The 115,343-nt window shown below is 36.3% G+C and carries 107 protein-coding genes, 1 pseudogene and 1 other annotated feature (2 of these 109 running past the window's edge); of the genes and pseudogenes, 44 read left to right on the top strand and 64 right to left on the bottom strand.

What is annotated here, in order from left to right:
* The 23 genes from dapB to IGJ34_RS08010 form a co-directional block, all read left to right on the top strand.
* Positions 1 to 40: the final stretch of a 4-hydroxy-tetrahydrodipicolinate reductase gene (dapB, locus tag IGJ34_RS08120; protein ID WP_206836457.1), read on the top strand. Its footprint begins 749 nt before the window's first position; 40 of the gene's 789 nt are visible here — the last part of the coding sequence; its start codon lies beyond the left edge, outside the window; its stop codon occupies positions 38 to 40.
* Positions 37 to 1,248 carry a CCA tRNA nucleotidyltransferase gene (locus IGJ34_RS08115; RefSeq protein WP_069654889.1) on the top strand — a complete coding sequence of 404 codons (1,212 nt, stop codon included), beginning with the start codon at positions 37 to 39 and terminating at the stop codon, positions 1,246 to 1,248. The genes dapB and IGJ34_RS08115 overlap by 4 nt, the downstream gene beginning before the upstream one ends.
* A 5-nt stretch (positions 1,249 to 1,253) precedes the next feature.
* On the top strand, positions 1,254 to 1,625 hold the full coding sequence (locus IGJ34_RS08110; RefSeq protein WP_206836460.1) for a thioesterase family protein: 372 nt from the start codon (positions 1,254 to 1,256) through the stop codon (positions 1,623 to 1,625).
* An 82-nt stretch (positions 1,626 to 1,707) separates the two neighbouring features.
* Positions 1,708 to 2,160, top strand: coding sequence for a hypothetical protein (locus IGJ34_RS08105; protein ID WP_069654891.1), 453 nt, complete (start codon positions 1,708 to 1,710; stop codon positions 2,158 to 2,160).
* Between the two features lie 77 nt (positions 2,161 to 2,237).
* On the top strand, positions 2,238 to 3,218 hold the full coding sequence (locus tag IGJ34_RS08100) for an NAD(P)H-quinone oxidoreductase (protein ID WP_206836463.1): 981 nt from the start codon (positions 2,238 to 2,240) through the stop codon (positions 3,216 to 3,218).
* A gap of 15 nt (positions 3,219 to 3,233) precedes the next feature.
* Positions 3,234 to 3,563 (top strand): nitrous oxide-stimulated promoter family protein, encoded by a 330-nt coding sequence (locus IGJ34_RS08095; protein WP_430597197.1) that lies wholly within the window; start codon positions 3,234 to 3,236, stop codon positions 3,561 to 3,563.
* Between the two features lie 411 nt (positions 3,564 to 3,974).
* Complete coding sequence (gene aroE / locus IGJ34_RS08090; RefSeq protein WP_206850067.1) at positions 3,975 to 4,844, top strand: shikimate dehydrogenase; 870 nt, start codon at positions 3,975 to 3,977, stop codon at positions 4,842 to 4,844.
* Between the two features lie 29 nt (positions 4,845 to 4,873).
* Complete coding sequence (gene aroF, locus IGJ34_RS08085; protein WP_111247878.1) at positions 4,874 to 5,896, top strand: 3-deoxy-7-phosphoheptulonate synthase; 1,023 nt, start codon at positions 4,874 to 4,876, stop codon at positions 5,894 to 5,896.
* A 52-nt stretch (positions 5,897 to 5,948) separates the two neighbouring features.
* A complete protein-coding gene (gene aroB / locus IGJ34_RS08080; RefSeq protein WP_430597196.1) occupies positions 5,949 to 7,010 on the top strand; it encodes a 3-dehydroquinate synthase in 1,062 nt (353 codons plus the stop codon).
* A gap of 11 nt (positions 7,011 to 7,021) precedes the next feature.
* Positions 7,022 to 8,188: a chorismate synthase gene (aroC, locus tag IGJ34_RS08075; protein ID WP_206836477.1), complete on the top strand. Its 1,167-nt coding sequence runs from the start codon at positions 7,022 to 7,024 to the stop codon at positions 8,186 to 8,188.
* A gap of 29 nt (positions 8,189 to 8,217) precedes the next feature.
* Entirely contained in the window at positions 8,218 to 9,309 is a 1,092-nt protein-coding gene (locus IGJ34_RS08070; RefSeq protein WP_430597195.1) for a prephenate dehydrogenase, read from the top strand.
* Positions 9,310 to 9,368: 59 nt separating this feature from the next.
* Positions 9,369 to 10,649, top strand: coding sequence for a 3-phosphoshikimate 1-carboxyvinyltransferase (gene aroA / locus IGJ34_RS08065; protein WP_430597194.1), 1,281 nt, complete (start codon positions 9,369 to 9,371; stop codon positions 10,647 to 10,649).
* 17 nt (positions 10,650 to 10,666) lie between these two features.
* Positions 10,667 to 11,167: a shikimate kinase gene (locus tag IGJ34_RS08060; RefSeq protein ID WP_430597193.1), complete on the top strand. Its 501-nt coding sequence runs from the start codon at positions 10,667 to 10,669 to the stop codon at positions 11,165 to 11,167.
* A 12-nt stretch (positions 11,168 to 11,179) separates the two neighbouring features.
* Positions 11,180 to 12,028: a prephenate dehydratase gene (gene pheA / locus IGJ34_RS08055; protein ID WP_430597192.1), complete on the top strand. Its 849-nt coding sequence runs from the start codon at positions 11,180 to 11,182 to the stop codon at positions 12,026 to 12,028.
* Between the two features lie 110 nt (positions 12,029 to 12,138).
* A complete protein-coding gene (locus IGJ34_RS08050) occupies positions 12,139 to 13,266 on the top strand; it encodes an LCP family protein (protein WP_430597191.1) in 1,128 nt (375 codons plus the stop codon).
* Between the two features lie 75 nt (positions 13,267 to 13,341).
* Positions 13,342 to 14,190 (top strand): DegV family protein, encoded by an 849-nt coding sequence (locus tag IGJ34_RS08045; protein ID WP_430597190.1) that lies wholly within the window; start codon positions 13,342 to 13,344, stop codon positions 14,188 to 14,190.
* Between the two features lie 260 nt (positions 14,191 to 14,450).
* Entirely contained in the window at positions 14,451 to 14,642 is a 192-nt protein-coding gene (locus tag IGJ34_RS08040) for a hypothetical protein (protein WP_069654904.1), read from the top strand.
* Positions 14,643 to 14,674: 32 nt separating this feature from the next.
* Positions 14,675 to 15,154, top strand: coding sequence for a hypothetical protein (locus IGJ34_RS08035; protein WP_430597189.1), 480 nt, complete (start codon positions 14,675 to 14,677; stop codon positions 15,152 to 15,154).
* 148 nt (positions 15,155 to 15,302) lie between these two features.
* Positions 15,303 to 15,581 carry a hypothetical protein gene (locus IGJ34_RS08030; RefSeq protein ID WP_083241820.1) on the top strand — a complete coding sequence of 93 codons (279 nt, stop codon included), beginning with the start codon at positions 15,303 to 15,305 and terminating at the stop codon, positions 15,579 to 15,581.
* A gap of 19 nt (positions 15,582 to 15,600) precedes the next feature.
* On the top strand, positions 15,601 to 17,664 hold the full coding sequence (locus IGJ34_RS08025) for a cation:proton antiporter (protein ID WP_111247869.1): 2,064 nt from the start codon (positions 15,601 to 15,603) through the stop codon (positions 17,662 to 17,664).
* Between the two features lie 56 nt (positions 17,665 to 17,720).
* Positions 17,721 to 19,607: an ABC-F family ATP-binding cassette domain-containing protein gene (locus IGJ34_RS08020; protein WP_430597188.1), complete on the top strand. Its 1,887-nt coding sequence runs from the start codon at positions 17,721 to 17,723 to the stop codon at positions 19,605 to 19,607.
* Positions 19,608 to 19,619: 12 nt separating this feature from the next.
* The gene (locus tag IGJ34_RS08015) at positions 19,620 to 20,567 is read left to right on the top strand and encodes a thymidylate synthase (RefSeq protein WP_430597187.1); all 948 of its coding nucleotides are present in this window, start codon (positions 19,620 to 19,622) and stop codon (positions 20,565 to 20,567) included.
* 18 nt (positions 20,568 to 20,585) lie between these two features.
* On the top strand, positions 20,586 to 21,086 hold the full coding sequence (locus tag IGJ34_RS08010) for a dihydrofolate reductase (RefSeq protein ID WP_069654910.1): 501 nt from the start codon (positions 20,586 to 20,588) through the stop codon (positions 21,084 to 21,086).
* A gap of 68 nt (positions 21,087 to 21,154) precedes the next feature.
* Here IGJ34_RS08010 and lexA read toward each other — a convergent pair whose 3' ends face one another.
* Positions 21,155 to 21,784 carry a transcriptional repressor LexA gene (lexA, locus tag IGJ34_RS08005; protein WP_141706568.1) on the bottom strand — a complete coding sequence of 210 codons (630 nt, stop codon included), beginning with the start codon at positions 21,782 to 21,784 and terminating at the stop codon, positions 21,155 to 21,157.
* A gap of 296 nt (positions 21,785 to 22,080) precedes the next feature.
* On the opposite strand from lexA, the gene IGJ34_RS08000 reads away from it, so the two are divergent.
* The 3 genes from IGJ34_RS08000 to IGJ34_RS07990 all read left to right on the top strand — a co-directional run bounded on the left by IGJ34_RS08000 (position 22,081) and on the right by IGJ34_RS07990 (position 25,625).
* The gene (locus IGJ34_RS08000; RefSeq protein ID WP_069654912.1) at positions 22,081 to 22,323 is read left to right on the top strand and encodes a DUF896 family protein; all 243 of its coding nucleotides are present in this window, start codon (positions 22,081 to 22,083) and stop codon (positions 22,321 to 22,323) included.
* Between the two features lie 100 nt (positions 22,324 to 22,423).
* Positions 22,424 to 24,418, top strand: coding sequence for a transketolase (gene tkt, locus IGJ34_RS07995; protein WP_206837532.1), 1,995 nt, complete (start codon positions 22,424 to 22,426; stop codon positions 24,416 to 24,418).
* A 349-nt stretch (positions 24,419 to 24,767) separates the two neighbouring features.
* Positions 24,768 to 25,625 (top strand): glucosaminidase domain-containing protein, encoded by an 858-nt coding sequence (locus IGJ34_RS07990; RefSeq protein ID WP_430597186.1) that lies wholly within the window; start codon positions 24,768 to 24,770, stop codon positions 25,623 to 25,625.
* A 51-nt stretch (positions 25,626 to 25,676) separates the two neighbouring features.
* On the opposite strand, the pseudogene IGJ34_RS07985 reads toward IGJ34_RS07990, so the two are convergent.
* Positions 25,677 to 26,672 (bottom strand): annotated as a pseudogene (locus IGJ34_RS07985) (4-hydroxy-3-methylbut-2-enyl diphosphate reductase).
* Between the two features lie 188 nt (positions 26,673 to 26,860).
* Between IGJ34_RS07985 and cysK the strand changes: the two are divergent.
* The 10 genes from cysK (at position 26,861) to IGJ34_RS07935 (ending at position 37,559) form a co-directional block, all read left to right on the top strand.
* Positions 26,861 to 27,790, top strand: coding sequence for a cysteine synthase A (gene cysK, locus IGJ34_RS07980; protein ID WP_069653196.1), 930 nt, complete (start codon positions 26,861 to 26,863; stop codon positions 27,788 to 27,790).
* A gap of 194 nt (positions 27,791 to 27,984) precedes the next feature.
* A complete protein-coding gene (perR, locus tag IGJ34_RS07975; RefSeq protein WP_069653195.1) occupies positions 27,985 to 28,416 on the top strand; it encodes a peroxide-responsive transcriptional repressor PerR in 432 nt (143 codons plus the stop codon).
* A gap of 19 nt (positions 28,417 to 28,435) precedes the next feature.
* Positions 28,436 to 28,816 (top strand): RidA family protein, encoded by a 381-nt coding sequence (locus tag IGJ34_RS07970; protein ID WP_430597185.1) that lies wholly within the window; start codon positions 28,436 to 28,438, stop codon positions 28,814 to 28,816.
* A gap of 254 nt (positions 28,817 to 29,070) precedes the next feature.
* Positions 29,071 to 30,420 carry an NADH oxidase gene (locus IGJ34_RS07965; protein ID WP_111247862.1) on the top strand — a complete coding sequence of 450 codons (1,350 nt, stop codon included), beginning with the start codon at positions 29,071 to 29,073 and terminating at the stop codon, positions 30,418 to 30,420.
* A 139-nt stretch (positions 30,421 to 30,559) separates the two neighbouring features.
* Entirely contained in the window at positions 30,560 to 31,192 is a 633-nt protein-coding gene (locus IGJ34_RS07960) for a YczE/YyaS/YitT family protein (RefSeq protein WP_430597184.1), read from the top strand.
* Positions 31,193 to 31,485: 293 nt separating this feature from the next.
* Positions 31,486 to 32,418 (top strand): homoserine O-acetyltransferase MetA, encoded by a 933-nt coding sequence (metA, locus tag IGJ34_RS07955; RefSeq protein ID WP_069653191.1) that lies wholly within the window; start codon positions 31,486 to 31,488, stop codon positions 32,416 to 32,418.
* A gap of 348 nt (positions 32,419 to 32,766) precedes the next feature.
* Positions 32,767 to 34,122, top strand: coding sequence for a citrate transporter (locus IGJ34_RS07950; protein WP_430597183.1), 1,356 nt, complete (start codon positions 32,767 to 32,769; stop codon positions 34,120 to 34,122).
* Between the two features lie 24 nt (positions 34,123 to 34,146).
* Positions 34,147 to 35,370, top strand: coding sequence for an amidohydrolase family protein (locus tag IGJ34_RS07945; protein WP_430597182.1), 1,224 nt, complete (start codon positions 34,147 to 34,149; stop codon positions 35,368 to 35,370).
* A 261-nt stretch (positions 35,371 to 35,631) separates the two neighbouring features.
* Positions 35,632 to 36,975 carry an FAD-dependent oxidoreductase gene (locus IGJ34_RS07940; RefSeq protein ID WP_430597181.1) on the top strand — a complete coding sequence of 448 codons (1,344 nt, stop codon included), beginning with the start codon at positions 35,632 to 35,634 and terminating at the stop codon, positions 36,973 to 36,975.
* A gap of 107 nt (positions 36,976 to 37,082) precedes the next feature.
* Positions 37,083 to 37,559 carry a GNAT family N-acetyltransferase gene (locus IGJ34_RS07935; RefSeq protein ID WP_083241715.1) on the top strand — a complete coding sequence of 159 codons (477 nt, stop codon included), beginning with the start codon at positions 37,083 to 37,085 and terminating at the stop codon, positions 37,557 to 37,559.
* A 336-nt stretch (positions 37,560 to 37,895) separates the two neighbouring features.
* On the opposite strand, the gene IGJ34_RS07930 is transcribed toward IGJ34_RS07935, so the two are convergent.
* Together IGJ34_RS07930 and cls are read right to left on the bottom strand one after the other, a co-directional pair.
* Positions 37,896 to 38,144: a hypothetical protein gene (locus tag IGJ34_RS07930; RefSeq protein WP_069653187.1), complete on the bottom strand. Its 249-nt coding sequence runs from the start codon at positions 38,142 to 38,144 to the stop codon at positions 37,896 to 37,898.
* A 303-nt stretch (positions 38,145 to 38,447) separates the two neighbouring features.
* Complete coding sequence (gene cls / locus IGJ34_RS07925; RefSeq protein ID WP_069653184.1) at positions 38,448 to 39,908, bottom strand: cardiolipin synthase; 1,461 nt, start codon at positions 39,906 to 39,908, stop codon at positions 38,448 to 38,450.
* A gap of 212 nt (positions 39,909 to 40,120) precedes the next feature.
* Here cls and IGJ34_RS07920 point away from each other — a divergent pair, with 212 nt between their 5' ends.
* A complete protein-coding gene (locus IGJ34_RS07920; RefSeq protein WP_069653183.1) occupies positions 40,121 to 40,654 on the top strand; it encodes a DUF2179 domain-containing protein in 534 nt (177 codons plus the stop codon).
* An 89-nt stretch (positions 40,655 to 40,743) separates the two neighbouring features.
* On the opposite strand, the gene IGJ34_RS07915 is transcribed toward IGJ34_RS07920, so the two are convergent.
* From IGJ34_RS07915 to IGJ34_RS07885, 7 genes are all read right to left on the bottom strand, one after another.
* Positions 40,744 to 41,679: a DUF1803 domain-containing protein gene (locus IGJ34_RS07915; protein WP_430597180.1), complete on the bottom strand. Its 936-nt coding sequence runs from the start codon at positions 41,677 to 41,679 to the stop codon at positions 40,744 to 40,746.
* Positions 41,680 to 41,790: 111 nt separating this feature from the next.
* Positions 41,791 to 42,717 carry a manganese-dependent inorganic pyrophosphatase gene (locus tag IGJ34_RS07910; RefSeq protein ID WP_430597179.1) on the bottom strand — a complete coding sequence of 309 codons (927 nt, stop codon included), beginning with the start codon at positions 42,715 to 42,717 and terminating at the stop codon, positions 41,791 to 41,793.
* A 95-nt stretch (positions 42,718 to 42,812) separates the two neighbouring features.
* A complete protein-coding gene (gene pflA, locus IGJ34_RS07905) occupies positions 42,813 to 43,577 on the bottom strand; it encodes a pyruvate formate-lyase-activating protein (protein ID WP_069653180.1) in 765 nt (254 codons plus the stop codon).
* 64 nt (positions 43,578 to 43,641) lie between these two features.
* Positions 43,642 to 45,888: a formate C-acetyltransferase gene (pflB, locus tag IGJ34_RS07900; RefSeq protein WP_069653179.1), complete on the bottom strand. Its 2,247-nt coding sequence runs from the start codon at positions 45,886 to 45,888 to the stop codon at positions 43,642 to 43,644.
* A gap of 287 nt (positions 45,889 to 46,175) precedes the next feature.
* A complete protein-coding gene (parC, locus tag IGJ34_RS07895; RefSeq protein WP_069653178.1) occupies positions 46,176 to 48,647 on the bottom strand; it encodes a DNA topoisomerase IV subunit A in 2,472 nt (823 codons plus the stop codon).
* A 12-nt stretch (positions 48,648 to 48,659) separates the two neighbouring features.
* Positions 48,660 to 50,738 carry a DNA topoisomerase IV subunit B gene (gene parE / locus IGJ34_RS07890; protein ID WP_069653177.1) on the bottom strand — a complete coding sequence of 693 codons (2,079 nt, stop codon included), beginning with the start codon at positions 50,736 to 50,738 and terminating at the stop codon, positions 48,660 to 48,662.
* 122 nt (positions 50,739 to 50,860) lie between these two features.
* The gene (locus IGJ34_RS07885) at positions 50,861 to 51,286 is read right to left on the bottom strand and encodes a CoA-binding protein (protein WP_111247854.1); all 426 of its coding nucleotides are present in this window, start codon (positions 51,284 to 51,286) and stop codon (positions 50,861 to 50,863) included.
* 117 nt (positions 51,287 to 51,403) lie between these two features.
* On the opposite strand from IGJ34_RS07885, the gene plsY reads away from it, so the two are divergent.
* Complete coding sequence (gene plsY, locus IGJ34_RS07880; RefSeq protein WP_430597178.1) at positions 51,404 to 52,036, top strand: glycerol-3-phosphate 1-O-acyltransferase PlsY; 633 nt, start codon at positions 51,404 to 51,406, stop codon at positions 52,034 to 52,036.
* Between the two features lie 63 nt (positions 52,037 to 52,099).
* Here plsY and IGJ34_RS07875 read toward each other — a convergent pair whose 3' ends face one another.
* From IGJ34_RS07875 to IGJ34_RS07795, 17 genes are all read right to left on the bottom strand, one after another.
* Complete coding sequence (locus IGJ34_RS07875; RefSeq protein ID WP_430597177.1) at positions 52,100 to 52,975, bottom strand: aldose 1-epimerase family protein; 876 nt, start codon at positions 52,973 to 52,975, stop codon at positions 52,100 to 52,102.
* A 13-nt stretch (positions 52,976 to 52,988) separates the two neighbouring features.
* Entirely contained in the window at positions 52,989 to 53,780 is a 792-nt protein-coding gene (codY, locus tag IGJ34_RS07870) for a GTP-sensing pleiotropic transcriptional regulator CodY (RefSeq protein WP_069653173.1), read from the bottom strand.
* A 152-nt stretch (positions 53,781 to 53,932) separates the two neighbouring features.
* Positions 53,933 to 55,336, bottom strand: coding sequence for an ATP-dependent protease ATPase subunit HslU (gene hslU, locus IGJ34_RS07865; protein ID WP_069653172.1), 1,404 nt, complete (start codon positions 55,334 to 55,336; stop codon positions 53,933 to 53,935).
* Between the two features lie 16 nt (positions 55,337 to 55,352).
* Entirely contained in the window at positions 55,353 to 55,901 is a 549-nt protein-coding gene (gene hslV / locus IGJ34_RS07860) for an HslVU peptidase proteolytic subunit (protein ID WP_069653171.1), read from the bottom strand.
* 86 nt (positions 55,902 to 55,987) lie between these two features.
* A complete protein-coding gene (gene xerC / locus IGJ34_RS07855) occupies positions 55,988 to 56,887 on the bottom strand; it encodes a tyrosine recombinase XerC (protein ID WP_069653170.1) in 900 nt (299 codons plus the stop codon).
* Positions 56,888 to 57,116: 229 nt separating this feature from the next.
* The gene (gene trmFO / locus IGJ34_RS07850; RefSeq protein WP_430597176.1) at positions 57,117 to 58,433 is read right to left on the bottom strand and encodes an FADH(2)-oxidizing methylenetetrahydrofolate--tRNA-(uracil(54)-C(5))-methyltransferase TrmFO; all 1,317 of its coding nucleotides are present in this window, start codon (positions 58,431 to 58,433) and stop codon (positions 57,117 to 57,119) included.
* A gap of 76 nt (positions 58,434 to 58,509) precedes the next feature.
* Positions 58,510 to 60,588, bottom strand: a complete 2,079-nt coding sequence (gene topA / locus IGJ34_RS07845) for a type I DNA topoisomerase (RefSeq protein WP_111247177.1) — start codon at positions 60,586 to 60,588, stop codon at positions 58,510 to 58,512.
* Between the two features lie 120 nt (positions 60,589 to 60,708).
* The gene (dprA, locus tag IGJ34_RS07840; RefSeq protein ID WP_069653167.1) at positions 60,709 to 61,590 is read right to left on the bottom strand and encodes a DNA-processing protein DprA; all 882 of its coding nucleotides are present in this window, start codon (positions 61,588 to 61,590) and stop codon (positions 60,709 to 60,711) included.
* 68 nt (positions 61,591 to 61,658) lie between these two features.
* A complete protein-coding gene (locus tag IGJ34_RS07835; protein WP_206834166.1) occupies positions 61,659 to 62,426 on the bottom strand; it encodes a ribonuclease HII in 768 nt (255 codons plus the stop codon).
* A complete protein-coding gene (ylqF, locus tag IGJ34_RS07830) occupies positions 62,416 to 63,279 on the bottom strand; it encodes a ribosome biogenesis GTPase YlqF (protein WP_069653165.1) in 864 nt (287 codons plus the stop codon). Before ylqF ends, IGJ34_RS07835 begins: the two co-directional genes overlap by 11 nt.
* 8 nt (positions 63,280 to 63,287) lie before the next feature.
* The gene (lepB, locus tag IGJ34_RS07825; RefSeq protein WP_069653164.1) at positions 63,288 to 63,842 is read right to left on the bottom strand and encodes a signal peptidase I; all 555 of its coding nucleotides are present in this window, start codon (positions 63,840 to 63,842) and stop codon (positions 63,288 to 63,290) included.
* A gap of 164 nt (positions 63,843 to 64,006) precedes the next feature.
* On the bottom strand, positions 64,007 to 65,452 hold the full coding sequence (locus IGJ34_RS07820) for a S41 family peptidase (RefSeq protein ID WP_430597175.1): 1,446 nt from the start codon (positions 65,450 to 65,452) through the stop codon (positions 64,007 to 64,009).
* A gap of 95 nt (positions 65,453 to 65,547) precedes the next feature.
* The gene (locus IGJ34_RS07815; RefSeq protein WP_069653163.1) at positions 65,548 to 65,766 is read right to left on the bottom strand and encodes a YozE family protein; all 219 of its coding nucleotides are present in this window, start codon (positions 65,764 to 65,766) and stop codon (positions 65,548 to 65,550) included.
* 4 nt (positions 65,767 to 65,770) lie between these two features.
* Positions 65,771 to 66,280: a peptide-methionine (S)-S-oxide reductase MsrA gene (gene msrA, locus IGJ34_RS07810; protein WP_111247182.1), complete on the bottom strand. Its 510-nt coding sequence runs from the start codon at positions 66,278 to 66,280 to the stop codon at positions 65,771 to 65,773.
* Positions 66,277 to 66,975 (bottom strand): YpmS family protein, encoded by a 699-nt coding sequence (locus IGJ34_RS07805; protein ID WP_430597174.1) that lies wholly within the window; start codon positions 66,973 to 66,975, stop codon positions 66,277 to 66,279. Before IGJ34_RS07805 ends, msrA begins: the two co-directional genes overlap by 4 nt.
* A gap of 5 nt (positions 66,976 to 66,980) precedes the next feature.
* Positions 66,981 to 67,877, bottom strand: coding sequence for an SGNH/GDSL hydrolase family protein (locus IGJ34_RS07800; protein ID WP_430597173.1), 897 nt, complete (start codon positions 67,875 to 67,877; stop codon positions 66,981 to 66,983).
* Positions 67,878 to 68,051: 174 nt separating this feature from the next.
* Positions 68,052 to 68,894 carry a DegV family protein gene (locus IGJ34_RS07795; protein ID WP_069653160.1) on the bottom strand — a complete coding sequence of 281 codons (843 nt, stop codon included), beginning with the start codon at positions 68,892 to 68,894 and terminating at the stop codon, positions 68,052 to 68,054.
* Between the two features lie 130 nt (positions 68,895 to 69,024).
* Between IGJ34_RS07795 and trhA the strand changes: the two genes are divergently transcribed.
* Both trhA and IGJ34_RS07785 read left to right on the top strand, forming a co-directional pair.
* Positions 69,025 to 69,678 (top strand): PAQR family membrane homeostasis protein TrhA, encoded by a 654-nt coding sequence (trhA, locus tag IGJ34_RS07790; protein WP_430597172.1) that lies wholly within the window; start codon positions 69,025 to 69,027, stop codon positions 69,676 to 69,678.
* 162 nt (positions 69,679 to 69,840) lie between these two features.
* Entirely contained in the window at positions 69,841 to 70,041 is a 201-nt protein-coding gene (locus tag IGJ34_RS07785; protein WP_069653158.1) for a hypothetical protein, read from the top strand.
* 74 nt (positions 70,042 to 70,115) lie between these two features.
* On the opposite strand, the gene IGJ34_RS07780 is transcribed toward IGJ34_RS07785, so the two are convergent.
* The 14 genes from IGJ34_RS07780 to IGJ34_RS07715 all read right to left on the bottom strand — a co-directional run bounded on the left by IGJ34_RS07780 (position 70,116) and on the right by IGJ34_RS07715 (position 85,164).
* Positions 70,116 to 70,628 (bottom strand): adenine phosphoribosyltransferase, encoded by a 513-nt coding sequence (locus tag IGJ34_RS07780; RefSeq protein WP_069653157.1) that lies wholly within the window; start codon positions 70,626 to 70,628, stop codon positions 70,116 to 70,118.
* A 2-nt stretch (positions 70,629 to 70,630) separates the two neighbouring features.
* Complete coding sequence (gene recJ / locus IGJ34_RS07775) at positions 70,631 to 72,943, bottom strand: single-stranded-DNA-specific exonuclease RecJ (protein WP_430597171.1); 2,313 nt, start codon at positions 72,941 to 72,943, stop codon at positions 70,631 to 70,633.
* A 123-nt stretch (positions 72,944 to 73,066) separates the two neighbouring features.
* Complete coding sequence (locus IGJ34_RS07770; RefSeq protein ID WP_206834162.1) at positions 73,067 to 73,507, bottom strand: LapA family protein; 441 nt, start codon at positions 73,505 to 73,507, stop codon at positions 73,067 to 73,069.
* Between the two features lie 60 nt (positions 73,508 to 73,567).
* A complete protein-coding gene (locus tag IGJ34_RS07765) occupies positions 73,568 to 74,368 on the bottom strand; it encodes an SDR family NAD(P)-dependent oxidoreductase (protein ID WP_206834161.1) in 801 nt (266 codons plus the stop codon).
* Between the two features lie 12 nt (positions 74,369 to 74,380).
* The gene (gene rnz / locus IGJ34_RS07760; RefSeq protein ID WP_206850234.1) at positions 74,381 to 75,310 is read right to left on the bottom strand and encodes a ribonuclease Z; all 930 of its coding nucleotides are present in this window, start codon (positions 75,308 to 75,310) and stop codon (positions 74,381 to 74,383) included.
* Between the two features lie 71 nt (positions 75,311 to 75,381).
* Entirely contained in the window at positions 75,382 to 76,674 is a 1,293-nt protein-coding gene (locus IGJ34_RS07755; protein WP_206834160.1) for a sensor histidine kinase, read from the bottom strand.
* Complete coding sequence (locus IGJ34_RS07750) at positions 76,667 to 77,359, bottom strand: response regulator transcription factor (protein WP_069653151.1); 693 nt, start codon at positions 77,357 to 77,359, stop codon at positions 76,667 to 76,669. Before IGJ34_RS07750 ends, IGJ34_RS07755 begins: the two co-directional genes overlap by 8 nt.
* A 97-nt stretch (positions 77,360 to 77,456) precedes the next feature.
* Positions 77,457 to 78,029, bottom strand: coding sequence for a DUF1269 domain-containing protein (locus IGJ34_RS07745; RefSeq protein WP_069653150.1), 573 nt, complete (start codon positions 78,027 to 78,029; stop codon positions 77,457 to 77,459).
* Positions 78,030 to 78,100: 71 nt separating this feature from the next.
* Positions 78,101 to 79,957, bottom strand: a complete 1,857-nt coding sequence (locus tag IGJ34_RS07740; protein ID WP_430598507.1) for a carbohydrate-binding domain-containing protein — start codon at positions 79,955 to 79,957, stop codon at positions 78,101 to 78,103.
* Positions 79,958 to 79,966: 9 nt separating this feature from the next.
* Positions 79,967 to 80,644 carry a DUF4956 domain-containing protein gene (locus IGJ34_RS07735; protein WP_069653149.1) on the bottom strand — a complete coding sequence of 226 codons (678 nt, stop codon included), beginning with the start codon at positions 80,642 to 80,644 and terminating at the stop codon, positions 79,967 to 79,969.
* The gene (locus IGJ34_RS07730) at positions 80,634 to 81,362 is read right to left on the bottom strand and encodes a polyphosphate polymerase domain-containing protein (protein ID WP_069653148.1); all 729 of its coding nucleotides are present in this window, start codon (positions 81,360 to 81,362) and stop codon (positions 80,634 to 80,636) included. Before IGJ34_RS07730 ends, IGJ34_RS07735 begins: the two co-directional genes overlap by 11 nt.
* Before the next feature lie 131 nt (positions 81,363 to 81,493).
* A complete protein-coding gene (gene ald / locus IGJ34_RS07725; RefSeq protein ID WP_069653147.1) occupies positions 81,494 to 82,606 on the bottom strand; it encodes an alanine dehydrogenase in 1,113 nt (370 codons plus the stop codon).
* 21 nt (positions 82,607 to 82,627) lie between these two features.
* Positions 82,628 to 83,899, bottom strand: a complete 1,272-nt coding sequence (gene kynU, locus IGJ34_RS07720) for a kynureninase (RefSeq protein WP_206850224.1) — start codon at positions 83,897 to 83,899, stop codon at positions 82,628 to 82,630.
* 77 nt (positions 83,900 to 83,976) lie between these two features.
* On the bottom strand, positions 83,977 to 85,164 hold the full coding sequence (locus IGJ34_RS07715; RefSeq protein ID WP_430598506.1) for an MFS transporter: 1,188 nt from the start codon (positions 85,162 to 85,164) through the stop codon (positions 83,977 to 83,979).
* Positions 85,165 to 85,484: 320 nt separating this feature from the next.
* Here IGJ34_RS07715 and IGJ34_RS07710 point away from each other — a divergent pair, with 320 nt between their 5' ends.
* Positions 85,485 to 85,925 carry an Lrp/AsnC family transcriptional regulator gene (locus tag IGJ34_RS07710; protein WP_069653144.1) on the top strand — a complete coding sequence of 147 codons (441 nt, stop codon included), beginning with the start codon at positions 85,485 to 85,487 and terminating at the stop codon, positions 85,923 to 85,925.
* A 129-nt stretch (positions 85,926 to 86,054) separates the two neighbouring features.
* Here IGJ34_RS07710 and obgE read toward each other — a convergent pair whose 3' ends face one another.
* Positions 86,055 to 87,368, bottom strand: coding sequence for a GTPase ObgE (gene obgE, locus IGJ34_RS07705; RefSeq protein WP_069653143.1), 1,314 nt, complete (start codon positions 87,366 to 87,368; stop codon positions 86,055 to 86,057).
* Between the two features lie 510 nt (positions 87,369 to 87,878).
* On the opposite strand from obgE, the gene gap reads away from it, so the two are divergent.
* The gene (gene gap / locus IGJ34_RS07700; RefSeq protein WP_430598505.1) at positions 87,879 to 88,889 is read left to right on the top strand and encodes a type I glyceraldehyde-3-phosphate dehydrogenase; all 1,011 of its coding nucleotides are present in this window, start codon (positions 87,879 to 87,881) and stop codon (positions 88,887 to 88,889) included.
* Positions 88,890 to 89,054: 165 nt separating this feature from the next.
* Here gap and IGJ34_RS07695 read toward each other — a convergent pair whose 3' ends face one another.
* The 12 genes from IGJ34_RS07695 to IGJ34_RS07640 all read right to left on the bottom strand — a co-directional run bounded on the left by IGJ34_RS07695 (position 89,055) and on the right by IGJ34_RS07640 (position 102,978).
* On the bottom strand, positions 89,055 to 90,083 hold the full coding sequence (locus IGJ34_RS07695) for a 3-deoxy-7-phosphoheptulonate synthase (protein WP_430598504.1): 1,029 nt from the start codon (positions 90,081 to 90,083) through the stop codon (positions 89,055 to 89,057).
* An 83-nt stretch (positions 90,084 to 90,166) separates the two neighbouring features.
* Positions 90,167 to 90,409, bottom strand: a binding site (T-box leader).
* A 63-nt stretch (positions 90,410 to 90,472) separates the two neighbouring features.
* A complete protein-coding gene (locus tag IGJ34_RS07690) occupies positions 90,473 to 90,970 on the bottom strand; it encodes a Fur family transcriptional regulator (RefSeq protein ID WP_069653140.1) in 498 nt (165 codons plus the stop codon).
* A gap of 122 nt (positions 90,971 to 91,092) precedes the next feature.
* A complete protein-coding gene (locus tag IGJ34_RS07685; protein WP_430598503.1) occupies positions 91,093 to 91,962 on the bottom strand; it encodes a CvfB family protein in 870 nt (289 codons plus the stop codon).
* A 19-nt stretch (positions 91,963 to 91,981) separates the two neighbouring features.
* Positions 91,982 to 92,308 carry an AzlD domain-containing protein gene (locus IGJ34_RS07680; RefSeq protein WP_069653138.1) on the bottom strand — a complete coding sequence of 109 codons (327 nt, stop codon included), beginning with the start codon at positions 92,306 to 92,308 and terminating at the stop codon, positions 91,982 to 91,984.
* The gene (locus IGJ34_RS07675) at positions 92,301 to 93,005 is read right to left on the bottom strand and encodes an AzlC family ABC transporter permease (protein ID WP_111247199.1); all 705 of its coding nucleotides are present in this window, start codon (positions 93,003 to 93,005) and stop codon (positions 92,301 to 92,303) included. The genes IGJ34_RS07680 and IGJ34_RS07675 overlap by 8 nt, the downstream gene beginning before the upstream one ends.
* 161 nt (positions 93,006 to 93,166) lie before the next feature.
* A complete protein-coding gene (locus IGJ34_RS07670; protein ID WP_430598502.1) occupies positions 93,167 to 95,131 on the bottom strand; it encodes a cell division site-positioning protein MapZ family protein in 1,965 nt (654 codons plus the stop codon).
* 157 nt (positions 95,132 to 95,288) lie between these two features.
* Positions 95,289 to 96,395, bottom strand: a complete 1,107-nt coding sequence (rpoD, locus tag IGJ34_RS07665; RefSeq protein ID WP_069653135.1) for an RNA polymerase sigma factor RpoD — start codon at positions 96,393 to 96,395, stop codon at positions 95,289 to 95,291.
* Positions 96,396 to 96,465: 70 nt separating this feature from the next.
* Complete coding sequence (dnaG, locus tag IGJ34_RS07660) at positions 96,466 to 98,376, bottom strand: DNA primase (protein WP_206850210.1); 1,911 nt, start codon at positions 98,374 to 98,376, stop codon at positions 96,466 to 96,468.
* A gap of 292 nt (positions 98,377 to 98,668) precedes the next feature.
* The gene (locus tag IGJ34_RS07655; protein ID WP_373681194.1) at positions 98,669 to 99,556 is read right to left on the bottom strand and encodes an SPFH domain-containing protein; all 888 of its coding nucleotides are present in this window, start codon (positions 99,554 to 99,556) and stop codon (positions 98,669 to 98,671) included.
* 52 nt (positions 99,557 to 99,608) lie between these two features.
* Positions 99,609 to 99,842: a hypothetical protein gene (locus IGJ34_RS07650; RefSeq protein WP_084013189.1), complete on the bottom strand. Its 234-nt coding sequence runs from the start codon at positions 99,840 to 99,842 to the stop codon at positions 99,609 to 99,611.
* 38 nt (positions 99,843 to 99,880) lie between these two features.
* Positions 99,881 to 102,217, bottom strand: coding sequence for a cation-translocating P-type ATPase (locus tag IGJ34_RS07645; protein WP_430598501.1), 2,337 nt, complete (start codon positions 102,215 to 102,217; stop codon positions 99,881 to 99,883).
* A gap of 143 nt (positions 102,218 to 102,360) precedes the next feature.
* Positions 102,361 to 102,978: a lysozyme family protein gene (locus tag IGJ34_RS07640; protein ID WP_069653131.1), complete on the bottom strand. Its 618-nt coding sequence runs from the start codon at positions 102,976 to 102,978 to the stop codon at positions 102,361 to 102,363.
* Between the two features lie 175 nt (positions 102,979 to 103,153).
* Between IGJ34_RS07640 and IGJ34_RS07635 the strand changes: the two genes are divergently transcribed.
* Together IGJ34_RS07635 and mprF are read left to right on the top strand one after the other, a co-directional pair.
* A complete protein-coding gene (locus tag IGJ34_RS07635) occupies positions 103,154 to 103,873 on the top strand; it encodes an alpha/beta fold hydrolase (protein WP_069653130.1) in 720 nt (239 codons plus the stop codon).
* A 10-nt stretch (positions 103,874 to 103,883) separates the two neighbouring features.
* Positions 103,884 to 106,472, top strand: a complete 2,589-nt coding sequence (mprF, locus tag IGJ34_RS07630) for a bifunctional lysylphosphatidylglycerol flippase/synthetase MprF (RefSeq protein ID WP_430598500.1) — start codon at positions 103,884 to 103,886, stop codon at positions 106,470 to 106,472.
* A 194-nt stretch (positions 106,473 to 106,666) separates the two neighbouring features.
* On the opposite strand, the gene tuf is transcribed toward mprF, so the two are convergent.
* From tuf to IGJ34_RS07585, 9 genes are all read right to left on the bottom strand, one after another.
* Positions 106,667 to 107,854, bottom strand: coding sequence for an elongation factor Tu (gene tuf, locus IGJ34_RS07625; RefSeq protein ID WP_430598499.1), 1,188 nt, complete (start codon positions 107,852 to 107,854; stop codon positions 106,667 to 106,669).
* Positions 107,855 to 108,193: 339 nt separating this feature from the next.
* Entirely contained in the window at positions 108,194 to 108,382 is a 189-nt protein-coding gene (locus tag IGJ34_RS07620) for a hypothetical protein (protein WP_111247205.1), read from the bottom strand.
* A 207-nt stretch (positions 108,383 to 108,589) separates the two neighbouring features.
* Positions 108,590 to 110,572, bottom strand: a complete 1,983-nt coding sequence (gene nagE, locus IGJ34_RS07615) for an N-acetylglucosamine-specific PTS transporter subunit IIBC (protein ID WP_430598498.1) — start codon at positions 110,570 to 110,572, stop codon at positions 108,590 to 108,592.
* 23 nt (positions 110,573 to 110,595) lie between these two features.
* Entirely contained in the window at positions 110,596 to 111,429 is an 834-nt protein-coding gene (locus IGJ34_RS07610) for a PRD domain-containing protein (protein WP_069653125.1), read from the bottom strand.
* A gap of 274 nt (positions 111,430 to 111,703) precedes the next feature.
* Positions 111,704 to 112,336 carry a DNA-directed RNA polymerase subunit delta gene (gene rpoE / locus IGJ34_RS07605; protein WP_069653124.1) on the bottom strand — a complete coding sequence of 211 codons (633 nt, stop codon included), beginning with the start codon at positions 112,334 to 112,336 and terminating at the stop codon, positions 111,704 to 111,706.
* Between the two features lie 75 nt (positions 112,337 to 112,411).
* On the bottom strand, positions 112,412 to 112,846 hold the full coding sequence (locus tag IGJ34_RS07600; protein WP_430598497.1) for a DUF1934 domain-containing protein: 435 nt from the start codon (positions 112,844 to 112,846) through the stop codon (positions 112,412 to 112,414).
* Between the two features lie 174 nt (positions 112,847 to 113,020).
* Complete coding sequence (locus IGJ34_RS07595) at positions 113,021 to 113,968, bottom strand: sugar-binding transcriptional regulator (protein ID WP_206838581.1); 948 nt, start codon at positions 113,966 to 113,968, stop codon at positions 113,021 to 113,023.
* A 2-nt stretch (positions 113,969 to 113,970) separates the two neighbouring features.
* Positions 113,971 to 114,960: an alpha-ketoacid dehydrogenase subunit beta gene (locus tag IGJ34_RS07590; protein ID WP_430598496.1), complete on the bottom strand. Its 990-nt coding sequence runs from the start codon at positions 114,958 to 114,960 to the stop codon at positions 113,971 to 113,973.
* Positions 114,957 to 115,343: the 3' portion of a thiamine pyrophosphate-dependent dehydrogenase E1 component subunit alpha gene (locus IGJ34_RS07585; protein ID WP_069653120.1), read on the bottom strand. 612 nt of this gene lie beyond the right edge of the window; only the last 387 of its 999 coding nucleotides appear in the window; its start codon lies off the right edge, out of view; its stop codon occupies positions 114,957 to 114,959. Before IGJ34_RS07585 ends, IGJ34_RS07590 begins: the two co-directional genes overlap by 4 nt.

The raw sequence follows: 115,343 nt of genomic DNA, 5'->3' as shown, positions 1-115,343 counted from the left end.
CTTAGAAAAGTTAGTCTACGGGCTGGAAAACCTATTATGAAATTAGAAATCATACCAGATGAATTTACTCGAGCAGCTAGTGTATTGAAAGAAATTCAAGCGCATGGTTTTGAAGCCTATTTTGTTGGTGGAAGCGTTCGTGATGCATTATTAAAACAATCAATACACGATGTTGATATTGCTACTAGCGCATATCCAGAGGAAATCAAACAAATTTTCCATCGGACGATCGATGTAGGAATCGATCATGGGACCGTTCTTGTATTAGACGGTGAGGAGCAGTACGAGATCACTACGTTTAGAACGGAATCAACGTATCAAGATTTTAGACGTCCTGATACAGTTACGTTTGTTCGTTCTTTAAAAGAAGATTTGAAACGTCGAGATTTTACAATTAACGCATTGGCAATGAACGTTGACGGAGAGATCATCGATTTATTTGACGGGATAGCTGATTTGGAGAGACAAGTCATAAGAGCTGTTGGGAATCCCAAAGAGCGATTTCATGAAGATGCTTTACGAATGATGAGGGGACTGCGTTTTGCCAGTCAACTAAATTTTACGATTGAAGAAAACACACTATTAGCTATTGAAGAATTTCATCCACTTTTAGGAAAAATATCTGTAGAACGTATAGCTGTGGAATTCATCAAACTTTTATTAGGAAAAAATCGGCAAGCTGCACTATTGCCGTTTATCGAAACAAATTGTTATCAATACTGTCCAGGTCTAAAATACTTTGGTGAAGCACTATTTAATTTTATAGAACTTCCCAATAAACAAATTGAATTGGAAAATCAAGCATGGGCTTTATTGATCAAGACAATGAGATTAAAAGAAAACGAGATTCGTAGCTTCTTGAAGTCGTGGAAACAGTCAAATCAAATGATTCAGGAAGTCCAGCAACTAATTTATGGGTTGAATAGACGTCTTTTAGAGGATTGGCAAGTCATGGATTTGTTCGATTTAGGGATAGACGCAGCATTGTCTGTTGAAAAACTGTTGTTTTATTACGGGCAAAAGAGTAAACTTGAAGAAGTAAAAGAACGTTATTTAAGTTTGCCTATTCACGACAGAAAGCAACTTGCTGTTACAGGGAATGATTTATTGAATTATTTCGATAAGAAGCCTGGAAAATGGCTAGGTGATATGATTGAGAAACTTGAGACCGCTGTCGTAAATAGCCAAATAAAAAATGACAAAGAATTACTGCTTGCATATGCAAAAGAGAAGATTGACGAGGAGTGATAGCCATGGAAGAGTTCTCAAAAAAGTTTGTTGTTGGTTCCAAGGATACCGCAAAAGAAATCGGGTCTGGTGATTTAGAGGTATTAGGTACACCTGCAGTACTTGCAATGGTAGAAAATACTGCAAAAGAATACTTGCATAAAGAATTAGCTTCAGAAGAAACAAGTGTTGGTACTCTAATCGAAGCTAGACATTTAAGACCATCTAAAGTTGGCGCGGAAATAATGGTTAAAGTGAAAGTCGAGTCTCAAGAAAAAACGAAAATCAATTTTTCTTTCGAGGCTATTGACAATGAGCAAATCATCGCAACAGGTATCCATCAGAGGGCTGTTATCTTAACAGATGTTTTTTTGGATAAATTAGCTCTTCCTAAGTGATAGTGCGAATGGTGTGACCTAACCTTAAAGTTATGCTAAACTTAACTTTGTAGAAATTATTTTAGATAAGGAGACTTATATTATGAGTAGAGAAATGACAGGATTAAAATTTTATTTTAGAAATGGTGAAACTTGGACGATTGGTCGTCGTTTTATCGGAGATCTATGGATCAAACACATCACAACTAGCTTTGGCCGTATCCACGGAAGCGAATTTATGGAAATTCATCCGTGCGAAGGCTTTAAAATCGAAATCTTCCAAGAAGGAGATCATGTTCAAACCCATGATATCAACCTTGGTGGGCTAGAATTAGGAATGTTTGCACGTGCTCTAAAATATGAAGATATCGAACGTATGGAAATCTTATATAAAACGGGAACACCAGATTTAGTTTACTTCCCATACAAAGACAAAACTGACGAAGGTTTAGATAACATTTACCAATCTACAAAAGTCAGCGAAAAAACAAAAAGCTTGTACATCGTGATCGATCCAACACAAACGGTTGATGATGTATATGGTGAAGAACTTTAATAACTAAATAAATGGGACCGTAGATTTCTTTTTGGGAGATTCTACGGTTTTTTCGTCAAAATTTGTGAGGTGAAAAAATGAAGGCCATTGAGTTAACGTATAAGGATAGTCAACCCGTTTTGGAATTAAAGAAAGATGCGTTGATACCTAAAAGAAAAAGCCACCAGCTATTAATAAAAGTCGAAGCAGCCGCAATCAACCGTACGGATTTAGTAGCGATAGAAACAGGAACACTTCCAAAAGGCAATCCGATTCTAGGGGTTGAAGTTTCAGGAAAAGTAATCGAAAGCGACTCAGATTTATTTCCTTGTGGCAGTCGCGTGATGGGACTTGTAAACGGGGGTGGATATGCGGAGTACGCTGTAATGAATAGTGGGAATGCAATGCTTTTATCCGATCAGTTAACATATGAAGAGGGGGCGGCGATCCCAGAAGTCTTTTTAACGGCTTATCAAACGTTATTTTGGCTTGGTGAATTAGGTCCTAATGAGTCTATTTTGATTCATGCTGGTGCTAGTGGCGTAGGAACCGCGGCTATTCAGTTAGTAAAACAATTAACGACTGCTAAAATCTTTGTCACAGCAAGCACGTCTGATAAACTAGAATTATGCCACTCCTTGGGGGCAGATGTTCTAATAAATTATCATGAAGAATCGTTCAGTAAGAGAATTCTGGAAGAAACTAAAGGTCAGGGTGTGAACGTGATCTTAGATTTTATTGGTGCATCTTACTGGGAAAAAAATCTTTCTAGCATAGCTTACGATGGTCGGGTGATTCTCATTGGTATTTTAGGTGGCGCAATTGTAGAAGAAATTAATTTAATGGAGTTATTAGAAAAACGAATAACCATCAAAGGGACATTACTAACGCCAAGAAGTGATGCCTATAAAGCAGAGTTGACCAAAGAATTTTCAATAAAAACAAAAAAGCTTTTTGATAAACATTATTTAAAACCAGTTGTAGATAAAATTTTTTCATTGGAAGAAGTAGAAAAAGCACACCAGTATATGAGGCATAATCAAAATAAAGGAAAAATCATTTTAAAAATAGATGAGTGAATAGTGAGCTGAAAAATGGTAAAAAAGAATAATGGACCAAAAATACAAGAAGAAAAAAAGACCATTCGTGCAATGATTGACATCTATTACAGCAAACATAAAACACCGAAGATAGACAAAGAAAAGTTGCTGTCTTATTCACAACTTCGCTTGGATGTTTGCCGTTTCGGTGAAGAAAAACCAACGTGTAAGCAGTGTCCCGTTCATTGTTATCGTCCAGAATACAAAGAGCAGATGAAAGAAGTAATGAGATATTCTGGACCAAGAATGACACTGTATCATCCAATTTTAGCGATTAAACATCTTATAAAAGAAAATAAAAGCAAAAAAATAAAGTGTGATTAAAAGATCTAATGAAAGGTTTTTATTTAAAAAGACAGAAAAAAATTAGACATTAAGGAATAAAAGAGGTTGACACACAGTATACGTAGGTATATACTGATAACAATTCTTAAATAAATCAGTTACGGAGTGATTCATATGGTAGACATGAAGCATAATCAATCACAACTGAATAATTATTACTTTAGCTATTTTAGATGAGTTTGTATTCATAACATTGTGGATGCAGACTAGCAAGTTTGTATCTATGATGGCTAGGGGATTTTGAGATGACTTTCAGCCGCGTAGATGAGAAAATCTATAGTGGCTTTTATATTACCTATTTTTTGTGAGGTGTTCACTGTAGATTTTTTTCTGAAAATTTACGTGAATACCTTTTTTGTTTAAAAAAATGATTTTCAAGGAGGAAATAAGATGGAAAATACGATTACTGGCCATACGCGCTTGACCGCATTATTCGCGACACCAATTCGTCACAGTGTTTCACCAATGATTCATAATACAGCGTTTCAAGCGTTAGGAATCGATGCCGTATACCTTGCATTCGAAATAGGAACAGATGGATTAGAACGAGCGATCGATTCAATCAAAAATTTGGAAATGATGGGTGCCAACTTATCAATGCCGAATAAAATTTTAGCCGTTGACTATATGGATGAACTAAGTGAAGCGGCGCGCTTGATTGGTGCCGTTAACACCATCACCAACGACCAAGGTAAATTAACAGGTCATAACACTGATGGAACAGGATTTATGAGAAGCTTGAAAGATATCGAGGTTGACATTATCGATAAAAAAATGACAATCATTGGAGCAGGTGGGGCAGCTACAGCAATTATTGTGCAAGCAGCTTTAGATGGAGTAAAAGAAATTACTGTGTACAACCGAAAAGATGAGTTCTACGAAAAAATCAAAGAAAAACTAGCGTACATTTCAGAAAATACAAATTGCATCATAACATTACATGAATTATCTGATGAAAATAGTTTGGCAAAAGATGTAGCAGAGAGTGCCCTATTACTAAATGCAACAGGCGTCGGCATGAAACCATTAGAAAAACAAACACCGATTCAAGATTTTTCAATCATTCGTCCCGATCTTGCGGTTTGTGATGTTATCTATACACCTAGAGAAACAGAATTTCTAAAACAAGCACGGTTACGTGGAGCTAAAACAAATAATGGGTTAGGCATGTTACTCTATCAAGGTGCTGCAGCGTTTGAAAAATGGACTGGTCAAGAAATGCCTATAGAAGTTGTAAAACCAATTATTGAAAACAACTAAATCAGAATCTACTGAAGGAGAGAACACCAATGATCGTAATTATGAAGTCAGAAGCAACGAAAGCACAAATCAATTCAGTGATAGAACGAGTAAAAAAAGAAGGTTTAGAAGTTCATCTAAGTGAAGGAAAAGAACAAACAATCATTGGCTTGATTGGAGATACTCGAAAAATGCAGGATGTGGCATTCAACAGTTACGATGGTGTTGAAAATGCAGTTAGAATATCTTTAACTTACAAATTAACAAGTCGTGAGTTTCATCCAGAAAATACAATTGTTAATGTTGATGGTGTCAAAATCGGTGATGGTAGCATGACAATGATGGCTGGGCCATGTTCAATCGAAAGTTTAGACCAAATTCGAGAGTGTGCAAGAATTGCTAAAGCAGGCGGAGCAACGATTTTACGCGGTGGTGCTTTTAAACCAAGAACATCCCCTTACGCTTTCCAAGGATTAGAAGAAGAAGGCTTAAAATACATTCGCCAAGCAGCGGACGAATTTGACATGAAAGTCATCACTGAAGTAATGGATGAAGCGCATATTGCTATGATTGCGGAATACAGTGACATTTTGCAAATTGGTGCCAGAAATATGCAAAACTTTAAATTATTACAAGCTGTTGGAAAAACAGGGAAACCAATTGGCTTGAAACGTGGAATATCTGGTACAATTGATGAGTGGCTAAATGCGGCTGAATACATCGCTGCCCAAGGGAATTTTAATGTGCTATTTATTGAACGTGGTATTCGCACATACGAAACAGCGACACGTAATACACTCGATCTAAGTGCTGTTCCATTAATTAAAAAATTAAGTCATTTTCCAATCATCGTTGACCCAAGTCATGGTGTCGGAATTTGGGATCTTGTTCCTTCAATGGCTCGTGCTGGTGTCGCTGCCGGCGCAGACGGACTTATTGTGGAAATTCATCCAGATCCAATCAACGCATGGTCTGACGGACCTCAATCATTAAACGAAAAGACTTACTTGCGCATGATGAGAGAAGTCCATATCATGGAAAAAGCAATGAAAGAAATTAATGAATTAGATTAAAAATGAACGGAGAGTATTTTTTCTCTTCACTAAAAAATAGGAGTTGAAACAAATGAAACTCACGGTCACTTTACCTAATCACTCGTATGATCTGACTATTGAAAAAGGATTGTTGAAAAGTATCGGTTCTTGGGTAAAAGAGTTATGGTTGCCGCAGAAAATCGTGATCATAACAGATACAAATGTTCAACCTTTATATGGTGAGCAAGTTCAAAAAAGTTTAAAAGAAGCAGGCTTTGAGACAGCAACCTTTGTAATCAAAGCAGGAGAACAAAGTAAAAGTTTGTCTGTAGCGGTTGAAGTTTATGATGTTTTAGCAGATGAAGGCATGACTAGAAGCGATGGAATCATAGCGTTAGGTGGCGGAGTTGTTGGCGATTTAGCTGGATTTGTTGCATCAACTTATATGAGAGGTCTTCATTTTTTACAAGTTCCAACAACTTTGTTGGCTCAAGTTGATAGTAGTATTGGTGGAAAAACAGCTGTAAATACGAAAAAAGCTAAAAATCTAGTAGGCACATTTGCTCAGCCTGATGGTGTCTTGATTGATCCAGATACTTTGGATACATTGGAGGTAAGAAGGATTCAAGAAGGAATCGCCGAAATTATTAAATCTGCTGCTATCGCAGACCAGGACTTATGGCAAAAATTAGATGCACTGACGGATGAGAATGATTTAAAAGCTCATGCAACAGAAATTATAGCTGCCTGCTGTAAAATCAAACGCAAAGTTGTAGAAGAAGATGAGTTGGATAACGGAGTTCGCTTACTTCTTAACTTTGGTCATACAATCGGTCATGCATTAGAAAACACTGCAGGATACGGCAATTTAACTCATGGCGAGGGAGTCGCAATTGGGATGAGTCAGGTCACAAGAGTTGCCGAAAGTAAGAAACTAACGCCAAAAGGAACAACAGAAAAATTGACTAAAATGATTCAAAAATTTCATTTACCGATTAGATCAAATCAATGGGATCAAGAGCAACTATATGCGGCATTAACTCATGATAAGAAGGCACGAGGCGGGAAAATTAATCTTATTTTATTGGATTCGATCGGTGAAGCAAAAATCGTTCGAATTTCAATTGAAGAAATGAAGGGTTATTTAAATTAGGAGGAAATCATATGCGTTTTATTACAGCGGGAGAATCACATGGACCAGAATTAACAGCCATTATAGAAGGGTTACCAGCAGGGATGCCATTATCACCGGAAGATATCAATCTCGAGTTAGCTAGAAGACAGGGCGGATATGGTCGCGGCGGAAGAATGCTGATTGAAAAAGATCAAGTAAGAATCACTTCAGGCATTCGTCACGGCAAAACACTAGGCTCCCCGTTAACTCTTGTTGTTGAAAATAAAGATTGGAAAAATTGGACTTCGGTCATGTCAATTGAAGAAGTTTCGGAAAAAGAGAAAAAAATCAGACGGGTAAATAAGCCACGACCAGGTCATGCAGATCTTGTCGGCGGAATCAAATACCAACACGATGATCTTAGAAATGTATTAGAACGTTCATCAGCTCGTGAAACAACGATGCGAGTTGCAATTGGCGCTGTTGCTAAAAAACTATTAAAAGAACTAGATGTAGAAGTAGCAGGTCATGTTGCGATATTAGGCGGGATCAAAGCTGAAATCCCAGATAACCTAACAGTCAAAGAGATCCAAGAACGCTCTGAAAATTCAGATGTCCGAGTTCTTGACCCGTTAGTCGAACAAGATATTCGTGATTTAATCGACAAAACTAAGAAGAATGGTGACACGATCGGCGGAGTTGTTGAGGTAGTTGTGGGCGGAGTGCCAATTGGATTGGGCAGTTATGTTCAATGGGATCGCAAACTTGATGCCAAAATCGCTCAAGCTGTTACAAGTATTAATGCCTTTAAAGGGGTTGAATTCGGAATTGGATTTGAAATGGGATTCAAACCTGGTAGCCAGGTAATGGATGAAATCGTTTGGGATCAAACAACAGGTTATACCAGAACATCGAACAATCTAGGTGGATTTGAAGGCGGTATGACAAATGGAATGCCGATTGTTGTTAGAGGCGTTATGAAGCCTATTCCAACATTGTATAAACCGTTACAAAGTGTCAATATTGATACAAAAGAACCTTATAAAGCAAGTGTGGAACGCTCAGATAGTACTGCGGTTCCAGCTGCAAGTGTCGTTTGTGAAGCTGTTGTCGCAACAGAAGTTGCCCAAGCAATGCTAGAAAAATTTGGCAGTGATGCTTTTGAACAAATGAAAGAAGAAGTTGAATCGTATCGCCGTTATACTCAAACGTTTTAATAAAAAATAAAAATGGAGAGTGACACGGAATGAATAAAAAGGTTTTGATTGTCGGTCTAGGACTGATTGGTAGCTCATTAGCATTGTGTATCAAAAAAGAACACCCATCAGTCACAATTATCGGAATAGATTGTCAAGAAACTTCAGAAGAATTTGCTTTAAAAAGAAAAATCATCGATGAAAGAGGTAATTCCATAGAAGAAGCTGCTATATTAGCTGATTTCATTTTTCTGTGTACTCCAGTAAAAAGTATGCTGAGTCAACTAGACTTATTAGGTACTCTGCCTTTAAAACAAGAGGTCATTATTACAGATGTCGGTAGTACGAAAGTAGAAATTATGCATGCGGCAAAAAAAGCTGGATTAAAAACGTTTATCGGTGGACATCCAATGGCGGGCTCACATAAATCTGGTGTGACAGCGGCGGATGAAAATTTATTTGAGAATGCCTATTATATTTTAACCTCTCAGAAGGTTGAAAAAAATGACAACGAATTGCAAAAATTGTTGCAAGGAACACGAGCGAAATTTGTAGTACTTACAGCCCAAGAGCACGATCAAATTACAGGAATGCTTAGTCACTTGCCACATATTATTGCTGCTGGTTTAGTTAACCAAAGTAAAGTTTTTAACGAAGAACATCCACGCTCTAAACAATTAGCTGCAGGTGGATTTCGAGATATCACACGTATTGCATCTTCTGATCCGCAAATGTGGACAGATATTTTAATGAGTAATAAAGAAGCATTGTTGGCACTAATGCATTCATGGCAAGCTGAAATGAAACAAGTTTCGACTTGGATACAAAACGGAAACAAAGAAGCGATTTTTCAATTTTTCTACGAAGCAAAGGAAACAAGAAATCAAATGCCCGTTCATAAAGAGGGTGCGATTCCTGCATTCCATGATTTATTTGTGGATGTGCCTGATGTCCCAGGTGTAATTGCCGAGATAACAGCATTACTTGGCAAAGCGCAATTGTCCCTTATTAATTTGAAAATTCTTGAAACGCGTGAAGATATCTATGGGATTTTACAATTAAGTTTTAAACGAGAAGAAGATTCAGAAAAGGCGAAAGAAATTATTGAAAAAGAGACAGCTTACAAGTGTTATGAAAAGTAAATATCGAAATTGCGTGTTGCTGTATCTAGTTACACTATTTTACATTGAGGAGGGATATTTTGGATTTAGTAATCAATAAAACTAGTTTAAACGGAATGATCGATATTCCTAGTGATAAATCGATCTCTCATAGAAGTATAATGTTTGGTGCAATCGCACACGGAACTACAACAATTAAAAACTTCTTACGAGGAGATGATTGTTTAAGTACCCTGAAAGCATTTCAAGATTTAGGAGTTGAAATAGAAGATGATGGTCAAGTCATAACGGTTTATGGAACTGGTTTTTCTGGGTTAAAACAAGCGAAACAAGCAATCGATGTCGGGAATTCTGGGACAACGATTCGATTAATCATGGGGATTTTAGCAGGAACTTCCTTTAGCACAGAATTATTTGGTGACCACTCAATTGCTAAAAGACCAATGAATCGAGTTATGTTACCTATCAATCAAATGGGAGCTGAGTGCACGGGGCATGACGGGACAGAGTTTCCTCCTATAACGGTTAAAGGTACAAAAAATTTACAACCGATTCAGTATCAAATGCCTGTTGCGAGTGCACAAGTGAAATCAGCGATTCTGTTTGCTGCTTTACAAGCACAAGGAAAATCAGTTATTGTAGAAAAAGAGAAAACGCGGGATCATACGGAAGATATGATTCGTCAATTTGGTGGAGAAATTTCTGTATCAGAAAAAGAAATCAGTATCACTGGTCCACAAAAACTTGTAGGACAAGAAGTCATTGTGCCAGGAGACATTTCTTCTGCAGCCTTTTTCCTTACAGCGGGTTTAATTGTCCCAGATAGCCAAATTACACTGAACAATGTTGGGTTGAATCCTACACGCACCGGCATCATTAATGTTATTCAGCAAATGGGTGGGATATTAACGATTCAAGAAACAGGAAGCGAAGCGAATAAAGCCGGAACGTTAACAGTTGAAACTAGTAATTTAAAAGGCGTCGAAATCAGCGGAGAAATTATTCCTCGTTTGATTGATGAATTGCCAATCATTGCATTATTAGCCACTCAAGCTGAAGGGACGACAATCATTCGTGATGCTGAAGAATTGAAAGTAAAAGAAACTAATCGGATCGATGCAGTTGCAACTGAATTAACTAAAATGGGAGCAAATATTGAACCCACTGATGACGGACTGATCATTCATGGTAAAACGCCGCTATATGCTGCAAAGGTCACTAGTTACGGTGATCATCGCATTGGCATGATGTTGCAAATTGCAGCTCTTTTGGTAAAAGATGGAACAGTAGAATTAGAAAAAGCTGAGGCAATTTCTGTTTCTTATCCAAGATTTTTTGAAGATTTAAACAACTTATATTAATAAATGGAGGAACAAAGATGAAGGGGATTATTTTAATTGGTTTTATGGGCGCTGGTAAAACGACCGTCGGGAAACTTCTTTCAGAAAAAACTGGAATGGAACATATTGATTTTGATGATAAAATCGTGGAAGAAATCGGTATGACGATTCAAGAATATTTTGATTTACATGGCGAAGCTGCTTTTAGAGAAAGAGAAACGAATGTCTTAAAACGTTATTTAGATCATAATCAAGTGGTCTCAACAGGTGGCGGTATCGTCATGAGACCGGAGAATCGGGAACTTTTAAAACAAATGGCACCTGTTGTTTATTTACAAACAAAACCAGAAGTGTTTATTTCGCGCTTGAAACACGATCATACAACGGTTAGACCTCTAGTTGTATCAAAATCTCCAGAAGAAATCAAACAAGTTTTTGAGCCAAGAATCCCTCTTTATGAAGAAAGTGCTAGCATAGTCGTTGATACAGATGAACGAACACCAGAAGAAATCGTTCATGAAATTTTAGAGAATATATAAGTAGGTGAGCTAATGAAAGTCGGATTTTTAGGTCCAGAAGCTTCTTTTACACATACTGCAACAAAAACTGCTTTTCCTGCCGACGAATTGATATCTTATCATTCGATTCCAGCTTGTATTAAAGGTGTTGAGTTTGGTGAAGTTGATTTGGGTGTTGTACCGATTGAAAATACAATCGAAGGATCTGTCAACACGACCGTAGACTATCTGTTTCATCAAACAACAATCCCTGTGGGCGCGGAGATTGTTTTACCAATCTTCCAGCAATTGATGGTCTCAAAAGAAAACAAAGGATCTTGGCAGGAGACTACAAAAATTTTGTCTCATCCTCAGGCTTTAGCACAATCGCAAGAGTTCATTCATGCTTATTTTCCAATGGCGGATCTTGAAGCGACACCTTCGACTGCGTATGCAGCTAACTTTGTCGCACTTCATCCTGAACAAAAAATTGCTGCTATTGCACCTAGACTATCTGCTGAGAAATATGATCTTGAAATTGTTGGGCAAGACATTCAAGATGTTGCAATCAATGAGACACGTTTTTGGGTGATTGGATCAGAGAAAGTCGACGTACCAATTAAGTCAAGTGATTATAAATTAACGATTGCGCTCACCATGCCCAATAATATGCCTGGCGCATTGGATAAAGCATTATCTGCCTTCAGTTGGAGAGAAATTGATTTGAGTAAGATTGAGTCACGGCCATTGAAAACAACGTTAGGAGAATATTTCTTTTTGATTGATATTAATGTCCAAAAACCACAACAATTATTAGATAATGCTTTAGAAGAAATACGTTTACTGGGTGGAACGGTAAAAATATTCGGAAATTACGCGATACATCCAATCAACGGAGTATAAAGATCTGAAAAGGTCTTTTTATTTTTTGTTAAATTTTGTCTATCTAATAGGAATTTATGGCAAAATAAGGTATGCTTATAAATGTTGTTAATCGAAGTGAGGTGGAAATGATGAGCCGTGTAGATCGCTATAAACATATACATGATAAGTCAAAACCAGTAGAAGAAAAAAATGGTTTTAATCCAAGAAAAGAAAAAAAATACACAGAAGAACTTGAAAGTAACTATTATCAGAAATCAGAAACCAGTAATGATTCAAACCCGTATGCAGAGCAAACGGAAACGACTGGAAATGCAAAAAATGTATCAAAAAAAGAAAAAAAAACGAAAAAACCGAGACGAAAGAGACGTTTTAGCTGGCCTAAAAGAATCGCTGTATTCTTAGTATTGCTGATTGTTTTAGCAGTTGGATTCTTTTTCAAAGGAAAATCATATGCTGAAAATGATACTTCGTTACCAAAAGAAGCAATTGAGACGTTTAACGGAGTAAAAAGTGCGAACGGTGCAAATAATATTCTGATCTTAGGGAGTGATACAAGAGGAGAAGATTCTGGACGCGCGGATACTATTATGGTACTGCAATTGGACGGACCTTCAAAAAAACCTAAATTGATTTCATTTATGCGAGATACTTTTGTTGATATTCCAGGCTATGATGAGAATAAGATCAATGCAGCTTATGCGTTAGGTGGAGCGGATTTGGTACGTCAAACTTTAGCGGAAAATTTTAATATTCAGTGTCGCTATTATGCTAAAGTAGATTTTCAATCCTTTGAAAAAATTATTGACTCGATGTTTCCAAATGGAGTTAAAATCGATGCTGAGAAAGACCTAAATTTAGACGGTGTTGACATCTTCAAGGGAAGTCAAAAAATGGATGGACATACACTTTTACAGTATTCTCGCTTTAGAAAAGATGAGGAAGGGGATTTCGGTCGCGTGCGCCGTCAGCAACAAGTTATGACAGCCGTGATGGGACAATTAAAAAATCCTCTAGCATTGATTCGTACACCAGAATCTTTAGGTCGTTTAGTTGGGTATATGTCAACAGATGTTCCTACGACATTTATGCTAAAAAATGGCCCATCATTACTGTTAAAAGGTGGCAGCGGGATTGAGCGCTTAACCATCCCAGTTGAGGGATCATGGAGTAATGTAGACATTGGTTATGCGGGTAGTGTTCTTCAAATCGATTTAGACACAAATAAAGCAGCCGTACAAAGTTTTCTAGACCAATAAGTATTTTATTTAATTATGAACTGATTTATGCTATATTTATAATACCGTGTAAATTTAGTGAAACGAGGTTACAAAATGAAAATTGCTATTGTGACAGATAGTACAGCTTATTTACCTGATCGGATCAAAGACGCATCCAATCTGTTTGTTATTCCCATCCCTGTAATTTTAGATGGTAAAATATATAACGAAGGAATCGACATTGAGGCTGACGAATATTACAGCTTGTTGAATAATAGTAGTGAGTTTCCGACAACTTCTCAGCCTGCCTTAGGTGAAGTGATCGAACTATACAAAGGAATTGCAACCAAAGGATTTGATACGATTATCAGTATTCATCTTTCGGCAGGTATCTCAGGATTTGTTAATACATTATTTTCATTAACCGATTCAATTGAGGGTGTGACACTTTACCCGTATGATTCTAAGATCACAAGTGTACCCATGGGACATATGGTAGAGGCTGCTTTAGATTTAGTGAAGGAAAATGCTAGCTTAGAAGAGATATTTGCGAAATTAGATATCATCAGAGATAATACCTATGCATATTTAATCGTGGATGATCTGAATAACCTTGTACGTGGCGGACGCTTAACCAATGGTGCGGCTCTGATTGCTGGATTATTGAAAATTAAGCCGATTTTGACATTTGAAGATGGTAAGATTATTTTATTTGAAAAGATTCGCACGACCAAAAAAGCTTTTGCCCGTGCTGAAAATATTATTGGCCAACGTGATAAAGAAATCAATCGACCAGTGAAGTTATATGTAATCCATGCAAATAACTTAGCAGTTGCTGAAGAGGAGAAAGAAAAACTTCAAAAGCAATATCCTGAAGCAATTATTGAAATCGGTCATTTTGGTCCAGTTATTGGAACCCATTTAGGTGAGAAAGCAATCGGAATTTGTATCTCAGCGCAATAAAGAATAAGATGAAACAAAGCGTTTATCGGCTTCTGTTTCATCTTTATTTTTTCATCCTAAAGGTGGATATTATTACTTAAACTATTTGTTATTATTTTATTGGGAAACACGTTTGGTTAGTTCAATTTAAAAATATAGTATGTTACAATAATAATAAATAAATCATACATTTTTAGTCAAGTATCGATAAAGAATAACGATTCAATAGTCATTTTCCTTTAAAGGTAAGATATCTTTAAAGAAAAAAGGAGGGCGAGTGGATGAATCTAATTGAAGAACGTCTACAAAAAGATAAAATGAAACAAGTTCAACTACTCGCTGCATATTACCAAGTAGTTAATCGGTTACCGCTTGGCGATAAGAGAGATCAGATGATTCGAGATATATTAGCCTGTAAGGATAAAATAAAAAAAATCAATCAAAAATTGACAGAACTAAATAAAAAAGAGTAACGATTGTTAAGTTATAAAAGGAGCCTATTTTGGTGATAAATTATTTTACTGTGCTGTTATCAGCCTTTGTTGTGATCATGTATGTTTATCTTATTTTAGTAAGAAAAACCATCCTGATCAAAAGTGTCAAAAGAAAACTTATTTATATGTTAGTGATTGGTTTTAGCCTGCTTATTCTACTTCTTACTTTAGTAACGGAACAAACTTTTGATCAACGCATTCGTGGTTTTTTATCAGTGTTGCTTGTCTTGAGTTTCTTATTAGACACAAAAGGATTGTCAGATGATCGGCTTATTCTAGGTCCCTTCGATAAGAATGGTATTTTGTATCAGGACGTAGACAAGATAGCTCTATTGATCAAAAAAAAAGAAATTTGTTTAAACTATTTTAAAAATGGACGACGAGGTCCAATGATGAAATTTTCTATCCAATTAGAAGATTTACTGGCCTTTTTTTCTGAGCGATTGAATGAAGATACTGAAATCAGCATTCTAGTAGACGAAGGTGAATAAGTAGAATGATCATTATTCCCCTTTTATTGAAATGTAAGCGTTAGAAATTTTTCTCAAAAAGTTTTTTTAAAATAATAGTAAATTTTAGTAGGTATTTCTTTAACAGTTTGCTATAATGTGCAGAGAAATTCTGAAAGGAAGTATTGTTGTGAATAAAGAAATAGAGCAACGAATTGCTGAATTACGCGAAAAATACAAGGAGTTACCACCTGAAAAAAAAGCGGAGTGGGAACACCATATAAAAAAGAGAAACTTTTTAAATTATAAAAAAATTGAATTAATCAAGTCTGAATTACTTCGCTTAGAAGCGCGTCGCGCACAATTAGAATTATGTGACAAGGAAAAAGAGTTATCTTTAGTAGAGAAAAAAATTATGTGTAAAAAAGAAAAATTACTACGGTATTTAGGAAAACAACTCAATCATTGATTAGTAAGGGGGATACGAGATGGAGTTTGTTTATTTAATTATTGTATTTGCTTTTGCGATAACATTTTCAAATGTCTTCAATCGAATCGTACCAATTATTCCATTACCGATTGTGCAAATAATTGTAGGGGTTTTAATTGGATTGACGGATGTCGGTCGTGAAATAGTATTTGAACCAGAGATATTTTTAGTAATGATTATTGCACCGTTGTTGTTCCGAGAAGGAGAACGAAATGATATTTCTGCAACGATGAAAAACTTTAGTGTAATATTATTTTTAGCATTTATTGGTGTTTTGATCACACTAGTCAGTGTAGGATGGGCGTTACACATGGTTATTCCTGCTTTGCCGATTGCAGCTTGTTTTGCTTTAGGCGCAGCACTTGGACCTACAGATGCAGTGGCTGTAGGTTCTTTATCTGGGAAAATTCAAATTCCGCCTAAAGCGATGCATATTTTAGAAGGTGAAGGTCTAATCAACGATGCGTCCGGTGTTACGGCGTTTCAATTTGCACTGGCTGCATTATTGACAGGCAGTTTTTCAGCGATGGATGCGGGGATTACATTGATTTTTTCTAGTATCGGAGGCGCTATCGTAGGGGCTGTTTTAGTGATGATCAAACGTCAGATCGTTATGGTTTTAGAAAAAGCATCTGCAAGAGATGTTACGGGCTATCTATTGTTAGAATTACTGTTGCCTTTTTTAGCGTATATGGTTGCTGAATTATTTCATGTTTCCGGAATTATTGCTGCTGTTGTAGCAGGAGTTATGCAAGCGGCTAGTTTTAAAAAAGTGTCATTGTTTGAAGCAGAACTTTCAAGTGTTTCAGAAAGTACATGGGGAACGATCACGTTTATGTTGAACGCTCTAGTATTCCTTTTCTTGGGAATTGAGTTATCACAGGTATTCTCACCAATCTGGAATAGTGAAACCTATTCTAACAGTTTTCTGATGATTGTTGTATTGATTTTAAGTGTTACATTATTTGTTGCGCGCTTTTTCTCTATTGTATTAATATATAGTGTAAAAAACGGGTTAAAAAATATTTGGCAGTCGATGAATGAAATGTTGATTTTGACTTTTGGTGGAGTAAAAGGGACCGTAAGTTTAGCAACTATTTTTATTTTACCGTTAACTCTAAATGGTCAAGATTTTCCTGAACGTTCGTTGCTCTTGTTTATTACGGCTTGTGTAATTTTGGTTACTTTGGTCGGTGGTATTGTCCTTTTACCGTTCTTAACAGAATCTGACGAGGTAGAGAGCAACAATTTACAAGGTATCACCTTGCTGCAGGAAGTTATTGAACGTCTTAAAAAAATAAATCATAATAATCCTCATGTTGAAATGAATGTTGTAATCGAAAATTATCAAGATCGTGTTAAGGAACTGTACACAGAACAATTGCCGTCAGATCAACGGCAAGAGGTACAAGAGTTAAGAGCATTGATTGTTTCTATCGAGCGCGATGGTCTAGAAGAAAGCTTTCGCCAAAAAGAAATTGGTATTGAAGGGTATCGACTTTATGAACGCTTGATTTCTAGAATGGAACGATCGATTGCTAGACAACTATTATCGATAATTGGTTTTTGGTTGCTTTTTGCGCGCCAAATCATTGCATTCTTCGTCCATCCTAAACACTTATTTGCAAAAAAAGAAGATGAGAATCGAAGAGAATTTCAAAAAGAAGAACTAGAAAATGTTCGACAAGTCTTTTTACAAAATACGGAAGTTGTTTTGAAGAGTTTAGATAATCTAAAAGGGGTTTATGATGACGAAATCATTCAATTTTTCATAGAAGGACGACTACAATTTGCTCATAGATTAGAAGATGGTACCTTTATTGACTCATTTATTGTTCGTTCTCAATCGAATTACGTTAAAGAGCTTCTGATTGGTTACCAAGAGGAACGCAGAGTCATCGATGAATATGAACTATCTGAAATAATTTCTTCTTATGAGGCTAATGAGTATCGGAAAAATGTGAATCTATTAGAATCTTATTCAATTAATGACATTTCAGGAGCTGTTCCGTTTAGAAAGTTAACAAGAGAATTAAAAAAAGAAGCAGACGAAGAAAACTAGCTTCTTTTTTTTGCTTTTTTTTGTTACAATAAGCAGGATGAAAAGGGCGTGAGCATATGAATGAATTAAAAGTAAACGAATTGACTAAAACATATGGAGAGAAGACATTATTTGATCACATTTCTTTCCATATTCACGATAAAGATCGAATTGGATTGATTGGTACAAATGGAACTGGTAAGACTAGTTTATTAAATATCCTTGCTGGTAAAGATAGCGGAGATGGAGATATCGGAGCAATCCAACAAGCCAACGATTACCAAATAGGCTATCTTTCACAAGACCAGGAATTCGATCCGGAACTAACTGTTGTAGAAGCCGTTTTTCAGGGAGACACTCCGATTATTCAAGCGGTCAAAAATTATGAATTAGCGTTGCTTGCATTAGCAGATGACGGACTTAGTGAAGCAGCTCAAAAGCAATATACCCAAGCGGAAGAACGAATGAATAAAGAAGATGCTTGGACAGCGGATACGGATGCCAAAATCATTTTACAAAAATTAGGTATTGAAACGTTGCATAAAAGGATCGGTGAACTATCAGGGGGGCAAAAGAAACGCGTTAGCTTAGCCCAAGTATTGATCGAATCACCAGATTTATTGCTATTAGATGAACCTACCAATCATCTAGACTATGAAGCAATCAGTTGGCTGGAAAGCTTTTTGAATGGATATCGCGGTGCTATTTTAATGGTGACGCATGATCGTTATTTTCTAGACCGAGTAACAAACCGAATTTTTGAGCTATCTTTTGGGAAGTTATATGAATATAAAGGAAATTATGAAGCGTACATTATTGCGAAAGCTGAGCGTGAACGCGTCGGTGTCGAACAAGAAGAAAAAAGAAAGCAGCTTTATAAGCAAGAATTAGAATGGATGCGTGCTGGTGTGAAAGCACGAGGAACCAAACAGCAAGCGCGACAAGATCGCTTCCATGATCTGAAAGAAAATCTTCATCAAGTCAACCAAAAAGGTCAATTGGAAATCGATGTTGCAACGCAACGATTAGGAAAGAAAGTTATAGAAATCAAAGATGGTTACTATCAAATTGAACATAAGACGATTTTAAAAGATTTTGATATACTTATTCAAGCAAAAGATCGTATTGGAATTACTGGGAAAAATGGTGCAGGAAAATCAACATTATTGAATATTCTTGCTGGTCGCTTAGAATTAGAGAGTGGTATGTACTCAATCGGTGAAACAGTCAACTTGGCTTACTATACCCAACAAAATGAAGCAATGGATCCAAACCAACGGATGATTTCTTATTTACAAGAAGCGGCAGAACAAGTGAAGCGGACAGATGGAACAACTATTGGCGTTGCTGAATTATTGGAACGATTTCTATTTCCCCGCTTTATGCATGGAACTGTGATTGGTAAGCTTTCTGGTGGTGAAAAACGTCGTTTGTATTTATTAAAACTCTTGATTGGCCAGCCAAATGTGTTATTATTGGACGAACCAACAAATGATTTGGATATTGATACATTAACGATTTTGGAAGATTATATCCAAACATTCAAGGGTGCAGTTATCGCAGTTTCACATGACCGCTATTTTCTTGATAAAACGATGGAAAAACTACTTGTTTTTCAGGGTGAACGTCAAATTACAACGTACTTCGGTTCGATGAGTAAGTACTTGATGACGAATAAAGAACAATCGAAAAAGACAATCAAGACTGAAACAAAACCAATGAAAGAAATTGAGAAAAAAGAAAAAACAAAATTGACTTACATGGAACAAAAAGAATGGGAAACAATCGAAAGTGATATAGCACAACTTGAAGATCGTACAGCACATCTGACTGAAGAGATGAATCATCAAGGGGATGATTTTACAAAACTGCAACAACTTCAAACAGAGTTGTCGAACGCAGAAGAAGAACTTGAATCAAAAATGGAACGCTGGGAATATTTAAGTGAATTTGCAGAAAATTAGGGGGCAGAAACTATGGAAGAAGCATATTTATCGTTAGGCCGTAAAATTTTGAAGGAGGGTCACTTTAAAGAAGATCGTACAGGTACAGGTACAAAAAGTATTTTTGGTCATCAAATGCGTTTCGATTTGTCAAAAGGTTTTCCTCTTTTAACAACAAAACGGGTACCATTCGGCTTAATTAAAAGCGAACTTTTATGGTTTTTAAATGGGGATACGAACATCCGTTTCCTCTTGCAACACAACAATCATATCTGGGATGAATGGGCTTTTGAACGTTACATCAAAAGTGAAGATTACACAGGTCCGGATATGACTGACTTTGGTCGTCGAGTACTGACGGATGAAGCTTTCAAAGAAACTTATGAAAAAGAACACACAAAATTCTGTGATGCTATTTTATTAGATGATAATTTTGCGTCTAAGTATGGTGAATTAGGGAATATTTATGGTGCTCAATGGCGTCATTGGGAAACAAAAGATGGTGGATTCATCGATCAATTAAAAAATGTTATTGAAATAATCAAAAAAACACCAGACTCCAGACGCTTGATTGTATCAGCTTGGAATCCTGAGGATGTCCCATCGATGGCCTTACCACCTTGTCATACGATGTTTCAATTCTATGTCAACGATGGAAAATTAAGTTGTCAATTGTATCAGCGCAGTGGAGATGTTTTTCTTGGTGTCCCATTTAATATTGCTAGTTACGCATTGTTGACGCATTTGATTGCTCATGAAACTGGTTTAGAAGTGGGTGATTTTGTTCATACTTTAGGAGATGCTCATTTGTATACGAATCACATCGATCAAATGAATAAGCAACTTGCTAGAGAAATTCGTTCTTTCCCAACTTTAAAATTGAATCAAGATAAGAAATCAGTATTTGATTTTGAGATGGAGGATATTGTAATCGAAGGATATGATCCTCACCCTACAATCAAGGCACCAATTGCCGTTTAATTCGAAAGGAGTTCTCCAATGTTAGCAGCCATATGGGCACAAGATGAGCAAGGGACAATCGGTAAAGAGAATCGATTACCTTGGCATTTGCCAAATGATTTAAAATTTTTTAAACAAATGACTGAAGACAACACCATTGTTATGGGAAGAAAAACTTTTGAGGGGATGGGCGCTCGGCCGTTACCAAATCGTCAAACGATTGTTCTAACTAGAGACAAAAGCTATCAAGCAAAAGGAGTCATTGTATTTCATACTGTGGATGAAGTTCTTGATTATGCTAAAACTTTTTCAGGAATTACATTCATTGCGGGAGGATCAGCAGTGTATGAAGATTTTTTACCGTATTGTGATGTATTATACCGTACAGTTATTCATCATTCATTTGATGGCGATACACTATTCCCTTCGGTTAATTGGGATGACTGGACCTTGATCAATTTGAGTGCAGGCGAACAAGACGAAGCAAATAGTTACGGCTATCAATTTGAAACATATCAGCGCAAAGTCATGGTAGGTTAAAACGTTTTTTGATTTAAAGAAATAAATAGTAAAAAAACATACTAAGAGTTAGTATGTTTTTTTACTATTTAAATATGATTGCGATACAAACCAACAACTTTTCCTAGAATGCTTACATTATTCAAAATAATTGGTTCCAATGCATCATTTTCTGGTTGTAAGCGAACATGATCTGTCTCTTTGAAGAATCGTTTACAAGTTGCTTCATCTTCATCTGTCATCGCAATAACGATATCACCATTTGAAGCAGCAGTTTGTTTGCGAACAATAACTTGGTCGCCATCTAAAATACCAGCATTGATCATACTTTCACCTCTGATAGTCAGCATGAACAAAGCATTTTCTTCTGCCATTAAATCAGGTGGAAGAGGAAAAAAGTCAGAAGCTTCTTCGACAGCTAAGATCGGCTCACCAGCTGTAACAACACCCAGCATTGGAATCACTGTCGGTCTCACACCGATTCTTTCAAGTCCGTCTGCAGTCAATTCAATTGCTCTTGGTTTTGTAGGATCACGTAAAATGAGTCCTTTTTTTTCTAAACGTGCTAAATGTCCATGAACAGTCGAGGTTGAGGAAAGATCAACTGCTTTTCCGATTTCTCTTACAGTCGGCGGATAGCCTTTTAGTTCAACTTGTTCATATATATATTTTAATACTTCGATTTGTCTTGTGTCTGTACGTTTCACCACAACCCGCACCTTCTTTCGATTTATATTTTTAGTGTACCATAGTTTTATATAGGAATCAAACAAGCGTTCGTGTTTTTTTGAAAAAGTATAATTGTAGGAAGGATACTCCAAAAGTGATAAGGCAGTAAATGAAAATTTCAGTAAATAAACGGAATCGTTTCTAATTTTAATAAGAATATAGTTGTATTTTTTGTGCCCATCTTATAAGATAGACTTGGAAAGTAAACTTGTCTAACTTCAAAACTAGCCTTTCAAAAAAAGATTGAATACGCCTATTAAATGTTAAAAACGAGGAGGCAAAATAGATGTTATCGTCAGAAAAAATGAACCGTATTAATGAACTAGCAAAAAAAGCGAAAGAAAATGAATTGACTGAGAAAGAAAAAGAAGAGCAAAAAGTACTTCGTCAAGAATATTTGGCAGCTTTTCGAGGTGGGATGCGGCATCATATTGAAGGTATGAAAGTCGTTGATCCTAAAGGAAATGATGTAACACCAGAGAAATTGAAAGAGATCCAAAAAGCAAAAGGATTGCACAATAGAAAGTGATTTTTAGTTTTTTTTTACTAAAAGTAATTGCTTTCATAAACTAAATGCGATAAAATGTAGTTAATAAAGGTAAAAAAAACCTAAATAGGAGATGATTTTTTTGTTCGACAACACTGATCAGTTAGGCGTTAACACGATTCGTACATTAAGCATTGAAGCAGTACAAAAAGCTAATTCGGGACATCCAGGATTACCAATGGGTGCAGCACCTATGGCCTATGCACTTTGGACAAAACACTTAAAAGTAAACCCAAAAACTTCAAGAAATTGGGTAGATAGAGACCGTTTTATCCTTTCTGCCGGTCACGGATCTGCAATGCTTTATAGCTTACTTCACTTAGCGGGCTATGGTGTTACAATTGATGATCTGAAAAGTTTCCGTCAATGGGGTAGTAAGACACCTGGACATCCAGAAGTTCATCACACAGATGGTGTTGAAGCAACAACGGGTCCTTTAGGTCAAGGAATAGCGATGGCTGTTGGGATGGCGATGGCTGAGGCACATACTGCTGCAACATATAATCGTGATAGTTTTCCTGTAATCGATCATTATACGTATGCCTTATGCGGAGATGGTGATTTGATGGAAGGTGTTTCTCAAGAAGCAAGTTCTATGGCCGGACACATGAAATTAGGTAAACTGATCGTGTTATACGATTCAAATGATATCTCTTTAGATGGTCCAACGTCAAAAGCGTTCACTGAAAATGTTGGTGCTCGTTATGAAGCATACGGTTGGCAACATATTTTAGTCAAAGACGGCAATGATCTAGAAGAAATTTCTAAAGCAATAGAAGCTGCAAAAGCTGAATCAGATAAGCCAACATTGATTGAAGTAAAAACAGTTATTGGCTACGGTGCTCCAAAAGAAGGTACATCATCTGTACATGGAGCGCCAATCGGAGCAGATGGTATTACTGCAGCTAAAGCTGTTTATGGTTGGGAATACCCAGACTTTACTGTTCCAGAAGAAGTTGCTGCCCGCTTTAAAGAAACGATGATAGAAGAAGGCGAGAAAGCAGAAAATCAATGGAATAAGATGTTTGCAAATTATTCAAAAGATCATCCTGAGTTAGCGAAACAATTTAAACAGGCTTTTGCCGATGAACTTCCTGAAAATTGGGATAGTGAATTACCAACCTATGAAATAGGTTCAAGTGCAGCTAGTCGTGTTACAAGTAAAGAAACGATTCAAGCAATCTCTAAAACTGTACCAGGTTTCTGGGGCGGATCAGCTGATTTGTCTGCGTCGAACAATACGATGGTTACAGCAGAAAAAGATTTTGAGCCTGGTCAATACGAAGGCCGCAATATTTGGTTTGGCGTTCGTGAGTTTGCTATGGCAGCAGCAATGAACGGAATCCAATTACATGGTGGAAGTCGCGTTTACGGTGGAACATTCTTTGTATTTACAGATTATCTACGTCCAGCAGTACGTTTAGCTGCAATCCAAAACACTCCTGTGACATATGTATTAACACATGATTCTGTGGCGGTGGGCGAAGATGGACCAACACATGAACCCGTTGAACAATTGGCAAGTATTCGTTGCATGCCTGGTGTACAAGTAATTCGTCCAGCAGATGGTAATGAAACTATTGCAGCATGGAAAATTGCGATGACAACAAAAGATGCACCGACTGTCTTAGTTCTAAGTCGTCAAAACTTACCGGTTATTGAAGGCACAAAAGAACATGCAGGAGAATTTGTTCAAAAAGGTGCTTATGTTATTTCTAAACAAAATGGTGAGAAACCTGAAGGGATTTTAATTGCAACTGGTTCAGAAGTGAATTTAGCAATTGAAGCTCAAAAGGCATTAGCTGAACAAGGGAAAGATGTCTCGGTTGTTTCAATGCCAAGTTTTGATTTGTTTGAAAAACAAACAGCGGAATATAAAGAAGCTGTATTACCTAAAGATATAACTAAACGAGTTGCAATCGAAGCTGCATCACCTTTTGGGTGGGAGCGTTATGTTGGGACAACTGGTACGACTGTAACGATTGATCACTTTGGGGCTTCTGCTCCTGGAGATTTGGTCTTGAAAGAATTTGGCTTTACAGTCGATAATGTAGTATCAAAATACAATAATCTATAAAAAGTATAAAAGGCAGAGGTTCACATTTCGTGAATTTCTGCTTTTTATACGAATAAATTAGATATTTAAAACGATTTTTATGTAATATTAAAGTAATAAACGTAATATTTTATATTAAAATTAAAAAAAGTTAATAAACTTAGGATGAAGGCATTTGTGAAAAGAATAATACTGAATAATATACACTATGTAAAACGAAAGAAACAAAAATCGCTATAATCAATAAAACAAAGATTTCAACTGGATTACACTCACTTTAAAACTTCAAATTTCAGGAACAAATAATTGTGCATAAAAAAGTCCCCTAGTAGAATGATAGTATGATGTTCTATTGAGGAGGAACAAGTGAATGAGCGAGATCGAAACAAGAAGTAGTAGACACCAACAAAAAGAACGTAGAAATAATCGTAAACGGATGGTATCTATAATTGGAACTTCATTAGTATTTCTTCCGATTGCTGGGAATATTTTGCCATTAGGTGTTCAAGCAAATGAAGTTGAAGTACAAGGAGACTATTCACAACAAGCATTTATTGATTCTATTGGCTATTCAGCGTCGTCTGTAGCTGACGCTAATGATTTATACGCATCTGTTATGATTGCTCAAGCATTATTGGAAAGCAGCTACGGTACTTCAGGATTAGCTGCAGCTCCGAATTATAATTTGTTTGGCGTAAAGGGAAGCTACGGTGGACAAACAGTCTATATGCCGACTTCGGAATATTTGAATGGTCAATGGGTAACGATGACTGAGCCATTTAGAAGTTATCCATCATACACTGAATCATTCCAAGATCATGCCAATGTACTTAAAACGACGTTAGCTTCTAGCGGAGACTATCATTATTCTGGCGTGTGGAAAAGTAATACAACTAGTTACATGGATGCGACAGCTGCTTTAGCTGGACGCTATGCAACTGATCCAAACTACGCTGGGAAATTAAATTGGTTGATTGAGGCATATGGTTTGACTGCATATGATAGTGGAAATAGTGCAACAGTTACAACTGTTGCGAGCCCTGTAACGAATCAATCTGCTGTTGGACAAAGCAGTGCAACTATCACAGCGCAAACATATACTGTAGCTTCTGGTGATACTCTTTGGGGGATAGCTGAAAAATTTGGTGTTACTGTCGACCAACTGATGGCTTCCAATGGTATAACGGCTGAGTTGATTACTATAGGACAAGTCTTACAAGTCGCATAAAAAAATCTTTCAACAATCTGTCGTGAAAATGACTATTTGTTGGAAGATTTTTTATCGTTTTCCTGATCGTAGTTCTTCTAGACGTCGTGTGCGATTTTTACTCAAATCCTTTATTCTGGACTTCGGTAGACTCGCTTCTGGAGTAGTAGTTGAATTTCTGTTATGCGTTATAGGATCATTTGCATCAAATTGCATTAAATAATCAATGACTTCCCTAACAATTTGAGTTGGGGTGGAGGCACCAGCCGTCACAGCAATTTGTTCGACATTGATTAACCATTTAGCATTGATTTGTGAGACATCTGAAATTTGATGAGCTGGAACCCTTGCTTGCTCAACGGAAACTTGAGCTAACCGATTACTATTATTACTTTTTGGACCACCAACAACAATTGTTAAATCACAGCCTTGAGCTTGTTCAACAACTGCTTCTTGGCGGACTTGGGTAGCTTTGCAGATATCTTTATGAATAAGTACATGAGGGTATTTTTTCTGAATCGAAACCATCAAATCGCTAACGTCCCATTGGCTCATAGTCGTTTGGTTGGTCACAAAAATTTTCTCTGTCGTTAGTTGTAAACTTGCAATATCAGCTTGGTTAGAAACTAAATGAACATGTTCCGGGGATACACCAAGTGCTCCCTGGGGTTCAGGGTGATTTTTTTTTCCGATATAAATAATTTCATAACCGTCTGACACTTTTTCAGCAATCAATTCGTGTGTAATCATTACATCAGGACAAGTGGCATCAATTACCGTTTAACCTTTAGCGACTGCTAATTTCTTTACTTTGGGCGAAGTTCCATGTGCTGTAAATATAACAGTACCACGGTCAACTCGCGATAGGATATCTTCACGGGTATTTCCATCTAACGTATGGATCCCAACACTTTCAAACGCATCTGTCACATGTTTATTGTGAACGATCATACCTAAAATATAGATTGGTCGTGGTAAATTTTCATCGAGAGAAGCATTTCTAGCAATGACCATTGCATCAACAACACCGTAACAATAACCCCGTGGACTAATATTTTTTATTTTCATAAATGATGTAACTCCTATTTATTCATTTGAAAGTCTTTTCTACTATACAACATTTTTATTAGAAATGGATAAAAAGTTAAGATCAATCTTTCAGCTGTAACAAAATGATAGCCAGATTAAACGATATAAGCTATTATAAACACAAGAAAGGTTTTGCTTATAAGAATACGAGAATGGAGGAATGGATCATGACTCAAATTTTTAATTCTGTTACCGAATTAATAGGTAAAACACCGATAGTAAAATTAGGACGAATTGTCCCAGATGGAGCTGCTGATGTGTTTGTGAAGCTTGAATTTTTCAATCCAGGTGGAAGCGTAAAAGATCGAATTGCTTTAAGTATGATCGACAAAGCTGAAAAAAGTGGGAAGCTAAAAAAAGGCGATACAATTGTCGAACCTACTAGTGGGAATACTGGGATCGGGTTAGCAATGGTGGGGGCTGCAAAAGGCTATAAAGTCGTAATCGTAATGCCTGATACAATGAGTATTGAACGCAGAAAACTGATGCAAGCGTATGGTGCTGAGTTATTGTTGACTCCTGGCTCTGAAGGGATGAAAGGCGCAATTGCTAAGGCTACGGAATTATCAGAAAAAGACGGTTACTTTATGCCCATGCAATTTGACAATCTTGCGAATCCCGAAACACATGAAAGAACAACCGGAAAAGAAATTCAAGATGTCTTTGGTCCAGCAGGGTTAGATGCATTTGTGGCAGGAGTCGGGACTGGTGGGACAATAACCGGTGTTGGAAAAGAATTAAAACGAGTATATCCAACTATTTCAATAGTTGCTGTTGAACCAACAGAATCGCCTGTTCTTGAAGGGGGTGCTCCTGGTCCACATAAAATCCAAGGAATTGGTGCAGGCTTCATTCCTAACGTTTTAGATACTGATATATATGGAGAAATTCTTGCGGTTCCAAGTGAAGATGCAATGAAAACAGCACGACAATTAGCTGTCAAAGAAGGATTGTTAGTTGGGATATCAGCGGGAGCTTCTGTGAATGCAGCAATTCAAGTAGCCAAAAAATTGGGTGTTGGAAAGAAAGTATTGACCATTATTCCTGATAATGGTGAGCGATATCTTTCAACTGCACTTTACAATTTTTCTGAATAATTTAGAAAAAAAGGAAGTGCACTGTTGCGGCTTCCTTTTTTAACACATTTAACCACCTAAAAAGTATATAATAATGTTGAAATTCATCAAAATCGTGATAAACATGATATTTCCGATAGTATTTATGCAATTATTCTTGTCAAGATAGATTAGAAATAGTATCATTTAAGGAAGAAGACTGGGAGGGGAACCAAATGGACAATATATTGGTAAAGAATGCACTTGAAGAATTAAAAGAAGCCAATATTCGTATTACTCCTCAAAGATATGCAATTTTAGAATATCTAATTGAGAATCATAGCCATCCAACAGCAGATGAAATTTATCGTTCATTAGAAGATCGTTTTCCAAATATGAGTGTTGCGACTGTTTATAATAATTTACGATTGTTTACTGATATTGGGTTTGTGCAAGAGATGAATTATGGCGATGCATCTAGTCGTTTCGATTTCAGCTCAAAGAAACATTATCATGCTATATGTCAGAACTGTGGTAAAATCGTCGATTTCCATTATCCTGGATTGGAAGACGTAGAGATGGCAGCAAGTAAATTAACTGGTTTTGAAATTAATGAGCATAGATTAGAATTATATGGTTTATGCCCGGACTGTCAAAAAGCAAAATAAGAATGAAATGAGGGATAAAATGAAATCGATTCACACAGACAAAGCTCCAAAAGCAATTGGACCATACGTACAAGGAAATATTGTCAATGGACTATTGTTTGCTTCAGGTCAAGTTCCTTTAAGTCCTGAAACGGGAGAAGTTATTGGTAGTACAATAGAAGAACAAACAGAACAAGTGCTTAAAAACATAGTGGCAATCTTAAAAGAAGTTGGAAGTGATTTTAACCAAGTTGTCAAAACGACTTGCTTTTTAAAAAATATGAATGATTTTGCAGCTTTTAATGAAGTTTATGCTGGCGCTTTTAAAATGCAATTACCTGCTCGTTCTGCTGTAGAAGTAGCCCGATTGCCTAAAGATGTTCTTATTGAGATAGAAATTATTGCTTCAGTAAATGAATAGCAATTTAATTTCACAAGCTGAGAAAATAATTTTTCTCAGCTTTTTTTATTGTTAAATCAGCTTTTTTTGTTAATATTTAATTGGATAAAATGAAGAAAGGGTTAAAAAAAGAAGAGTTTGTGAAAAAATAACTTTGTGATTCACAAGCAAAGAACTCGAATCTGGCTTTCTACTTTGTTATATTTTTAGTATGCTAATAGATTTAGAATAGATTTGTTGGTGAAAAATTTAACTTGAAAGAAGGGATTTACAAAATGAAAGTCGTAGTCGTAGGATGTACGCATGCAGGAACTGCTGCAGTCAAAAGTATTTTAACAAATCACCCAAACGCGGAGGTAATCGTTTATGAACGAAATGATAATGTGTCATTTTTATCATGCGGTATTGCTCTATATGTTGGAGGAGTAGTGAAGGAGGCTGACAGTCTATTCTATTCAAGTCCTGAAGAGTTAGCGTCTCTAGGTGCTACAGTTAAAATGGAACATGAAGTCGAAACAATCGATGTTGATCATAAAACAGTCACTGCAAAGGATTTACACACTGGTATTGAAGAAACTGTTTCATATGATAAATTAGTTATGACAACAGGTTCATGGCCAATTATCCCGCCTATTAAAGGGATTGAAGCTGAAAATATTTTATTATGTAAAAACTTTAATCAAGCAAATGTGATTATCGAACGTGCGAAAGATGCGAAAAAAGTTGTCGTTGTAGGCGGCGGATATATCGGAATCGAATTAGTTGAAGCCTTTGTAGAATCAGGTAAGGAGGTTACATTGATTGACGGTTTAGATCGTATTTTGAATAAGTACTTAGATAAACCATTTACAGATGTTTTAGAAAAAGAACTTGCTGATCGAGGAGTGACGATAGCGTTAGGTGAGAATGTTCAGGAATTTCAAGCTGATGCAAGCGGACATGTGAATAGAGTAATTACACCTAGTCAAGAATTCGAAGCAGATATGGTCATCATGTGTGTTGGATTTAGCCCAAATACAACTTTACTTAAAGATAAAGTAGATATGCTACCTAATGGTGCTATTGTGGTTGATACATTTATGAGATCAAGCAACCCTGATATTCTTGCTGCAGGGGATAGTGCAGTTGTACACTACAACCCAAGCAATACGACGAATTATATTCCATTAGCAACGAATGCTGTTCGCCAAGGAATGTTAGTTGGTTACAATTTAACAGAAGAAAAATTAGCATATCGCGGAACACAAGGAACTTCCGGTCTATATTTATTTGGTTGGAAAATTGGTTCAACAGGTGTTACCTTGGAAAGTGCAAAAATGAATAACTTAGATGTAGAAGCAACATTGTTTGAGGATAATTATCGTCCAGAATTCATGCCAACGACTGAAAATGTCATGATGGAATTAGTTTACGAAAAAGGGACAAACCGTATTGTCGGTGGACAATTAATGTCTAAGTATGACATTACTCAATCAGCTAATACACTATCATTAGCTGTACAAAACAAAATGACTGTTGAAGATCTTGCCTTATCAGATTTCTTCTTCCAGCCACACTTTGATCGTCCTTGGAACTACTTAAACTTGTTAGCTCAAGCGGCACTTAAAGATATTGCTAAAAAGTAATAGATAAAAAATGGAGTTGAGTGAAAATTCAGCTCTATTTTTTTATATAAAATCTTAACATTTGGCGTTTTTGACAATTTTTGAGATAATTAAAAGGTAAACAAGATTGAGGGGTTAAAAGATGAAAGAGAATAGGAAAATGAAGGAAATTATAATACGTGCTTTATATGCTTTAATTGGTGTAGCAATTCTAGCGTTTGGAGCGGCAACATTACGTGTAGGTCAAGTAGGATTGGACCCGTATACTGCAGCCAATATTGGTATTGGGAATGTTCTAGGCTTATCACTGGGTGTTTATCAACTGATTGTCAATATAATCATTCTAGTTTTCGTTTTTATTTTTGGTAGAAAATATATTGGTATCGGAACCGTAATCAATATGGTGCTGACAGGTTTTTTCATTGATTTTTATACATGGATCTATGACACATTTTTCACAATTAAAATCAATATATTCTCTCAAGGGCTCTTACTTGTTTCTGGTGTAGTGATTTTTACTTTCGGGGCATCTTTTTATATGTCAGCAAAATTAGGAAATGCGCCATACGATGCAATTGCTCCGATCATTGTAGATCGAAGTAAAGCCCAGTATCGTGTAGTAAGAGTAATTCAAGATATCTTTTTTGTGATCCTAGCTTTTATTTTTGGAGGCCCAGTTGGTATCGGAACCGTAATCAATGCATTTTTCACAGGACCACTGATTGATTTCTGGAATAAAAAAGTTAGTACTCCTATAATTGAAAAAAGTGTGAAAGAAAAAGTGAGTAGCTAAGAAATTAATCTTACTGCACCCTTTGTAACACCAGCTGATTCAGAGAAATCAGTAGCAACTTTCACTTTCAAACGTAAAATGAAAAGAGAAGATGAATAAAGTACCGAAGTAGTGTAATAATTTTCTATAAGACAAAACATGAGATGGATAAGCACCCTGTCTCATGTTTTTTTTAATAGCTAAAGTAATCGAGTTATTTTTTTAAAACGAAACATTTTCTTACAAAGAATCTTTCTTTCTGCCTCTTTTTATCGTAAAATAATATTAGACAAAAAGAAAGGGAGGATTTACGCATGCCGATTCGTGTTCCAAAAGAATTACCAGCTATTAAAGTTTTAGAAAAAGAGAATATTTTTGTAATGGACGAAGATCGCGCCATGCATCAAGACATTCGACCTTTACGAATTTTAATTTTGAATTTGATGCCAAAAAAAGATGAGACAGAAGTTCAACTCTTGAGGCTTTTAAGTAACACACCGTTACAAATAAATGTGGAGTTTTTACATATGAGTAGCCATGAGGCAAAAAATACCTCTAGTGAACATTTAACTCGTTTTTACTATCAGTTTAAAGAAGTACAAGAAAAGTTCTATGATGGATTGATCATTACAGGAGCCCCAATTGAGCAGATTCCTTTTGAAAAAGTTGATTATTGGGAAGAATTACAGGATATTTTCGAGTGGAGTACGTCACACGTATTTTCTACATTTCACATTTGTTGGGGTGCGCAGGCAGGGCTTTATCATCATCACAAAATCGATAAGTATTTCTTGGATCAAAAGTTGACCGGTATTTATTCTCATGAAGTATTAACACCTACTTGGAGTATTTTAAAAGGATTTGATGATCTGTTTTTCGCTCCGCATTCTCGGTATACAGGGATCAAGAGAAGTGATGTCGAGAAGACAGACGAATTGGAAGTTCTGGTCGAGTCGAAAGAAGCTGGTCTTTTCTTAGTTGGAAATAAAAATAATCGAGCATTTTATGCAATGGGTCATTTGGAATATGATCGTGAGACATTACAACAAGAATTTGAACGGGATCAATTAAAAGGGATTCAACCAAATCTGCCTGAAAATTATTTTCCAAAGGATGACATCAAAGAAGTTCCCAAATTAAGATGGCACATGGCTGCATCCTTGTTATTCTCTAATTGGATAAATTATGCAGTTTACCAAAATACACCTTATGAATTATCTACATTATTAGATAAAGCAAAAGGATAACTATAAATCAGCTAAGACAAATTATCATGACGTTTGTTTTAGCTGTTTTTTGCTAATATGGTTTACATAAGAATGCAAACGTTATCTTTTTGGTTTATTTGTATAATTATTGAGGCATTCTTTTTTCTTTTTATGGAATTTAAACGTATCATTAGGAGAAGGAAGGGGGGATTAACAGTTGAAGTGTTGATAAGTGCTAAAAAGAGAAAATTTTAGAGGCTATCAACCAATCAATATTGTTATTGTACTTTTTTAGTTTAGAAAACTTAGTAATTCTATTACCGAAAGCAATTATTACTCATTGTAGAAATGAAAATGCTTTAATTAGCTATAATTGGAGGAAAAATGATGAAATTGCCTAAAAAGTTTTTCAGTGGTTTGTTCCTTTCACTACTATTTCTTTTTTCTTTTGTGCCTGCGTTTGCACAAGAAATTAATGCAATTGCTGTACCTACAGGACTAAACGCTGTGATAGTGATCATTCCATTGATTTTAGTTTTAGTCCTATTATTTATGAAAGTAGATATGATCATCGCTGGATTTGTTGGAGGCGTTTTGGCAATGATCATCGGTGGTATTGGGTTAGAACAAGCCAATGAACAACTATTAGAAACGATTCCAATGATGCTTGGTATTACTGTGCCAATCATTAATTCAGCTGTTGCAATGGCAGTCTTTAAATCAGGTGGCTACTCTGCTGCATTAACTCTTGCCAAACGAGGGACAAAAGGAAAAGTAGAATATGTTTCAGCATTTATTGTTCTTTTGTTAGCCGCTGCAACTTATATGTCAGGTATCGGCGGTGGTAGTGCAATGGTTATCGCACCATTAGCCTTTGTAGCAGTTGGAGTTGTCCCCGAGTTGATTGCAGCAATGTCACTTGCTGCGGCTGTTTCGTTTACGACATCGCCCGCTTCATTAGAATCCAGCATCGTTTCGAAATTAGGAGATTTTAGTGTTGCGACATACGTTTCAGATATGCGTCCGATTTGGTTATTTTTTTGTGCGTTAGCAATTGTTCTCGCTTTTTGGGGAACGAAACGTCGGAATATCGGATTTAAAGAAAATAGTAATGATGAATACGCTTCAATGAGTAACAGAGCCTTGTTTAAATTAACGTTACCTGCGATTTTTTTACTATTCGCTGTAATTTTCGGGCCTGTAGTGAATGATCTTGTCGGGTTCCCATTATTGACGCCATTAGTGTATATGGTTTTAACAATAGCCTTGATTTTTATTTGTTCAGATTTTTCACTGAATCAGTCAGTAGAAGCCATGGTTGATGGCTCAACATATATTTTGACTCGGTTATTCCAAGTGGGGATTTTTCTTGCGTTTATTAATATTATTGCTCAAACGGGTACCTTCGCGGTTATTGCGGGCATTGCTAGCGCGGCACCAACGTTGATCATGGTTCCTGTCGCTATTTTAACTGGAATTTTGATTGGGATACCGGCAGGTGCGTATGTTGGTTCTGTGTTAACACTTGTTTTACCCGTAGCCGTATCCCTTGGTTTTTCTTCTATCGAGTTAGGTTTAGTTGCGGTTGGAGTAGGATTAGGAAGTCAAATGAGTTTTGTGAATATTACGATGCAAGCTTTATCTTCTGGTTTTCAAATTCCGATTTTGGAAGTTGTCAAGGGCAACGTTAAATGGATCAGTATTGCTTCTGTACTATTGATTGGAATTGGATTCTTTGTATAAATCAAATTGAAAGGATGTTAACAAATGGACATTTTAATTAAACAAGCAAGATTAAGTGATGGAGAAGCGTTACAGGATATAGGTATAAAAGATGGTAAAATCATCGCTATTTCGGAAAGTTTGACTGAACATGCAGTAAAGGTAATCGAAGCACACGGGCGTGTTTTAATTCCTGGTTTAGTCGAAAGTCATATTCATCTGGATAAAGCACTGATTGCTGACAGAAAACCAAACAAATCCGGGACTTTACAAGAAGCCATCAGTGTTACAGCTGAACTAAAACCAACATTTACCGAAGAAGATATTTATCGACGAGCAAAAAAAGCTTTAGACATGATCATTTCTCATGGTGTAACCGCGGTTAGAACCCACGCTGAATTTGATCCAGCACAAGGTTTTTCCGGATTTAAAACCATTATGGCATTAAAAGAAGAATACCGGGATTTAATTGATATGCAAATCGTTGCGTTTCCGCAAGAAGGAATTTTTAAAGCGCCTGGCACAGAAAAAATGATGCATGAAGCTATGGAAATGGGGGCTGATGTCGTTGGTGGTATTCCTTATAACGATGCTCCAGCAGATAAACATATTGATTTAGTGTTTGAAATTGCGAAAAAATACGACAAAGATATTGATCTTCATCAAGATTTTAGTGATGAAGCAACGGATATGTCAATAGAATATTTATGTAAGAAAATAATTGCTGAAGATTATCAAGGTAGAGTTTCAGTGGGCCATTTAACAGCTCTTCATGCGCTAAAGCCAGAACGCTTAAGTGACATTTTGGCATTGATGTCAGAAGCACAAATTAGTGTGATGGCTTTGCCAGCAACAGATTTGCATTTAGGTGCTAGAAATGATGTATACAACGTTAGACGAGCGGTTACTCCTATTAGAAAACTTCGCGATGCAGGTGTCAATGTCTGTTTAGCGACCAATAATATTCGTAATGCATTTACTCCTTATGGAAATGGTGATTTAATGCAAATTGCGATGTTAGCGATTCCTGTAGGACATTTAGGTGGAGCAGATGATTTACCAACTGTTTTACCGATGATTACTGAAAATCCAGCAAAAGCGTTGGGGTTAAAAAGCTATGGTATAAATATTGGTAATAAAGCTGATTTAATCTTGCTAGATACGAAAGTGGTAGCAGATGCAATCATTGATATACCCGAAAGAAACTATGTAATTAAGAATGGGAAAATTACAGTTGAAGTGAAAAAAGAAACAACAATATTCAAATAAGAGCTTTAAATAACCAGCTATAGGAAAAAAATGTCTTAGGTGGTTATTTTTGGTAAACAAAAATAGGTAGAACATAATATTATTATGTAAACTAATTGATGAAGAGTCTAAGAAATAGACTACCTAAAATAGTGTAGTAAAAAGCGTACTTAATTCTCAATTAAATTATATAGTTGAGAATTTATAGTCAAAATCCTTGTTATTATGTACATTTATATGATACTCTTTATTATATAATAAATAATATTGGAGGTACTTGGAATGAAAGTTATTGTTTTAGGTTCATCGCACGGAGGCTATGAGGCAGTTGAGGAGTTATTGACGCTACATCCGGAAGCAGAAATCCAGTGGTATGAAAAAGGCGATTTTGTTTCGTTTTTATCTTGCGGTATGCAACTTTATCTTGAAGGAAAAGTTAAAGACGTTAATTCTGTTCGATATATGACTGGTGAAAAAATGGAGAGCAGAGGCGTAAATGTCTTCTCAAACACAGAAATTACAGCAATTAAACCTGATGATCATCAAGTTGTAGTTAAAGATTTATTATCTGGCGAAGAACGTGTTGAAGCTTACGATAAACTTATTATCAGCCCAGGAGCTGTTCCATTTGAATTAAATGTTCCGGGTAAAGACTTAGAAAATATCTATTTAATGCGTGGCAGAAAATGGGCAATTAAATTAAAAGCAAAAACAGTTGATCCTGAGGTGAACAATGTAGTTGTAATTGGTAGTGGCTATATTGGAATAGAAGCTGCTGAATCATTTGCGAAAGCTGGGAAAAATGTAACAGTTATCGATATTTTAGATCGACCTTTAGGTGTCTATTTAGATAAAGAGTTTACTGACGTTTTAACTGAAGAAATGGAGGCTAATAATATTAGCGTCGTGACCAATGAAACGGTTCAACAATACAAAGGGGAAGGTCATGTTCAAAAAGTTATCACGGATAAAGCTGAATATGATGCCGATTTAGTTGTTGTAGCGGTTGGTGTTCGTCCTAACACTGGTTGGTTGAAGGATACTTTAGAATTACACCCCAATGGTCTTATAAAAACGGATGAATACATGCAAACAAGTGCTGCTGATATTTTTGCCGTTGGGGATGCTACACTAATCAAATACAATCCAGGTGAAACTGAAGTGAACATTGCATTAGCCACAAATGCCAGAAAACAAGGTCGTTTTGCTGTTAAAAACTTATTAGGCCCAGTAAAACCATTTCCTGGTATTCAAGGTTCATCTGGTTTAGCTGTTTTCGATTATAAATTTGCTTCTACAGGTATCAATGAAGAAATGGCCGAAAAATTGAATAAGAAAACAAAATCTGCATTAGTGGTTGAAGATTATCTAATGGATTTCAATCCCGATAAAGAAAAAGCTTGGTTCAAACTTGTGTACGATCCTGAGACAACTCAAATTTTAGGTGCGCAATTAATGTCTAAAGCTGATTTAACTGCTAATATCAATGCTATCTCATTGGCAATCAAAGCGAAAATGACGATTGAAGACCTAGCTTATGCTGACTTTTTCTTCCAACCATCATTTGATAAACCGTGGAATATCATCAATACAGCGGCTTTAGCAGCAATGAAAAATGAACAATAATCAACAAGTTATAAAGACTGAAGAAAATTTTGTTTCTTCAGTCTTTTTTTAATAGAATAAAAATGGTATGATTCAAATAAAATACATTGAATTATAGGGGAATTGGAATGACCATTAAACTACAAGAAATGACTGAAGCAGATTATGAAAAGTACATTAACTTTGCAATTAAAGACTATGCTCATGATAAAATTACAGCAGGTACTTGGAGTAAGAATGAAGCAATTGATTTGGCAGCAAAAAGTTTTAATGAGCTTTTACCGGAAGGGAAGGAGACTAAAAACGAATTTCTCTACTCTATTGAAGAAGAGTCTATAGATAAGAAAGTTGGTTTTTTATGGGTACATTTAAATAAAACACCATACGATTCAAAATTTTTTATTTATGATTTTATTGTGTTTGAAGAATTCAGAGGTATTGGTTATGGAAAAGAAACCCTTTCTTGTCTAGATGAAAAAGCAAAAGAAATGAATGTGTCGCAGATTGATTTACACGTTTTTGCTCATAACAAAGGTGCGATCCATTTATACGAACAAACAGGTTTTGTACCAACAGATATTAGTATGTCAAAAAAAATAGGTTAAAAATAAAAAGAGGAACAGAAATTCTGTTCCTCTTTAAGTAATTATTTAAATAAATTAAAGAAGTTTGAAGTAGCGTCTAACCAATATTGTACGATATTAACCCACATGATTTTTCCCTCCTTGAATAATATTTATTAGGTACAAAGTTAATTTAATATACCTATAAGTAAATAATACCATTTTTATTTCAATTGTAAATACCTTAAATGTTTTTTTTCATATATTCTTCTTATAATGTTTAGCTTGTAACTTTTATTATTTGAGTGTTGGAATTACTCTAACAGAAAAAAGCGCTCAAATAAACTCCTTTAGTGAGTTGTTTGAGCGCTTTTTATATTACTCTTTGTACGTCTTTATACCTTGTTTTAAACTAAAATAGAATGCTGTACCGTAAATCATGGTCAAAGGGATTCCTTGAATTAATTGTCGTATTATTGAGTTAGAGTCTTGATAGTCATTATCTGTAGCTGGAATTAGTAGGTATGAAATACTGTCAAAAATACTATAAAGATTTGTTGCCACAATAATGAAAGAAATTATTGCTAATAGTAACCAAAATACAACTAAAAAATTTGTTTTTTTCAAAATGCTAGCTCCTTTCTTAAATATATACTACTATATCACAAAAGTTGTGTGTGATAAATTCAATCACGTAATTTCACATTCGCATAATGTATAGAATATGAAGTGTGTTATATGCATAAACTGTATTTTATTTACTGTATATTGGTTATTGTGGTTTTGTGACTATGCAAATCTACTTTGTATAATGTATATTATGTTAACTAGAATATAATCATAAAAAATCGAACATAGCAATCCCTCACCTCGTTCGATTTTTTATTCTGTTCAGTTAATCTTTTTTAAGTATTCATTCATAATTTAAGATTACAATATCGGTGATAGTAACCGTGAAAAATTCTGCTTAAATCGTAACCAATGTGATTGGTTTTGAATGATTTCATCCGTTAATAAGATGCTGTTATTCATATCCATTTCAACTATTTGTGTCAGTTCCCATGCGATTCTTGTATCGTAGATAAATGTGCTTACCTCAAAATTCAAGGCATAACTTCTAATATCCTGATTTGTCGTACCAACCATGCAAATTTCATTGTCAATAACCATTGTTTTAGCATGTAAAAAACCATTCTGATACATGTATATTTTGACCCCACGTTTGTGCAGATAGTTTGCATAATATTGCGTTGCACGATAGATAAATGGATGATCTGGCATACATGGAATCATAATTCGTACATCGATTCCTGAACGAACAGCAATTAATAAGGCGTTGATCATACTATCATCAGGAATTAAGTATGGCGTTTGAATCCACACCGATTTTTCAGCTGACAAAATCATTTTGATAAAACCACTTTTTAGAATTTCTTCTTCAGAATCTGGACCGTCAGAAACAACTTGTAATGCTAAGTTTCCAAGCTCATTGTCCTCGGCAATTTGAAAATAATTCTCTAAATAATCCATTTTGTGTGAGTCATGTTGGACAGAAGCATTCCAATCCATAATAAAAATCTCTTGCAATGAGAAAACAGAAGTTCCTACCAAGCGGATGTGTGTATCTCTCCAGTAACCGAATTTCTTACTTTCTCCTAGATACTGATCCCCCACATTAAATCCACCAGTCCACCCTATTTTCCCGTCAATTACGACTATTTTACGATGCAAATGATAATTGAGACGAGTTTTACTGATCATATTTTTAGAGGTAATAAAGGGCGCTACTTTCCCACCTAAAGCAACGAATCGCGCAAAGAACTTCTTGTTTGCACCTGGAGAACCCCATGGATCATATATTAAATGAACAGCTACGCCCTCTTTGACTTTTTCCCCTAATAAATCTAAAAACTGATTGCCTATATGATCATTAAAAAATGAATAATATTCAACATGAACTGTTTCTTTAGCATGGCGGATATCTTCGAATAAGGCATCGAACTTTTCTTTTCCATCGGTATAAATTTTGAGACTATTTCGTTTGCTTAATGGTGAAGAATCCATATTTCTAAAGTATCGGTTCAAAACGCGAGCGTCTGTTAGCAAATTAATATCTAATTTTCCGTCTGATTTTAGATTGTCGTCATCGACTATATTTTTGATTTCAGCAATCTTTTCTTTATCGTGAGCGGTTAGATTAAAAACCTTTTGACCGTTGATCCCTCTACCGCAAAAAAGATAAATAATAAAACCAATACCTGGTAGGAACAATAATGTCATGATCCATGCCAGAACGCTAGAAATGCCCCGTGGTTTTCTAAAAACAGTAATAAGTGCTGCCGTTGTATTTAATAACAATAACACCAAAAGTATGATGATAAATATTCTCATCCGATTTCATTTCTCCCTTATAAAAACGTAGTACATTGATTATAGCAAAAACTATTGATTCATCCAACAATAACGCCATATATAATTTTTATCTATTTTAGGAACTAGGTAAATACAATTTTTAATTATATTTGGACATTCCCTATTTTAATTCTCATAATGTTGTACTATAATATGCAGATATGTTTAATTGAAAAGAGGTATCTAAAAAAATGGACATCAAAATGCTCATTACAATCTTTGTGGTCAATTTTTCTTATATCACATTGAATACAATTCGTTTTATGCTGACAATGAAAGGGTATCGTTTAATTGCTCCTTTAGTCAGTATGGCTGAAATAACGATTTATGTATTAGGACTCAGCATGGTATTGAACCGTTTAGATAACCCGATAAATCTAGTTGTATATGCTCTTGGTTATGCGGTTGGGATCAGCGTCGGAATCAAAATTGAGGATTATTTAGCTTTAGGTTATATTATGGTAACAGCTATCCTCCCCTCTTCAACGGAACAATTAAATTTACCGGAAATACTAAGAGAACATGGTTATGGTGTTACTCAAAGTTTCGGTGCAGGTCGCGAAGGCGAACGAATGATATTAGAAATTCTTTCTCCACGTAAAAATGAACGCAGTTTATACAAATTAATCAACGAAGAAGAACCTAGAGCCTTTATCATTTCTTATGAACCTAAGTTTATCTCAGGTGGGTTTTGGACAAAGAAAGTACGTAAAAGAAACCATTAATAAACCATCCGCTCTTGATTTTTCGTCAATCAGGAGCGGATGGTTTAAATCTTTCATTTTAGGTTACATAACATAATTATGGTAACTTTCTATTTAAAGTACTTAATGTAGTTTTGATCTATAGGTAGATAATTTACTACTATAAAACTATATAACTGCTGTTTATAGAATAGGCGTTGATTGTTTGTTTCAATCCCTTCCCATAAAAGAGTCAATTCTGTCTTCAGTTTGTCTAAGGCAAGTTGAAATGCTTCAGAAGGTTCAGTACTGTCTAAAATCGGCGTAGCAAGAAACAATTGATTCTCTTCATTTTTTTTAAGGTCACCAGTCACCAATAGTGCCTCTTGAAAAATATTTTTTTTGCTATCTCTAGTCCTATTTCGTTTTATAGCTCGCAATACCTTTTGCATTTGTGGAATAAAATAATGAATATCAACATCTCCGATTATATTCTGTAAAGGTTCAAAATGAGAGGGTAATTCTTGCCTTCTCGATAGTAAATTGAAATAATTTGCCAGATCTAACGGTACAAGCTCCTCAGGATAAATAGAAACAAAACGTAGCAAATCATTCCCCTCTTCTCTTTTACGAAAGATTGGTAAGCTTTTTGAAGATAATTCAATGCCAAAAAAGTAGGGATCTTGTTCTTCTTGAAATAATAAAGACCAAAGCCATTCACCCAATACAAAATAATCCGTTGATATAGATTCTGTCTGTGTAACCGCTCTAAAAGATTGTGTGATCGAATCGGGTAATGTTAGTGATTCCCCCTGAGAAAAAATTGGAAAAGTTAATGTGTATCTTCTATTTGCCCTTTCAATCAGATTGTATTTGATCAACTTGTCCAAGTATAATTCTAAATTTTTATCTGTTAAGATATTCGCTTTTATTTGTCGTAAAATCACATCTTGTTCTTTGCGCTCTGAAAGGTACCTAACAATCCTTGTGAACAATGGATCTGAGATGATTCTGGTTAATTCTTCTTCACTTTTATTCGATGCAAAATAATAGCTTACATTTTTCACGGTAGAATCACTCTTTCTCGTTTAACTTTGATAACTAATAAAAACTACAGCTGGCGTAATGAAAACACCACCTGTAGTTTATGAAGTTGCTAAATCAGATGTGTGTGACTTTTAACTGAATGCTTCAGTTAATTGAGGAACAACTTGTTTTTTACGAGAAACAACACCATTTAGGAATGCACGATTATTGTCCAGTTTAACTTTAAATGCTGCTTCTACTTTGTCCAGAGAATCTCCGATTACTAATAGTTCTGAGTCGCTGTTTAAAATGTTTGTAATGATCAATACGAATAAATCATAGCCCTTTGTAGAATTTGCAGTGTTCATTGCGGCTTCTAGCTCATTTTGGCGATCTAGGACTTCGTTTAGATCAACTGTATTGACCTGTGCGATTCGAACGTTTTTATCCCCCATTGGGAAGCTTTTAGCATCTAAGTCTAATAACGTTTCAGCAGATTTATCGCTTAAATTTGTACCAGCTTTTAGCATGTCTAAGCCGTAACCGTCTAAATTGATTTCTGCAATAACAGCTAATTCGTGTGCTGCATCAATATCTTCTTGTGTACATGTTGGTGATTTAAATAAAAGTGTGTCTGAAATAATGGCAGACACCATCATTCCGGCAATTTGTTTAGGAACGGTGACATTATTTTCTTTAAAGAGTTTTAAAACGATTGTACTTGTGCAGCCAACAGGTTCCGCACGGTAATATAACGGATCAGCAGTCTCAAAGTTAGCGATACGGTGATGGTCAACGACTGCAAGGATATTTAGTTCTGCAATATCTGCAATACTTTGTTGAAATTCATTATGATCGACTAACATGACTTGATTTGTTTCTCCAGCCGCTGTCTCTACTACTCTTGGTGCATCTACTTTAAAATAGTCTAGTGCGTATTGCGTTTCTTCACTCGGCGTTCCTAATGCAACTGGTTCTGTATCTTTGCCTAGTTCTTTTTGTAAGTATGCAAAGCTGATTGCTGCTCCAATAGCATCTGTATCAGGATTTTGGTGTCCAAAAACAAGAATTTTTGACATAAAAATAGTTCACTCCTTCTTTTTCTTCATTATTAATAATAACAAAAAATAGAAAAGAAACAACAATAATTGTCGGTCTTTTCCATTTTTATACGTTATCTTGTCGTATAGCCTTGATAATCATCGACATGAAGTAACTTTTTAGCATTTGCTATCCTATCGTCTTTAGGTGGTTCTATCCCATTAAGTGGATATTCTAACCCTAATTCATCCCATTTGTATTTTCCCATTGTGTGATAGGGTAAAACTTCAACTTTATCGACATTCTTCAATGTTTTTATAAATTCATCTAAACGAATCAAGTATTCATCATAATCACTACGCTCAGGAACTAAAACGTGACGAATCCAAACAGGTTTCCCAATCTCTGAAAGATATTGAGCCATTTCTAAAATATTTTCATTTCCTAAGGAAGTAAGTAACTTATGCTGTTCATTATCAATGTGTTTGATATCAAATAATAATAAGTCCGTATAGTTCATTAATTCTTGGAATTGGCTAAAAAAGGGTTCTTCTCTTGTAAATGGTTTGCCACAAGTATCAATTGTTGTATGTATTCCTTTTTCTTTAGCCTTTTTAAATAAGTCTGTTAAAAATTCTAATTGGAGTAATGGCTCACCGCCACTTACAGTAATTCCACCTTTTTCTCCCCAATAAGAACGGTATTTGATTGCTTCATCTAACACTTCATCTGTGGTAACCTCATGTCCACCAGACCCGATTTTCCAAGTGTCGGGGTTATGACAAAATTGACAGCGCATGCGGCAGCCTTGTGTAAATACGATGAATCGAACACCAGGTCCGTCAACGGTCCCAAAATTTTCTGTAGAGTGAATTCTACCGATAACAGGAGTTGTCATTGCTCGTTCCTCATTTCTTTTAAAAAAGGGCTGACACGTGGCCAACCCTTCAATTAATCGTTTATTATAGTCTGTCATGTGAAGTTCTAGAAATAACATCTGCTTGTTGTTCAGGTGTTAAGTCACGGAATTTCACTGCATATCCAGATACACGGATTGTTAAGTTAGGGTATTTTTCTGGATGTGCTTGTGCATCTAATAATAGTTCATTTGTGAATACGTTAACGTTCAAGTGGTATCCACCTTTATCAAAGTAGCCATCCATTACGTTACGTAAGTTATCAATTCTTGTATCATCGTCTTTACCTAAACCATTAGGATTGATTGTTTGTGTATTAGAGATTCCATCTAATGCACTTGTGTATTCTAATCTAGCAGTTGAGTTAAGAGATGCTAAAAGACCATTTTTCTCACCTAAGAATTTACCATCTTGGTAACTAGGGTTAGCACCTGGTGCTAGTGGTTTACCTGCACGACGTCCGTCTGGTGTATTACCAGTTGCTTTACCATAAACAACATTTGAAGTGATTGTTAATAATGATGTTGTAGGTTTCGCATTACGGTACGTATGTTGACGTCTGATTTGAGTCATGAAGTATTCAAGAATCCAGTTAGCCATTGCATCTGCTTCTTCATTGTCGTTACCATAAGTTGGGAACTCATTTTGAGGAACATAATCAATTGCTAAGCCATCTTCGTCACGGATTACTTGTACGTTACCGTGTTTGATTGCCATTACTGAGTCAGCAGCATGTGAAATTCCGGCAATACCCGTTGCGAAAGTACGTTGTAAGTCGCTTTCCATGAAGGCTAATTGTGCTGCTTCATAAGAATACTTATCGTGCATATAGTGGATAACATTTAATGTATTTACATATAATTCTGCTAACCAATCCATGATATCTTTGTAGCGATCAATAAATTCATTATAGTCCAAAGTATCACCTGTCATTGGACGGAATTTAGGAGCTACTTGCATTTTAGTTTTTTCGTCTACACCACCGTTGATTGCATAAAGAACGGCTTTTGCTAAGTTGGCACGAGCACCGAAGAATTGCATATCTTTACCCATAACTGTTGCAGACACACAACATGCGATAGCACAGTCGTCAGAACCCCAGTTAGCACGTAATAAGTCATCATTTTCGAATTGAATAGATGAACTTTGTTTTGCAATCTTAGAAGCAAATGTTCTAAATCCAACTGGTAAATGTGAAGAATATAACACAGTTAAGTTAGGTTCAGGAGATGGGCCCATGTTTGTTAATGTGTGTAAGATACGGAAGTCACTCTTCGTCACTAATGAACGTCCATCTAAGCCCATACCAGCGATTGATAATGTAGCCCAGATTGGGTAACCAGAGAATAATTGGTTGTATTCAGGTGTACGAGCAAATTTAACCATACGTAATTTCATAATTAAGTGATCGATCATTTCTTGTGCTTCAAATTCAGTGATCACACCTGCTTCTAAATCACGTTGGATATAGATATCTAAGAACGCAGAGATGCGTCCGATAGACATAGCAGCACCATTTTGTGATTTGATGGCACCTAGGTAACCGAAGTATAACCATTGAATCGCTTCTTTTGCATTAGCTGCTGGTTGTGAAATATCAAACCCATAAGTTGAAGCCATTTCTTTTAAGTCAGCCATTGCTCTGATTTGTTCAGAAATTTCTTCTCTTAAACGAATCACGTCATCTGTCATTACTTTGTTACCAGTATTACTTAAATCTTTTTTCTTTTCAGCAATCAAAAAGTCCATTCCGTATAACGCAATACGACGATAGTCACCGATAATGCGGCCACGACCATAAGCATCTGGAAGACCTGTGATGATTTTATTTTTACGTGCGGATCTCATTTCTGGTGTGTAGGCATCAAAAACTCCTTGGTTATGAGTTTTTCTCCACTCTGTGAAGATTTTAGACATCTCAGCATCTACTTCGTAACCATTTGATGTTAATGAGTTATTAGCCATGTTGATACCACCAAATGGCATGAATGCTTGTTTCAATGGTACATCTGTTTGTAAACCAACGATTGTTTCTTCTTCTTTAATCAAATATCCAGGTTCGTGAGATGTAACGGTTGCAGGAATGTTAGTATCCATATCGTATACACCATTTTTTTCATGTTGTATCTCAAATAATTCCTGTAATTTTGTCCATAATTTGTCTGTACTTGGTGCGATTGGCTCCAGGAAAGAATCGTCGCCTTTGTATTCAGTGTAGTTTCTTTGGATGAAATCACGTGTGTCTACTGATGTTTTCCATTTGTCGCCTTTAAAGCCTTTCCATTGTTCCATTGTGGGCCTCCTTAGTATGCTGAAATCTATTGTAACAGCTTTATGTGATTAGTATAACACATGATTGATTATATGCAAGCTTTTCCTTACTATAATTTGAGCTAATTTCCTTATTTTCAGATAAAAAAAACTAAAAACGTTGAATTATCAGTGTTTTTAGTTTGTGATTTAATTAACTAATTTTCCTTATGCAGATAAAAAATATAAGAAATCTGTAATAGAAAAAGAAGCCTCTGTACTAGTACAGAGGCTTCTTCCTTTTAATTCTATAGAACAGTTTAGCAGTCCTATTTAGATTCTTCTTCATTTTTAGGTATTAATTCTGCTGTATGCATTTCATGAACTTCTAAAATTTCACCATCTTGTTTTTCATCAAGCATAAATGAACCATTAGATGTTCGATCATTGATTGGATATTTTTCTGAATCCAGCGTATATTGTTTACCATTTTGTGTTGTCACTAGTAATTCTAAAGGACTACTTTCAGACATAAATGTTACGCGATGAGGGTTCTTTTTCAATTCTCTAAGAACCATTAGTCCGCGTTTTGCTCGCCCGAGTTGAGGTAATTCTTGTGCTAACATTCGTTTGATACTTCCTCGTTGCGTTAATACTACAACTGGTGTGTCTCCGTCTTCATGGACAAGTAAGCCGTTGACTACATAATCTTGCTCTTTTAAGTTCATTGCCTTAACTCCAGCAGCTTTAGCACCAACTACTGGTACTTCTTCTAATGGATAGCGTAAACCGAAACCGCGATGGCTGACTAAAAAGACATCTAAGATCTTTTGTTCATTTGTTAAATACACATTTACAATTTCATCTGAGTCCGATTTCAATTTCATGCAGTTCGTTGGACGGCTCTTATACGTTCTCCATGGTTCGAAATCGGTCATTTTACTTTGTTTGATCATACCTTCTTTTGTCATGAAAACAAATGTCTTCGTTGGAGATAGTTCTTTATAGGTATAAACAGCGATAATGGATTCATCTACTGATAGATTTAGAATAGCTTGTGAAATATGTTCACCTATTTCCTTCCATCGTAAGTCAGGAAGTTCATGAACTGGACGATAAATCACGTTGGCTTTATTTGTAATCAGTAAAATATGATCTAAGGTATTTACTTCCCCAGTATAAAGCAAGAAGTCTCCTTCTTTCATTCCGACCTCTTCTGGCTTCGATGCGCTATAAGAACGCAAACTGCTCCGCTTGATATACCCTTCGTGCGTTACAGTCACCACGACATCTTCTTGAGCAACTAAAACTTTTGTATCGATCTTGATTTCTTGAATTTCATCTTCAATCTGAGTTAAACGTGGGTTGCCGTATTGTTTTTTGACCTCACGTAACTCTTTTTTCATTACGTTGAACAACTCTTTTTCATCACTTAAAATTTTTGTTAATTCAGTGACGAACTGATTCAACTCTTCTGCTTCCTTTTCAAGTTGTGTGATGTCTGTATTGGTTAAACGATACAATTGCAACGTCACGATAGCTTCAGCTTGTTCTTCAGTAAATGCATAGGCTTTGACCAGATTCATCTTAGCATCTTTTTTGTCTTTACTAGCACGGATGGTTTCGATTACTTTATCTAAAATAGACAGCGCTTTGATCAAACCGGCAACGATGTGCTGACGTTTTTTAGCTTTGTTCAATTCAAATTGGCTACGGTTTGTAATGACTTGTTTGCGGTGTGCAATATAGCTATCTAAGATCCGTTTTAAACCAACTTGTTGTGGTGTCATGTTGTCGATAGCAACCATATTGAAGTTGTAATTGATTTGTAATTCAGTATTTTTGAAAAGATAATTTAAAATACCCTCGGCATTCGTATCTTTTTTCAACTCAATCGCAATTTGCAGCCCAGTTCGGTCACTTTCATCACGAACTTCAGCAATACCATCGATTTTTTTATTTAAACGGACTTCATCCATCTTCTTAACCAATGTCGCTTTGTTCACTTCATAAGGAATTTCGGTGACAACAATTTGTTGTTTTCCACCTTTTAAAGGTTCAATTCTTGTTTTTGAGCGAAGGATTACTTTGCCGCGACCTGTCTCATAAGCTTTTTTGATTTCTTCTTTCCCTTGTAAAATACCACCTGTTGGAAAATCCGGTCCTGGAATAAATTCCATTAGCTTATCTAAGGTTGCATTTGGATGATCGATTAAATAAATTGTACCATCGATAATTTCCGCTAAATTGTGAGTAGGAATTTCTGTAGCATAACCTGCCGAGATCCCTGTTGAACCATTCACGAGTAAATTGGGGTATTTAGCAGGTAAAACAGTCGGCTCTTTTTCTGTATCATCAAAGTTCCAAACGAAGTCAACGGTTTCTTTTTCGATATCTTTCAGAAGTTCTCCACTTAATTCAGACAAACGTGCTTCTGTATACCGCATCGCAGCTGGTGGATCACCATCCATACTCCCATTATTCCCGTGCATTTCGATCAAAACTTCACGTAGTTTCCAGTCTTGACTTAAACGAACCATTGCTTCGTAGATACTGCTATCACCATGAGGATGGTAATTCCCCATGATATTTCCGACAGATTTTGCAGATTTTCTAAAACTTTTCTCAAATGTATTTCCATCTTTATTCATGGAAAATAAAATTCTACGTTGTACAGGTTTTAACCCATCACGAATATCAGGTAGGGCACGTTCTTGAATGATATATTTGGAATATCTTCCAAAACGATCGCCCATTACTTCTTCAAGCGTCAATTCTTGAATATCCTGGCGTTTTTCCAAATTTGTCACTCCCTACTCTAAATCGAATAAACTGATATCTTGTGTTGCTTCAGACTCGGCATTTTTACGCTCAGTTTCTTCTTTTTTTTCTTCATCTAGCACGTCAGTTGAAATAGATGGTGAAATCTCTTTATCGCCATCTTTTCTATCTAAGATGCTGCCGTCTTCTTCTAATGTAAATTGGACGTGGCGTTCGATCCATTTTCTTCTAGGCTCTACTTTATCGCCCATAAGAGTCGTTACGCGACGTTCTGCTTGAGCTGCATCATCTATTCTTACTCGAATCAGAGTACGTGTCTCAGGGTCCATTGTGGTCTCCCACAGCTGGTCTGCGTTCATTTCACCTAATCCTTTGTAACGTTGAAGCATATATCCTTTGCCGACTTGCTCCGTCACATTCGATAATTCTTCGTCTGTCCAGGCATATTCTGTTACTGCTTTTTTACCAATTCCTTTTGACACTTTATAGAGAGGTGGTAACGCAATGTATATTTTACCAGCTTCGATCAGTGGTTTCATGTAACGATAAAAGAAGGTTAATAGCAATACTTGAATATGAGCGCCATCGGTATCCGCATCGGTCATGATGATAACTTTATCGTAGTTACAGTCTTCAATTGAAAATTCTGGCCCAACACCTGCCCCAATTGTGTAGATCATCGTGTTGATTTCTTCGTTTTTCAGAATATCCTGCATTTTAGCTTTTTCAGTATTTAATACTTTTCCTCGTAAAGGTAAAATCGCTTGGAATTTTCTGTCGCGCCCTTGTTTTGCTGAACCACCGGCAGAGTCTCCTTCGACTAAATATAATTCATTTCTTTTAGGATTACGTGATTGAGCCGGTGTCAGTTTTCCAGATAAAAGAGATTCGCCTTTTTTCCGTTTTTTGCCATTGCGACTTTCTTCTCGCGCTTTACGAGCTGCTTCACGGGCTTCTCGCGCTTTGATCGCTTTACGAATTAATTGTTGGCTCATTTCGCTATTTTCTTGTAGATAAAAGCCCATTTGTTCTCCAACAACATTATCTACTGCATTCCGTGCCATTGGGGTCCCTAGTTTTTCTTTTGTTTGCCCTTCAAATTGCAGCAAGTTTTCTGGAACACGAATCGATAAGACTGCTGCCAATCCTTCGCGGAAGTCACTACCCTCGAGATTTTTATCTTTTTCTTTTAGCAAACCGACTTTTCTTGCATACTCATTGTAAGCTTTTGTCATTGAAGACTTCATCCCTACTTCATGAGTACCACCATCTTTTGTACGGACATTATTGACAAATGAAAGGACATTTTCTGAATAGCCATCATTATATTGATAAGCAAGCTCAACTTCGATGCCATCTTTTTCCCCTGAAAAATAAACAACAGGTGTTAATGTATCTTTTTCTTCATTAAGGTAGGCAACAAATTCTTTGATTCCCTCATCATAATGAAAAATTTCTTCTTTAGGTTCTTCTCCTCTAAGGTCAGTTAGAGAGATTTTTACACCTTTTAAGAGAAACGCAGATTCTCTTAAGCGCTCTGCTAAGGTATCGTATGAAAAATGTATAGTAGAAAAAATGGTGTCATCTGGAAGAAAAATTACGGAAGTTCCATTCTTTTTATTCGTTTTTCCAACTTTTTTTAAGGTTCCAACGGGTTTTCCGCCATTTTCAAAACGCTCCATGTATTCAACACCGTCACGGACGATACGCACTTCCAACCAGCTAGATAATGCATTCACTACGCTGGCACCTACACCGTGTAGTCCACCGGAAGTTTTGTACCCGCCTTGACCGAATTTTCCTCCTGCATGAAGAACGGTGAAAATTACTTCTACAGTTGGGATTCCTGATGCATGCATGCCAACTGGCATACCACGTCCAGCGTCAGTTATTTTGATACTATTGTCTTTTTGAATTGTCACACTGATTTCATTTCCATAACCAGATAGTGCTTCATCAACTGCATTATCAACGATCTCATAGACTAAATGATGTAATCCGCGGCTGTCTGTGGAGCCGATGTACATTCCTGGTCTTTTTCGTACGGCTTCCAATCCTTCTAGAACTTGGATGGAGGCGTCGTTGTATTCATTGTTTACTTTTTTCGCCAAAGAAAAAACTCCTTATACTTGAATTATAGGGCGCAAGGCCACATCATTACAATAATACTCTAAAAGCTCTCAAAAAAAAAGAGCTTTCCTCAACGGCCACTCTTTCTTAAGATTATTTGCATCTATTTAGGCATTTCAGCTAATTCAATTTTAATGCAACGATTCATTATAATAGCATTTCTTCCTGCATTTTTCAAGATTTCAGCAGCTTCTTCATTTTCCAGTCCTAATTGGGCCCAAAAGACTTTTGCATCAGTTTTTATAAAATCTCGAGCAACTTCAGGTAAAAATTCACTCCGACGAAATATATCGACGATATCGATTTGTCCTGGTACATCTTGCAATTTCTCATAGACTTTTTCACCAAGGATCTTTTCTCCTGCCAACTTTGGGTTTACTGGAATAATTTCATAACCAGATTCTTGTAATAATTCAGCTATTTTATAACTTGTACGGTCTTCTTTCGCACTTAGTCCAACGACTGCGATTCGTTTGGCTTGTTTTAGGTAATCAAAAATTTGTTTTTGTGTTGGGTTTTCTATGGGCATGTTGATCATCCTTTCTACTTTCTCTTCATTTTCATTATACAACGAATATTTAATTATTGTTAGCTGTTTCTATTCATGATAGAATAAATGCTAGTTTGAACAGAAAGAGGTTACTTAATGAAATTTTTTGTGCTATTGATTATAGCTTATCTACTTGGTTCTATTCCTTCTGGCGTTTGGATAGGCAAATTTTTTTTCAAAAAGGATCTTCGGCAATTTGGTAGTGGCAACACAGGAACGACAAATACGTTTAGAGTTCTTGGAAAAAAAGCAGGAATAGCTGTTTTGCTGATGGATATTTTAAAAGGAACTTTAGCAACTTGCCTACCTCTACTATTTACTTTAGATGTAAATCCACTAGTTTTTGGTGTTGCAGCCGTTCTAGGTCATACCTTTCCTATTTTTGCAAATTTCAAAGGAGGAAAGGCTGTCGCGACTAGTGCAGGGATGATTTTGGCGTACAATCCAGCATTTTTTGTTTATTCTGCTTTAATTTTTATTATTATGTTATATATTACCAGCATGGTAAGTTTGTCCAGCATGATCAGTGCTGTGCTAATCACACTTTCGACAATTATTTTGCCTTTCGCTATTCCAGCTATCTTGCCTCATTTTGATTGGTTATTAACATCGATTGCATTAGTGTTGACAATTTTTATTTTTATCCGTCACAAAGATAATATAAAACGAATCAAAGATGGCACCGAAAGTCGAGTACCGTTTGGTTTGGGCGCTCGCAAAAAAAAATAAAACAAATGATTAAAAAAACTAGGACACGAAGTATTGCAATACTTCGTGTCCTAGTTTTTTAGTTTATTTAGCTGTAAGTGTATATTGTGTTTTAAAAATATCTGCTGTAACTAGTTTGTTGATCCCTTTTTTATCAACAAGATTTCCTGTAGTATTTACTTCGTCTGCAATACCACACCAAGGCTCGATACAAACGAATGGGGCTTCTTGTGGATAAGGAGACCAAACGCCGACATAAGGCATATCTGTAAAACTTAAACTAATGCTGTGAGGACCTTCGTCTGTTTCAATTGTAAAGGTATTTACTCCTTTGGTTTCGAAAATAATTGCATCTTCTTTGAATAGCTCTCTGCGAAGATCAAGACTAGTATTCGTTTGTCCTAATGTTTTATGCTCGAAATCTGCAAAAGGACCTGCTAACGGAATCTGAGTACGAGATTTTTTAGGTGAAAAACTTAGATAATAATCATCAAACGTCAACTCTTGCTCTAAAGGTACATTAAATGCAGGATGTCCACCAATTGAAAAATACATATCCGCATTACCTGTATTTTCTACTTGATACTTAACAATTAAATTGTCTTCTTCTAGGACATATGAAAGAATCAATTCAAATTCAAAAGGATATATTTTTTTCGACTCTTTGGTGCTTTTTAACGATAGTGAAACTAGTTCTGACCCGTGTTCGATTACTTCAAAAAGGCTATCTCTGGCAAATCCATGCTGTCCCATCGGGTAAGTTTGATTTTCATATGTGTATTGATCATCTTTTAAGCGCCCGACAACTGGAAATAATACAGGTGCGTGACGGCTCCAAAATGCTGGATCTCCTTGCCAGATGTATTCAATATTATTTTTCTTCGATTTCAAGCTGATAAGCTCGGCACCATCTTCTGCTATTGTTGCAATCAAATAATCATTTTCAATTTGTACAGTCATGTTCTCTGCCCCCCTACTTACTATCTTTTTCTAATTCTTTGATGAATTGTTTATTTAAGACTTTCAGATAAGTCCCTTTCATTCCTAGGGATCTTGATTCAATGATACCTGCTGATTCTAATTTTCTTAAAGCATTTACGATTACTGAGCGCGTGATTCCAATTTCATCGGCAATACTGGAAGCCGTTAATCTACCTTCTTCGCCATCCAAAGCTTTAAATATAGCCTGAACTGCTTTTAACTCGCTGTACGACAATGTATTAATCGCCATTTGTACAGCAGTTGCACTACGAACGCTTGCTTCGATGTTACGTGATTGCTGATAAAGAATCTGCATGCCAACAACAGTAGCACTATATTCAGCTAGAACCAAATCTTCATCATTGAAGGACTGTTCTACTCTTGCCAAAATAATCGTTCCTAAACGTTCACCCGCACCAAACATTGGGACAATGGTTGTTAGTCCAAAAGGATATTTTTCACGTAGTTCGATAGGAAAAGCAGTTAAATCGCTAGTGATTGAAATATTTGCTTCTGTCTTAACCAAGTTATCTGCTGCGTCTGTGTAACTTTGTGGGAAACGTTTTTCTTCAAACATATGTTTCACACGCGCATTATTAACATCTAATTTTTCGTTATACCCTAACAAAACCCCTTCGTTACTGATAATATACGCATTACTTTCTAAAACATCGCCTAAAATCATAGCCATTTTGTCGTAAGGTAATTCTGCCTTTTGATCAAAGGTATTTTTTTGTTGTAAAAGTTTATTGATTTGACGCGTTTTTTCTAATAAAGTAGTCATTTTTACTCCTCCTAATTTAAAAACTGAGCTAGAAAATAGATGGTATTATCGATCCGTTTTTCATCATCTTGTACCAAAGATTCTCAACTCAGTTCTTGTTACGACCCTTGTTTGTTTCAAAAGAACTTCTGCAGACTTGAAGATTGAAATTCTTAAAGAATGTAACGGCTTAAATCTTCATTTTGAACAATACTGTTCAGTTTTTCATTCACATATGCTTCTGTAATTGTAATCTCCCCCATTTGCATATCTGGTGCTTCAAATAATAAATCTTCTAGCAAACGTTCCAAAATCGTATGCAAGCGTCGAGCTCCGATATTGTCAGTGTCTCTATTGACATCAAACGCAATATTTGCGATCCGTTCGATTGCTTCTTTCGTAAAAACAACTGTGACATTCTCAGTGCCAATTAAAGCGATATATTGTTTTATCAACGCATTGTTTGGTTCTGTCAAAATCTTGACAAAGTCTTCTGCAGTTAGATCGTCTAACTCGACACGAATTGGGAATCGACCTTGTAATTCAGGAATCAAATCACTTGGTTTAGACAGATGGAATGCGCCAGATGCGATAAATAAAATATGATCTGTTTGAACCGGACCATATTTTGTATTGACTTGAGAACCTTCAACAATTGGCAAAATATCACGTTGTACTCCTTCACGAGAAACTTCGCCTGAGTTTTGCTGACTTTTTGAAGTGATTTTATCAAATTCATCAATGAAAATAATGCCACTACTTTCAGCTAAACGAATTGCCTCGCTGTGAATGTCTGCATCTTTAACAATTTTAGCGGACTCTTCTTTAACTAATAGTTCTTGGGCTTCTTTGACAGTAACTGTACGTTCGACTTTTTTCTTAGGAGATAGAGCTCCTAAAGTTTCGTTTAAGTCGATGCCCATTTGTTCCATGCCGTTATTCATAGCTGGCATTGTCTTTTTAGGCTCTTCGATTTCAATCGTTACTTCACGATTGTCTAGTAATCCTTTTTGTAGTTGCTCGAGAATCGTTTTGCGATTCACTTTGATTTCTTCCGTTACTTCTTCTTGTGATTCTTGAGGTTGTTGCGCACTGTTGAACATTTGCATCATTTGTTCAAATTGATTATTGGAGGTTTGTTTTTGTTCTTTTTTGATTCCTGGAACAAGAACTTTTACTAAACGGTTATTCGCCTTTTTCAAGGCTTGAGAATAAACTCTACTGTATTGTTTTTTTTCTACAATTTGAATAGCGTTTTCTACTAAATCACGTACCATTGATTCTACATCTCTACCAACATAACCAACTTCTGTAAACTTAGTCGCTTCTACTTTGATAAAAGGAGCATTGACGATTTTTGCCAGGCGTCTGGCGATTTCTGTTTTCCCTACACCTGTAGGTCCGATCATCAGCATATTTTTTGGCGTTACATCTTGTTGCATTTTTTCTTCAAGCTGTAAACGGCGATATCTATTTCTTAGAGCCACTGCAACTGATTTTTTGGCTGTTTCTTGTCCGATGATATATTCATCCAATTCTTTGACAATTTCTCTTGGTGTTCTATTTAATTCGTTCATGGTCATTGTCCCCCATTTATAATTCTTCTACAATAATATTGTGATTTGTAAAGACACAGATATCTGCCGCAATAGTTAACGCATTTTTTGCGATTTCTTTAGCAGACATATCTTTATCTCCGTAATGTTTCATTGCACGAGCTGCTGACAAGGCGAAGTTTCCGCCTGAACCAATTGCTAAGATACCATCATCTGGAGTGATTACTTCACCTGTACCTGAAACTAGTAACATTTCCTTTTCATTCATAACAATCAACATGGCTTCTAATTTTTGCATAGATTGCTGTGTACGCCATTCTTGAGCTAATTCAACCGCAGCACGAGTTAAATTGCCATTGTATTCGTTTAATTTTCCTTCAAATTTCTCTTCTAGTGTAAACGCATCTGCTACACTTCCAGCAAAACCGACAACGACTTCGTCATTATATATTCTACGAACTTTTTTAGCAGTGCCTTTCATAACAACAGATTCTCCCATTGTTACTTGACCGTCACCAGCCATCGCAAATTTTCCATCTTTTTCAACAGCACAAATCGTTGTTGAATGAAATTGTGATTCAACCATTATAGTTCCTCCTAATTTAAAAGCTGAACAGGCTTGTTTCTATTTTTCAGTGTTGCTAGCCTGCTAGCTAGTTGATACAAGACTCGTTACGCACGAGGATGAAATGTTCGATAATTTTTTTGTAAACTTTCTTTTGTTACATGAGCATAAATTTGGGTCGTTGATAAATCAGAATGCCCCAATAATTCTTGAACGGTTCGCATATCAGCTCCGTTATTTAGTAAATGTGTGGCAAATGTATGACGTAACATATGAGGATGAATATCGCTATTTAAGGTACTTTTTTTTATAAGTTGATTTAAAATATACTCGATACCAGTTGGGGTAATTTGTTCCCCGTGATGATTAACAAAAACAAACGCATGTTCACGATGGTATTTTTCCATCAAAACAGCTCGTCCATTTTCCAAGTACTCTTTTAATGCATCTTGCGCGAAAGAACCGAAAGGCACATACCGATCTTTGTTTCCTTTCCCATGAATAAGTAATACGTTTGCAGAAAAGTCAATGGATTGCAAGGTTAAGTTTGTACATTCACTTACTCGAATTCCAGTACCATAGAGAATTTCTAACAATGCTTGATTCCTTAAATCTAAAGGTTTCGACCCTTTAGCACTGTCAAACAAAGCATCCATCTCCTTTTCATATAAAAAACGAGGAAGACGTAATTGTTTTTTCTTCATGTGTACATACGAGAATGGGTTTTCTTTGATGACTTCATTTTTAAGCAGAAATTGATAGAAAGAACGTAAACTAGCAATTTTTCGACTAATAGAATTCCGACTATATTCTTTATCATATAGGAAGCTCAAATAGGAGCGAATATCCAAATGGTCGACGTTTAAATAATCAGGCTCTCCCGAATTTTTTAAAAACACAAAAAAATTGTGCATGTCTTCTTCGTATGCAATTTTGGTTTTTTCAGAATAACCACGTTCAATGATTAAGTAGTTTAAAAATAGTTCAGACCAATTTTTCTCTTGCATAAACCTTCCTCCATTAAATTACACAGTAACTTTAGCATAACCATTTTGAAAAAACAAACGAATTGTCAGAATTTAATCAATATTTTCAAATTTAGTAACAATTTATTCATATTTAACTTTAAATGCTCATAAACTGTAAGCGTAATTTAATCTGTTTTTCGCTTGTTTTGTATCGCTTAAAAGACCAATGCAAATCGTTTGATTCGCACTGGTCTTTTTGTTCTTTCGTTTATTCTTTGATAGTTAAATCTTGTTTCATTTTAGCTAATGTCGTCAAAGCTCTGTCTGCAATGGCTTCATATCGTTCTTTTTTATCCCGAATTCTTTCTGGCAATTCAGGGAACAAACCAAAGTTAGCGTTCATCGGTTGGAAATGTTTGCCTTCTGCATGCGTAATATAGTAGGCCATACTTCCTAAAGCTGTTTCTCTTGGGAAAACGATAAGTTCTTCCTCTTTGGCCAAACGAGCTGCATTCATACCTGCTAATAAACCACTAGCTGCACTTTCTACGTATCCTTCAACACCTGTCATTTGACCAGCAAAGAATAAGTTTTCTCTCTTTTGAGATTGATAAGTTGGTTTCAATAGTTCTGGTGAGTTCATAAAACTATTACGATGCATAACACCATAACGAACAAATTCAGCATTTTCTAAACCTGGAATCATTTGGAAAACACGTTTTTGTTCGCCCCATTTTAGATGTGTTTGAAAACCTACAAGATTGTATAATGAAGCGGCTGCATTATCTTGGCGTAATTGGATAACAGCATAGGGACGTTTACCTGTCTTAGGATCTTCCAATCCAACTGGCTTTAATGGCCCGAATAACATCGTTTTGATGCCTCGTTTAGCCATTACTTCAATTGGCATGCATCCTTCAAAGAATTTTTCTTTTTCAAATGTTTTTAAAGGAACAACTTCAGCAGAAATCAAGGCTTCATAAAAAGCTTTAAACTCTTCTTCCGTCATTGGACAATTTAAATATGCTGCCTCACCTTTGTTGTAGCGAGATTTTAAATAAACTTTATCCATATCGATCGTTGCTTTGTCCACAATCGGTGCCGCAGCGTCGTAAAAGTAAAAACCGTCTGAACCGTTAAACTCTTTGATTTGTTCTGCTAATGCTTCTGAAGTCAATGGCCCTGTGGCAATGATCACGATTCCATCTGGAATAGCAGTGATTTCTTCATTCTTAACTGTAATCAATGGATGATTTTTTATTTTATCCGTAATTTCTTGTGAAAACGTATCTCGATCAACGGCTAAAGCGCCACCAGCAGGTACAGCAGTTTTATCCGCACTGTTGATGATGATTGAATCTAAACGTCTCATTTCTTCTTTCAGAACACCAACAGCATTCGTTAAGTTATTGCCTCTCAATGAGTTAGAACATACTAATTCAGCAAAATTTTCAGTTTGGTGAGCTGGAGTGTTTTTTACAGGACGCATTTCATAAAGTGTTACTGGGACACCAGATTGGGCAACTTGCCAAGCAGCTTCACTGCCCGCTAAGCCAGCGCCGATAACTGTTACAGGAGTATTCATCTATTTCCTCTTTTCTTCAAAAAACCAACGGGCTTTTCCACTGGTTTTTTAATTTTCTTGTTTTTATAGATATCGTTTATTTTTGAACGTTCTCTTCATAATCACCATTGATACAGACGACTTGTTTTCCACCTTTGACTTTTTTCTCAACGAGATATTGACCACATTTTGGACATGGACGCCCAATTGGTTTATCCCAAGATGTAAAGTCACAATCTGGATAGCGGCTACAACCGTAGAATAATCGATTCTTTTTAGATTTACGTTCAATGACTTGCCCTTCTTTACAAACTGGACAAGTAACACCAATTTCTTTGACGATTGCTTTAGTATTTCGACATTCTGGGAAGTTACTACATGCATAAAATTTACCATAACGTCCTAGCTTGATTACCATTGGATGACCACAGAGATCACAATCGAAGCCAGCTGGCTCGTCTTTGATTTGAATTTTTTCGATTTTTTCTTCTGCATTTGTCAATTCTTTTTCAAACGGTCTGTAGAAACGATCCACGACTTCTACCCATTTTTCTTGACCAACACCAATTTTATCTAAATCCCCTTCCATTGAAGCTGTAAAATGAACATCAACGATTTGTGGGAAAAATTCAACAATCAATGAATTAACGATCTCTCCTAGCTCGGTCGGCTCGAAACGTTTATTTGTTAGCTTAACATAATAACGTCTTTGAATCGTTTCTAAGGTTGGTGCGTAGGTTGATGGCCGTCCAACACCATTCTCTTCCAAAGCTCGGATCAATGTTGCTTCACTAAATCTTGCAGGTGGTTGTGTGAAGTGTTGTTTCGGTTCGATATCAAGAGCATTGACTTTGTCTCCTTCGGCTAAATCAGGTAAGATATTTTCTTTATCTTCTTTGCCATCATCGCGACCTTCAACATAAACTTGCATAAAACCTTTGAATTTTACTTTAGCACCATTCGCAATGAAAATCACGCCATTTTGTTCCAATGTTACTTTCATTGTATCCAAGATAGCCGGTGTCATTTGACTGGCAACCAGACGTGACCAAATTAAAGTGTAAAGTTTTAACTGGTCTTTGTCTAAATATTGTTTGATTTCATTCGGGGCACGCATAACGCTAGAAGGACGAATCGCCTCATGAGCATCTTGGGCTCCTTGCGCATTTTTTACTTTACGACCACCATGAGCAGAAAATTCACTACCGTACGTTTTTTCAATGTATTCTGCTACTTCTGCTTTTGCAGAATCTGCGATTCTAGTGGAATCTGTACGCATATACGTGATTAAACCTACTGTACCCTGTTTCCCTAAGGGAATTCCTTCGTATAATTGTTGCGCAACCATCATAGTTTTTCGTGTTCGGAAGTTTAATTTTCTGGCTGCTTCTTGTTGTAAACTACTAGTTGTAAAAGGTAATGCAGGATTACGTTTCCGCTCTTTCTTTTCAACTTTTGTCACATCGTATTCTTTACCTTTGATTCGAGTAGTTACTTCTTTTACTGCTTCAGCGTTCGGTAATTTTTTCTTTTTACCATCTAGGCCCCAGAAATTAGCCTTAAATTTTTTCTTTGCTTTCTGAAAATTACCATCAATGCTCCAATATTCTTCTGGAATAAATTTGCGAATATCATTTTCACGATCAATGATAATTTTAAGTGCTACAGACTGTACTCGACCAGCACTTAAGCCTTTCTTCACTTTACGCCAAAGAATTGGACTTAGTGAATAACCCACTAAACGGTCTAGAATGCGGCGTGCTTGTTGCGCATCTACCAAGTCTAGGTTAATCGTGCGAGGTTCTTTAAAAGCAGCTTTTACCGCTTCTTTCGTAATTTCATTAAATACAACACGGTTTTTATCATTTAAATCCAAGCCAAGAAGGAAAGACAGGTGCCAAGCAATGGCCTCCCCCTCTCGGTCCGGATCGGCTGCGAGATAAACTTTTTCAGCTTTTTTTGCAGCAGCTTTTAAACTTTTTATGACGTCGCCTTTACCTCGAATTGAGATATAGTGCGGTTCATAATTATTTTCAGTATCAACACCCATTTTACTTTTAGGTAAATCTCTAATATGCCCAACACTGGCAACAACCTTATAGTTTTTTCCTAAATATTTTTCAATCGTTTTGGCTTTAGCTGGTGATTCCACAATAACTAGATATTTATACGCCATTAAACGTGTGGCTCCTTTCGGTTTTTGTGTTTCTTCTATTATATATATCAAAATGTAGAGAACTCACAAATCGTACTTCATCATATCTATTCATTACAGGTTTGTCAAGGATTGATACAGTTAAATCGTAAAAAATTGAATTTCTTCTAAAATATCTTGTGGACAAATAGTACATTTTGCTCCATCTTGAATGAGGCCGTGACAACCATCTGATTGGGAATCAAATACATTACCTGGGACCGCAAAAACTTCACGACCATACTCTAGAGCAGCTTGGGCTGTGATCAAAGAACCACTTTTTTTTCTGGCTTCGATTACACAAGTACCTAGACTCATTCCTGCAATGATCCTATTTCTCATTGGGAAATGATACTTTCTAGGTCCTGTACCATTAGGGTATTCGCTTATAACTAGTTGCTCCTCCATCATTTTTCGCTGAATATGTGCGGTCTCCTTAGGATAACAACTATCTAGCCCTGTTCCAATGACACCAATGGTATTCCCACCATGTTGCATCGTGATTTGATGACTGACACTATCAATTCCTTTAGCCAATCCACTAACAATAGTTAAATTATTACTGACTATTTCCGGAATCAATTGGCGTACAACATTAATTCCATATACAGAAGCAGCTCTTGCTCCGATAAAAGACAAACAATTTTGTTTTAAAAGCTCGATATTTCCTTTATAAAACAGTACTACAGGACAATTATAGATTTGTTTTAAGTAATAAGGATATATTGGATCTAAAAGTGTAATAAAGCGGTGTGAGTGCTGGTATACTGATAATTTTTCAGGGTCTTTTGACCAAAAATCCCATGATTCAGAAAATAGTTTTTGATAGGTCGTAATTCCAGCAATTTGGATAATTTCTTCTTTAGAAAAATCTGTACTATTGTTGTATCTCATTGAAAAATCTAGTACTTTCAACATACCTAAATTTCCAATGCCGTTACAAATAGCTAATTTAAAAAGTAACGCTTGTTGTTTTTCTTCCATAAAAAAAACCTTCTTTCACAAATACTTGTTGTAGTAAGTATTCGCAAAAAAAAGGTTATTTTATTTTATTAATACATATTTTTAATTGGAGCGAACGTTTTTCTATGAATTTCGCAAATTCCTTGTCTTTCCAAACCTAGCAAATGTTCTTTTGTACCATAACCTGCATTATTTTCAAAACCATAACCAGGATACGTTTTAGCATAGTTTTCCATCATACGATCTCGAATAACTTTAGCAACGATACTTGCTGCAGCAATCGATATGGAGCGAGCATCCCCTTTAATGATACTTTCTTGGGGAATATTAACATCTAACGTCATTGCATCAATCAATAAATAATCAGGAACAAAACAAAGATCTTCCAACGCTATGCCCATAGCCATTTTTGAAGCTTGATAAATATTGATTTCATCGATTTTATGATGATCTACCATGCCGATCCCAATTGAAATAGCTTGATTTTGGATTTCATTGTAGAGTTCATCTCTTTTTTTCGCAGATAATTTTTTAGAATCATTTACGCCGAGAAGTTTAAAATTTTCAGGAAGAATAACAGCTGCCGCAACAACAGGACCCGCCAACGGTCCACGACCTACTTCGTCGATTCCAACAATCAATCGATGCCCCTTAGCTCGGGCTTCATTTTCAAATTGTTGCATTTCTTCAAACAATGCTATTTCATTTTCGTGGCGCTGAATCCTTCTATCCCATTGTCTTAACGCTTGTTGAACACCGCTACGCTCATCTGCTTGCCACAAACGGATTCTGTCATCATCTCGATTATCAATCGTGGCTAAAGTGTCTTTAATTTGCAGAATTGACTCAGTTTTCATCTTTTGTAACTCCTAATTCTTCCCAGCGATCTAATGTGTAAGGGCCTAATTTGCTGCTGCGGATTTCTTGAATGATCATTTCACTTGCACGATCGTAATCATCGCGAAAGCCACGCTTTTGACTAATTAGCATCAGAAGTTCAGCTCCTTGTAAAAAGGTCTCCTCTTGTGTTAGCTTATAACGTTCAACCAGTCGCTCTGGATAAAAACGTGAAAAAAATGTTAACCCGTAAATTGCTAAATCATCCAAGTGTAGAAGTTGGTCTTTGATTGCGCCAGTTAAAGCTAATTTTTTACCGATTTCTTGATCTTCAAATTTAGGCCATAAAATACCTGGGGTATCCAACAATTCTAAATCTGTTCCCGAACGAAGCCATTGCTGGCCTTTCGTCACACCGGGTTTATTACCTGTTTGGGCAATTTTTTTACCGACTAAACGATTCATCAATGTTGACTTTCCAACGTTTGGAATCCCGATACACATTGCACGAATAGCACGTGGTTTTAACCCTTTTGAACGTTCTCGATCTAGTTTTTCTTTTAGTGCTTTCTTTGCTTCTGGAACAATTTTGTTGATGCCTTTATTTTGTTGAGCATTAATAACTAAAGTATTGTAGCCCTTTTCTTGGAAATACTTTTGCCACTTTTGATTTTGATCCTTATCAGCTAAATCACCTTTGTTAAGTAAAATCAAACGCGGTTTTTGTTGTACAATCTGATCCATCATTGGATTTCTTGATGAAAGGGGAAGCCTTGCATCTATCAATTCAAAAACGATATCAACATACTTTATTTTTTCGGATACTTCTCTTCTGGCCTTAGCCATGTGTCCTGGAAACCATTGTATTGTCATTTTATCACCTATCTTGGTATGAATTTCATATGTGTTATTGGGTAGTATACAAATTGTGCTTTACCTAAAATATACTTGCTTTCTACAGCTCCGAAAGAGCGGCTGTCTTTTGACATTCGTCGATTATCACCCAATACAAAATAACTATCTTCGGGTAAAACCTCTTCCGTAGTAAGATCACTTAAATTAAAATTAGTCGTATAAGGGGCTGTCTCGTGATCTTTTTTTATATTTTTTTCTAAAAACGGCTCCTCAATAGGCTTTTCATTTATAAAAAGCTGATCATTGTCATAGCGAATCGCTTCTCCTGGTAGCCCAATTACTCGTTTAATGTATATGGCTCCATTTGGTAATTTGAAAACAATTACATCAAATCGCTTGATTGATGTGAATTTTTCCATCGCGATCATGTCACCTTGACTGAGGGTTTTCTCCATCGAATTCCCATCGACAGGCACAGGAATCAAAATAAAACCTCTTAGTATAAACAACAACACTAGGGAAGGAATGAGTATTTTTATGAAAAAAATAAAATAGCCAATATAAGATTTTCGTTTTTCCACTCTTTTCTCTCCCTTTTTTCTTGCTGATTCTATTATAAAGGAAAAACACTAGAAAAAGCGACTAATTTAAAGGAAAAATAAAACAGATCATAGTAAAAACTGAAATTGGCGTGAACAGTCAATTTCAGTTTTGAATGTATCGTTATTTTTCACAGCCGTTTCTTTTAGTTCTTTTTATTTTCGTGTTGTAGTTCCTTTATGGCAGTTTCATATGCTTGGTCGTTATCCTTAATTTTCTTTCCAACTTCAATTTCAATTTGAGCGGCTGTATCATTGTCAACTTCCCCTGTAACGGGTAAATCGTTGTCTGTTTGTACCGCATTTACGGCTTCTTTTGTTTGCTCAGTAAAATCGCTAGTATCAGGATTGACTTCATAACCAAGAGCATTTAACAAAGCATTGACGTTTTTGACAACTGGTGAAGAATCCCCTGCTTTTAACGTTTTATCTCTTGAAACCGGCGATAAATAAGCAAAATCTGGATAGTCAGCTGTAATGGTCGGTTCTAGTCCTTTTTTGTGAATCCATTCCCCTTTTGGTGTCAGCCATTTTAAGACGGTTAACTTGATTTCACTCTTGTCATTCAAATTTTTAATGGTTTGAACGGTTCCTTTACCAAACGTTTTAGTTCCAATGATTTTTTTATTCCCAGATTCTTTTAAAGCTGCCGCAAAAATTTCAGATGCACTAGCGCTTCCTTCATCAACTAAAACAACGGTCGGTTCAGTTACTTTAAAGCCACCATCCAAATCAGTAGAAGCGACATCCTCACTGGTATTGCCTTTTTTGTCTTCAAATTTAACGATTGTTTTGCCGTCTTCAAGGAACATACTCGCCATTTTTTCGACTTGGTCCAGTAAGCCACCAGGATTTTGGCGTAAATCAATCACAAAAGATTTAGCTCCGTCTTTTCTTAAATTTTTGATTGTGTCTTGTAATTCCTTATAGGTATTTTCACCAAATGAAGTGATTTTTATCGAACCGATCGTAGGATCTTGTTTATCTATCTCTCCTTTAACAGTCTCGATCGGAATCGTATCTCGCTTGATTTTCAATTCAAAGGTTTCTTCGCCCCGTTTGATCGTTAAACGGACTTCAGTGCCTTTTTTCCCGCGAATTTTACTGACAACTTGGGAAAGAGTCTTTCCTTTTGTTTCTTTATCATCGACTTTTAAAACTATATCATTCGCCTTGATTCCTGCTTTGGCTGCTGGAGACCCTTCGATTGGTGCTTGTGCCACAGTTGGTAGCTCATCCATCATGGTCATTGTTGCCCCAATGCCTTCAAAACTCCCAGCTAGACTTTGATCTAATTCATCTGCTTCTGGTTCATTTAAGTAGCTTGAATAGGGATCATCCAAGGCTTCTGTCATACCTTTTAGTGCCCCATCAACTAATTTTTTCTCATCAACTTTTCCTACATAATTATTGATGATTTCATTATATAGATTATCGACTTTTTTTAACTCACTATTTTGAACTGGAGTGTTTGCTAATTGTTTTTTGTATTGGTAGTCAAAATAAATATAGCAACTACCGCCGGCCAAAAAAGCAACACAAAGAATCGAAATAATGTATTGGTGAAAAGGGATTTGTCTTTTATTTTTCATACGGTCATCTCTTTCTGTAAAAATATCATTGCATGTTTTCAAGTTTACCATGAAAAAAAAAGAAGGAAAAGCTTTCTTTGCCTTTCCTTCTCTTTTTATTTATTGTTTTCTAAGTATTTTTCCCATAAGTCATCAAAAATGTGCATGTTTGTTAAATAATCAGCATTCATTTCTAAATAGCTAGATAATTCATGATACTCTTCAGACTGTTTAGGAAACTGAATATCTTTCGCAGCATCGTTTGCAAATTGGCTCTCTTCTGTTTTTTTGGGCGCTCTTAGCGTCATTAAATAGTGATAAAAACTTCTTCTCATATGGTCACCAATTCTTTTCTATAAAATTTGCTCGATTTATATGAGCATCTTTATAACGCTCTGGGTCTTTTTGGTAAAAGTCTTGATGATAGTCTTCTGCTGGATAAAAAATAGCTGCAGGTTCAATCGTTGTAACGATTGGTTCAGTAAAACGGCCACTTTCTTGTAACGCTTTTCGACTTTTTTCTGCAATTTTTTTCTGTTCCTCATTTATATAAAAAATCACTGGGCGATAATTATCACCACGATCTTCAAATTGACCTAAAGCATCCGTTGGATCTGTCTGTTGCCAATAGATTTCAACTAATTTTTCATAGGATATAACAGTAGGATCAAATTCAATCTCAACAGCCTCAGTATGCCCTGTAGTATGACTTAACACTTGTTCATATGTTGGATTAGCTACATGTCCTCCAGTGTAACCAGACGTTACTGATTGAATCCCTGGTTGTGTATCAAATGGTTGGATCATACACCAAAAACAACCACCGGCAAAAATTGCTTTTTCACTCAATTTAACTCCTCCTTCGTGTTTAAAGTAGTATTATTACTATCTTTTGGTAAGTAGATATTCATACGAATGTCGTCATCTACTAAATTTATTTTTTCTGCTCGGATAAATAACCCGTTTTGCATTCTAAATTGATCTAAACGAAGTAAAACAGTACTATCGTCTGGATTTACTTCTACCCAGTTTGGTAATTTATAATCTCTTTGAACAAACTTTAGGATTTCTTTCATTGGTAATCCTAGTGTACCAATCGATAAGCTTTTTGCTTTGAGTTGCACATTACCGTCATCCATTACGTAAGGATCAAAATAAAGATAAAATTGAATCGGATGTCCTAAGACTTTAAAAGTACCATTTAGCATCGCTTCATTTTCCAGATAAAATTTATAAGTAATATCTGATCCTTTTTGGAAATCACCTAGGTAAAAATCGATCAGTGCATTTATTTGCTTCTTCGTTGATTGAACCGCTATAACAGGTGTACCGTCTTTTTCAACTAATTCTGGAACGGGTTTATAGTTTGGTTCGCGAACTTGGGTGACTCTTACAAAAACAAAGGCTAAACTTCCAATCAAGGCTGCTACCAAAACAATGAACGCAACTTTCCAATAATTAATGGATCGTTTTACTTCAGGCGCTTTTTTGCTTCGTTTGTTCGTTTTTTTCACTTCTTTTTTTTCTTCTGATTCATTTGCCATTTGTATCACTCACTTCCTTTTTTGAGCCATTTATCTTGCGTTTTTACCATTTCGTCACGCACTGCACTTGCCATGAGTTGATACCCTAAATTGTTGGGGTGAAAGTGGTCTTCTTCATATAGCGCATTGTTTTTGATATCTAGCTCACTGCTTGATGCTGTTCCAGAGGCTAAATCTTCACTGCTGACGATCCCTACCTCATCACCTGCTCCTTTATAAAGCAAATCATTTATTGGAATAAAATACGCAATTTTTTCTGCTTTGACGATTTCTTCTGTCCCATTATTCCAGTTGTCCACAATCTCTTGCATTTCTGTAATATCAGGGAAATAAAGATAAAATGGATTGTAAATGCCTAGAACATAAATGGGTGCCTCTGCATTGTAATTGCGAATTTCCGTTAGAACTTTTTCTACTTCTTTCTGATAATTTTTCAGTGGTCTTTCAAACGAATTTTTCGTTAAACGGAATACGTCTCCCTTAATTACTTTCATCAAGTCATTTCCGCCCACAGTCAACGTAATAATATCTGCTGAAGCTAAGCCATCTTGGATCTCTTTATTTTTTTTGATTCGCTTAAGAATTTGATCACTGCGATCACCGTTTTTTCCAAAATTATCTGTTTGGACACCGTTTAAATGATATTCCTCCTGCAAATCCTTAGCCACGAGTGGAACGAATCCACCTGAATTTGTTAAATCACCAATTCCTTCAGTCAATGAGTCACCGATGGCGGTGTAGTGGAGCACTTCTTTTGTTTCCGTTTTAGCTACTTGCATTGTTCCAGTACCTAAAATTGGTTTGGCTTTAGGTATTGCCACTACTAATAATAAAAAAATACCAATCATCGTGATGAAAAAAAGTGTGAAGCTTGGCCAATTTCTTTTGAAAAGTAATTTCATTGTATCCCTTCCTTTGCTGTGAATCACGAAAAGGTTGAACATTCGCTGATTCACAGTATTTGGCAATATTATTTTTAATTAAAGTAAATTATCTCTATTTTCACTTCATTTGTACAGTAAAAAGTTATAAAAAAATTGATTAAAAAAAGCAGATCAGTTTGATCTGCTCAAAACTCAGTCCGTATAGTACATGATAGCAAATGCACTCTTACCTGTGTGAGTTGCGATTACAGGGTTTGTATGCAACACAGGTATTTCCATATCAGGGAATAGTGCTTGTAGGCCTTCTTTAAATCCATTAGCTAACTCTAATCCATCTGCGTGAGAAATACCGATTTGACGCACATTTGATAAAGTACTTAATTCATTTTTTAGTTCATCAAACCATTTATTGAACGTCTTCATTCCTCGACCTTTAGCCACAGGAATCAGTTCTGTATGTTCGAAATCCATGACTACTTTCATATTAAAAATGTTGGATAAAAGTCCGGTTGTACGACTGATCCGACCACCTTTAACTAGATTGTCTAATGTAGAAATTCCAATGAATAGCTTCGTATTTTCTTTGACATGATTGATTTCAGCTAAAATCTCTGGAACGCTTGCACCATTTTTAGCTAATTTAGCTGCTTGAATTACTTGAAATGATAAGCCTTGATCGGTAAAATCACTATCGATTACTGTCACATTGGCAGAGCTTAAATTCCCCGCTTGTCTAGCCGCTTCTACTGTACCGCTCAAGCCTTTTGTCATATGAATGGAAATCACTTCGCTTCCATCAGCTCCTAAGCGATCGTATAGCTCCACAAATTCGCCGATTGGCGGCTGGCTTGTCTTTGGCAATGCTTTTGCTGTACTCATCAATTCCATAAACTGTTCGCCTTCTAAATGGTCGTCATCAGCGTATACTACACCGTCAATCATTACAGATAAAGGCATCATTTGAATATCCAAATCATCGCGTACACTTTTCAGCATTGTGCAAGAAGAATCGGTCACAATTTTAACATTTGTCATAATTTTATCACTCTTTCTTTAAAAACAACCTCAATTCGTGTTAAAATACAGTTGAGGCTTAAATGTCTATTATTATTATAACAGACAAAGAATTATTTTTCACCAAATTAAAATGAAGGAAGTTGATTTCTTGGAAAAAATAAAATTCTCAAAAAAATATATGATTTTAAATGAAGTTCTTAATGCAGTAACTCATGGGATTGGGGCTGGATTAAGTATTGCTGGCTTAGTGATTTTATTAGTAAAAGGCGCACGTCTTGATTCTACTGTATATGTCGTTTCCTACGCCATATATGGCTCAACATTAGTGCTTTTATTTCTGGCTTCAACCCTATTTCATAGTTTGATTTTTACTAGAGCGAAAAAAGTTTTTCAGGTTTTTGACCATAGTTCGATTTTTTTATTGATCGCCGGAAGCTATACGCCGTTTTGTTTGCTGAGCATAAAAGGTTGGCTTGGTTGGTTATTGTTTGTGCTTATCTGGGTAATGGCTATCAGTGGTGTTGTCTATAAATCCCTGACCTTACACAAACAAGAAACAGTAAAAAATGTTTCTACTGTGATTTATATTATTATGGGCTGGCTGTGCATTACTGCTGCAAAACCCTTATATGACTCTTTAGGTCCTACAGGCATCTCATTATTGGTTGCAGGTGGCGTTTCCTACACATTAGGTGCCGCATTTTATAGCTTAAAAAATGTTCGCTTTATGCATGTAGTTTGGCATTTGTTCGTGATGCTAGGTGCTGGTTTCATGTTCTTTTCAATTTTGCTTTATACTTAGAAAAACGTAAAACCCATTAGTTTAAAGGCTTTTAGATACTTCTTTTTTGATTAGTAAAAAAGAAGTATCTTTTTTTGTATTTATCTCTTTACAAACCGAACAAACATTCGTATAATAACTATACAAACGTTTGTTCGATAAAAAATTATGAGGTGATTAAGAATGAAAGCAGTTCGTCGTGGCGGGTTATTATTTGTTGTATTGATTATTGGTATTTTCTTAGGAACATTAGGCTTACAGTCCGCTTTACTTATTGTTAGCCCTCTATTTATTATATGGTTCATGTTATGGGACGAAAAACGGTACACACATACAAGAAAAAAAGAGGACCATCAACATTATATATATCGCAAATATCCATAAATCAAAGTAAAATAATACTTCCGCATATTTAAAAAAAGCTCTTTACTCCAGAATTTCGAAGTAAAGAGTTTTTTCTAATATTCCATCAATGTAACGATTTCATAACCAGCAATTTTGTCTCGTCCATGTAAATCCATCAATTCAATCAGAAATGCACAGCCGACAACAATTCCCCCCAATGATTCAATCAATTCAATAGTCGCTTTGATTGTACCCCCAGTTGCTAATAAATCATCACAAATCAAGACGCGTTGTCCTGGAATGATTGCATCTTTATGCAGTGTCAATGTATCTGATCCGTATTCTAAGTCATAAGTTACTTCAATTGTTTCACGAGGCAACTTTCCTTTTTTACGGACAGGAGCAAAACCAACTCCTAGCTCGTATGCAACAGGACAGCCTACTATAAAGCCACGTGCTTCAGGACCTACGACCATATCGATTCTCTTTTCTTTTGCGTAATCAACGATTTGCTTTGTTGCTTCACGGTACGCCTCGCCATTTGCCATTAAGGGTGAGATATCCCTAAAGATAACACCTTTTTCTGGATAATCTGGAATACTAGCAATATAATCTTTTAAATCCATTTTTATACTTCCTCCTCATTCCACAGCCAATGTTGTAATGTCTCACGATCGCTGTATAACAAAAATTCTTCTGTTTTGATTCTTTTTAAGCGAGTTTGATAGACCATACTTTCCGTCAAAGGATGGTTTTCAGGGTTTTCAACTTTTCTTAAAACACCGTTCTCTATTGTAACAAATCCTAGATCAAAAAACACCTGAATCATAAAAATTAATAGCTTTTCTTGGATTTTTAAATGTTGTGCGACAACATTTAGTTTGTAACGAACATCTACTTGTTCTTGTTGTCTTACAAATTTATACAGTTGTGCATACTGTTCTCTTGTTCCTGTTCCATTCAAATACGCTTCTTCTTGAGAAATTCCCATTAAATAAACACGTTCAATTTTTCCAGCTTGAGTGATTTGTTTTAATAAATCACTATCATCTGGACAGTCAACGAACACTAGTTGTTGACTGTCGGTTGTTTTGATAGACTCTACTGTTTCAGCCACCGTCGTAAATAAATAGCCCTGACTGCTTGAATCATCAATCAATTTTTGACTCTCCGCATTAAAATAAATATATAGTGTATGTTCAGCAGGTATCTCTTTTTGGCGAGCATTTTTTCCTCTTAGATCAAACAATTGAGTCCCTTTTACTGAAAAATCACTGACCATCAGTTGTGGTTTTTTATTACCATTCCACTCATTGATCGACAACTGCCCTACGATGTTTGTTGTTCCTTGTCCAAATTCATCCACTTGATTGCCCATCTGAAAAGCAATCGCATCTAATTTAGTGCCCTCTTGACTTATTTGGAATTTAAGATGACTTTTGTCGGCTCCAATTTGCCGACTTTGCTCAACTGAGACATCTTCAAAAACAAAATTAGGTACAGGATTATCTGTTCCCAAAGGAGCCAGTATTTTTAGTTGCTGAATAAATGGAATCGTAGCGTCTTCGACTTTCAATGACTCATCGATCAGCATCTCTTGACCTTGAGATAAATCAATTTGATTTATTTCTAAATACTGAATTAAATGTTCTTTTACTTTGACGATATTCGCTACAGGTAATGTCATACCAGCAGCCATATGATGACCACCAAAATGAATAAATTCTTCACGGATTTCACTTAATGAATCAAACAAATTCAATGCGGAAACACTACGTCCAGAACCTTTTGCTAGCTCGTTGTTTTCATCGATTGTAAGTACAATTGTCGGTTTCCCTGTATCTTGCATGATTCTACCAGCAACAATACCAAGTACTCCTTCGTGCCAACCTTGTTTTGCCACAATATGGATTGGAGCAGTCGGATCAATTAGTTCAAAAGCTTCTTTCGTAATGGTAGCAACGATTTCTTTGCGCTCATCATTTTGGCTATTGATATAGGTTGCGATCCGCTTTGCTTCTTCTTCATCGAATGTTGTCATCAATTCAACACCAGGACTCGCATCACCTAATCTTCCCAATGCATTTAAGCGCGGTGCAATTGTAAAACCGATATTTTCTTCACTAATAGCCTCTTTTTTAAGTTCGGCTAGGTGAACCAACACATCTAAACCAATCCGTTCACCTGTTTGAATCATTTCCAGTCCCATTTTGACGAGAACTCTATTTTCATCAGTCAGTGAAACTAAATCGGCAATCGTTCCAATTGCAACTAAATCAAGAAATTCAACAGGCAGTTCTCCCAATAACGCTGTTGCAACTTTAAAAGCTACTCCAACGCCAGCCAATTCTCCAAATGGATACTCTCCTAAGGGATGTTTCGGGTGAATGATTGTGAATGCATTTGGTAATTCAGGTGGTAACTCATGATGATCTGTTACAATGACATCTATGCCTTGTTCTGTCGCATAATTTATAGCTTCGTGTCCAGCCACACCATTATCCACAGTGATGATCAGCTGGATACCATTCTCAATTTGTTCTTTAAATACAGCTAAATTAGGCCCATATCCTTGAATGAATCGGTTAGGCAAGAAGTACTCTACTTCCCCACCAATCAGTTCAATTGCCTCTTTCATAACAGTAGTACTTGTAATACCATCAGCATCATAATCACCGTAAACCAAGATTTTTTCGCCTTGTGCTACAGCATCTTGAATTCTTGTGACAGTTTTTTCCATATCATGCAGTAAAAAAGGATCATAAAGGTTTTCTACTGTCGGACGTAAAAATGTTTCCAACGCTTCTTTTGACTGAATACCCCGATGCCATAAAATTTGGCCTAGTAAAGGATTGATCTGTTCATTTGTTAGTATAGTTGAAAATTCTTCTGGCAATTCTGTCTTTTCCCGCAATTGCCACGTATATTTTGCTTTTTTCACGACGTCACTCCTAACCAAGTAATTATATCAAATACAGTGGGAAAACTAAAGAAAGTATCCTGAAAATCCGCAAATTAAAAAGCAAAGATAAACTGTTTCTGCATTATCTTTGCTTTTTAAGCTTTATATTTCTTCTTCGCTACTTCTTGGTTTAGTAAAATGATCCACACGACTACCGACAGATTCTGCATCCTCACTAGGCGTAATTGGGGCTTGAGCTGCTGTGGCATCGTATTTCGCCTGTAGTTCAGCGATCTGATTTTCATACGATCGTTTTACTTTATCAACCTCTTCTTGCACTACTTTATCTGCATCATTTTTATAAACATCGATGTCTTTCTGTAATTCTTTTACTTGTTTTTTCTGTTTCCACATGGTCGTTGTTGAAGTTAACAAACCAATCAATGCACCGACTATTGCAGATCCTAAAATAATAAGGATCAATGGACCAGAAATTTTGGCAAAACCGAAGCTGACAGGTACTGTTTGGTTATTTAACACTGCAAAGATGACCACAATTAGCACCAAAATCAACCCAATAACAACACGCCACTGATTTTTCATATTACATTTCCTCCTCATCTGATTGAAACTAAAGCTAGCATTAGAAGCTAGATCTAACCATTATTTTTTGTTTAATACACCACCAGCTAATAAATCTCCTAGGTGTGGGAACAATGTATATAAACGATAGGCACCTTCCATAACCCGCGGACGATTGATTTCTCGCTTCCAAGTCCCCATAGTATTTACAATTTCTTTTGCTAACTTGTTAGGCTCAAGAACGAACATATCTACGGAGGCTAAGTAATCCCCTGACGGATCAGCTTTATCAAAAAACTCTGTTTGAATAGGCCCTGGATTTACTGTTGTTACAGAAACACCAAGTGGTTTCAATTCTAGGCGTAAAGCATTAGAAAAACCTAAAACTGCAAATTTGGTTGCCGAATAAACCGTTGATTTTGCTGTAGCCATTTTTCCAGCCATTGAAGCGATATTAATGATATGTCCAGTCCCTCTTTCAGCCATCTGGATCGCAGCTTGTTGAGTAAAGACCATCATACCTAATACATTTACTTCAAACATATTTCTAGCAACAGCTAAATCAATATCTACGAAGTTTTCAAAAATACCAAAGCCAGCATTGTTGACTAAAACATCAATAGGCCCTACCTCTGCCTTGATTTTTTCAAAAACATTCTCCACATTCTCAGGATCTGAAATATCTAATTGGAAGGAAAAAGCGGTTCTTCCACTCAGTTCTTCACAAGTTTCCTTTACTTTCCCTATTAAGTTAATCCGTCTAGCACATACAACGATAATTGCGCCTTTTTTTGCTGCTTCATAACAAATTTGTTCCCCTAAACCTGCAGAACCACCTGTTACAACAACGACTTTATCTGTTAAATCCTGTTCGTTAAACATTCTAACGCCTCCTTACTCCGCTTTAAACGGGATTTCTATAATTTCCATATCTTTCACGACTTTTGTATTTGGAAAAATCTCTTTGGCTTCATTTTCTAATTGGATGATATCTCCAGTTAAATAACGAGCACTAATATGTGTCAATATTAGTTTTTCCACTTTTGCTTCTAACGCTACTTGTGCTGCCTGATGACTTGTAGAATGATAATATGCTTTAGCCATTTTTGCTTCATCTTTGTTAAAGGTACTCTCATGCACTAAAACAGTCGCATTTTCTGCCAGTGCTACACTATTTGGTGTTTTTCTTGTATCCCCAAGAATCGTTACAGTTCTGCCTAATTTTTTTTCACCAACAAAGTCTTTTCCGTTGATCACTTGTCCATCTGGTAATTCTACAGATTCGCCTCGTTTAATTTTCCCATAGATTGGCCCGGATGGAATATTCAAAGCGGCTAATTTATCGACCTGTAACTCTCCTTCATGATCAGCTTCCACGATACGGTAGCCAAAACTTGCAATGCCATGATCTAATGGTTTACAAGAGACAGTGAACTGCTTATCAGAAAATACGACGCCTTCTTTGATTTCAATAAACTTCAATTCATACGAAAGACGCGTTTGTGAAACTTTCAGAGCTGTCCGAATGAATTCCGCTATACCTACCGGTCCATAAATTTCTAATTTTTCATTTCCACCTTGAAACGAACGGCTACTTAATAACCCAGGTAAGCCGAAAATGTGATCTCCATGTAAATGAGTGATAAAAATCTTTTCGATTTTTCTTGGGCGAATAGTACTTTTCAAAATTTGCAGTTGAGTGCCCTCCCCACAATCGAATAGCCACACTGCATTTATTTCGTCTAATAATTTTAAAGCGATACTACTTACGTTACGATGTTTTGCTGGAACCCCAGCTCCTGTACCTAAAAATTGTAATTCCATCTTCTACCTAACTTTCCTTAATCTTCTTCTTTATTTTAGAAGAAAGTGGCTGCTTTAGCAAATAATATTTATTATACAGGAAAACGCAAAATAACAGTGGTGCCTTTTGGCATAGTATCTGTGAGTTCAATTTTCCCTTGATGTTCTTCTACGATCCATTTCGCAATAGCAAGCCCAATGCCATAACCGCCTGTTTTACGGTTTCGAGATCCTTCTACTCGATAAAAGCGTTCAAATACTGCGGCTTTATTTTCTTCAACGATGCCTATACCTGTATCACTGATTTTAATGAGCCATTCGTTATTTTTAACACTTGAAAAGACCGTTATTTTCTCGCCAGTTGCAGTATATTTTAATGCGTTATCTAACAAAATAATCAGTAATTGATGAATTCTTTTTTTATCGAAACATAGTTGCTGATCTTCGCCTAGATCGATAATAAACTCTTTTTCTTCTGCCAAAGCTAATTCTTGGTATGGCAGTAGAACCGTATTCAAAAAGTTGTTACTCTTTATAGGCTCTTTTTCTAAGGTTAATGAATTGGAATCTGAGCGAGCTAATAAGAGTAAATCGCTTGTCAATTGACTTAAACGTTGAACTTCGTCAAGAGACAAAGCAATCGTTTCAGATTCTTCTAAAATCGTATGATTGGGTTTGGTAAACAATTTTTCTAGTTTTGCTTGAATGATTGTTAGCGGTGTTCTTAGCTCGTGAGATGCATTTTCAACAAATTCCTGTTGCTTTTTCCAGGAAATCATAATAGGTTTCATGAACCACTTAGAGAGAAAATAACTCAATGCAATCGATAATAAGCCAAAAATAATCATACAGATAATCAGTATTTGTTTAATCCGTTCAACAGTTCCTTTGATTGGATCAATATTCACTAAAAGCTGAATGTAAGCGACTTGCTCCTGATTTTCAACAGGTAGTGTAATCGAGCGAAATTGCAAAGTTCGATCGTTACTGTCTTTTGTTTGTATACTGCTTATTGTACTCAATTGATCAGTTGATAACGTCAAATTTTGAAAATCATAAAAACGAGAACCTAACTCTGCTTCATTCAGTATCTTCCCATCTTTCGACCAAAGAATCACTTGTTGCTGGAAATTATTGGGCGGCGGTGTATCGAATTTTCCTAACTGAGAAACGTTTTCTTGCCGCCGTTCAGTCTGAAGCATTTGATGTTGTAGAAATTTTTGATCAGTTGCTAAACGTTGTAAGTCATGATCTACTGTTTGGTATATAGATGTCTGTAGTAGCTGAAATACAATCAAACCTAAAATCAGAAAGATACTTGCAAATGAAATTAAGTTGATCAAAAAATAATTGAATCTTTGTTTTTTGCTTAGTTGTTTATTCATGTTCTATCCCTTCTGGTACTTCAAAAAGATAACCAACATTACGCAACGTTTTGATCCATCGATCAAGCCCAAAAGGTTTTAAATTCTTTCTAAGATTACTCATATAAACCTCAACGACCGTCAATGTTGTATCGGATTGAAATCCCCAAATTCGATCAAACAATTGATCTTTGGTAATGATGCGCCCTTGATTTTGCATTAGATAATGTAATAAATCGAATTCTTTTCCCTGGAGCGTGAAGTCATTCCCTTTAAAACTTGGTTGTCGATTGTCAAGATCTAAACATAGATCGTGAACGATTAACTCGTTTTTTCCATTCATTCCTAATGAACGACGCGCTAATGCTTGAACACGTAGTAACAATTCTTCTCGGTGGAATGGTTTAGTCAAATAATCGTCCCCACCATTTTTAAAGCCGTTTACTTTATCTTGTAGCCCATCTTTGGCTGTTAAAATCAAAACTGGTGTATAGATATTTTTCTTTCTTAAACCCGTTAAAACCTGTTCGCCAGATAGTGATGGCAACATTAAATCTAATACGATTAAGTCATAAATTCCTCGTTCTCCTTCGTATAAAGCCTCTTCTCCGTCATAAACTTGAACGATTTCGCCGATTTCAGATAAAATCTCTAAAATACTATCTGATAAGATTTCATCATCTTCTACTAAGAGTATTTTTAACACTTGTTTTCACATCCTTATAATCAAAAAAAGAAGACGAGTAGAAAAATTCTCTGTCACGTCTTCTAGTGTATTTATTCATTTTACCATTGATGAGTGATTAATGGTCGTTTTTTTCAGTTGAATCTTGTTTTTTATCTTGCCAAGATTTTTTAGCTGAATCAGTTGTTTCTTTTTCTACATCTTTCGCATGTGTGATTTCTTTTTCTACATCTTCAAAATCTAAACGCGTGATTTCGCCACCTAATTCGTTCATGATCAGTTGGTTCAAAGGTCGATTATCATCTTCTTCTGCAATCAAAATCAAACCAGTTTCCCCTTCACCTATTTGCTTTGTCACATGTTCAAAAACGGTTTGAGCACCTTGAATTTCTTTCGCATCTTGCGAAGCGCCTAATAAACTTCCTGCAAACCAACCTAGTAGAATACCTAACGGGCCGCCTAAGATACCAATCAGCATACCAATCATACTATTCGTTGATGTATGGTTATTACCCGTAAAATCTAGGAAATCATCGATCTTAAACTGATGCACCCCGTCGTTTACATGCGTTACAACAGCCATTTGTTCCCCTTTGATCTTTTTGTTAGCATATAGTTTCTTTATTTCTGAGAATGCCTGATATGCTTGGCTTTCTACTTCAAAATGCATAATAATAACTCGTTTGGACATATATGAACACCTCGTTCTATTTGATAGCTATATTCTATCAATAAACCAGCCCTTAAAGCAATGAATATCAATTATCTTGGCGGTTGGCTACCTGGTCCTCCACCCATTTGATTACCAGTCACTTCAGAACCAGATTGATCAACGGACGTTAATACGCCATTAAGCGAAATTTTTGCTAATTCTGTTCCATTTGTATAGTCACCTCCGCTGTATAATCCATTTTTTGCTGTTCCAGAATCTTTACCGCCAGTAGATAACGTGACTGTTTCTCCAACCTTTAAATCTGGTGAACTAATTGCAATGTGAGAAAAGTCTTTTTCTGGCGCAAATGAAATGACCGTGTCACCTGCTTCATTTTTAAGGTTGACTAGGCTTCCTGCTTTTTGGGTATCATCGAAGAAAAGACTTAGTGCGGCTTGGGAAGAGGTATCACTAGCACTCATTGCCATACCCGAACTCCCACTTGCAGCAAAAATCCCGCCATCAATTGTAAAAGTTCCGTCATAATCAAGTGCCCCATTCCCACTGTCAGTTGGACCATTTACGATTAGCGTACCTGCAGTCATTCGAACATCTCCATTACTGTCGATACCGTCGCCATCAGAATTCACATAGGTCGTTCCACCGTTGATTTCTATGAATTTTGTGCTATCACCACCACTACCAGGTTCACCAAATGAATCTGCACCGAATTGTCCTTCTTGTCCATCTTCTCCAGAGCTACCACCGGCAGCATTGATGCCATCATCGGATGCTTTAACAGAAATATCACCATCATTAATCGTTACCGTTGCTCCTTCTAAGCCTTCATATGATTGACTGACCGTTATTTTCCCATTGTTGATAAGCAAATCAGTATCAGCGTGAATACCATCATCACCGCTAGTTAATGAAAAGGTCCCATTATTGATTGTGACTGTTGCATTTGAATGGATTGCATCGTCAGCTGTATTTATGTCAAAAGTCCCATCATCAATAATGATATTTCCTGCTGCCTTCAGCCCTTTGTAGCTGGCTGTTGTGTCAATCGATTGATCGTTATACCCGCTAGCTGTTTGTATCTTGAAATCAGATTTCGCAATAGACAGATTGGTTTCCGCTTGAATGCCATCATTCCCAGACTGAATCGTATACGTGCCGCCATCTAATGCAACCCACCCCTTATCTGTATCAGTACTGTTATTCGCTTGAATTCCATCCCCTTCTGTTGTTTTTAAAGAGAATGTTCCATTTGCAATAGATACAGAGTCTTTGCCTTTGATAGCATTGTTTTTGGCTGTAATGTTGAGAACACCATTAGTAATAACCAAATCATCTTTACTACGAATGCCATTACTATAATTCCCTGTAACATCTAAAGTACCAGAACCATTGATTGTTAGATCATCTTTACTAAAAAAAGTAGCATCTGGTTCGGTTTCATCCGCTGATGCAAATGTATAATCAGAACCATCTGAAAGGCTATTTTTTGAACCTTCTACTAAAGTAGTAATAACTTTTTTTGCTTGCTCAACATAGATTGCAGAAGATGATTCATTGCTAATTGAAACATTGTTCATGACTAAATGTACTGTTTCCTCATTTGCACTAACTTTTAGCTGACCTTTATAATTTCCTGATAAAATATACGTACCACCTGCAGTAATTGAGATCGTATTATCTTTTTCAGAAACACCTGATCCATCTATAATACTTCCTGAGTCTTTTAATTCAATTTTTGTGGCTGTTTTTTTATCATACCCTTCATCATAATCCTCTTCATCATATTTACCATATTGATTATTAGAGGATTTTTTTGATTCCTGAACCGCAACAACGTTGTCATTACTTTTTGAGGTCGCAGTAGTTGTACTTGTTGTTTTGGTACATCCAGTAAATAGAATGAGTAACATCGTTAAAGTTGCGATACCTAATTTGGTTTTTTTCATGATATTCACCTACAATTCTTCTCTATTTGTCGAAACTTTTCCTGAAACAATCGTTAAATTTCCATTTCTTATACGCATAGCATCCATTAATTCTTTTTCCATTCGACTATCTTTTAACGTGATTCGATAACGTAGTTCATACAAACTTCCCATATTTGTGGTCTTCACTGAATCTAAATAGGCAGAGTATGTGTAGTGCTGAAACAAATCATCAAACAATCCTGGGTAATCTAAATCTTCAGGAATCGTGATTTTCACTTCCCTTTCTGCCAATTTTTGCTTTTCACCAAAATGAAGTGTATTCAAAACAAGTAAAAATAATGCAATAATCAAAGAAAATATCGTAATGTAACTGACGTAGCCCATTCCAGTAGCAAGACCGATACCCATCGACCAAAAAATACTCGTAATTTCTCTAGCACCACCTGCCACTGAACGAAATCTGATCAAACTAAATGCACCTAGCACAGCGACCCCCGTGCCTAAATTACCATTGACTAACATAATAACCAATTGGACTAAAACAGGTAAGACGGCTAACGTAATGACAAAGTTTTTACTATAAATATTTCTGTACATATGAACGTAAGCCACTAAAAGACCTAATAAAACTGAAACTACAATACAAATTAATAGTTGTTTGATTGATACATCCACTGAACTTTCTACTAATAAACTAGACAACATGCTGAAAATCTCCTTTGCAATATAAGTAACGTTGATATGTTTGAGCGTATTTTGAAAACGATAGTGGATAAATATCAAGCGCTGCTAAGATTTCTGAAAACCAAAGTGGATATGCCCCCAATGCTTTGACTTCCATTAAGACATCGATTTCTGGTGCTACTCGTTCACCTTGATCATTTAAAGTATGCGTTAATTCTTCTTTTCGATAACGAATATTAAAGTCAAAGGTAAGTCGAAAATCGTCATTTTCTGCAGTAAACAGTGCTCGTCGATCATATGCAATCATCACTTTAGGTTCTAATTTTCTGCGAGCAACTAACCAGTCAATTTCCTGTTTGATTTGCTGATCTTTTGTTGTTTTTAGCTTGAATGAATGTGGTTTTTGACTATATTCTTTCGCTATTTGGTAAGATAGAGCAACCCTTCTTTTATAAACGACACCACTGACTTTCTTTTTTATTTCCAAAAAAACCATTGACTGTTCAGTAGGGATACCATAACTTCTAATTCTGAACTTTTCTTTGTATACAGGCTTTTCTATCGAATGCCTGATCATCTCATAATCTTGAGTGTCGAAATAAATTGAAAGGATTGTGTGTAACCCATACTCGTCTTCTTGCATATAGGGAGTTAATTTTTCTCTTAATTGGGAATACATTGTATGGGTTAATGCATATTTTTTTTCTTTTCTTTGAAAACTATTTTTAAGTTTAACCATTTTATTGCCTCCTTTAACTGAATTTATTTTATAAAAGGAAACATAAATGAACCTTAAAGATAAAAAGAAAAAATCATCTTATCTCTGAATATGTTCATTCTTCAGAGATAAGATGATTTAAACGCTGTATTTTATTTTAGTAATTCGTTAACAGATGTATAGTTTTTATTTTGATCTTTGGCCACTGCTTCCATTGTTAAATGTTTTTTATACGTATTGATTCCTGTTAAAATAGTTTCGTTCTCTTTTGCGGCCTGTACAATTCCTTTATTGGCGATCGTAACAGCATAAGGAATCGTTGCATTTGTCAACGCGAAGGTAGATGTTCTTGGAACAGCACCTGGCATATTTGCTACAGCATAATGAACAACTCCATGTTTAATATACGTTGGATTATCGTGTGTAGTGATTTGATCCGTCGTTTCAAAAATTCCGCCTTGATCAATGGCAATATCGACGATAACTGCCCCTTGCTTCATTTGTTTAACCATCGCTTCAGTCACAAGTTTTGGCGCTTTGGCACCTGGAATCAAAACTGCTCCGATTACTACATCTGCTTCTTTCACTTTATTCTCAATGTGGTAAGCGTTAGAAATCAAGGTTTGAACATTATTGCCAAAAAGATCATCCAGTTCAGCTAATCGATGAGGATTAACATCTAAAATCGTTACTTTTGCCCCTAAACCGATAGCAATTTTTGCCGCATTTGTACCAGCTACTCCACCACCGATAATCACAACTTTTCCTCTTTCGACTCCTGGAACACCAAATAATAGAATTCCTTCTCCGCCTTTAGGTTTTTCTAAAAATTGAGCACCAACTTGTACAGACATCCTACCAGCAACTTCACTCATTGGTGTCAATAACGGTAGTGTACGATTCAAGCTCATCGTTTCATAAGCCACAGCTGTGACATTGTTTTCAATCAAAGAATCAGTCAGTTCAGGTTCGGGGGCTAAATGAAGATAGGTAAATAAAATTAACTCATCATGAAAATACTGGTATTCTTCTTTTAAAGGTTCTTTGACTTTAATAACCATTTCAGACTGCCAAACGTTCGCAACGTTGTCCTCTATTGTAGCGCCTACTTCTTCATATTCCTGATTTGTAAAACCTGAACCAAGACCAGCCATACTTTCAACGATTACTTGATGTCCATTATTGATCAAACTAACTACGCCGGCTGGTGTAATAGCCACTCTGTTTTCATTGTTTTTGATTTCTTTTGGAATACCGATACGCATGCTTTTCACCTCACTATTTTTTTATACAACTAATGTCCGTTCATTACTGAATTTTTCATACTTTTTATTGACTGCAATATCTTCTAATGTTTCAACTAATGTGTAGACTTCTTCATAGGTGTTATAAAGAGCGATTGGAGCTAATCGAATCACATTAGGTTCTCTGAAATCAGGTATGATATTGGCTTCTTTCAATGCTTTACATATTCTGTAAGCTTCGTCATGTTCTAAACAAATGTGCCCGCCTCGCTTGCTATCTTCACGAGGATTACCAACTGCATACCCATATTTTGCAAGTTTTTCATCGATTAAATACATTAGATAGGCGGTAATCAATAGTGATTTTGTCCGAATCTGATCCATTCCTACTTCATTAAAAATTGTTAATGTCCCTTCTAACGGCGCCATTGCCAAGAAACTTGGGGAACCAATTTGCCATCCGCTTGCATCTCTTTGATGCTCAAATTCATGTTTTAATTCAAATTGCGTATCATCTTTATTCCCCCACCAACCAGCTAATCCTGGTGTTTCTTTAAAGTGTTTTCGATTCATGTAAAGTCCGGCAATCGATCCTGGACCGGCGGACAAATATTTATACGTACACCAAATGGCGAAATCTGGCTCAACATCTTTAAAATCCATTGGTATTGCGCCAATAGCATGACATAAATCCCAACCAATGAGAATCCCTTTTTGATGTGCTGCTTCTGTCACTCGTTTCATATCTAGCACTTGTGAGCTACGATATAATACGGTCGGCAAAAGAATGATTGCGACATCGTCTGTCATTGCTTCAATAATAGCCGACTCATCAATTAGGCGTCCATCCTGACTTTTTACAACTTTTACAGCGTCTTTTGGTTCATATCCTTTTAGACGAACCTGACTATCAATAGCATAGCGATCAGTCGGAAAATTCAAATCATCAACTAAGATTTTATAGCGTTCTTTAGTGGGTTTATATAACGTGCTAATGCATTGATGAATATTGATTGTGGTACTTCCTGTAATGACAACTTCGTCTGGATGAGCATTGATCAGTGGTGCTGACATTTCGCCCAACTTCCCTGCGTAATGAAATAAACCATCCCAGAGTTTGATTCCTTCTTTTTTCCAAATATCCATCATATTTAACAATGCTTTTTCGGCATCTTTTGAAGCCAAACCTAATGAATTACCATCCATGTATATTTCTCCAGGCTGAACATAAAATCGATCTCTGATATTTTTGAGGGGATCTTTCTCATCTAATTCTTTTGCAAACGCTAGATCTGTCTGAAATTCTCTTTTCATTATTCGTCACCTTCCAAATGTTTTATTTAAAAGAAGCATGTCCAAAAAAATGAACTACTTCCTGTTGAACAAACGAATTACATCTTGCTAATGTTTTTATTTCGTTTAACGAAACCAAAAATAGCTAACAAAGCCACAACTCCTACACCACTTAATACATAAATAGCTGTTGTCCACGAATCACTAGATTCGCTTACCTCTGATACAATTGGTGTTCCTACAAAGATTCCAATGTAATAAAATAAATTTATAAAGGAAATGCTTGTCCCAATCAACCGATCTTGTTTTACTACTTTAGGTGCTAAAATCATCACACATGAAGACGATAAACTCGCGCCAGCTGAAAGTGCGAAGAGTTGCCCAATGAAGCTAAAACTATTTGACAAGTGACCCATCCAAAAAGTGGCCACTAACATCAGTATAAATGAACAGAAAATGATGATTTGTCCCTTTTTTGTCTTATCGATCAAATAACCTGCTAAAGCACCAAATGGAATGCCGAATAAACCAAAATATCCTGTGTAACGATTCGCTAAAGTTTCCGATAATCCGTATTGTTGCGTATAAATTTGTGGATAAAGGTTGATAAAAGCAAATAATATGAATGCCATGCAACCTTGAGCCAATGCTAAAAGCCAAATCGACTTGTTCTCTATAACTTTTTTGACTGTTCCTTTCACTTCTTTTCGCTCAGTGATAGATCGATTGGCTGGTTGGTCTAAGAAAAATAGGTACAAACACAGCAAAATCAAGGATAAACCTGCTATAATCAGCCAAAGCGCACGCAAGCCATAAGACTGTGATAAGGGTTTAAACAAGTTCATTGCCAACATTGATCCTAATGCTGAAAAGGTTCCCCAAAGTCCTGTTGCAATGCCGCTATCTCCTTCTTTAAACCAAAAATGAATCAAAACGATTCCCACCATAATAATCATAGAAAATGAAATTCCTTCAATTGCTCTTGAAATCAATAAGGTCCAAAAACTAGTAGAAAAGGCTCCCCATAAATTTCCAATAGCCAAACACCCCATTAATCCAATCAATAATTTTTTAGGACCGAAACGTGTGACGAAAGCGCCACCTGGTATCGCTAGAAAAATCCCAGAAACTGTAAATATTGACATCAACCACGAAACCATTGATAGACTCACACCTAAATCTTGGCCTAATTCATTTTGAATCGGAACTAGTTTCAATTGACTTAAAGAAACAACCACACCACCTGCATATAGCAACAAAAATTTTAACCATCTGTTTCTCACCATAAAGAACGCTCCTCTTTGGTCTGTCTTTTTAGATTGAAGAAACACTGTATTTACTAGTAAACATTAACGTCATCTCAAGATAGGTTAATCATAACGAATTTTTTGGTTTCCTGTATATAAAAATATGAACTTAATGTAAGCGTTTTCCTTCCGTTTTTGAAAAAGTAAGGCACAATTTTTTACAATATGAAAACTCACCCTTTGAAATACAGTTCTTCGCAATGATACTTCACTAAAATTATCTGGAAAACTCCATTTTTTTGCTCTATAATAAAATGGACAAATTGTTTATAAAAAAACATTATGTAGGAGGTAAAACAATGGATACAACTGACCGTAAGCTTTTACAGATTCTGCACGAAAATTCACGTATTTCAATCGTTGAGTTGTCTCAAAAAGTCAATTTAAGTCGTCCTAGTGTGAAAGAACGGATCAATAAGTTAGTTGAGCAAGGTATTATCACAAACTTTACGATCCAAGTTTCAATGCAACATATCAAACAAAGTATTACTTTTTTTACGGAGTTGAGCCAAGTAACGACTCCTGTTGAAAAAACAGTAGCACTCCTAAAACATAATCCTTACGTAAATGAAGTTCATATAGTCAGTGGAGAGGTAAATTATTTAGTGAAAGCAACTGTCACTAACACTACTGAAATGAAAGATTTACTAGCAAATTGGATGCAATTCGCCAATGTCAAAAGTTCGATTGTACTGGAGAGTCCAGTAGAAAATCATTTACATCTAGAGGTAGATCAGTAGCAGGCCCTTTTTAATAACCATCTGTTTATATCTTTAGTCAAAACACACCCGTTTGTGATGAAAATCACTAAATGTACAAAAAAAAGAGCCAATGAAATCACTAGCTCTCTTCTTATACGTATTATTCCTCTATTCGACAAACTCAAACTCGTATTCACCGATTCGGACAATATCTCCATCTTTTGCACCACGAGCGCGTAATGCTTCATCAATTCCCATACCACGTAATTGACGTGCAAATCGCATCACACTTTCATCGTGTTCAAAATTCGTCATTTGGAATAATTTTTCCAATGAATCTCCAGATAAAATCCACGTTGCATCAGAATCACGATCGATTGTAAATTCTGGTCCTTCAGGTTGGAAACCATAATGAACCGTATCTTCAACAATTTCTTCCTCATATAACGGGAATTCAGGCGTTACATCGATCAAATCAGCTGTTGCATTAAGCAAAGGTTCGATCCCTTTACGTGAAACACCAGATATTGGGAAAATAGGTAGGTGATCCGCGTATTCATCTGTCCGCTCTTCTTCGATTTTCTCTTTGAATTTCTTTAAATTTTCTTCTGCTTCAGGCATATCCATTTTATTCGCCACGATGATTTGCGGACGTTCCATTAAACGCATGTTATGAGAGGCTAACTCTTTATTGATAGCTAGATAATCTTCATAAGGATCGCGCCCTTCCATTCCGCTCATATCAATGACATGTAAAATAACTCTTGTCCGTTCAATGTGGCGTAAAAACTGTGTTCCTAGTCCAACCCCTTGAGAGGCACCTTCGATCAAACCTGGTAAATCAGCTGCAGCAAAACTACGTCCGTCACTTGTTGATACCATTCCAAGATTCGGAACTAAGGTTGTAAAGTGATAGGCCCCAATTTTAGGACGTGCTGATGAAATAACAGATAACAAAGTAGATTTTCCAACTGATGGAAAACCAACTAATCCCACATCAGCTAACACTTTTAATTCTAATTCGATTTTTCTTTCTTGACCGGGTTCGCCATTTTCAGCAATTTCAGGGGCTGGATTTTTAGCAGAAGCAAAACGGATATTACCGCGCCCGCCGCGTCCACCTTTGGCTACGGTTAGAGTTTGACCATTTTCAATTAAATCACCGATCAATGTGCCTGTCTCAGCATCACGAACTGTTGTACCTGGTGGAACTTTTACAAAGGTATTCTCAGAACCACGGCCGTGCATTCCTTTACTCATACCATTTTCACCGGGCTGTGCCTTAAAATGTCGATTAAAACGGAAATCCATCAGTGTACGTAATCCTTCTTCTACAACAAGAATCACATCTCCTCCTTGACCACCATCACCTCCGGCTGGTCCGCCATCCGGTACATACTTTTCTCTACGAAAGGCAACCATTCCATCTCCGCCCTTACCGGCTTTGACATCGATTGTTACCTGATCTAAAAACATGGACATATTTTGTCCTCCTATCTTAAAGAACTTGGAATATTGCATCTCTTATTAAAAATAAAAGAAATCAATCTCTCCATTTCTTCAGGTTTTACATTTTTTACAACTTTAGTTGTTTGCATGATTTCGCTTTTCAATAACATTCTCAGTTTGAAAGCCTTTCTTATTGTAAAGGTTAAACCTGATTTTGTCTAGCCAAATTGGCTTTTGTGAACTAGAATAGTAAGCTACTATAGAGACAGCAATTGCTACAGTTCTTGCACTCCTAATAGAAACAACTCTAATCAAGTTAAACGAATACAGTAAAAATCTCTCGTTGAAAGACAAGATTTTTGACAAAAATTTGAAATGCGTTCATGCTACTAGTATAGCGTAAGTCGGCGTTTTTTTAAATACATGATTAAATAATGTTATTTAATGTAACGTTGTCTAAAGCTAAAATTGTGTCTCATGGATATAATTTAGTTGTGGCTCTAATAGCTCATTAAGCATTTAATTTTAAGGAGGAAATTTAGTATGACAGTAAAAGTAGGAATTAATGGATTTGGACGCATTGGCCGTCTTGCATTCCGTCGCATCAAAGAAGTTTCCGATGATATTGAAGTTGTTGCAATCAATGATTTGACAAGTCCGACAATGTTAGCTCAATTACTACAATTTGATTCAACTCATGGCACTTATCCTGGAAACGTAACAGCAACAGATGATTCCATCGTAGTAGATGGGGAGAAAACAAAAGTTTACGCAGAAGCTGACGCCAGCAAATTGAAATGGGTGGAAGAAAACGATGTGGACATTGTTTTAGAATGTACTGGTTTTTACACTTCTGAAGCAAAAGCTCAAGCCCATTTAGACGCAGGCGCAAAACGAGTCGTCATTTCAGCACCTGCTGGAGACATGAAGACAATTGTTTACAATGTTAATGATGACACCTTGACACCAGAAGACAAAATAATCTCTGCTGGCTCATGTACAACAAACTGTTTAGCTCCTATGGCCTTTTTCTTAAATAATGAGTTTGGTATTGAAGTTGGTACAATGACAACGGTTCATGCGTATACCTCTACTCAAATGTTACTTGATGGTCCGGTAAAAGGTGGTAATTTGCGAGCTGCTCGTTCTGCCGCTGATAATACGATACCTCATTCGACTGGTGCTGCCAAAGCAATAGGATTAGTTATTCCAGAATTAAACGGAAAACTACAAGGGCATGCGCAACGTGTCCCCGTTGTTGATGGCTCCTTAACAGAATTAGTTTCTATTTTAAAAACAAAAGTAACTGCTGATCAAGTGAATGAAGCAATGAAAAAACAAACCGTTGACAATCCTTCTTTCGGCTATGATGATCGTGAAATCGTATCTGGTGATGTCATTGGAACAACAGAAGGGTCTATTTTCGACCCCACCCAAACAGAAGTAACAACCTCTGGTGATTTCCAATTAGTCAAAACTGTCGCTTGGTATGATAATGAATATGGCTTTACTTGCCAAATGATTCGTTTATTAGAAAAGTTTGCTAATTTGTAAAAATAATCAATAATAGTATGAAAAATTGTGTGAGCTAGAAGAGTTTTACTCCGATAAATAAGCTTCTAGCTCACCGTTGACTCGTATGTATTGAGACTGAGATGTGACTCGTAGAGTTGTGTCTCAGCCTTAATGCATACGAGTATTTTCAATTTAGTAATCAAATCAAGCATGTTCAGCAATATATTTCACTAATGCCTCTGTCTCATCCCATCCTAAACATGGATCCGTAATCGATTGGCCAAAGACTTTCCCATCCGCATCTTGACGACCACTTTCAAGGAAACTTTCAATCATAAAACCTCGTACCCAGCGCTTCATGTCGTCATTCCAAGAGCGATTAAACAACGTTTCTTTGACGATCCTAATTTGTTCTTTATATTGTTTCCCTGAATTATCGTGATTCGTATCAATGACAATAAACGGATTTTTATAGTTACCGGCTTTATAAAGTTCAACAACTTTTAGCAACTCTTCATAGTGATAATTTGGGATATTCTCATTATATTCATTCAAACCACCTCTTAACACAATATGGGCTAATGGATTAGAACTAGATTCTACTTCAAGTCCGTTGAAAATAAATTCTTGTTTTTGCTGTGCGGCATATAATGAGTGAAACAATACGTTTAAATTACCACTAGTTGGATTCTTCATTCCCGTTGGTTGGTCGATTCCACTAGCAACAAAACGATGTTGCTGATCTTCCACGGAACGAGCGCCAACAGCGATATAACTGACAAGGTCTTGAACAAATTCTAAATTTTCGGGATAGAGCATTTCATCCGCAGTTGTCAAACCAGTTTCGCTGATAACTCGATTATGCAAACTGCGTACAGCAGCAATTCCTTTGATTAAATTGCTTTCTCCTTCTGGGTTTTGCTGATGCAATAAGCCTTTATAGCCGTCGCCATTTGTTCTAGGCTTATTCGTATAAACTCGAGGGACCATAAAAATTTTATCTTCGACTATTTCTTGCAGTTTGGCTAAGCGAGTGACGTATTCCATTACAGCATCTTCATTATGCGCTGAGCAAGGACCGATCACTAAAAGAATCTTTTCACTTTTGCCTTCGATTATATCTTTTAATTCCTGATCACGAACGGCCTTTTTCTTGTCTTGTTCGGGCGTTAATTTAGATAATGATTTGACTTGTTTAAGATTGATTGGTTCACTTAATGCCTTAAAGCTCATATGATTACTTCCCTTCATTTTTATAATCAACAATAAAAAATGATCCCAACTAAGATAAAAAAAGCCTCGTCCTCTTCATTTCTGAAAAGGACGAGACCAAATGATCCGCGTTACCACCTTTGTTTTCAATCAGCTTACACTCATTGACTTGTCAGGTACATCTTTATACCCTGCCACTATAACGGATGTGCGTAACCGTCACAGCCTACTCAATTCGGTGTGAAGTTCAAAGAGGAATTCAGATACCTTGGGTTTGTGCGCCTCTCAACAGCCGGCTACTTTCTGTACACCTGTATTATCTTACTAGTTCTTATCAAGACTTTTATTGTTTATTGAAGTCATTGTATGAGATTCCTAAAGACTTGTCAACCTTTTTCAAAAAAGAGTGTCTAATCAACAACTGAATGTCCTGATGTAACAGCATCACTCGGTTGATTTTTCTTTTTTTGTTGACACTCATGGCAAATACCATGGAAGGTTAAGCGATGGTCTTTTACCATAAAATGGTAACGTTGTTCAATCACTTGCTCCACTTCACCTAATAAATCCTCTTCGACTTCTTCTATATTTCCACATTCTAAACATAACAGATGATGGTGGAAATGCTTTGCTCCCTCTTTGCGTAAGTCATAACGTGCTAAGCCGTCATTAAAGCTTACCTTGTCCACGACTTTTAAGTCAGTTAAAATTTCTAATGTTCGATAAACAGTTGCCAAACCAATCTCTGGACTTTTTTGTTTTACTAAAAAGTAAATTTCCTCTGCTGATAAATGATCTTTTTCATTTTCGAGCAATACCAAAACGGTAGCTTCTCGTTGAGGCGTCAGCTTGAAACCAGATTCATGCAATTGTTGTTTTGTTTTTTTTAAAGCAGCAGTAGAATCCATAAATGCAGCCCCTTATTTAGAATGATTTTAATCTAAAATTACAAATCCTGATCTTATATTATAATAAGTATAAAATAACTCTAAAACATTTGCAAGTGATTCTCAATTAGAATAAAAAACAATTATTTTTCTGGCTGATCTTCTTTTAAAATGGTGAATCCAGCTTCTTGAATAATTTTTCCTTGCTTCATCAAATTACCGATTGCACGTTTAAACTGAGCTTTGCTTATACCAAATGTTTGCTTGATCTCATCTGGATTTGATTTATCCGTAAATGGAATTTTATGATCAGAAGCTCTTTCTAAAAAGGTTAATATCATTGCTGCATCATCGCTGATTGCTTCGTATGCACGAGGTTTCAAAGAAATATTCAATATACCATCTGGACGTACTCCGATGACACGTCCGTTCACTTTTTCACCTAAACGAGGTTCTTGGTACCGTTCTGAAGGATGAATAAATGCAATACAAAAATCATCAGTCAATACGAATGAACCAATCATTTTCAAACGATAGACGATGCCACTGATATTCTCATTTTTTAACTCTTCTGTTCCAGGTTTAGCCATAGCTTTAAAGATTTTCTCATCTGCTAATTCGCCCCAGATTCGTTCTTTATTATCAACTTTTAAAGCAACCATTAGCTGATCGCCTTTTTTAGGCCATAATTCACGCATTACAGGTAGTTCATCCAAAGACACAACAACATCCTTATCTTTTAAACCAATGTCCACAAAGGCTCCTAAATCGCGTCTTGTACCTGTTACCGTCCCAAATGCATATTGTCCTATACGAGCTGTAGGAATGATCGTTGTCATCTCCGGTTCTTGTTTTTGATTCATATAACCGAAGCCTTCTACTGCTTCACCGATTTCATGCGTACCTTCTTCTTTCGATAATCGCAAAGTAATGCCATTTTTTTGTAAAAAGTAGTGACTTTCATTCTCGTCGATCACTAATGCTGTAAAAATTTGTGCTAATAATTCGTTCATCCTTTTCTCCTTCTGGCACTTAGCCTAAAAAAATACGTAATAGTGCAATCGTAACAATTCCTACTACAACTGTCTTCATCAAATCCTTTGTACGAATAGCAACAAGTAAAGTAGGAATACAACTTAACGCTTCTAACGTTTTTACTTTAGGAAAGCCTGTTGCCTGAACCTCTAAAATACTCTGAAATAAGAGTGCCGTCAAGATACAAATTGGAATATATGATAAAAAGCGAAGAAACCAATCCGGAAAATCTACTCGTTTTGATATTAAAAAAGGAAAAATCCGTGGAATCCAAGTAACGATTGAACATCCTAAAATCGTCAGTAAAATATAATTGCTACTCATGATGATTCACCATCCCAACTGTACATCCTAAAAGTGTCGCGAATAAAACAGAAAGTTCTGGCGAAAAAAAGCCCATAAATAAATATAGTGACAAACAAACTGTACCTAAAACAATCAGTGTTTCTTTCGTGTATTTCTTCATAGGTCCATCAACTTGTAAAATAAATAATCCTGCAAACATTGCGACTAGGGCGAAATCCAAGCCTAATAGATATGGGTCCGGAATCCACGTCCCCAACAAACCACCTACGATCGTTGACAGAATCCAAGTTAAGTAAGCAGTGATATTCAATCCGTGAGTCCAAGCGGAACTGACTCTATGGTTATTCGACAACGCTGTCATAAGTACACCATATGATTCATCTGTCAAGAGAGTTCCGATCCCGATACTTGTAATCAGAGGTTCTTTCTTAAAATAGGAAGCGACTGACATACTCATCAAAAAGTGACGTAAATTGACTAAAAAAGTCGTGAAAATAATGGCTGAAATCGGTGACTGGATTGCCAACATTCCACAAATGATGAATTGTGCTCCACCGGCATAAACTAAAATCGACATCAGCGCGATCTCAACAAGTGAAAGACCTACATTTTTACCAACTACCCCCACCGCAATACCAATACCCAAATACCCTAAAATTGTCGGTACGCAAGCATTTACACCTTCTCTAAAGGTTATATATTCTCTTTTTTCCATACATTTCTCCTTGTACTGAAATCAATCGTCATTGATTTTTTGATTTAATCCGGAAGGACAACGAAGGTTAAACAAACGTATTTATTCCGATTTAAAAGGTCTGAGATACAACTCAAAGAGTTATGTCTCAGACCCACCTTCCTTCTCAGAAAGCGTTATTTTTATCTTCCTGCGTTTCTTGATGCGTTTCCTTTGAACCAGCCAGTTTTTGCATTGATTGTGACTAGATACTGATTGTCTGATCCATATAAATTATAGTATCCTTCTCCATTAATGATTCTCGCTGGTTGTAAGGAATAGCCGCCTGCAGTGATATAGCCGCGTTCAATACAGGTCGCAATCACTTTTTCCTGAACACCAGGAGCCCAACTCCATGCAGGATTACTCATATCACTAACATCCGCTGCGTTGACTGAGTACACAGGATCCGTGTAAATACCTTGAGCGTTTGGAGATGAAAATGTATTTGAATCTGGCTGCACACCAGTCGTTGTTTCCGCATTATTTCCTTGGTCGTCCGTCGCAGCTGTTTCATTTGTTTCAGCTGGCGTTTGATTTACATATGCTTGTTGTTGTGAAGCAATCGCTGCTTCTGTATCCGTCAATAATTTATCCGCTTTGACCAACGTTTCGCTAAGTGGTTTACGGAGTGTGTCACTTTTTACTTTGTCCACTTCTGATTTTGCAGTAGCATAATTTTCTCTTGTCAAAGCATCAGTCAGTTCATTATTTTTATAAAATACATCAACTGCTGCTTTAGCTTTTTGTAATTGATCATATTGGCTCACAGCTTGATCTGTTGCTTGATTTAGCAATTGATCAAACGCATCTTTTTCTTCACGTTTACTAAGATCAACTTTTTTATCCGCTTTAATGGCTACATCTTTTAATTTGTTTCCATCAATGATTGGTTCAGCAAATAATTCGTTTACTTTTGTAATCGCAGCTTGTTTATCTGTGACTTTTTTATAAAGAGTCTCTAAATTTTTGTAACTGGAATCTTCTTTCAGTGTGTCTAAATTTTCCTTGATAGTCTTTGGCGCAACACTCACCATTTCTGGTTTCAAGAATAGTTGTTTGTCATCTGTAAAATAGCTTTTTAATTCTTTTTCAGTCTGTTCAGCTAATTTTTCTTGTTTTTGCGCGACTTGGGTGCCCGTTGACGATTTCTTTTGTGACTGACTATAGGCAAACCATGAGCCTCCTGCAAGTACAACAACTGCCGCTAAAATGATTGACATTTTTTTATAGTTTTTACCTGTTGTTGTGTTGACAGGCTCAGTTTTTATTTCTTTTGTTGGTGTTGCTTCGTCCAGAGGCTTCTTAAACTGATTTTTAGCAGATTTAGCTTCTTCTGAATCTTTAAAGAAAATAGGTGCTTCATCCATTTCAATCTCTTCAGGCTTTTTACTTTTTGATGGGATCTCGGATGTATCACTAGGCAAAGCTTTAGGGCCAATAGTTTTTGCTTCTGCAGAATTGTCTGCGGGTTTCGTAAATTTTGTAATTTCTTCTTTTGGTATCTGATTATTTACTTTTTCTGTCTCAGTATCCGTCGCTTCTGTTTTTTTATCTGACTCATTTGATTTCACTTCATCTTGTCCTTTGTCTTTTGATTTCGATTCTTCATCAATTGTTACAGATTCCTCTTCTAATTCTGATTTTTCATCGATTTCTACAGTCTTTTTTGTTTCAGTTGGTGCTTTCGAAATCGATTTATCATTTTTATGTTCATTGATGTACTGATCCAAAGCAGCAGTATTTACAAGTTCATCTGTTCTATTATCGGATGAATTAACGCTGTTTTCAGTTTCATCGCCCTTTTCATCTATCTTTTCTTTTTCATCATCAATGGATATTTCACTATTTTTTTCATCCGGTTGTTGTTCATTAAACATTGTCATTACATGGCCAATACTCATATCTTTTAGTTCTGACCATTCAATATTTTCGTTTTCTTCTTTATTCAAAAAATTAGAAGTATCCTCTGTTTTTTTATCTTTGGTATTATTTTCTGGTTTTTTGTCTTCAATTATTTTTTTATCTTTAAAGGAATAACCACATTCGGGACAGACCTTTTCTTGATTGTCTAACTCTGTTCCGCAATTCGGACATTGTTTCGTCATTCATTCCGCCTCACATTCTACACATTCGTAAATCTAATCTACCATAAAATCACGTTTCTTCCAATATGTACTATCTAACTTTTTTGTTACGATTGTTAAAAACAGCCCTTTCCGAAAGAAATCGAAAAGAGCTGTTCAAATGTTTCAAAAAATCTTCTTATTCTAGAAAATCTTTTAATTGTTTAGAACGAGATGGATGGCGTAATTTACGTAATGCTTTCGCTTCGATTTGACGAATCCGTTCGCGAGTCACACCAAACACTTTACCAACCTCTTCCAATGTTCTTGTACGACCATCGTCTAAACCAAAACGTAAACGTAGTACATTTTCTTCACGGTCAGTCAGGGTATCAAGTACATCTTCTAGTTGTTCTTTCAGCAATTCGTAAGCTGCATGTTCAGCAGGACTTGTTGCATCTTGATCTTCAATGAAATCCCCAAGATGAGAGTCATCTTCTTCACCAATTGGTGTTTCCAATGAAACTGGTTCTTGAGCAATTTTCAAGATTTCACGAACTTTTTCAGTTGGTAGGTCCATTTCTGCACCGATTTCTTCCGGTGTTGGTTCCCGACCAAGATCTTGCAGTAATTGACGTTGAATACGGATCAATTTATTGATTGTTTCAACCATATGCACAGGAATACGGATCGTTCTAGCTTGGTCAGCGATTGCACGAGTGATTGCTTGACGAATCCACCAAGTAGCATAAGTTGAAAACTTAAATCCTTTGCGATAATCAAATTTTTCAACGGCCTTCATTAGACCCATATTTCCTTCTTGAATCAAATCAAGAAATTGCATACCACGACCAACATAACGTTTTGCAATTGAAACAACTAATCGCAAGTTAGCTTCTGCTAAACGTTGTTTCGCTTCTTGGTCGCCTTCTTCGATTTTTAAAGCTAATTCTACTTCTTCTGCTGCCGTTAATAATTGAACACGTCCGATTTCTTTCAAATACATACGAACTGGGTCATTGATCTTAACACCAGTCGGGGCAGATAAATCTTCCATTTGGGCTTTTTCAGCAACTTTTTCGTCTTTTTTTAGACTATGTTCACTCGGATCACCATTTTCATCAACGACACTGATGCCAGCATCTTCAACTTTTTGGATCAGCTTTTCCATTTCATCAGCATTCAATGTAAATGGTGTTGCTAATGTGTTTGTTAAATCATCGTAAAAAACATTGCCTTTAGGCTTGTTTTCTTTGATAAAGGCTGCCAATGCAGCTGCATATTTTTTTTCTGTTTCTTTTTCCATGAAAGAAGGCCCCCTTCATTTTTCCATTCGGTTAAATATATAAATAATAGTCAAATACATCATCTGAAAATTAAGACAGTATACGACTTTTTTGCAATTGTTTGACTAGATTTATCACTTCAATCGATAGTTCATCTACTACCTGCTTATTCCCTAAACGTTCTGCTTCTTTTTTTTGCCGTTGTTTTTCTTTAATCTGATCTTCTAAGCTAGAATTTTCGATTACTCTTATAACATCGGCAATTTCACGATCCGAACTCTCTTCAGAAATTGTCTGTAAAGAAATATCAATCGCTAATTTCTTAATCGTTTCTTCCTTTAGATAATCAATAAAATCAGCAAGTAAAAACTCAGAATGAATACTCATGTAACTATCTAATAACAAGTAAAGCTCCTGGTAATGATCATGGGCAAAATTAAACTCTGGCAGCTGAACGACTTGATTTCTGACGCTTTGTTCATTCATTAAACGATACAACAATGTGCGCTCTGCTTTCTCTACTTGTGTCAACGGTAATTTATTTTCGACCGACGGAGGAGTAGTACTCTCTTCTAGCATCTCCGGTGGCTCCAACATATCGTCGATCTCGTAAATTTGTGGCGGTCGTGCTGTTTGTTGCTGGCGTTCCCTTCTCTTAGTAGAGCGTTGTTGCGTTTCTAGCTGCTTTAATTGCTCTTCTAGGGAATGAAATGATAACTGAAACTCTTGTGCTAACTGATTCAAATACCGATCTCGTTCTAATGGTGATTGCACCAAAAGCAATTCTTGCAGTAAATCATTCACATAATCCAGTTGTTCTTTTTCATTGTTCATATTGCGATTTAAACGATGGTAGTGCATTTTAAAACTAAAAACAGTTTCACGACCATGAAGTGCTAACTCGCGAAATGAATCGCTACCGTATTTTCTTAAATACTCATCTGGATCCAGTTTTTCAGGAATACTGACGATACTTAATTGAAAACGACTATGCTCACTCAACAAAGAAATAGCACGATTTGTCGCTTCTACTCCAGCTGTATCACCATCGTAACAAACCACAAGTTCTTTCGCTACACGTTCAAGTTTACGGATCTGTTCATTAGTCAAACTAGTCCCCATAGAAGCGACGCCACTCGTGATTCCTGCTTGCCAAGCTGCGATAACATCCATAAACCCTTCAAATAAAAAGACAGTATTTTCTTTTCTGATTTCTTTACGTGCTTTATCAAAGTTAAACAAGGTATCTCTTTTATTAAACAAATTAGTTTCCGGACTATTTAAATACTTCGGCATATCGTCCCCTGGAAAATCTTCTGTTTTAAGTAATCTTCCTGAAAAAGCTATTACATTCCCACGATCATCAGTGATTGGAAACATGACACGTTGGTAAAAACGATCTAAAAACTCACCATTGTCCCTTTGTATGAACAATCCAGACTCTTTGGATAACTGTTCTGCTACTTCTTCGTTTTGAAATACTTGGCTTAAAAAATCACGTTTTTGAGGAGCAAATCCAATTTTAAATGTTTCAATGAGCTCTTTAGTCAAACCACGCTCTATTAAATAATTTAACGCAGGTTCACCAATTTGCGTGTTCATCAAGACATGATGGTATAAATCCGCAGCTTTTTTATGCAGTTCGATCAATTTTCGATTCTGTACGTTTTCTGATGCCTCTGACTCCATTGTATTGACCCAGTCGATATTGACAGGTATTTGTTCTAATTCAGCCACTCTTCGTACGGACTCTGGAAAAGTGATTCCTTCTATTTCCTGCAGAAAATTAAAAACAGTTCCACCTTTTCCACAGCCAAAGCAATGAAAAATTTGCTTGTCTTCTGCTACTGAAAATGAAGGGGAACGTTCTTCATGAAACGGACAAAGACCCATATAATTCTTACCGGATTTCTTCAATTGAACATATTGTCCAACCACATCAACAATATTCGTACGTTGTCTCACTTCCTCGATGACTTCTTGAGGAATTCTTTGTGCCACTGTTCTCACCTCCAAAATAGCAAAACGCTAATTTATGCGATAGTCAGTAAAAAAGCACTGAAAACTTCAGCGCGACTTTCAAAAGACACAATTACACATCTTTCATTGTATCATACTAAACATAATTTTCAAGTAAATTGCACTCTTATTTTCATAAACCTTGGATTTTATTAAAAAAGGTTTACATAAAATAAATATGGTAATCTGAATTAGTTTAAGAAAACAAAAAAACAGATAACGTTCATCTGCTTTTTCTGTCAATTTTGTAGATTACTCCACACCATATTTATAATTACTCTTTACTATCTTGTGCATCCCACAACTCTTTAACTACAGGAATATTCCCTAGTTCTGTCATGTTACTTGGTAGGATAACTGTATTTGTGTCACTTCTAACAACTTGTTTAAATGCTTCTATTCCCAAATATGCCAAGGCCTGTTCATTTAAGTCACTTTCCTTAATTGCTTGATTCAAGGCTAAAATGCGCTGTCTCTCAGCTTCTGTTGTTATACGAATTCTTTCTGCTTCAGCATCCGCATCAATCTTTGTTCGTTCAGCACGTGCTTCGGCATCAATTTTCGTTTGTTTTGCACGCGCTTCAGCATCGATCTGCATTTGCGATGCATTCGCTTCAGAGTCTAATATAATGGATTGTTTTCTACCCTCTGAAATTGTAATCGTCGACTCTTTATCACGACTGGCTGTAATCAATTTATTCATTGAGTTAACAATTTCATCGGATACTGAAATTTCACCGATATTAATACGGTCAATCGATAATCCGTAACCTGCTGTAATATCTTTGACGCTTTCAAATAAGCTTACGTTAATCTCTTCTGTTCCATTAAGCACTTCATTCAAGTCCATTTTCCCGATGATTCCACGTAGATTTGACTGACAATCTTGAATCATAGATGTAACAGAATCTTCATTATCATAAACAAATGCACGAACATCCGTCACATGATATTTGATTGCTTCATCAACCTCTACGATTACGTTATCACGAGTAATCACACTTTGTGATTCGATTTCCAAAGGCGTTTGTTTCAATGATACTTTGCCTCTTACTTTGTAGAGTACCGGAATTAGAAAATGTAGTCCAGGATCGATTGTTTTAACATATTTACCAAAACTTTCAACGATTTTTACTTCACCTTGCTGGACAATGATCACCATTTTTGAAATAAGAACCAAAATTAGAACAAGAATAATCATAAAAATTAGAATATTAAGGATTATCAATATAATTCACATCACTTTCGAATAAGTAGTTGTTTACAGTTACAAATAATTCGGTACTTGAAAAATCCACGACTTCCAACATCGCACCCTTTTCAGGGATGCCGTTTATTACACGATACATGTATGGACTGCCGTATATTCGGATGACGCCGTTAAAATTATCTGTTTGGGACCGAAAACATTTTCCGATAGTCTTGCGCATTTGATATTCTCCGCTCATAAATACCTCTCCCTATTTTCCACACTTTTTACTCCATTTTAAAGATCTTTTATGGTTTTTCCTGCACGTTTCATTTGGAAAAGACCAATCACGATTCGAACAATAATATTAATAAGCATCATTACTGCAAAAATCGGTAATGTCTGATGATTTAAGAATCCTACTTCTAAAATGCTGTGAAACAGCATCGCAGCGACATAAATACCTCCAACAGTTGTAACAGCTAGGAAAATTCTTAATGGATTAAATGGCAAACACGCACGAACAACCGCCATACAACTGATACCGATCAATAAGTAATACATTAATGTCGTTGTCTCCATTTGCGTAAAATCCTGGTTTTGTCCCATCAAATAAACCGCAACGATATTTAATATGACTAAAACCGCATTAACAGATGCATTTCTCAATGCCGTCGGTAAGAATTTACCTCGTACTTTTCGTTTATCACTTTCAAATGATAAGAAGAATGCAGGATACCCTTCGATTGCCAGATCGATCAATGTGATTTGAATTGGGATGAAAGGAAATGCAATTGTTGTAAACACACAAATCATTGATAGAATAAATGAATAGATTGTTTTGATAAAAAATACACTTGCAACTTTCGTGACATTGTTCACAACACGTCTACCTTCAAACAATACATCTGGCAATGTTGTGAAATCAGAGTCTAACAATACTAAATTTGAAATCTGTCTAGTTGCTCCGTCCCCTTCTGCCATCGCAATACTGCAATCCGCTTCTCTTAAAGCGAGAACATCATTAACGCCATCCCCTGTCATTGCAACAACATGACCATTATCTTTTAATTCACGAACGATTGTCCGTTTTTGTTGAGGTGTTACTCGACCAAAAACAGTGTAATCATGAACAGCTCGGCGTATATCTGCTTCTGTTTCCATCGTTGACATATCAATATAAGACTCATAGCCGAATAATCCAGCACGACGAGCAATATTAGAAACTGTTACAGGGTTATCTCCAGAAATAACTTTTAAGTCGATCCCTTCTTCACGTAAATATGCTAACGTTTCATTGGCATTTTGACGAATTGGATCATCGATTTCTAAAACAGCTAATGGTTCTAAATATGGCATATTCTCTTCGTCCAATGGCATGTTTTCCGCAATTCCCAACATCAACACACGGTAACCATTCTCTTGTGCTTCAATCACTTCTTTTGGCAAACGGTCAACTGCGACTAGTTTTTCAGGTGCCCCAAGATAAACAGTCCCTAATTCGTTAAACTCGATTGCACCCCATTTTCTTTCAGATGAAAACGGTAAAGTCTTGACGGCACCAAAACGATTGGACAATTCAAAATGATCTCGAATGGCCTGCATCGTAATATTGTTGTCTGTACTTTCAGCTAGATAACTACCGATAATTTGTGGAAAATTCTCATGATAGTTTGCATGTAAAACTTCAACCTTTTGAACCTTCATTTTCCCTTCAGTGATCGTTCCCGTCTTATCCAGACAGAGTGTATCAACATGAGCTAATGTTTCAATTGAATACATATCTTGAACAAGAATACGTTTTTTGGCTAATTTTACAACGCCTGTCGTTAGCGTGATACTGATCAATAGTACCAGCCCTTTTGGCAACATTCCAAGTAAAGCGGCGGCTGATGCAACTACTGACGCTTCTATACCAGAGTCACGAATCATAAAGCCTTCTATAAATAAAATGATCCCCAAAGGAATAATCACTAAACTCGTAAATTTAGAGACTTTTCGAATTGAATTGACCAATTCAGACTGGATTGGTTTGTGGACTTTGGCTTCTGCGGTAATCTTGACCGCATAATTATCGGCCCCAACATGGATCACTTTCCCATATACTTGACCACTTGCTAGAAAACTACCAGATAACAAAATATCTCCCTCAGTTTTCTCAATCAGATCTGATTCACCAGTCAATAGAGCTTCATTGGCTTCGGCTTTCCCATCCAACACTTCCATATCAGAAGGAACTTGCTCTCCAGCAGAAATCACAACAAGATCATCCATCACTAATTCTTTGGTATCGATTTCTATCTCTTTGCCATCACGAATCACATGCACGCTTTCTTTAGCTACAATCGATAATTTCTGCACTAAATTTCTAGCATGGATTTCTTGATAAATTCCCATCCCCATATTTACTAAAATAATCGCTAAAAATGCTAAATTGGAATAGGCTCCAACAAAAAGCAGACAAAGTGCGATGCCAAAGTTTAAAAAGTTAAACAATGTCATGACGTTATCGTAAACAATGTCCTTAGTTGATTTAGCGACATTTTCTTCATAGTCATTTTGTAGTCCTTGCTTTTTTCGTTCCTCAACCTCTAGTTGAGTCAATCCTTGTTTCAGATCAAACTTATTTGTCATGGATTCGGTTCCCTACTTTCTCCTTGTTAAAAATACATCCTCTTTAGTTTACTTGTTAATAGAAAGAACTTCAAGAAAATCCTTAAGAATTCGCACTTTTTAGTAGACGATATTCTTAAGGATCATTGTTTTTGGTATTTAAATTACTTTAGCCACTTTATAAACTGCTCATTCATCCTAACGATATCAGCATAAAACATATTGCCACCGTTACTGTATAGAAATCCACCATTATAAACAAGCGCCTGTGGACGATAGTAACGATACGTTTTTTGTTCTGTATTCCCTAATAAAGGAGACAATACTTCCTTTGAGTATTCTTCTGCTAAACGAATCGAATTTTTACCACCACGTTCTTTTACAAATGAAATGTAATCTAAGCCAAAGTTATAGGCTTGTACTGCTGTCCATATGTCACAGCCAGCCTCATTGGCTTGATTGATTGACTGGGCTAAAAAAGCCACTCCTGCATCAATGCTTTCTTTAGTCGTTCCAATCATTTGTCGTTTGCCATACGCGCTTTCACTGCTTTGCATCAAATCCTCCGTACGGCCTTTTGATTCCGTGTAAATAATTGCTAATACTAAGTTTTTGTATTCGGGAATATTGTTCTCTTTTACTGCTTGTTCTACTTCAGCTTCGTAAGTCGTCACTTGCTGAACATTTTGGCGAATCTTATAACCAAAGTATCCTAACCCAACAATTAGTAAGAGAACTAGCAATAGTACTATTCTTTTTGTGAGTTTCATCAATTTGCCCATTTTATCATCCAAACTTTTTGTGAGTAGATTTTATCATACTTTATTATGTAAAAAAAATCTAAAAAAAGACTAATTCTTTATTATTCTTTAATAAAGTACTCGAAATCATTTTATTCGTTTCAGTTTGAAATATGAGCAGAAACCGATATACTAAGAATAATAAGGTGGTAACGGTATGGAAAAACAAAAACGAACGCTAGTCACAGCAGATAATAGTCTGATTTATTATGAAATATCTGGCAAAGGATTTCCTTTATTTCTTCTTCATGGGAATGGCGGTAGCGGTGACTATTTTGAAAAACAAGTACCTGAGTTTAGTCGCTATTTCACAGTGTTCACTATTGATAGTCGTGGACATGCACGCTCAACGAACACTAGCAATAAACTGACATTTGATCAGATGGCTGAAGACCTATATTCTGTCATGGAACAAGAGCAGGTTGTCAAAGCGAACATTATTGGCTTTAGTGATGGCGCTAATTTGGCAATGGTTTTCACTAAAAAATATCCTGAAAAGATACACCGTTTAGTACTAAACGCTGGAAATACCGTAGTAAGTGGCGTCTATTCCCCTATAAGGATAGCGACAACAATACACTATATTTTCCTAAAATTTGTTGCCTTATTTAATGACAAAGCCTATAAGAAGCTCCAAACTGTTTGTTTAATGATGCGTGATATCGGCGTTTCTAAATCAGATTTACAGCAGTTCTCTGCAAAAACCTTAGTTATTGTAGGAAAATATGATATCATCAAACGAGCCCATTCACTTTATCTAGCAAAAGAAATACCAAACGCTTCATTTGTTTTGGTACCAAAGCAAGGACATTCCTTTGCGAAAAAAGACCCCGAAACATTCAATCAAGAAATTTTAACATTCTTACAAGAAAAGTAGGTGCTATTAAATGAAAAAAATGCTTCAATGGATCAAAGATCATGCTAGTTACTTTAAAACCATCTTTATTTTTTCAGTAGTGATAATTGTTTTTAGAGAATTACTTTCTATAGGAAAAACAATTTCTTTCGATCAACTCGCTGATATTTTTCAAGATCTTGCGCTGTGGAAAATCGGATTGATGTTGTTGATTGGACTAATCGCTGTCTTTCCAATGATCGGTTATGATGTGATTCTCAACAGAATACTAGAACAAAAACCGAAAAAGTCCTTTCTCATAGAAACGAGTTGGATGATCAATACTATCAATAATATCGCTGGGTTTGGTGGATTAGTCAGTGTCGGTTTACGATCAGAATTTTACGGAAAAGAAAAAGATGGCAAAAAGGTCGTTAGAGCCTTGTCGAAAATCTTGATTTTTCTCATGTCTGGTTTATCAATCTATAGTTTGATTGCTTTTCTCTTAGTCCTGTTTGGTCATACAAATGATTACTTGCAACAATATTGGATTTGGCTGATAGGTGGCAGCTTATACTTTCCAGTTATTTTGATTACAAGTCTGATCAAAAAAGATGAGTATATTGGAGATATCGACAATAAAACACGTATAGGCCTTATTTTAACGTCCTTCTTAGAATGGACAGGAGTTTTAGGCAGTTTTTTATTAATCGGTCAATTAATGGGCATTCATTTAAATCCACTTCAAATTATTCCGCTATTCATTGCGGCGTCTGTCATCGGGATCGTCTCTATGATTCCAGGTGAATTGGGTAGTTTTGATATCATGATGATTGTTGGGTTATCGGCTTTAGGCGTCAACCGAGAAGTGGTGATTGCTTGGATACTACTCTATCGTCTATTTTATTACATTGTACCATTTATGATTGGGATTCTCTTCTTTATAAAAAATCTAAGCCATAGTTTAAATACTCGTTATTCTGGTATTCCCAGAGAATTATCAACTGAATTAGCACACAAATTTGTCGTTTTTCTCATGTACTTTTCAGGGATCATGATTGTTCTTTCTGCTACAATACCCGAAGCCTTTAGCCAATTTGATTGGTTGAAAAAATTAAACCCACTTTCGTTTCATATTATCACGCAACTTCCTGCTATTTTATTAGGATTTCTATTGCTGATCATGGGACGAGGTATTGCGGCCAGAGTCAAACGGGCATATTTACCGACAATCGGGTTAATAGTCATCACATTAGTTTATACGTTTATCAAAGATTTTAGCTGGGGTGTTATTGTTTTCCTAGGCCTTCTGCTAATCATAATCATTTTTTCAAAACGAGAACTATTCAGAGAACAGTTAGTCTATTCTTGGGAAATGATCACTGTAGATGGAATTATTTTTCTAGCGTTAACGATTTTATATGTTGTGATTGGTGTTTATAATTTACCAACATTCCCTCACCATAAGCATCACTTTATTTCGTTCTTTTTCTTTCCGTCAGAAAAAATTTGGTTTTCTGGCTTGATTGGTATTCTGCTGGTAACATTATTCAGTTATCTCTTCATTCGATATCTTGAAGGGAAACGACATAAAATGGGCATGCAATTAGACGAAGAACGTGCCCTTGCTCTTTTGAATACTTATGGTGGTAATACGGATAGTCAGCTGATTTTCCTTAAAGACAAGGATATGTATATCTACACAGATCAAACTGGTGAAGATACGGTGATGTTACAATTTAAAACACTTAATAATAAGTGTGTCATCATGGGTGATCCTTCCGGGAAAAAAGAAGACTTTTCAGTAGCGATGGAACAGTTCATTAATGAAGCAGACCGCTGGGGTTATCTACCAGTTTTTTATGAAACTTCTGAAGAAATCGTAATGTTCTTACACGAATTTGGTTATGACTTCATAAAAATGGGCGAAGAAGCGCATGTCGACTTACCGAATTTCACATTATCAGGGAAAAAGATGAAAAGCGAGCGAGCTGTTATGAATCGTTTTGCAAAAGAAAATTACCGATTCGAAGTATTGCAGCCACCCTTTTCCAAAGAATTGATGTTGGAATTAAAAGAAGTTTCAGATGAATGGTTAGGCAGTCGAAAAGAAAAAGGCTTCTCATTAGGCTTTTTCTCTGAAAGTTATTTGCAACGAGGACAACTGGCCGTTACGAAAAATCAAGAGGATCAAATTGTCGCTTTTGCCAATATCATACCGACTTACACCAAAGAAGAAGGTACGATCGATTTGATGAGATACAGTAAACAAGCTCCTTCCGGTGTGATGGATTACCTCTTTATTTCATTATTCAATTATATGAAGGAGGAAGGGTTTACTTATTTTAATCTCGGTATGGCACCATTATCGAATGTTGGAACATCTAGAAAAAGCTTCTTTCAAGAACGAATTGCTTATCTAGTCTACGAATTTGGGTCACGCTTTTACTCTTTCCAAGGATTGCGTGATTACAAAAATAAGTATGCTTCTGAATGGATATCTAGATATACACTTTACTCAAGAAAAAGTTTTATCGCTTATGTGATGATTGCTTTATTGATCATAGATAATGCCCCGATTGAAAAACAAAAGAAAATACACGGGGTTCGTCGGATTCTTAGAAATAGGTATCAACGATAAATGAATAAGAGGAGAGCTGAAATCATTCCGGCTCTCCTCTTATTTTGTCACTAGTTCAAATTCGCCATTCAGACATGCTGTTCCCGGAATACTGACTTTGTGTGCTCCGTTGACGTCCCTCATAACTTGAAATGGAACAGTGCCTTCTCTTTTAACATGCCATTCCTTAAAATAATTATCGTCATCCGTTTTTGCTATTTTTCTATTTCGGTGACCATACCAGATCCAACAGTCCGTCCGCCTTCACGAATAGAAAATGTTGTTCCTTGCTCAACTGCGATTGGATGGATCAATTCAACATCAATTGTTATATTGTCTCCTGGCATCACCATTTCAATTCCCTCTGGTAATTCAACCACTCCTGTTACATCCGTTGTCCGGAAATAAAATTGTGGGCGGTAATTTGTGAAGAATGGTGTGTGTCTTCCACCTTCTTCTTTTGTTAAAACATACACTTCCGCAATAAATTTTGTGTGTGGAGTGATAGAACCAGGTTTTGCGATAACTTGTCCACGTTCAATTTCATCACGAGTAATTCCTCTCAAAAGAACACCAACATTATCTCCAGCCTCACCATAGTCTAACGTTTTTCGGAACATTTCAATTCCTGTTACCACGGCTTTTTGCGTAGTTGGTTTTATACCGACAATTTCGATTTCATCCCCAACACTTACTTTCCCTCGATCGATCCGTCCAGATGCAACTGTACCGCGACCAGTGATTGAAAAAACATCTTCCACAGGCAATAACAATGGTTTATCTGTATCTCTTTCTGGAGTAGGAATATAGTTATCCACCGTATCCATCAACTCCATGATTGCAGCTTCTGCAGTAGAATCACCTTGTAAAGCTTTTAAAGCAGAACCTTTGATGATTGGCGTGTCATCTCCTGGAAAATTGTATTCATTTAGCAATTCACGAACTTCCATTTCAACAAGATCGATTAATTCTTCATCATCAACTAAATCTATTTTATTAAGGAACACAATCAAATGTTTTACCCCTACTTGGCGTGATAAAAGAATATGTTCTCTTGTTTGTGGCATAGGGCCATCTGTTGCTGATACTACCAAAATGGCACCGTCCATTTGTGCCGCACCTGTGATCATGTTTTTAACATAGTCAGCGTGACCTGGTGCATCAATATGAGCATAGTGACGAGCCTCTGTTTCATATTCGACATGCGAGGTATTGATTGTAATGCCACGTTCACGTTCTTCTGGAGCTGCATCAATACTATCATAGTCTTGTGGGTTTGCTAGGCCTTTTTTTCCTAGTACTGTTGTGATTGCAGCAGTCAATGTAGTCTTTCCGTGATCGACATGTCCGATCGTGCCGATGTTTACATGTGGTTTACTTCTGTCATAATGTTGTTTTGCCATTTTACAAACCTCCTATTTTCTTTAAAGATACAGTTGAAAGTCAATCGATAATTGACCATCCCTGACCTTTATAGTGCTATTATATTCCTTTTAAAAGAATTCACAAGTTATTTGCTTACTATTTATAAGTAAAAAAAACAATGGGAAAAAATAGCCTGGGACATAACTAAAAAGGTTATGTTTCAGGCTATTAGTGACCGAATAAACGGTGGGCGCAGAAGCAACTCCTTCGGAAATAAGCCGAAATTCACAAAAATTTGAAGAGTAATTTTTGTGAATTCCTTCTTATTTTTCGGAGTTAAACACTTCTGTCCCAACCTATTCTACTTATTCTAGTGTTTATTTCTTATAAAACTGATCCATCTTTTTCTCAACGATTTCACCACACACATTCGCAAACTCAGCGGATAATCGGCGAAGCTCTATACTATCAGCTAATGATAGATCTTTGACTTGAGATTTTTGAATTAACGTCAATAATTGTGCTGTATTTTCTTTCATAACAGTATCACCTTCATTCGCTATCAATCACTTACTCCTATTAACTAGAGAGTATTCACTTAACTATATAATTTTCCAAACACTTTTTAGTATCAATTTTATTTATTTTAAAAATGATCGCGCTATTTTTAAAAAAATAATAAAAATACTAATACATTAACCCTATCATAGAAAAATAATATTGCAACAATAGAAAAAAACTATCCAAGGGAAATACCTTGAATAGTTTTTTATTTATTTTACAGTTACGTTACCAATTGACTCATTAGCAGAAACTGTTTGATTTGCGTTCGTTAGAACATAACTTTCAACAACATCTTGATTTGTGAACACAACAATCAAATCAGATTTTTTACCAGCAGCTTCTAAAGCTACTAAATCGATTGTTGCGATTTTATCGCCTTGTTTCAATACTTGACCTTCTTCAACGTGTAAAGTAAAGGGAGCACCTTTTAGCTCAACTGTATCTAATCCCATGTGTAACAATACTTCAATACCAGAATCTGTTTGGATTCCTAAAGCATGTTTTGTTGGAAAAATACTTGTGATTTCACCTGAAACAGGTGTTGTTACTTCACCATCCGTTGGGATAACAGCAAAACCGTCTCCCATCATTTTAGCTGAGAAAACATCATCTTGAACTTCTGAAATTGGAATGGCTTTTCCGTTTGCAACAGCATATAATTCAGTTTCTTTTGCAGTTGCTTTTGGTGCTTCTGTTTTTACTTCAGGCTTTTTTACAGTTTCACTTGCAACAGGAGTTGCGCCATTGCGGATTTTATTCATTTCGTCTGCTACAAATTGCACTTCTGTCCCAACGATTACTTGAATATTTGTATCATCAATTACTTTCACACCAGGAACGCCTGTTGCTTTGATCTTTGCTTGATCAACTTTGCCAGTATCGCTAACAGTCAAACGTAAACGAGTTGTACAGTTATCGATTGATGTAACGTTAGCATCCCCACCAAGTCCTTGGTAAATTTTACTAGCTAAAACTGCAAATTTATTATCGCCAGTTGTATCGATATCAGGTGTCTCTTCGCCGTCACCTTCTTCACGACCAGGAGTCATCAAGTTAAATTTTTTGATGGCAAAATCAAATACAAAGAAGTATAGAACGGCCATAACTAACCCTTGAACAATCAACATATAAGGTTGATTGGCAATCGGATTACGTAAGCTTAACACAAAATCGACTAAACCAGCACTGAAAGCAAAACCTGCTGTCCAGTGGAAGAATGCAGAAATGAATAAAGAAATCCCAGTCAAAATTGCATGTAAAACGTATAATGGCCATGCTACGAACATGAATGAAAATTCTAATGGTTCAGTGATACCAGTAAAGAAAGAAGCAAATGCTGCTGCAATCATCAATGATGCAGTTGCTTTTTTCTTTTCTGGACGTGCGTTGCGGTAAATTGCATAAGCGCCTGCCGGCAACCCAAACATCATCATTGGGAAGAAACCAGCTTGGTACATCCCTGTGATTCCTTTTTCGCCAGTACCAGATAAGAAATTGCCGATATCGTTGATACCTGCTACGTCAAACCAGAATACTGAGTTTAATGCATGGTGTAAGCCAGTTGGGATCAATAAACGGTTAAAGAATCCATAAAGACCAGCACCTACCGCACCTAATTTAGAAATAGACTCACCAAAAGTCACTAAACCAGAGAAAACAATTGGCCACAAGAAGAACAACACGCCTGAAGCGACTAACATTGCTAAGGCTGTCATAATTGGAACTAGTCGTTTACCACTAAAGAAGGATAAAGCCATCGGTAATTTCACTTGGCTAAATCGATTGTACATTGATGCAGCGATTAGCCCTGATAAAATCCCGATAAATGCATTACTAATTTTAGCAAAAGAAGGATCCACTTGTTCAACTGGGATACCTTTCATTGCGCCAACTGCCGCAGTTGAAAGTAACGTTGTTACAACTAAAAATGCAACAAGTCCACTAAGTGCTGCAGCCCCATCTTTATCTTTAGACATACCTAATGCTAAACCTACCGCGAATAAAACAGGTAGATTGTCTATAATTGCACCACCAGCTTTAACTAAAAAGACAGATAGAAAATTTGGATCACCTAAACCTGTCATTACGTTTGGATCGATCCAATACCCAATACCCATTAAAATTGCTGCAGCTGGCAATACCGCTACAGGAAGCATCAACGAGCGTCCCATTCTTTGCATATACGCTTTCATTTTTTTCTCTCTCTCCTTGTCTGTTATTTGATCATCTTCAGCCGTTCGATATGAATAGCAAGATAACCCAATTCTTCATTTGGTACTTGGTAGTGAAAATTTCTCATTAACAAAACTTGAACTTTTTTCGATATTTCGTAACTTTCTGCGTATTTTTTACGCACAACATCCAAAATTTCATCGTCCAAAACCGCATACTGACTTTGCTGAAAACGGTGAATAAACAAGCGTAGATGATTGACTAGCCGTGAATAGCTTAAGCTCATCTTTTCATCATGAATATTAATTCCTAATTCTTGCTCGATTAAATGAATAATTTCTGAAACAATAGTGACTTCACGAATACTTTTACTGTTATCCGTTCGACCACTGCGAGCACTGTGAATATGGATTGCGATATACCCTGCTTCATCATAACTAAACGGAATGCCTAATGTTTGCGTCAAATAATCCACTGCCCATTGTGCAATTGAAAATTCTTCACTATAAAGAATTTCAATTTCATTCAAAAGCTTATTTCTTACAATAATATTATTTTGGATATTCTCTGCAGCAAATGCAATGTGATCACTTAAACCAATATTGATATGTTCATTCAATTTTTCACCCAAGATCGTTTCAGCATGAGCAATGATTTCTTCCGTGACAAAAAAATATTTTTCATCGATTTGCGATAATAAAACTTGAAGCTTTCTCAAGCCATCAGGTTCCATTACAAACATTCTTTCTACTTGTTGCGGGAATAACAAATCATTTTTCTTTTTGTTAAATCCCACGCCTTTACCAACCGCGACTTTTTCCTGTCCAGCGTCAATGACGAGCACAGCATTTTGATTAAGCACCTTTTTGATTTTCATAAACATTCCTCTTCTGCAGAAGTAAATTGTTCGCCATCTTGTGCCAAGACAACAAAAAAAGCATAGAACAATCCCGTCAAAATATGAGTATATCATATTTTTTTTGAAATTCTTCCATGCCTAGTATTATCTAGTCACATGAAAACGCTATTCATTTTTGTTAACAGACATAGTTTACAAAGATATAGACCATTTGTCAATCATTTTCATTCATTTTTTCTATTTAACTAAAAAACGAATGTCCTCATTATGAGAACACTCGTCAATTGAGACGTTATGCTTCCTCTTCAGGATCCACATATTCGTCTTCATCATCAAAATCATCATCTACATCATCTTCATCAATGATTGTAAGATCTTCTTCAATTCCTGGCAATTCTTCTTCCTCATCATCAGAATCCGCACCGATTTCTTGAAGATCTGAGTTATACGCTTTAATCTCTTCGTCTTCTTCATCGTCATCATCATCGTAAAGAATATCGTCGTCATCTTCATCCGTAAGTTCAGCATCTTCCGGATCATCATCGTTGTAGTCGATCACATCTTCATCATTAGCATCAATAATGAAAGCATTGACTTTCTTACGTTTTCTACGGCGTGGTTTGTCTTCTTCGTCTTCTTCTAAACCGTGTGTTACTTCTTCGTCAATAGAATCGATTGGATACCATGAGCGCAAGCCCCAACGGTTATCTCCAAGAGAGATAAAACTGCCATCAATATTTAAGTCAGTATAAAATTGTGCTAAAGAGTCACGAATTTCGCTGTCAGATTTTCCAAGATAATTTTGAATTTGGTTTACTAAATCAGAGAAGTCCATCACATCTTCACGTTGTTCTAAAATTGCGTGCGCAACTTCTATCATGGATAATTCATCTTTGTTCAACCCGTCAAATACATTAATTTCCAAACGGTACACGTCCTTTCACAGTCTACTCCTTATCATACAAAAACATGAAGAAAAAATCAATTGATTATTACATAATTATGCTGTAAATTCTAGTTCCAAATGATATTCCCCGATTTTTTCGGTTTGAGAATACAAATCATAATCGATCAAAATGCTTCCTGCAACCGGTTGATCTTTGAGGCTGAAGCGCAAATTACGTGTAAATGTCGTAATTTGAAATAAACCATAAGGAGTTTTATAACTAGTATCTAAGCGTTCTTGATAAGCAAATTTTAGCCGCATTCTAAGACCACCGGCACGAATCAATTGAATTTTTCCATCGGGTTCAACTTTGATTGTTACAGGAACATCCTCTCCTTCTTCTTGCTCTTCTTTATAACGAATATATAAAGTATCGCCAATTTTCACGATTTGACCATCCAAATCAAAATAAAAGTTTTTCTTTTCACCCGCTTGATCAACTACCGTCTTCAACTGAATCGATACGGGGGTTCCTTGTGATAAATCCATTAAAAGCACTCTCCTTCATTAAAAGCGTATTAGACTCATTCAGTCTCGTGTCACGCTTTTTGTCACGTTCTATTTTCAATTTTTTCGACAAACTAGCCTGCAAAGCCAAATAGATCTAAAAGCTAAATTACTTAACATATGAATTTGGATTACATAAAAGCTTAATATACTAGTCTATCTGGCAATCAATGCTTCAGCAATCTTTTGATCAATAATTAAAATAGTGCAACACTTACCAAGTAATAGTGGCTGAATACTGTCAACTTTCTCTTCACCACAACCAATAACCATTACTTCTGGTATGTTCACTAAATCTTCCACTTTGATTCCTAGCATCCGCTTACTTATTTCATTGTTCACTGTTTGGCCATTTTTGTCAAATAAGGAAGCTACTGCATCGCCTTTGACTCCTGTTTTACTTATGATTTGCAATTCCTTTGTTCCGATATAGCCAAGACGTTTCCAGGTTGAGCTCTGATTAGGGTTCCCTACTCCAATTATTGCTAAATCAACTTTTTTTGCTTGTTCTAACGCCTGTCCAACTAGTTGCGATTGGTTTAAGATATTGGCCAACTCTATACTCTCCGCTAAAGCAGGCGCATAAAAATATTGGCAACGACTATTTAGTTTTTCCGCTAATCGAAAGACTAAATGATTTGTATCGAAATAAAGATGCTCACTGGACACTCCACCAACTAACGGTGAAACGTTGATGGTTGGAAAGGACTGATACGGCATCTCATCAATCAAGTCAGCTAATGTCGTCCCCCAAGATAGTCCGATATCCATTTCAGGCTTTAAACGTTCCCTAAGATAGTAAGCAGCTGTCCTGCTCACTTCTTTTTTTACAATTTCGTGTTGTTTTTGCTCATTTGTAGGGATTACGATCACATCATCAAGCTGATACTTTTTTTCTAAGCGCAAGCCAAGTTCTACTGCATAAGCAGACTCATCTTTAATCGAAATTGAAACAATTCCTGATTCTTTAGCCTGTTGTAACATTTTTGAAATAACCGGTCTTGAAATCCCCATTTTTTTTGCAATTATGGCTTGAGTTAGACCTTGCTCGTAGTACATCGTCACAATTTTCAGCATTTTTCTGTGATTTTCACTTATCTTCATTTTTAGGCCTCGACTTCTGCTATTAGTTGTATAGCCGCGTTTACCACTGTAGCTACCTGAGGTGTCGCATGAGCTTCTAGTTGTTTTTGTGCTGGCATCGGAACAAACTCGCCACCTAAACGAACAATCGGAGCCTTTAATAGCATCCCACAATTAGACTCGGCAATGATCGAGGTGATTTCCGCACTGAATCCACTGTTTTTAACTGCTTCTGTCGCCACAATCACTCGTTTCGTTTTTTTAACAGAAGACAAAATAGTTTTTTCATCTAGTGGAACCAAAGTCCTAGGGTCGATCACCTCAACAGAAATACTATTCTCTTGTAAAATCTCAGCCGCTTCCAACGCTTTATTGACCATAATTCCGGTTGCAATAATTGTGACATCTGAACCCCTTCGTTTAATATCAGCCACACCGATAGGGATGGTGTACGGTTCTTTCGGAACAAACCCGGTTGTTTTATACAGAAGTTTGTGCTCATAAAACATTACCGGATTGTTATCTTGGATTGCAGCATGGAGCAATCCTTTTGCATCATAAGCAGTAGTTGGTTGGATGACTTTGAGCCCAGGTATATGCGCCATCCAGTTTTCTAAACTCTGTGAATGTTGTGCTGCTGCTCCAGTACCTGAGCCAGAAGCTGTTCTCATCACTAAAGGAACGCTGGCTTTACCTCCGTACATATAATGTATTTTGGCTGCTTGATTCACTAACTGATCCATGGCGACAGTAATGAAATCAGAAAATTGTAATTCCATTACTGGACGCATCCCTGTCATCGCTGCTCCCACCGCAACTCCTGCTATCGCACTTTCTGAAATAGGTGTATCTCGAACACGTTCTTTTCCATATTTTTCTTGAAGTCCTTGAGTAGCACCAAAACCGCCGCCGTAAACGCCAATATCTTCGCCTAAAAGAAAAACACGTTCATCTTTTTTTAAAGCTTCATCCAACGCTTCATTAATTGCTTGTAGATAAGTTATCGTCCTCATACTTCAGCCTCCGCATAGACATGCGTCCATAAATCCTTGATCGTTGGTTCACTATCTCCTTTTACAGAAGCGACTAAATCAGAAAAATTTCTTCTGATCGACATTTCCAACTGCCGAATTTCCTCTTCTTTCATTCTCTTGTTCTGTATCAATTCGTTTTCTAGACGTAAAATCGGATCGTTATTTACTTGCCAATCATGACACTCATCTTCGGAACGATACTTTAATTTATCTGATTTCGAATGTCCCTTGTGACGATAAGTTAACGCTTCAATCAAGGTTGGACCACCACCACTTCTAGCTTTAGCTACTGCATGCGAAACGGTCTCTGATACGACGGATAAATCATTGCCGTCAATTGTTATACCTTCGATACCATAGCT

Source organism: Enterococcus sp. AZ177, assembly GCF_050544585.1.
In the GTDB taxonomy this organism is placed as follows: Bacteria; Bacillota; Bacilli; order Lactobacillales; family Enterococcaceae; genus Enterococcus_L; species Enterococcus_L plantarum.
Note: the sequence above shows the minus strand (reverse complement) of the source record. Positions and strands in the feature narration are given on the sequence as shown.

Coding starts and splice junctions, on each gene's coding strand:
- IGJ34_RS08115 (WP_069654889.1), top strand. CDS start 37: ATGAAATTAGAAATCATACCAGATGAATTTACTCGAGCAGCTAGTGTA.
- IGJ34_RS08110 (WP_206836460.1), top strand. CDS start 1,254: ATGGAAGAGTTCTCAAAAAAGTTTGTTGTTGGTTCCAAGGATACCGCA.
- IGJ34_RS08105 (WP_069654891.1), top strand. CDS start 1,708: ATGAGTAGAGAAATGACAGGATTAAAATTTTATTTTAGAAATGGTGAA.
- IGJ34_RS08100 (WP_206836463.1), top strand. CDS start 2,238: ATGAAGGCCATTGAGTTAACGTATAAGGATAGTCAACCCGTTTTGGAA.
- IGJ34_RS08095 (WP_430597197.1), top strand. CDS start 3,234: ATGGTAAAAAAGAATAATGGACCAAAAATACAAGAAGAAAAAAAGACC.
- aroE (WP_206850067.1), top strand. CDS start 3,975: ATGGAAAATACGATTACTGGCCATACGCGCTTGACCGCATTATTCGCG.
- aroF (WP_111247878.1), top strand. CDS start 4,874: ATGATCGTAATTATGAAGTCAGAAGCAACGAAAGCACAAATCAATTCA.
- aroB (WP_430597196.1), top strand. CDS start 5,949: ATGAAACTCACGGTCACTTTACCTAATCACTCGTATGATCTGACTATT.
- aroC (WP_206836477.1), top strand. CDS start 7,022: ATGCGTTTTATTACAGCGGGAGAATCACATGGACCAGAATTAACAGCC.
- IGJ34_RS08070 (WP_430597195.1), top strand. CDS start 8,218: ATGAATAAAAAGGTTTTGATTGTCGGTCTAGGACTGATTGGTAGCTCA.
- IGJ34_RS08060 (WP_430597193.1), top strand. CDS start 10,667: ATGAAGGGGATTATTTTAATTGGTTTTATGGGCGCTGGTAAAACGACC.
- pheA (WP_430597192.1), top strand. CDS start 11,180: ATGAAAGTCGGATTTTTAGGTCCAGAAGCTTCTTTTACACATACTGCA.
- IGJ34_RS08050 (WP_430597191.1), top strand. CDS start 12,139: ATGAGCCGTGTAGATCGCTATAAACATATACATGATAAGTCAAAACCA.
- IGJ34_RS08045 (WP_430597190.1), top strand. CDS start 13,342: ATGAAAATTGCTATTGTGACAGATAGTACAGCTTATTTACCTGATCGG.
- IGJ34_RS08040 (WP_069654904.1), top strand. CDS start 14,451: ATGAATCTAATTGAAGAACGTCTACAAAAAGATAAAATGAAACAAGTT.
- IGJ34_RS08025 (WP_111247869.1), top strand. CDS start 15,601: ATGGAGTTTGTTTATTTAATTATTGTATTTGCTTTTGCGATAACATTT.
- IGJ34_RS08020 (WP_430597188.1), top strand. CDS start 17,721: ATGAATGAATTAAAAGTAAACGAATTGACTAAAACATATGGAGAGAAG.
- IGJ34_RS08015 (WP_430597187.1), top strand. CDS start 19,620: ATGGAAGAAGCATATTTATCGTTAGGCCGTAAAATTTTGAAGGAGGGT.
- IGJ34_RS08010 (WP_069654910.1), top strand. CDS start 20,586: ATGTTAGCAGCCATATGGGCACAAGATGAGCAAGGGACAATCGGTAAA.
- IGJ34_RS08000 (WP_069654912.1), top strand. CDS start 22,081: ATGTTATCGTCAGAAAAAATGAACCGTATTAATGAACTAGCAAAAAAA.
- IGJ34_RS07990 (WP_430597186.1), top strand. CDS start 24,768: ATGAGCGAGATCGAAACAAGAAGTAGTAGACACCAACAAAAAGAACGT.
- cysK (WP_069653196.1), top strand. CDS start 26,861: ATGACTCAAATTTTTAATTCTGTTACCGAATTAATAGGTAAAACACCG.
- perR (WP_069653195.1), top strand. CDS start 27,985: ATGGACAATATATTGGTAAAGAATGCACTTGAAGAATTAAAAGAAGCC.
- IGJ34_RS07970 (WP_430597185.1), top strand. CDS start 28,436: ATGAAATCGATTCACACAGACAAAGCTCCAAAAGCAATTGGACCATAC.
- IGJ34_RS07965 (WP_111247862.1), top strand. CDS start 29,071: ATGAAAGTCGTAGTCGTAGGATGTACGCATGCAGGAACTGCTGCAGTC.
- IGJ34_RS07960 (WP_430597184.1), top strand. CDS start 30,560: ATGAAGGAAATTATAATACGTGCTTTATATGCTTTAATTGGTGTAGCA.
- metA (WP_069653191.1), top strand. CDS start 31,486: ATGCCGATTCGTGTTCCAAAAGAATTACCAGCTATTAAAGTTTTAGAA.
- IGJ34_RS07950 (WP_430597183.1), top strand. CDS start 32,767: ATGAAATTGCCTAAAAAGTTTTTCAGTGGTTTGTTCCTTTCACTACTA.
- IGJ34_RS07945 (WP_430597182.1), top strand. CDS start 34,147: ATGGACATTTTAATTAAACAAGCAAGATTAAGTGATGGAGAAGCGTTA.
- IGJ34_RS07940 (WP_430597181.1), top strand. CDS start 35,632: ATGAAAGTTATTGTTTTAGGTTCATCGCACGGAGGCTATGAGGCAGTT.
- IGJ34_RS07935 (WP_083241715.1), top strand. CDS start 37,083: ATGACCATTAAACTACAAGAAATGACTGAAGCAGATTATGAAAAGTAC.
- cls (WP_069653184.1), bottom strand. CDS start 39,908: ATGAGAATATTTATCATCATACTTTTGGTGTTATTGTTATTAAATACA.
- IGJ34_RS07920 (WP_069653183.1), top strand. CDS start 40,121: ATGGACATCAAAATGCTCATTACAATCTTTGTGGTCAATTTTTCTTAT.
- IGJ34_RS07910 (WP_430597179.1), bottom strand. CDS start 42,717: ATGTCAAAAATTCTTGTTTTTGGACACCAAAATCCTGATACAGATGCT.
- pflA (WP_069653180.1), bottom strand. CDS start 43,577: ATGACAACTCCTGTTATCGGTAGAATTCACTCTACAGAAAATTTTGGG.
- pflB (WP_069653179.1), bottom strand. CDS start 45,888: ATGGAACAATGGAAAGGCTTTAAAGGCGACAAATGGAAAACATCAGTA.
- IGJ34_RS07885 (WP_111247854.1), bottom strand. CDS start 51,286: ATGCCCATAGAAAACCCAACACAAAAACAAATTTTTGATTACCTAAAA.
- plsY (WP_430597178.1), top strand. CDS start 51,404: ATGAAATTTTTTGTGCTATTGATTATAGCTTATCTACTTGGTTCTATT.
- IGJ34_RS07875 (WP_430597177.1), bottom strand. CDS start 52,975: ATGACTGTACAAATTGAAAATGATTATTTGATTGCAACAATAGCAGAA.
- codY (WP_069653173.1), bottom strand. CDS start 53,780: ATGACTACTTTATTAGAAAAAACGCGTCAAATCAATAAACTTTTACAA.
- hslU (WP_069653172.1), bottom strand. CDS start 55,336: ATGAACGAATTAAATAGAACACCAAGAGAAATTGTCAAAGAATTGGAT.
- hslV (WP_069653171.1), bottom strand. CDS start 55,901: ATGGTTGAATCACAATTTCATTCAACAACGATTTGTGCTGTTGAAAAA.
- xerC (WP_069653170.1), bottom strand. CDS start 56,887: ATGCAAGAGAAAAATTGGTCTGAACTATTTTTAAACTACTTAATCATT.
- trmFO (WP_430597176.1), bottom strand. CDS start 58,433: ATGAATACTCCTGTAACAGTTATCGGCGCTGGCTTAGCGGGCAGTGAA.
- topA (WP_111247177.1), bottom strand. CDS start 60,588: ATGGCGTATAAATATCTAGTTATTGTGGAATCACCAGCTAAAGCCAAA.
- dprA (WP_069653167.1), bottom strand. CDS start 61,590: ATGGAAGAAAAACAACAAGCGTTACTTTTTAAATTAGCTATTTGTAAC.
- IGJ34_RS07835 (WP_206834166.1), bottom strand. CDS start 62,426: ATGAAAACTGAGTCAATTCTGCAAATTAAAGACACTTTAGCCACGATT.
- ylqF (WP_069653165.1), bottom strand. CDS start 63,279: ATGACAATACAATGGTTTCCAGGACACATGGCTAAGGCCAGAAGAGAA.
- IGJ34_RS07820 (WP_430597175.1), bottom strand. CDS start 65,452: ATGAAAAATAAAAGACAAATCCCTTTTCACCAATACATTATTTCGATT.
- IGJ34_RS07815 (WP_069653163.1), bottom strand. CDS start 65,766: ATGAGAAGAAGTTTTTATCACTATTTAATGACGCTAAGAGCGCCCAAA.
- IGJ34_RS07805 (WP_430597174.1), bottom strand. CDS start 66,975: ATGGCAAATGAATCAGAAGAAAAAAAAGAAGTGAAAAAAACGAACAAA.
- IGJ34_RS07800 (WP_430597173.1), bottom strand. CDS start 67,877: ATGAAATTACTTTTCAAAAGAAATTGGCCAAGCTTCACACTTTTTTTC.
- IGJ34_RS07795 (WP_069653160.1), bottom strand. CDS start 68,894: ATGACAAATGTTAAAATTGTGACCGATTCTTCTTGCACAATGCTGAAA.
- IGJ34_RS07785 (WP_069653158.1), top strand. CDS start 69,841: ATGAAAGCAGTTCGTCGTGGCGGGTTATTATTTGTTGTATTGATTATT.
- IGJ34_RS07780 (WP_069653157.1), bottom strand. CDS start 70,628: ATGGATTTAAAAGATTATATTGCTAGTATTCCAGATTATCCAGAAAAA.
- IGJ34_RS07770 (WP_206834162.1), bottom strand. CDS start 73,507: ATGAAAAATCAGTGGCGTGTTGTTATTGGGTTGATTTTGGTGCTAATT.
- IGJ34_RS07765 (WP_206834161.1), bottom strand. CDS start 74,368: ATGTTTAACGAACAGGATTTAACAGATAAAGTCGTTGTTGTAACAGGT.
- rnz (WP_206850234.1), bottom strand. CDS start 75,310: ATGGAATTACAATTTTTAGGTACAGGAGCTGGGGTTCCAGCAAAACAT.
- IGJ34_RS07755 (WP_206834160.1), bottom strand. CDS start 76,674: ATGAATAAACAACTAAGCAAAAAACAAAGATTCAATTATTTTTTGATC.
- IGJ34_RS07745 (WP_069653150.1), bottom strand. CDS start 78,029: ATGTCCAAACGAGTTATTATTATGCATTTTGAAGTAGAAAGCCAAGCA.
- IGJ34_RS07740 (WP_430598507.1), bottom strand. CDS start 79,957: ATGAAAAAAACCAAATTAGGTATCGCAACTTTAACGATGTTACTCATT.
- IGJ34_RS07735 (WP_069653149.1), bottom strand. CDS start 80,644: ATGTTGTCTAGTTTATTAGTAGAAAGTTCAGTGGATGTATCAATCAAA.
- IGJ34_RS07730 (WP_069653148.1), bottom strand. CDS start 81,362: ATGGTTAAACTTAAAAATAGTTTTCAAAGAAAAGAAAAAAAATATGCA.
- ald (WP_069653147.1), bottom strand. CDS start 82,606: ATGCGTATCGGTATTCCAAAAGAAATCAAAAACAATGAAAACAGAGTG.
- kynU (WP_206850224.1), bottom strand. CDS start 83,899: ATGAAAAGAGAATTTCAGACAGATCTAGCGTTTGCAAAAGAATTAGAT.
- IGJ34_RS07715 (WP_430598506.1), bottom strand. CDS start 85,164: ATGGTGAGAAACAGATGGTTAAAATTTTTGTTGCTATATGCAGGTGGT.
- IGJ34_RS07710 (WP_069653144.1), top strand. CDS start 85,485: ATGGATACAACTGACCGTAAGCTTTTACAGATTCTGCACGAAAATTCA.
- obgE (WP_069653143.1), bottom strand. CDS start 87,368: ATGTCCATGTTTTTAGATCAGGTAACAATCGATGTCAAAGCCGGTAAG.
- gap (WP_430598505.1), top strand. CDS start 87,879: ATGACAGTAAAAGTAGGAATTAATGGATTTGGACGCATTGGCCGTCTT.
- IGJ34_RS07695 (WP_430598504.1), bottom strand. CDS start 90,083: ATGAGCTTTAAGGCATTAAGTGAACCAATCAATCTTAAACAAGTCAAA.
- IGJ34_RS07690 (WP_069653140.1), bottom strand. CDS start 90,970: ATGGATTCTACTGCTGCTTTAAAAAAAACAAAACAACAATTGCATGAA.
- IGJ34_RS07685 (WP_430598503.1), bottom strand. CDS start 91,962: ATGAACGAATTATTAGCACAAATTTTTACAGCATTAGTGATCGACGAG.
- IGJ34_RS07680 (WP_069653138.1), bottom strand. CDS start 92,308: ATGAGTAGCAATTATATTTTACTGACGATTTTAGGATGTTCAATCGTT.
- IGJ34_RS07675 (WP_111247199.1), bottom strand. CDS start 93,005: ATGGAAAAAAGAGAATATATAACCTTTAGAGAAGGTGTAAATGCTTGC.
- IGJ34_RS07670 (WP_430598502.1), bottom strand. CDS start 95,131: ATGACGAAACAATGTCCGAATTGCGGAACAGAGTTAGACAATCAAGAA.
- rpoD (WP_069653135.1), bottom strand. CDS start 96,395: ATGGAAAAAGAAACAGAAAAAAAATATGCAGCTGCATTGGCAGCCTTT.
- IGJ34_RS07655 (WP_373681194.1), bottom strand. CDS start 99,556: ATGGTGATCATTGTCCAGCAAGGTGAAGTAAAAATCGTTGAAAGTTTT.
- IGJ34_RS07650 (WP_084013189.1), bottom strand. CDS start 99,842: ATGAGCGGAGAATATCAAATGCGCAAGACTATCGGAAAATGTTTTCGG.
- IGJ34_RS07645 (WP_430598501.1), bottom strand. CDS start 102,217: ATGACAAATAAGTTTGATCTGAAACAAGGATTGACTCAACTAGAGGTT.
- IGJ34_RS07640 (WP_069653131.1), bottom strand. CDS start 102,978: ATGGGCAAATTGATGAAACTCACAAAAAGAATAGTACTATTGCTAGTT.
- IGJ34_RS07635 (WP_069653130.1), top strand. CDS start 103,154: ATGGAAAAACAAAAACGAACGCTAGTCACAGCAGATAATAGTCTGATT.
- mprF (WP_430598500.1), top strand. CDS start 103,884: ATGAAAAAAATGCTTCAATGGATCAAAGATCATGCTAGTTACTTTAAA.
- tuf (WP_430598499.1), bottom strand. CDS start 107,854: ATGGCAAAACAACATTATGACAGAAGTAAACCACATGTAAACATCGGC.
- nagE (WP_430598498.1), bottom strand. CDS start 110,572: ATGAAAGCGTATATGCAAAGAATGGGACGCTCGTTGATGCTTCCTGTA.
- IGJ34_RS07610 (WP_069653125.1), bottom strand. CDS start 111,429: ATGAAAATCAAAAAGGTGCTTAATCAAAATGCTGTGCTCGTCATTGAC.
- IGJ34_RS07600 (WP_430598497.1), bottom strand. CDS start 112,846: ATGGATTTATCACAAGGAACCCCCGTATCGATTCAGTTGAAGACGGTA.
- IGJ34_RS07595 (WP_206838581.1), bottom strand. CDS start 113,968: ATGAAGATAAGTGAAAATCACAGAAAAATGCTGAAAATTGTGACGATG.
- IGJ34_RS07590 (WP_430598496.1), bottom strand. CDS start 114,960: ATGAGGACGATAACTTATCTACAAGCAATTAATGAAGCGTTGGATGAA.